This window comes from Marinobacter adhaerens HP15 (genome assembly GCF_000166295.1).
Taxonomy (GTDB): Bacteria; Pseudomonadota; Gammaproteobacteria; order Pseudomonadales; family Oleiphilaceae; genus Marinobacter; species Marinobacter adhaerens.
The window spans coordinates 3,602,441-3,717,783 of sequence record NC_017506.1; the positions used below are offsets into that span (position 1 = coordinate 3,602,441).

Annotated in this window: 101 protein-coding genes and 2 pseudogenes (2 of these 103 running past the window's edge); 39 read left to right on the forward strand and 64 right to left on the reverse strand. The window is 58.3% G+C overall.

Annotated features, from left to right (window positions below; translation table 11 throughout):
* The 5 genes and pseudogenes from HP15_RS16980 to HP15_RS22775 all read right to left on the reverse strand — a co-directional run.
* On the reverse strand, positions 1-7 hold the beginning of the coding sequence (locus HP15_RS16980; protein ID WP_014578604.1) for a DUF2288 domain-containing protein. Its footprint begins 314 nt before the window's first position; 7 of the gene's 321 nt are visible here — the first part of the coding sequence; it begins with the start codon at positions 5-7; its stop codon lies off the left edge, out of view.
* Between the two features lie 96 nt (positions 8-103).
* A complete protein-coding gene (locus HP15_RS16985) occupies positions 104-505 on the reverse strand; it encodes a response regulator (RefSeq protein WP_014578605.1) in 402 nt (133 codons plus the stop codon).
* Positions 506-509: 4 nt separating this feature from the next.
* Positions 510-1,640, reverse strand: coding sequence for a response regulator (locus HP15_RS16990; RefSeq protein ID WP_041645709.1), 1,131 nt, complete (start codon positions 1,638-1,640; stop codon positions 510-512).
* A 30-nt stretch (positions 1,641-1,670) separates the two neighbouring features.
* Positions 1,671-2,942 (reverse strand): diguanylate cyclase, encoded by a 1,272-nt coding sequence (locus HP15_RS16995; RefSeq protein WP_227499790.1) that lies wholly within the window; start codon positions 2,940-2,942, stop codon positions 1,671-1,673.
* A gap of 132 nt (positions 2,943-3,074) precedes the next feature.
* A pseudogene (locus tag HP15_RS22775) lies at positions 3,075-3,374 on the reverse strand (Hpt domain-containing protein); the annotation flags it as partial.
* A gap of 107 nt (positions 3,375-3,481) precedes the next feature.
* Between HP15_RS22775 and HP15_RS17000 the strand changes: the two are divergent.
* Both HP15_RS17000 and HP15_RS17005 read left to right on the forward strand, forming a co-directional pair.
* Entirely contained in the window at positions 3,482-5,275 is a 1,794-nt protein-coding gene (locus HP15_RS17000; protein ID WP_014578608.1) for a sensor histidine kinase, read from the forward strand.
* A complete protein-coding gene (locus HP15_RS17005) occupies positions 5,262-7,325 on the forward strand; it encodes a GAF domain-containing sensor histidine kinase (protein ID WP_041645710.1) in 2,064 nt (687 codons plus the stop codon). The genes HP15_RS17000 and HP15_RS17005 overlap by 14 nt, the downstream gene beginning before the upstream one ends.
* A gap of 40 nt (positions 7,326-7,365) precedes the next feature.
* On the opposite strand, the gene HP15_RS17010 is transcribed toward HP15_RS17005, so the two are convergent.
* From HP15_RS17010 to HP15_RS17030, 5 genes are all read right to left on the reverse strand, one after another.
* On the reverse strand, positions 7,366-7,905 hold the full coding sequence (locus HP15_RS17010) for a ferritin-like domain-containing protein (RefSeq protein WP_008173036.1): 540 nt from the start codon (positions 7,903-7,905) through the stop codon (positions 7,366-7,368).
* A 78-nt stretch (positions 7,906-7,983) separates the two neighbouring features.
* Positions 7,984-10,743 carry an aconitate hydratase AcnA gene (gene acnA / locus HP15_RS17015; RefSeq protein ID WP_014578610.1) on the reverse strand — a complete coding sequence of 920 codons (2,760 nt, stop codon included), beginning with the start codon at positions 10,741-10,743 and terminating at the stop codon, positions 7,984-7,986.
* Between the two features lie 260 nt (positions 10,744-11,003).
* A complete protein-coding gene (locus HP15_RS17020; protein ID WP_014578612.1) occupies positions 11,004-12,524 on the reverse strand; it encodes a methyl-accepting chemotaxis protein in 1,521 nt (506 codons plus the stop codon).
* Positions 12,521-13,108, reverse strand: coding sequence for an SCO family protein (locus HP15_RS17025; RefSeq protein WP_081449849.1), 588 nt, complete (start codon positions 13,106-13,108; stop codon positions 12,521-12,523). The genes HP15_RS17020 and HP15_RS17025 overlap by 4 nt, the downstream gene beginning before the upstream one ends.
* Before the next feature lie 169 nt (positions 13,109-13,277).
* On the reverse strand, positions 13,278-15,101 hold the full coding sequence (locus tag HP15_RS17030) for an ABC transporter ATP-binding protein (RefSeq protein ID WP_014578615.1): 1,824 nt from the start codon (positions 15,099-15,101) through the stop codon (positions 13,278-13,280).
* Positions 15,102-15,245: 144 nt separating this feature from the next.
* On the opposite strand from HP15_RS17030, the gene HP15_RS17035 reads away from it, so the two are divergent.
* The gene (locus HP15_RS17035; RefSeq protein ID WP_014578616.1) at positions 15,246-16,700 is read left to right on the forward strand and encodes a hypothetical protein; all 1,455 of its coding nucleotides are present in this window, start codon (positions 15,246-15,248) and stop codon (positions 16,698-16,700) included.
* A gap of 121 nt (positions 16,701-16,821) precedes the next feature.
* Here the strand turns inward: HP15_RS17035 and HP15_RS17040 are convergent, their stop codons facing one another.
* Entirely contained in the window at positions 16,822-18,270 is a 1,449-nt protein-coding gene (locus tag HP15_RS17040; RefSeq protein ID WP_014578617.1) for a rhomboid family intramembrane serine protease, read from the reverse strand.
* A 322-nt stretch (positions 18,271-18,592) separates the two neighbouring features.
* On the opposite strand from HP15_RS17040, the gene HP15_RS17045 reads away from it, so the two are divergent.
* Complete coding sequence (locus HP15_RS17045) at positions 18,593-19,033, forward strand: OmpA family protein (RefSeq protein WP_014578618.1); 441 nt, start codon at positions 18,593-18,595, stop codon at positions 19,031-19,033.
* 82 nt (positions 19,034-19,115) lie between these two features.
* On the opposite strand, the gene HP15_RS17050 is transcribed toward HP15_RS17045, so the two are convergent.
* The 5 genes from HP15_RS17050 to HP15_RS17070 all read right to left on the reverse strand — a co-directional run bounded on the left by HP15_RS17050 (position 19,116) and on the right by HP15_RS17070 (position 23,306).
* On the reverse strand, positions 19,116-19,517 hold the full coding sequence (locus HP15_RS17050; protein WP_041645712.1) for an MAPEG family protein: 402 nt from the start codon (positions 19,515-19,517) through the stop codon (positions 19,116-19,118).
* Positions 19,518-19,519: 2 nt separating this feature from the next.
* On the reverse strand, positions 19,520-19,762 hold the full coding sequence (locus HP15_RS17055) for a GlsB/YeaQ/YmgE family stress response membrane protein (protein WP_008175780.1): 243 nt from the start codon (positions 19,760-19,762) through the stop codon (positions 19,520-19,522).
* 95 nt (positions 19,763-19,857) lie between these two features.
* The gene (locus HP15_RS17060; protein ID WP_014578620.1) at positions 19,858-20,556 is read right to left on the reverse strand and encodes a lysophospholipid acyltransferase family protein; all 699 of its coding nucleotides are present in this window, start codon (positions 20,554-20,556) and stop codon (positions 19,858-19,860) included.
* Positions 20,557-20,604: 48 nt separating this feature from the next.
* On the reverse strand, positions 20,605-21,195 hold the full coding sequence (locus HP15_RS17065; RefSeq protein WP_014578621.1) for a class GN sortase: 591 nt from the start codon (positions 21,193-21,195) through the stop codon (positions 20,605-20,607).
* Positions 21,192-23,306, reverse strand: a complete 2,115-nt coding sequence (locus tag HP15_RS17070) for a marine proteobacterial sortase target protein (protein WP_014578622.1) — start codon at positions 23,304-23,306, stop codon at positions 21,192-21,194. Before HP15_RS17070 ends, HP15_RS17065 begins: the two co-directional genes overlap by 4 nt.
* A 193-nt stretch (positions 23,307-23,499) precedes the next feature.
* On the opposite strand from HP15_RS17070, the gene pdsR reads away from it, so the two are divergent.
* From pdsR to HP15_RS17085, 3 genes are read left to right on the forward strand one after another with little or no spacing between them, the layout of a single operon-like run.
* Entirely contained in the window at positions 23,500-24,201 is a 702-nt protein-coding gene (gene pdsR, locus HP15_RS17075; protein WP_014578623.1) for a proteobacterial dedicated sortase system response regulator, read from the forward strand.
* A 3-nt stretch (positions 24,202-24,204) separates the two neighbouring features.
* A complete protein-coding gene (locus tag HP15_RS17080) occupies positions 24,205-26,235 on the forward strand; it encodes an ATP-binding protein (RefSeq protein WP_014578624.1) in 2,031 nt (676 codons plus the stop codon).
* Between the two features lie 18 nt (positions 26,236-26,253).
* Entirely contained in the window at positions 26,254-27,561 is a 1,308-nt protein-coding gene (locus tag HP15_RS17085) for a DUF3422 family protein (RefSeq protein ID WP_014578625.1), read from the forward strand.
* Here the strand turns inward: HP15_RS17085 and HP15_RS17090 are convergent, their stop codons facing one another.
* Entirely contained in the window at positions 27,562-28,353 is a 792-nt protein-coding gene (locus HP15_RS17090; protein ID WP_008175767.1) for an ATP-binding protein, read from the reverse strand.
* 83 nt (positions 28,354-28,436) lie between these two features.
* Here HP15_RS17090 and HP15_RS17095 point away from each other — a divergent pair, with 83 nt between their 5' ends.
* From HP15_RS17095 to cysK, 3 genes are all read left to right on the forward strand, one after another.
* A complete protein-coding gene (locus HP15_RS17095) occupies positions 28,437-28,880 on the forward strand; it encodes a methylglyoxal synthase (protein WP_008175765.1) in 444 nt (147 codons plus the stop codon).
* A 67-nt stretch (positions 28,881-28,947) separates the two neighbouring features.
* Positions 28,948-31,863, forward strand: a complete 2,916-nt coding sequence (locus tag HP15_RS17100) for a transporter substrate-binding domain-containing diguanylate cyclase (RefSeq protein ID WP_227499657.1) — start codon at positions 28,948-28,950, stop codon at positions 31,861-31,863.
* A gap of 42 nt (positions 31,864-31,905) precedes the next feature.
* Positions 31,906-32,877 carry a cysteine synthase A gene (cysK, locus tag HP15_RS17105; protein ID WP_014578627.1) on the forward strand — a complete coding sequence of 324 codons (972 nt, stop codon included), beginning with the start codon at positions 31,906-31,908 and terminating at the stop codon, positions 32,875-32,877.
* Between the two features lie 39 nt (positions 32,878-32,916).
* On the opposite strand, the gene HP15_RS17110 is transcribed toward cysK, so the two are convergent.
* From HP15_RS17110 to tssB, 23 genes are all read right to left on the reverse strand, one after another.
* Positions 32,917-33,495: an outer membrane beta-barrel protein gene (locus tag HP15_RS17110; RefSeq protein ID WP_014578628.1), complete on the reverse strand. Its 579-nt coding sequence runs from the start codon at positions 33,493-33,495 to the stop codon at positions 32,917-32,919.
* Positions 33,496-33,656: 161 nt separating this feature from the next.
* Positions 33,657-34,931 (reverse strand): glycerophosphodiester phosphodiesterase family protein, encoded by a 1,275-nt coding sequence (locus HP15_RS17115; RefSeq protein WP_014578629.1) that lies wholly within the window; start codon positions 34,929-34,931, stop codon positions 33,657-33,659.
* Between the two features lie 100 nt (positions 34,932-35,031).
* Positions 35,032-35,289: a YdcH family protein gene (locus HP15_RS17120; protein WP_014578630.1), complete on the reverse strand. Its 258-nt coding sequence runs from the start codon at positions 35,287-35,289 to the stop codon at positions 35,032-35,034.
* A 115-nt stretch (positions 35,290-35,404) separates the two neighbouring features.
* Positions 35,405-36,259: a DNA ligase gene (locus tag HP15_RS17125; protein WP_014578631.1), complete on the reverse strand. Its 855-nt coding sequence runs from the start codon at positions 36,257-36,259 to the stop codon at positions 35,405-35,407.
* Positions 36,260-36,336: 77 nt separating this feature from the next.
* Complete coding sequence (locus HP15_RS17130; protein ID WP_227499658.1) at positions 36,337-36,786, reverse strand: DUF4124 domain-containing protein; 450 nt, start codon at positions 36,784-36,786, stop codon at positions 36,337-36,339.
* A gap of 20 nt (positions 36,787-36,806) precedes the next feature.
* Positions 36,807-37,679: a hypothetical protein gene (locus tag HP15_RS17135; protein WP_041645715.1), complete on the reverse strand. Its 873-nt coding sequence runs from the start codon at positions 37,677-37,679 to the stop codon at positions 36,807-36,809.
* The gene (locus HP15_RS17140) at positions 37,654-40,521 is read right to left on the reverse strand and encodes a toxin VasX (protein WP_041645717.1); all 2,868 of its coding nucleotides are present in this window, start codon (positions 40,519-40,521) and stop codon (positions 37,654-37,656) included. The genes HP15_RS17135 and HP15_RS17140 overlap by 26 nt, the downstream gene beginning before the upstream one ends.
* Entirely contained in the window at positions 40,514-41,380 is an 867-nt protein-coding gene (locus HP15_RS17145; protein ID WP_014578635.1) for a DUF4123 domain-containing protein, read from the reverse strand. Before HP15_RS17145 ends, HP15_RS17140 begins: the two co-directional genes overlap by 8 nt.
* Positions 41,380-43,458, reverse strand: coding sequence for a type VI secretion system Vgr family protein (locus tag HP15_RS17150; RefSeq protein ID WP_041646395.1), 2,079 nt, complete (start codon positions 43,456-43,458; stop codon positions 41,380-41,382). Before HP15_RS17150 ends, HP15_RS17145 begins: the two co-directional genes overlap by 1 nt.
* Positions 43,459-43,574: 116 nt before the next feature.
* A complete protein-coding gene (tssM, locus tag HP15_RS17155; RefSeq protein ID WP_014578637.1) occupies positions 43,575-47,168 on the reverse strand; it encodes a type VI secretion system membrane subunit TssM in 3,594 nt (1,197 codons plus the stop codon).
* 32 nt (positions 47,169-47,200) lie between these two features.
* Positions 47,201-48,637 (reverse strand): type VI secretion system protein TssA, encoded by a 1,437-nt coding sequence (gene tssA / locus HP15_RS17160; protein WP_041645721.1) that lies wholly within the window; start codon positions 48,635-48,637, stop codon positions 47,201-47,203.
* A gap of 34 nt (positions 48,638-48,671) precedes the next feature.
* Positions 48,672-49,319 carry a type VI secretion system-associated protein VasI gene (vasI, locus tag HP15_RS17165; RefSeq protein ID WP_041645726.1) on the reverse strand — a complete coding sequence of 216 codons (648 nt, stop codon included), beginning with the start codon at positions 49,317-49,319 and terminating at the stop codon, positions 48,672-48,674.
* Complete coding sequence (locus tag HP15_RS17170) at positions 49,316-50,887, reverse strand: sigma-54-dependent Fis family transcriptional regulator (RefSeq protein ID WP_014578640.1); 1,572 nt, start codon at positions 50,885-50,887, stop codon at positions 49,316-49,318. The genes vasI and HP15_RS17170 overlap by 4 nt, the downstream gene beginning before the upstream one ends.
* 80 nt (positions 50,888-50,967) lie before the next feature.
* Complete coding sequence (tssH, locus tag HP15_RS17175; protein ID WP_014578641.1) at positions 50,968-53,601, reverse strand: type VI secretion system ATPase TssH; 2,634 nt, start codon at positions 53,599-53,601, stop codon at positions 50,968-50,970.
* Positions 53,602-53,611: 10 nt separating this feature from the next.
* Positions 53,612-54,439 (reverse strand): type IVB secretion system protein IcmH/DotU, encoded by an 828-nt coding sequence (gene icmH, locus HP15_RS17180; RefSeq protein WP_014578642.1) that lies wholly within the window; start codon positions 54,437-54,439, stop codon positions 53,612-53,614.
* Between the two features lie 3 nt (positions 54,440-54,442).
* Complete coding sequence (gene tssK / locus HP15_RS17185; RefSeq protein ID WP_014578643.1) at positions 54,443-55,777, reverse strand: type VI secretion system baseplate subunit TssK; 1,335 nt, start codon at positions 55,775-55,777, stop codon at positions 54,443-54,445.
* Positions 55,777-56,310 carry a type VI secretion system lipoprotein TssJ gene (gene tssJ, locus HP15_RS17190; protein ID WP_014578644.1) on the reverse strand — a complete coding sequence of 178 codons (534 nt, stop codon included), beginning with the start codon at positions 56,308-56,310 and terminating at the stop codon, positions 55,777-55,779. The genes tssK and tssJ overlap by 1 nt, the downstream gene beginning before the upstream one ends.
* Positions 56,307-57,623 carry a type VI secretion system-associated FHA domain protein TagH gene (gene tagH, locus HP15_RS17195; RefSeq protein WP_041645729.1) on the reverse strand — a complete coding sequence of 439 codons (1,317 nt, stop codon included), beginning with the start codon at positions 57,621-57,623 and terminating at the stop codon, positions 56,307-56,309. The genes tssJ and tagH overlap by 4 nt, the downstream gene beginning before the upstream one ends.
* Before the next feature lie 20 nt (positions 57,624-57,643).
* Entirely contained in the window at positions 57,644-58,660 is a 1,017-nt protein-coding gene (tssG, locus tag HP15_RS17200; protein ID WP_008175716.1) for a type VI secretion system baseplate subunit TssG, read from the reverse strand.
* Positions 58,624-60,396, reverse strand: coding sequence for a type VI secretion system baseplate subunit TssF (tssF, locus tag HP15_RS17205; protein ID WP_014578647.1), 1,773 nt, complete (start codon positions 60,394-60,396; stop codon positions 58,624-58,626). The genes tssG and tssF overlap by 37 nt, the downstream gene beginning before the upstream one ends.
* A 146-nt stretch (positions 60,397-60,542) precedes the next feature.
* Positions 60,543-60,983: a type VI secretion system baseplate subunit TssE gene (tssE, locus tag HP15_RS17210; protein ID WP_014578648.1), complete on the reverse strand. Its 441-nt coding sequence runs from the start codon at positions 60,981-60,983 to the stop codon at positions 60,543-60,545.
* A gap of 3 nt (positions 60,984-60,986) precedes the next feature.
* Positions 60,987-62,468 (reverse strand): type VI secretion system contractile sheath large subunit, encoded by a 1,482-nt coding sequence (gene tssC, locus HP15_RS17215; RefSeq protein ID WP_014578649.1) that lies wholly within the window; start codon positions 62,466-62,468, stop codon positions 60,987-60,989.
* 56 nt (positions 62,469-62,524) lie between these two features.
* Positions 62,525-63,022 carry a type VI secretion system contractile sheath small subunit gene (gene tssB, locus HP15_RS17220; RefSeq protein WP_008175709.1) on the reverse strand — a complete coding sequence of 166 codons (498 nt, stop codon included), beginning with the start codon at positions 63,020-63,022 and terminating at the stop codon, positions 62,525-62,527.
* Positions 63,023-63,300: 278 nt separating this feature from the next.
* Between tssB and HP15_RS17225 the strand changes: the two genes are divergently transcribed.
* A complete protein-coding gene (locus HP15_RS17225; protein WP_008175707.1) occupies positions 63,301-63,561 on the forward strand; it encodes an acyl-CoA-binding protein in 261 nt (86 codons plus the stop codon).
* A 133-nt stretch (positions 63,562-63,694) separates the two neighbouring features.
* Entirely contained in the window at positions 63,695-64,012 is a 318-nt protein-coding gene (locus HP15_RS17230; protein WP_008175705.1) for a site-specific integrase, read from the forward strand.
* A 9-nt stretch (positions 64,013-64,021) separates the two neighbouring features.
* Here the strand turns inward: HP15_RS17230 and HP15_RS17235 are convergent, their stop codons facing one another.
* Both HP15_RS17235 and greB read right to left on the reverse strand, forming a co-directional pair.
* On the reverse strand, positions 64,022-64,423 hold the full coding sequence (locus HP15_RS17235; protein WP_373274850.1) for a hypothetical protein: 402 nt from the start codon (positions 64,421-64,423) through the stop codon (positions 64,022-64,024).
* A gap of 159 nt (positions 64,424-64,582) precedes the next feature.
* Positions 64,583-65,098 (reverse strand): transcription elongation factor GreB, encoded by a 516-nt coding sequence (gene greB / locus HP15_RS17240; RefSeq protein WP_014578652.1) that lies wholly within the window; start codon positions 65,096-65,098, stop codon positions 64,583-64,585.
* 302 nt (positions 65,099-65,400) lie between these two features.
* On the opposite strand from greB, the gene HP15_RS17245 reads away from it, so the two are divergent.
* Positions 65,401-65,682 (forward strand): hypothetical protein, encoded by a 282-nt coding sequence (locus HP15_RS17245; RefSeq protein ID WP_014578653.1) that lies wholly within the window; start codon positions 65,401-65,403, stop codon positions 65,680-65,682.
* Between the two features lie 17 nt (positions 65,683-65,699).
* On the opposite strand, the gene HP15_RS17250 is transcribed toward HP15_RS17245, so the two are convergent.
* The 8 genes from HP15_RS17250 to ftsY form a co-directional block, all read right to left on the reverse strand.
* Positions 65,700-67,166 carry a HAMP domain-containing sensor histidine kinase gene (locus HP15_RS17250; protein WP_041645737.1) on the reverse strand — a complete coding sequence of 489 codons (1,467 nt, stop codon included), beginning with the start codon at positions 67,164-67,166 and terminating at the stop codon, positions 65,700-65,702.
* Positions 67,153-67,833, reverse strand: a complete 681-nt coding sequence (locus HP15_RS17255; protein ID WP_008175694.1) for a winged helix-turn-helix domain-containing protein — start codon at positions 67,831-67,833, stop codon at positions 67,153-67,155. Before HP15_RS17255 ends, HP15_RS17250 begins: the two co-directional genes overlap by 14 nt.
* 103 nt (positions 67,834-67,936) lie before the next feature.
* A complete protein-coding gene (gene hyi / locus HP15_RS17260) occupies positions 67,937-68,716 on the reverse strand; it encodes a hydroxypyruvate isomerase (RefSeq protein WP_008175692.1) in 780 nt (259 codons plus the stop codon).
* A gap of 7 nt (positions 68,717-68,723) precedes the next feature.
* Positions 68,724-69,635 carry an NAD(P)-dependent oxidoreductase gene (locus tag HP15_RS17265; RefSeq protein WP_014578655.1) on the reverse strand — a complete coding sequence of 304 codons (912 nt, stop codon included), beginning with the start codon at positions 69,633-69,635 and terminating at the stop codon, positions 68,724-68,726.
* A gap of 150 nt (positions 69,636-69,785) precedes the next feature.
* Positions 69,786-70,646 carry an RNA polymerase sigma factor RpoH gene (gene rpoH, locus HP15_RS17270; protein WP_014578656.1) on the reverse strand — a complete coding sequence of 287 codons (861 nt, stop codon included), beginning with the start codon at positions 70,644-70,646 and terminating at the stop codon, positions 69,786-69,788.
* Positions 70,647-70,836: 190 nt separating this feature from the next.
* Positions 70,837-71,844 carry a permease-like cell division protein FtsX gene (ftsX, locus tag HP15_RS17275; protein ID WP_014578657.1) on the reverse strand — a complete coding sequence of 336 codons (1,008 nt, stop codon included), beginning with the start codon at positions 71,842-71,844 and terminating at the stop codon, positions 70,837-70,839.
* Positions 71,834-72,526, reverse strand: coding sequence for a cell division ATP-binding protein FtsE (gene ftsE / locus HP15_RS17280; protein WP_014578658.1), 693 nt, complete (start codon positions 72,524-72,526; stop codon positions 71,834-71,836). Before ftsE ends, ftsX begins: the two co-directional genes overlap by 11 nt.
* Positions 72,527-72,555: 29 nt before the next feature.
* Positions 72,556-73,749 (reverse strand): signal recognition particle-docking protein FtsY, encoded by a 1,194-nt coding sequence (gene ftsY, locus HP15_RS17285; RefSeq protein WP_014578659.1) that lies wholly within the window; start codon positions 73,747-73,749, stop codon positions 72,556-72,558.
* A gap of 161 nt (positions 73,750-73,910) precedes the next feature.
* On the opposite strand from ftsY, the gene rsmD reads away from it, so the two are divergent.
* On the forward strand, positions 73,911-74,561 hold the full coding sequence (gene rsmD / locus HP15_RS17290; protein WP_014578660.1) for a 16S rRNA (guanine(966)-N(2))-methyltransferase RsmD: 651 nt from the start codon (positions 73,911-73,913) through the stop codon (positions 74,559-74,561).
* Between the two features lie 77 nt (positions 74,562-74,638).
* On the opposite strand, the gene HP15_RS17295 is transcribed toward rsmD, so the two are convergent.
* Positions 74,639-75,817, reverse strand: a complete 1,179-nt coding sequence (locus tag HP15_RS17295) for a DesA family fatty acid desaturase (protein ID WP_008175676.1) — start codon at positions 75,815-75,817, stop codon at positions 74,639-74,641.
* A gap of 140 nt (positions 75,818-75,957) precedes the next feature.
* Here HP15_RS17295 and mutM point away from each other — a divergent pair, with 140 nt between their 5' ends.
* From mutM to HP15_RS17335, 8 genes are all read left to right on the forward strand, one after another.
* The gene (gene mutM / locus HP15_RS17300; protein ID WP_039882121.1) at positions 75,958-76,770 is read left to right on the forward strand and encodes a bifunctional DNA-formamidopyrimidine glycosylase/DNA-(apurinic or apyrimidinic site) lyase; all 813 of its coding nucleotides are present in this window, start codon (positions 75,958-75,960) and stop codon (positions 76,768-76,770) included.
* Positions 76,771-76,954: 184 nt separating this feature from the next.
* A complete protein-coding gene (locus tag HP15_RS17305) occupies positions 76,955-77,284 on the forward strand; it encodes a hypothetical protein (RefSeq protein ID WP_008175672.1) in 330 nt (109 codons plus the stop codon).
* A 95-nt stretch (positions 77,285-77,379) separates the two neighbouring features.
* Entirely contained in the window at positions 77,380-78,069 is a 690-nt protein-coding gene (gene yrfG, locus HP15_RS17310) for a GMP/IMP nucleotidase (protein WP_008175670.1), read from the forward strand.
* A gap of 41 nt (positions 78,070-78,110) precedes the next feature.
* The gene (gene hslR / locus HP15_RS17315; protein ID WP_008175667.1) at positions 78,111-78,518 is read left to right on the forward strand and encodes a ribosome-associated heat shock protein Hsp15; all 408 of its coding nucleotides are present in this window, start codon (positions 78,111-78,113) and stop codon (positions 78,516-78,518) included.
* Between the two features lie 69 nt (positions 78,519-78,587).
* A complete protein-coding gene (gene hslO / locus HP15_RS17320) occupies positions 78,588-79,442 on the forward strand; it encodes an Hsp33 family molecular chaperone HslO (RefSeq protein ID WP_008175666.1) in 855 nt (284 codons plus the stop codon).
* 172 nt (positions 79,443-79,614) lie between these two features.
* Positions 79,615-81,150 carry a phosphoenolpyruvate carboxykinase gene (locus tag HP15_RS17325; protein WP_008175663.1) on the forward strand — a complete coding sequence of 512 codons (1,536 nt, stop codon included), beginning with the start codon at positions 79,615-79,617 and terminating at the stop codon, positions 81,148-81,150.
* An 87-nt stretch (positions 81,151-81,237) separates the two neighbouring features.
* Positions 81,238-81,516, forward strand: a complete 279-nt coding sequence (locus tag HP15_RS17330; RefSeq protein WP_014578662.1) for a hypothetical protein — start codon at positions 81,238-81,240, stop codon at positions 81,514-81,516.
* A gap of 44 nt (positions 81,517-81,560) precedes the next feature.
* A complete protein-coding gene (locus HP15_RS17335) occupies positions 81,561-82,595 on the forward strand; it encodes a hypothetical protein (RefSeq protein WP_014578663.1) in 1,035 nt (344 codons plus the stop codon).
* Positions 82,596-82,617: 22 nt separating this feature from the next.
* Here the strand turns inward: HP15_RS17335 and HP15_RS17340 are convergent, their stop codons facing one another.
* Positions 82,618-84,681 carry a TRAP transporter large permease subunit gene (locus HP15_RS17340; RefSeq protein WP_014578664.1) on the reverse strand — a complete coding sequence of 688 codons (2,064 nt, stop codon included), beginning with the start codon at positions 84,679-84,681 and terminating at the stop codon, positions 82,618-82,620.
* Between the two features lie 26 nt (positions 84,682-84,707).
* Positions 84,708-85,772, reverse strand: a complete 1,065-nt coding sequence (locus HP15_RS17345) for a hypothetical protein (RefSeq protein ID WP_041646398.1) — start codon at positions 85,770-85,772, stop codon at positions 84,708-84,710.
* Positions 85,773-86,066: 294 nt separating this feature from the next.
* Between HP15_RS17345 and HP15_RS17350 the strand changes: the two genes are divergently transcribed.
* The gene (locus HP15_RS17350) at positions 86,067-86,339 is read left to right on the forward strand and encodes an HU family DNA-binding protein (protein WP_008175654.1); all 273 of its coding nucleotides are present in this window, start codon (positions 86,067-86,069) and stop codon (positions 86,337-86,339) included.
* A 42-nt stretch (positions 86,340-86,381) separates the two neighbouring features.
* Here HP15_RS17350 and HP15_RS17355 read toward each other — a convergent pair whose 3' ends face one another.
* The 8 genes from HP15_RS17355 to gshB form a co-directional block, all read right to left on the reverse strand.
* The gene (locus tag HP15_RS17355) at positions 86,382-87,347 is read right to left on the reverse strand and encodes a putative solute-binding protein (protein ID WP_014578667.1); all 966 of its coding nucleotides are present in this window, start codon (positions 87,345-87,347) and stop codon (positions 86,382-86,384) included.
* A gap of 284 nt (positions 87,348-87,631) precedes the next feature.
* Entirely contained in the window at positions 87,632-88,936 is a 1,305-nt protein-coding gene (locus HP15_RS17360; RefSeq protein ID WP_014578668.1) for a dihydroorotase, read from the reverse strand.
* Positions 88,933-89,946: an aspartate carbamoyltransferase catalytic subunit gene (locus HP15_RS17365; RefSeq protein WP_008175649.1), complete on the reverse strand. Its 1,014-nt coding sequence runs from the start codon at positions 89,944-89,946 to the stop codon at positions 88,933-88,935. The genes HP15_RS17360 and HP15_RS17365 overlap by 4 nt, the downstream gene beginning before the upstream one ends.
* A gap of 27 nt (positions 89,947-89,973) precedes the next feature.
* Positions 89,974-90,483 carry a bifunctional pyr operon transcriptional regulator/uracil phosphoribosyltransferase PyrR gene (gene pyrR, locus HP15_RS17370; protein WP_008175647.1) on the reverse strand — a complete coding sequence of 170 codons (510 nt, stop codon included), beginning with the start codon at positions 90,481-90,483 and terminating at the stop codon, positions 89,974-89,976.
* Between the two features lie 7 nt (positions 90,484-90,490).
* Positions 90,491-90,913 (reverse strand): Holliday junction resolvase RuvX, encoded by a 423-nt coding sequence (gene ruvX, locus HP15_RS17375; protein WP_008175643.1) that lies wholly within the window; start codon positions 90,911-90,913, stop codon positions 90,491-90,493.
* Positions 90,906-91,472 (reverse strand): YqgE/AlgH family protein, encoded by a 567-nt coding sequence (locus HP15_RS17380; protein WP_039882120.1) that lies wholly within the window; start codon positions 91,470-91,472, stop codon positions 90,906-90,908. The genes ruvX and HP15_RS17380 overlap by 8 nt, the downstream gene beginning before the upstream one ends.
* On the reverse strand, positions 91,469-92,335 hold the full coding sequence (locus HP15_RS17385) for an energy transducer TonB (RefSeq protein ID WP_014578671.1): 867 nt from the start codon (positions 92,333-92,335) through the stop codon (positions 91,469-91,471). Before HP15_RS17385 ends, HP15_RS17380 begins: the two co-directional genes overlap by 4 nt.
* A gap of 48 nt (positions 92,336-92,383) precedes the next feature.
* Positions 92,384-93,337 (reverse strand): glutathione synthase, encoded by a 954-nt coding sequence (gene gshB / locus HP15_RS17390; RefSeq protein ID WP_014578672.1) that lies wholly within the window; start codon positions 93,335-93,337, stop codon positions 92,384-92,386.
* Positions 93,338-93,634: 297 nt separating this feature from the next.
* On the opposite strand from gshB, the gene pilG reads away from it, so the two are divergent.
* The 12 genes and pseudogenes from pilG (at position 93,635) to HP15_RS17450 (ending at position 110,451) form a co-directional block, all read left to right on the forward strand.
* Entirely contained in the window at positions 93,635-94,027 is a 393-nt protein-coding gene (gene pilG, locus HP15_RS17395) for a twitching motility response regulator PilG (protein WP_008175635.1), read from the forward strand.
* Between the two features lie 32 nt (positions 94,028-94,059).
* Positions 94,060-94,422: a twitching motility response regulator PilH gene (gene pilH / locus HP15_RS17400; RefSeq protein WP_011787171.1), complete on the forward strand. Its 363-nt coding sequence runs from the start codon at positions 94,060-94,062 to the stop codon at positions 94,420-94,422.
* 20 nt (positions 94,423-94,442) lie between these two features.
* A complete protein-coding gene (locus tag HP15_RS17405; protein WP_008172777.1) occupies positions 94,443-94,988 on the forward strand; it encodes a chemotaxis protein CheW in 546 nt (181 codons plus the stop codon).
* 91 nt (positions 94,989-95,079) lie between these two features.
* Positions 95,080-97,155 (forward strand): methyl-accepting chemotaxis protein, encoded by a 2,076-nt coding sequence (locus tag HP15_RS17410; RefSeq protein WP_041645743.1) that lies wholly within the window; start codon positions 95,080-95,082, stop codon positions 97,153-97,155.
* Positions 97,156-97,182: 27 nt separating this feature from the next.
* Positions 97,183-98,082 carry a CheR family methyltransferase gene (locus HP15_RS17415; protein ID WP_014578674.1) on the forward strand — a complete coding sequence of 300 codons (900 nt, stop codon included), beginning with the start codon at positions 97,183-97,185 and terminating at the stop codon, positions 98,080-98,082.
* 11 nt (positions 98,083-98,093) lie between these two features.
* Positions 98,094-105,688, forward strand: a pseudogene (locus HP15_RS17420) (Hpt domain-containing protein).
* Entirely contained in the window at positions 105,688-106,740 is a 1,053-nt protein-coding gene (locus HP15_RS17425; protein WP_014578676.1) for a chemotaxis protein CheB, read from the forward strand. The pseudogene HP15_RS17420 and the gene HP15_RS17425 overlap by 1 nt, the downstream one beginning before the upstream one ends.
* Before the next feature lie 11 nt (positions 106,741-106,751).
* Complete coding sequence (locus HP15_RS17430; protein WP_014578677.1) at positions 106,752-107,213, forward strand: chemotaxis protein CheW; 462 nt, start codon at positions 106,752-106,754, stop codon at positions 107,211-107,213.
* Positions 107,214-107,286: 73 nt separating this feature from the next.
* A complete protein-coding gene (locus tag HP15_RS17435; protein ID WP_014578678.1) occupies positions 107,287-107,778 on the forward strand; it encodes a Fur family transcriptional regulator in 492 nt (163 codons plus the stop codon).
* Positions 107,771-108,538: a zinc ABC transporter ATP-binding protein ZnuC gene (znuC, locus tag HP15_RS17440; RefSeq protein ID WP_014578679.1), complete on the forward strand. Its 768-nt coding sequence runs from the start codon at positions 107,771-107,773 to the stop codon at positions 108,536-108,538. Before HP15_RS17435 ends, znuC begins: the two co-directional genes overlap by 8 nt.
* The gene (gene znuB / locus HP15_RS17445; protein ID WP_008172766.1) at positions 108,525-109,337 is read left to right on the forward strand and encodes a zinc ABC transporter permease subunit ZnuB; all 813 of its coding nucleotides are present in this window, start codon (positions 108,525-108,527) and stop codon (positions 109,335-109,337) included. The genes znuC and znuB overlap by 14 nt, the downstream gene beginning before the upstream one ends.
* A 91-nt stretch (positions 109,338-109,428) precedes the next feature.
* Positions 109,429-110,451: a PAS domain-containing protein gene (locus HP15_RS17450; RefSeq protein WP_008172765.1), complete on the forward strand. Its 1,023-nt coding sequence runs from the start codon at positions 109,429-109,431 to the stop codon at positions 110,449-110,451.
* Here the strand turns inward: HP15_RS17450 and HP15_RS17455 are convergent.
* Both HP15_RS17455 and HP15_RS17460 read right to left on the reverse strand, forming a co-directional pair.
* Positions 110,433-110,681: a CDGSH iron-sulfur domain-containing protein gene (locus HP15_RS17455; RefSeq protein WP_014578680.1), complete on the reverse strand. Its 249-nt coding sequence runs from the start codon at positions 110,679-110,681 to the stop codon at positions 110,433-110,435. The two genes, HP15_RS17450 and HP15_RS17455, sit on opposite strands and share 19 nt — an antisense overlap.
* Before the next feature lie 63 nt (positions 110,682-110,744).
* Positions 110,745-111,827, reverse strand: coding sequence for a patatin-like phospholipase family protein (locus HP15_RS17460; protein ID WP_041645747.1), 1,083 nt, complete (start codon positions 111,825-111,827; stop codon positions 110,745-110,747).
* A 195-nt stretch (positions 111,828-112,022) separates the two neighbouring features.
* Here HP15_RS17460 and HP15_RS17465 point away from each other — a divergent pair, with 195 nt between their 5' ends.
* Positions 112,023-113,090 carry a GGDEF domain-containing protein gene (locus HP15_RS17465; RefSeq protein WP_014578682.1) on the forward strand — a complete coding sequence of 356 codons (1,068 nt, stop codon included), beginning with the start codon at positions 112,023-112,025 and terminating at the stop codon, positions 113,088-113,090.
* A 19-nt stretch (positions 113,091-113,109) separates the two neighbouring features.
* Here the strand turns inward: HP15_RS17465 and HP15_RS17470 are convergent, their stop codons facing one another.
* A complete protein-coding gene (locus tag HP15_RS17470) occupies positions 113,110-114,030 on the reverse strand; it encodes an alpha/beta fold hydrolase (RefSeq protein WP_041645750.1) in 921 nt (306 codons plus the stop codon).
* Positions 114,031-114,226: 196 nt separating this feature from the next.
* Here HP15_RS17470 and folE point away from each other — a divergent pair, with 196 nt between their 5' ends.
* The 3 genes in view from folE to HP15_RS17485 are tightly spaced (at most 24 nt apart) and all read left to right on the forward strand, a layout consistent with a single transcriptional unit that may run on beyond the window.
* Positions 114,227-114,796, forward strand: a complete 570-nt coding sequence (gene folE, locus HP15_RS17475) for a GTP cyclohydrolase I FolE (protein ID WP_008172758.1) — start codon at positions 114,227-114,229, stop codon at positions 114,794-114,796.
* A 24-nt stretch (positions 114,797-114,820) separates the two neighbouring features.
* On the forward strand, positions 114,821-115,195 hold the full coding sequence (gene folX, locus HP15_RS17480; protein WP_014578684.1) for a dihydroneopterin triphosphate 2'-epimerase: 375 nt from the start codon (positions 114,821-114,823) through the stop codon (positions 115,193-115,195).
* Between the two features lie 23 nt (positions 115,196-115,218).
* On the forward strand, positions 115,219-115,343 hold the 5' portion of the coding sequence (locus HP15_RS17485; protein WP_014578685.1) for a CoA-binding protein. Its footprint extends 313 nt past the window's final position; only the first 125 of its 438 coding nucleotides appear in the window; the start codon lies at positions 115,219-115,221; its stop codon lies off the right edge, out of view.

Here is a 115,343-nt window from a genome sequence, read left to right on the forward strand (position 1 = left end):
ATGACATGACTACCTCATCAGTCTAAACAGGGGTCAGGCTGGCCAGACTACCGGAAATTGCATCTTTCCGCACCTGCCGGAGGACTCTGCCGATCTGCCGGTTTTACCCTCGGGAGTCTTGCAGAATGCGTGAAATCTGATCCGAAAGGGTCATGGGGTCGAAGGGCTTCGGGATCACGCCCAACGCACCTAACTCACGGTACTCGCGTATTTCCGAATTCTGCAGTCGTGCCGTCATGAAAATAACCGGCACATCCGCCATCCCGTCAAGCTCGCGCAGGGCCTTGAGCGTTGCTGGGCCGTCCATACCCGGCATCATGACATCCAACAGAATAAGCTCGGGATCGAAGCCTGGAGCCGCTGCCAAAGCGGCAACGCCGGATTCGCACACAGCTGCCTCAAAACCACCGACATCTTGCAGCGCGATTTCAGCAATTGCCCGAATGTCCGGGTCGTCCTCGACGTAAAGAACTCGTGATATGGAGCTGGTATTGCCTGGTTTCATTGCGTCAATCCCTGATTGGTTCTTCTGTGTCCATTCCAAGGCGACGAAGAAGTCGCTGACACTCCTCGGACTCCTTCTGGCCACCGGCCAGCATTGCAGCGGCACGCATGATAATCCGGTCCTCCTGCGTGCAATCGACAGGCAAAAAATGCACGGCGCCGATCAACTCCCTCACCCTCAATGGCAATCGCCACTGAACTTTCAGGCGATTGCCATAGGGTTGAGCCCAGGTGCGCACCAATTGCTCCGCCTCGGACGCATCAAGTGCCCCACCAAGGGCTATATAATCGTTGAGTACCTTGACTACCGCGAGCTCACCCAGGCGACTGAGCAACGCGGCCTTTTGCAAAGAAACGGGCTGCTTCTTAAGTTTGATCGCCAGCCCCTGCGCCTCTTTGGAGACCTGCAGTGCACCCTCGTAGTGACTCTTCGCAAGCCCTTTGAGAACCTCGTGTTTGAGCTTGCCAGACACATCCAGAGACAAAGCCAACACCTGATTCAAGGCAAGACCTACACCCATCGAGGAGATAGAATCCCGCAGGCTTTCTACTGGCTTACCGGTACGCCGAAAAGACGTGCTGTTGGCGACATCCATCAATCGAGCAGTAATGCTTGCCTCTTCGCGCCAACGTTCTGCCAACTGAGACGGCGATAATTCATCCTGACGTCTGATCAGTTCCAGAACGTCTGCCGGATCGACATCCGTTGGCAGCTGGATAATCCCCTCAAGCGAACTTTTCAGCAATGCCGCCACTTCTGGAACCGTGTCTTGCGAAGGTTGAAGGAGTTTGACAAGACGTTGGTGCAACTGTTGCACATCGAATGGTTTGGTCATATACCCATCGATACCGTAATAGGCGGCCTTCAGCACGGAATCGCGATCTGACCGGGCTGACACCATGACGATGGGTACATCACTATCTGATTTCCGGACTTTCTTGACGAGCTCCAGTCCGGCACCGTCAGGCAGATTCCAGTCAGCAATAAAGAGATCAAATGTATTTCCGCTCACCAGCTCGAGCGCCTCGCCCAGGCTGCCCGCCACTTTGACCAATGCACCGGGATAGATTCCCGCAACGACCGTCTCGAGCAGTTCAGAAACCAGATCGTCATCTTCGAGGATTAGCGCTTTCAAAAAACCACCACCTGACAACAGAAAACACCGTCATTTGTTCGCGGAATAAATCGCGACCCCGTTACGCCCTTCATGTTTGCATTGGTAGAGTGCCTGATCTGCAGCTTCCAGTGCCTCCGCCCCGCTCGGGAATTCGTTGACGCCGGCAATGCCCGCGCTGAGCGTAACCTGGAAATTCTTTTCACCTACCGCAAAAACAAGCTCGGAAAAGCTCTCCCCAATGCTTTTCAGCAAATCTGCCGCTGCCTGCACCGAGCAATCAGGCAAAACAACCATGAACTCTTCCCCACCGTAGCGGCCGATCATATCCGTTTCCCGAAGCCGGTTCCGTAATAAATTTGCAAGCGCTCGTATCACGATATCGCCGTACCGATGCCCCCAGGTATCATTGACCTGCTTGAAATAATCGAGGTCAATCATGGCGACGCTGGAAAGGTGGCCGAAGCGACGGCATCGCGCGAGCTCTTTTTCAAGCTCCTGTTTGATCAACGAATGCTTGAGAAGCCCGGTCAGACTGTCACGGTTCATCAGGTCGGAAAGCTGACGCGCTCGGTAGCAACGAATGCGCGCCGACCGAACCAGATAATCATCTGAGACCGGCTTTACGAGAAACTCATCTGCGCCTTTGGAAAGAGCTTCAAGCTGATCATCGCGGTCATCTTCTGAAGATAGGTAAATAATGGGCAAACTTAACCAGCGAGACTCGAAACGTATCAGTCGGGCGAGAGTAACGCCCGAGTAATCTCCAATCTGAACATCCATGAGCACGATGTCCGGCTGAAACGAATATAGTTCGGCCATCAAACGCCTTGGGTCGGTGAGAGACTTCGCTTCTATTCCTGCTGCGCTCAGTACCAGACAGTAATGCTCGGCCAGCTCAGCATCATCTTCAACAATAAGCACCCGGCCGTTGACGCCAGAACTCCGCTCAATCGCCAGCAATTCAACACGCTCGGCCAACTCTGGCACGCTCACGGGAGCGGAAAAAAACGCCGATGCGCCAGCCTTTGCAATCCGATATTCATTATCAAAGGAGTCATTGGCACCAATGACAACAACAGGGGGCCTGCGACGAGAGCCCTCGTTTTCCTGCTTCCTTGCGTGCTGCATAACAACAGGCATTGCCGAATCTCGGCAAAGAATAGAAGAAGCCCCTGTAATGCCAGAGAAAATACCCTCCAGAGCGGTTTCGTCACGCTGGTCCACGAATTGACAAATAAAACCGTAACGCCCTAACTCGGTGGCCAATGAGGCGACCTGCCCCCCAGCATCATCGTCAACGAGAAGAATCCGGATCTGCATGCCATGGCTGCCCTCAAACCGGTTCTGATCCGGTGACGTTAGATTTCCAGACTCCGCGCTTGAAAGATTCTCAGAGCTTTCCTCGATGAGACTGGCGAGAGCGTCAATGCTGTCCGCAAAGCCGTCGGAAACCTCCACAGATTGCCTCTGCGCCTCCGACGTTTCTCCGAGGGCTTCGGCCTGACTCTTTAACTGTTTTTCAATCAAGCGCGCCTGCTCACCCAGCCGAGGAAGGCCAAAGGTACCTGCCGAACCGGCAAGGCGATGCAACGACTGATAACAGCGAATGAGTCCCTCGGCAGACAATGTTCCAGACCGGGTCTGCTCGGCATAGCCGCTCAATTCCCTGATATCTGATCTGGCCCTGGTGAGAAACTTTTCCCTGAGGACTTTCAGCTTTTCGGAAACGTCATTGTCTGACTGCAAAGCCACTCTCTTTCTCCCGGCAAAAGCAGTTTGCCGCAATGATTAAATCCACTATTCTCGTGTCCAATGAAATCACGTTGCGGCCAGCAAGGCTATTCTTCCAAGGAAGTACTTTGAAACGTCTGTCCCTCGGCACCCGAATTGCACTTATAACCCTCCTGACAAGCGCTATTACCGTTCTGATCCTGCTGGGAACTGCCTACAACGAGTTGCTGAAGGACTTCGAACGCGTTCTCAGCCAGAAACAGCTGATTGAAACGCGGGGCGTTGCAGACGAAGTCAACCGTTCGCTCGAGATCCGGTTGACGGCCTTGCAGGCCTTTGCCGCAACGCTGACAGATGGCAAAAACCTCATCCCTCTTGACCGCATTAAAAACCTGATGGGGCGTCAACCCACTCTGAGCACTTATTTCAAGGAAGGCCTTACCGTGATGGATGCAAATGCCGTAGCCATCGCGGAAAACACTTTTGTGCCGGGCCGCATTGGCACCTCTTACGCAGACAGAAGTCACTTCCGGCGAGCAATGACAAGCAGGCAACCGGTTATCAGCAGCCCAATCATCGGCCGAAAGACGGGCCTCCCACTGCTGTCGTTTGTGGCCCCGATTGAAACCGATGATGGCGATCTGGTCGGGTTTGCCGGCGGCATTGTGAATCTCGAGGAATCCCGGATAGTGCCTCAAACCACCCTGGGTGATTCGCAGACCATATTTCAGGTACTGGACACTGAAAGATTCATTCAGGTCGATTCGCTGTCATCAAACGCGCCGATTCCTGAACTACCGGCCCCGGGCGAAAACCTCATCGTCGACGCGGCCCTCTCTGGTGTGACCTCCGGCGTTGTCACCGATAACGAAGGCAAGAAATGGATCTATGCCACCGAACACCTCGAGAGAGTCGGCTGGATGTTTTTGCGCGCCGTGCCCTACGAGAAAGCCACCAACCCGGCCTGGGCCTCGTTTCGGGAGTTTCTCGTGGTAAGCGTTCTGGCTACCGTGTTGTTAGCGGTCACAGCCCTGATTCTTACTCGCGCAGCAACCCGTCCTCTGGAAATAATGTCGAAGAAAATACGAGCCATTAGCCGTGATGGTTCTGCCACCGGTCGCGTCTCGGAGTCCGGCCCCCCGGAAATCCGTAATCTTGCCCAGGCGTTCAACACTCTCATGCGGGAACGGGAGGGACTCGACCGCCTGAAAGATGAGTTCGTCTCCACCGTCAGCCATGAATTGAGAACCCCACTCACATCCGTTAACGGTTCCCTGAAGTTGTTGCAGGCGGGCGCAGCGGGCGAGTTGCCCCCAAAAGCACGGGCGATGGTCGATGTTGCGTTCCGCAACAGCGAACAGCTTCAGCACCTGATCTCAGACCTGCTGGATTTCAACAAGGCACTGGCTGGCCGGATGCCCATTCATCTCGGGCAGATCGAGGTGCAGCGGGCAGTCCATGAGGCCTGTCAAGGCAACGACAGCATGGCACGGCATTATCGGATCCCACTGAAGCCCGAGGACTGCGAACAGCACTGGCTCATGGCTGATCCACTGCGGTTACGCCAGATACTGGATAATTTTATCAGCAACGCAATCAAGTTCTCGCCGGTGGATGGAACTGTTCGCATCTGGTCCAGTTATGCTCCGGATAACCAGATCAGGATCACGGTCGCAGATGAGGGCGCTGGCGTCCCGGAAACCTTTTCTGACAGATTGTTCCAACGCTTTGCCCAAGCTGAATCAGGTACTGAAAGGTCGAAGGCGGGAACCGGCCTGGGCCTTGCAATCACCCGGGAGCTGGCGGGCTTGATGGGCGGCGAAGTTGGTTACTATTATGACAACGGGGCGCGTTTCTGGGTACAGCTGCCAGCGTGCAAACCCGATAACTCGGAGAAAGGGAGCGACCGTGAAGGCACCTGACGTTCCACCAGACGAACCCTTCCGATTGTCTGCCCTGGAGGAGCTGGCTCTCCTTGACACACCCCCTGAGGAAAGATTCGACCGGCTGACCCGGCTTGCCGCCCGAACCCTGAACGTCCCCATCGCGCTCGTATCCCTGATTGACACGGACAGACAGTGGTTCAAGTCGCGCCGGGGGTTGGATGCCAGAGAGACCGGTCGGGATATCTCGTTCTGCGGACATGCTGTGCTGCGCGAGGAAACACTTGTCATTGAGAACGCACTCAACGACGAACGCTTCTTTGATAATCCTTTGGTAACTGGCGATCCCCATATCCGGTTTTATGCGGGCGCTCCGCTCCACGACCCTCAGGGACAGAGGGTTGGAACGCTCTGCATCATCGATCGCAAGCCCCGATCCTTTTCAGAAGAAGACAAAACAATCTTGAGGGATCTGGCAGATCTGGTGGAACGGGAATTCTCGATCGGTGCCATCCGGGACCACTCCGAGGATCGCACCCGAGCGCTGAACGTGCTGACCGAGATCGTCCTGGATTCTGCCGGTGACACCAATGAGCGAGCGGCGAGAGCCCTGAGGATCGCCTGCGACTATCTTGGTCTTGAAACCGGCATTGTCAGCCGGGTCACCGACACGGTGTATACCATCCACTGGCATTTCACCCGTGGCACTAACCCAATCGAAAACGGCACGACCTTACCCCTCGAACAAACCTATTGCGCCCTGCTCCTCGAATCCAGCCATAAATTGTTTGCCATTCAAAACATGGCCGAATCCGGATTCACCAACCGCCCGTGTTACGAGGTCTTCGGGCTGGAGACGTATCTGGCAGCGCCTATCTGGATCGACGGCGAGATCTTTGGAACCGTAAATTTTTCGTCGCACTCGCCCAGACATCGCCCGTTCAGTGCCACAGAAGAAATGTTCGTCACTCTCTTTGCAGACTGGGTGGCCGATACCCTTTATCGCGTCCAGCGCACAGAAACCCTGAACAAACTGGTAACCCAGGCGCCCGGTATGCTTTACCAATACCGCCTGTGGCCTGACGGACACAGCAGTTTTCCTTACACCAGCCCAGGCATTAAAGAGATCTATGGGATTGACGTTGAAGAAGCGGCTATCGACGCCAACAAAGCCATAGCCCGGGTACACCCTGATGACCTTCCCGAGCTGCTCAAGTCGATCGAGGAATCTGCACAGACTCTTTCTCAATGGCAGCTCCGGTACCGAGTGCGTCTGGATACCGGCGGCTGGAGCTGGGTTGAGGGACTGGCACAACCGGAGGCTCTGCCCGATGAAAGCATCCTGTGGCACGGTTACATCACCAATGTTGATGAACGCCAGAGAATCGATGAGATGAAGAACCAGTTCATCTCCACCGTCAGCCATGAATTACGAACACCTTTAACCTCAATATCCGGTTCTCTGGGGCTGATCCTTGGCGGCGCAACCGGTCCAGTCAACGAGAAAACCGCTCAGATGCTCACTATTGCCCAACGCAACAGTAAACAACTGCGGCATCTTATCGACGATCTTCTTGATATAGAGAAGCTGGTCAGCGGCAACGTGACGTTCGACGCGTCTGTCCAGAGACTGGATGAAGCAGCCGAGGCAGCCATCGAAGAGATCCAGCCGATGGCCAGAAAGCGGGGCGTCGAGGTGCAACTGAATGTCCTGGAACGAGACCTGTATGCCAACTATGACATTGTTCGGCTTACCCAGGCCATAACAAATCTTCTGTCAAACGCAATCAAGTTTTCCCCGGCCGGTGCTGCCGTTAGGGTGGATTTGTCCAAATCTGGGGATGAGGCAAAGCTTGAAGTCAGGGATCAGGGCCCTGGTGTGCCTGAGAGTTTCCGGGACAGGATTTTTCAGAAGTTTGCCCAGGCGAACTCAACCTCTTCAAGGACAAAGGAAGGAACCGGGTTGGGCCTCGCGATTACGCGGGAATTGATGCAGGCAATGGGCGGTGAGGTCGATTTCGAATCCGAAGAGGGATCTGGCGCCTGCTTCTGGATCACCTTGCCGCTCGCGGAGCCGGGGACTCAATAAGGCCCCCGGTTCGCAAACGGTATGCTGAAAGCACGATGAATCAGCTGTCCAGCCCTTCCAGCAGACCGGCCATATCGTCGGCGTGCTCCTCTTCCTGAGCCAGGATTTCCTCGATAATCCGCCGTGAGGTCGGGTCCTGATCTCCCAGATAACGGGCAATTTCGCGGTAGCTGTCGATGGCAATCCGCTCCGCCACCAAATCTTCCACTACCATTTCCCGCAATGTATCGCCCTCAACGAACTCGGCGTGGGACCTCGTTAAAAGACCTTCGGGCGAGAAGTTCGGTTTCCCACCCAACTGCACGATACGTTCGGCCAGCCAATCGGCGTGCTGCTGCTCCTGGTCTGCATGCTCCAGGAACTCCTGGGCAGCGACATTGGCGTTGATGCCATCGGCACGGAAGTAATGGCTCTTGTAACGCAGGGTGCAGACAATTTCGGTTGCCAGCGCCTCATTCAGGATTTTCACGACATTGTCGCGGTTGGCACCGTAGCCCTCGGTAAGCGCTCCTTCTTCGATGTGCTTGCGGGCCCGCTCTCTGAGGGTTTTCACGTCGGTCAGAAACGGTTGATCGGTCATAATGTCTCTCTCGTTTCTCTCATTGATCTCTTGAATTCGGCATAGCGGCCGCCCGCTATGCCATTTCACCCTGTCCACTCAGGCAGTGCGCAACATTTCCCGCACCACGTAATGGAGGATGCCGCCATGCTTGAAGTAGACGGCCTCGTTGGCGGTGTCGATGCGAGATTTCAGCTCGCAGGTCTCCGTGGATCCGTCCTTGTACTTCACCGTCATCTTGAGGGTCTGTCCCGGCTTGATCTCACCAGACAGGCCTTCGATGCTGATGGTTTCCTCACCGGTGAGTTTGAGGCTCTTGCGGTCCGTGCCTTCCGGGAACTGAAGTGGCATTACGCCCATACCGATCAGGTTGGAGCGGTGGATGCGCTCGTAGGATTCGGCCACCACAGCTTTTACACCCAGCAGACGGGTACCCTTGGCCGCCCAGTCACGGCTGGAGCCGGTACCGTATTCCTTGCCGGCAATGACCACCAACGGCGTTCCTTTCTCCTGATACTTCATGGCGGCATCGTAAATCGCCATCTGTTCGCCCGTGGGCACGAATTTGGTGTAACCGCCTTCCACACCGTCGAGCATTTCGTTCCTGATACGCACATTGGCAAAGGTGCCACGCATCATGACTTCGTGGTTACCCCGGCGAGAGCCATAGGAGTTGAAGTCTTTCGGCTCGACACCGTGCTCCTGCAGGTATTTACCGGCAGGGGTGTCCGGCTTGAAGGAACCGGCCGGTGAGATGTGGTCGGTAGTCACCGAATCGCCCAGCAGTGCCAGTATGTTGGCATCCTTGATATCGTCGATCGCGTCCGGTTCTTCCTTGAGCCCTTCGAAGAACGGCGGATGCTGGATGTAGGTGGATTTATCAGACCACTCGTACACCTTGCTTTCTGGCACCTTGATGGACTTCCAGGTGGCGTCGCCATCGAAGACTTCCGCGTATTCCTTACGGAACATATCGGTCTTCACTTTCTCCACCGCTTCAGCGATCTCCTGCTGGCTCGGCCAGAGGTCCTTCAGGTACACCGGGTTTCCATCCTTGTCGTTGCCCAACGGATCTTGTGAGAGATCCAGGCGCACGTTGCCCGCCAGCGCATAGGCAACCACCAGGGGCGGCGATGCCAGCCAGTTGGTTTTCACCAGCGGATGCACCCGGCCTTCAAAGTTCCGGTTGCCGGAGAGCACAGAGGCCACGGTCAGGTCACCATCACTGATGGCTTTCTCTACCGCGTCCGGCAGAGGCCCGGAGTTGCCGATGCAGGTTGTGCAGCCATAGCCGACGAGGTTGAAGCCGAGCTTGTCCAGATCGTCCTGGAAGCCACCCACTTTCAGATAGTCAGTGACGACCTTGGAACCCGGCGCCAGCGATGTCTTGACCCAGGGCTTGGTGCTCAGTCCCTTCTGGACCGCTTTCTGGGCGATCAGGCCTGCGGCCATCATAACGCTCGGATTCGACGTATTGGTGCAGGAAGTGATCGCCGCAATGACGACCGCACCCGGATCCAGCCGGCTTTTCTCGCCATTCATCTCAAGGGGCTGGCTGGCATGATGCTTGTAGCTGTCGTCCACGCCCACCGCGGTCTGGCCACCCTCGGATTCCAGGTTGGCCTCACGGTTCTCGGCAGGCCCCTCGGCAGTTTCCATCAACAGCTCAAAGGAGGACTTCATGTTCTTCAGGGCGACACGATCCTGCGGGCGTTTGGGGCCGGCAAGGCTGGCCTCAACTTCGCCCATGTCGAGTTCCAGGTTGTCGGTGTACACCGGTTCATGGCCGGGCTCACGCCACAAGCCCTGGGCCTTGGCGTAGGCTTCCACCAGCTCCAGCTGTTCTTCCTCACGGCCGGTCAGGCGCATGTACTTGATGGTCTGCTCGTCTACCGGGAAGAAACCACAGGTGGCGCCGTATTCCGGGGCCATGTTGGCGATGGTGGCCCGATCTGCCACCGGCATGTCCTTCAGGCCGTCGCCGTAGAACTCCACGAATTTGCCAACCACGCCTTTCTTGCGCAGCATTTCGGTGACGGTAAGCACCAGATCTGTTGCGGTGATGCCTTCCCGAAGCTTTCCGGTGATCTTGAAGCCCACCACTTCCGGAATCAGCATGGAGACCGGCTGGCCCAGCATGGCGGCTTCCGCTTCGATGCCGCCAACGCCCCAGCCAAGAATGCCCAGGCCGTTGATCATTGTGGTATGGGAGTCTGTGCCCACGAGGGTGTCCGGGTAGGCGATGGTCTTGCCGTCCTGGTCCTTCTGCCAGACGGTCTTGCCGAGGTATTCCAGGTTCACCTGGTGACAGATACCCGTGCCCGGCGGCACCACACGGAAATTGTCGAACGCCTGCTGGCCCCAGCGCAGGAACTCATAGCGTTCCTGGTTGCGTTCCATTTCGATGGCTACGTTGTCCTTGAACGAGGACGCGTCGCCGAATTTGTCCACCATTACCGAGTGGTCGATCACCAGGTCGACCGGCGACAGCGGGTTGATCATCGCCGGATCCTTACCGGCTGCCTGGACCGCCTCACGCATGGCAGCCAGGTCGACGACGCCGGGCACGCCGGTGAAATCCTGCATCAACACACGGGCAGGCCGGAACTGGATTTCAGTGTCGGAATGACGATCCTTCATCCACTGCACCATGGCATCAATGTGGCTTCTGTCCACGGTGGTGCCATCCTCATTGCGCAGAAGGTTTTCCATCAGCACTTTGAGCGAAAACGGCAGGCGATTCAGGTCGCCGAGAGTGTCCGCAGCCTTGGGCAGGCTGTAGTAATGAAAGGTTTTACCGCCAGCATCCAGGCTGGAAAGGGTATTCAGACTGTCTTTACTGAGACTTTCGTTCGACATGTGGTGCCTCCTTTTTCGTCGTTATCCGCGTATTCCGGAAGGCTCTTTCGAAGCCCTTTCAGCAACGCATCGACCGGGAAAGCAATCCCATACCGGGCAATAGCCTGATGAAAGGACTCCACAGCGTGAAGTCACCTTTAACTATTGCAGCAATTAACGAGAGTTCAACCGCGGGCCGATGAATGTTCGGCATCAGCGCGGTGAATATCAGACCAATGTAGGAGAGCCGGACGACTCTCCGACATCAGTTCCTGGAAGGTTTAGATGCGATACAGCTTCACCAGTTCATTCAGTTTTTCGGTGACCGCCTCAAGGTCTGAAGCCATGGTTCTGACCCGCTCCGCCTCGGATACCACATCGTTGTTCCGGTTGGCGATGGAATGAATGTTCTCATTGATCTGAAGCGACGTGGCTGCCTGCTCTTCCGAGGCCGATGCGATCTGGCAATTCATTCGCGAAACCTCGCCGATGGCTGCTTCAACTTCGCGAATTGCCTCGCCAGTTTCTCGCATGGCCCGTGTTGACTCGGCAGAACGGGTCCGGCCCATCTCCATCGAAGCCTTGGTGGCTTCTGATATGTCGCTCAGTTCGCCGACGGTAGCCCGAATCTGGTCAGTAAATTCCTGGGTTCTCAGGGAAAGCGCCCTGACCTCATCCGCCACCACGGAGAATCCACGGCCATGCTCTCCGGCTCTTACCGCCTCGATGGCGGCGTTCAGGGCCAGCAGGTTGGTCTGTTCGGAGATCGCATTGATAGAGCCGACGACAGAGGAAATGGATTCGATTTTTTCGCTCAGCTCATCAACCCGATTAGCACTGCTTTCAAGAGCTTCATCGGTAGACTCCGTGAGTTTCGACGCGTTAGCCATGGCCTCACCACCTCTGGTGGCTGCGGCGGAAGCATTGCTGGCCGCGTCCGACGCCAGCTGCGCGTTACTGGCGACTTCCTGGATACTGGCGGACATTTCATTGGTTGCCGTGGCCGCCTGATCAGTCTGAACCTGCTGCTCGTTGGCAATCTGCGTGGTTGTGTCACTGACACTGGTCATGTCATCAGCGTTCGAACGCAGTTGACCAGAAAGCTCTTTCAGCCGGGCGATGAGTTCGACAAACCTGTCGAGCATGTTATTGAAGGAGCTGGCCGTGACGGACTTGTCTGCGCCATCGAGACGTGAGGTAAGATCATTATCCGCATCGAACGTCCGTATAATGTCAATAATCTGAAACGACTGCCTTTGCTCTGCCCCCATTTGGATCGCAAAAAAGACGAGAATTGCAGACTCAAAAACCACGAATGCAGCATGCAGGAAGGTAATGGACCAATTGCAATCATAGTTGAAGATCATGATCGGCATCTCGCCCAATGTGGCACCCGCCAGTTCAAGCGCTGTAAATGCGACATGATGCAACGCTATCGTTGCAGCACCGACCACCACGGGCAGCCAGTCCCGATAGATGATCACCAGGGCAAGCGCAGCAAAAATGTGGAAATGCATTTCAATACGACCCAACTGCGCCTGGATCATGATGGCCGAGAACAGCATCAGGCAGATTGCGAACAGTGACGACAAGGCCCTTGTTCCACGCATCGTAAAGAAGCCGGCAGTTGCAAGACCTCCCACCAGCAAAGACGCAATCAGAGCGAACATAGTGGTGCCATAGCCCATCGGCACCAGCAAGCCGACCACCGGAATATGCGCCAGAAGGATCAACAACATCTGGCGATCGGTGCGCTCCCGGATTTCAACTTCGTAAGACTGACTGTTTACTGCGGTCGTCATATGGAACTCTCGCTATTTTTGTCTTTTAGTAAGCGGCGAAGATCCTGTTCAACCAGCTTGAGATTCAGATCTGGTGTTGTGTAAACCAGCCTTCTGCGGAACTCTCCCGTCACTACATGCAGATGTGCGCTGTGAGCGATGAGATCATCCTCGGAACTACGCTGTTTAACGGCAAAATCGTTGTAAGTTGAAGCCAGTTTTTGAGCGGCCCGGTGAGTTTCCGGCCGGTAGAATCTGAACGCCTTCCCAAGACTTTCCATGGTTTGACCAAGCACTTCCGGCGTGTCGTTTTCCGGGTCAAGGGTGACAAACAGGAACTCGACCTCAGCCCCATCCAAAAGCTGGCTCAGCTCCATCAGATTGACCAATTGAACCGGGCAAACGGTTCCGCACTGGCGATAACCAAAGAAAATAACGGAAAGTCCATTCTGCGGAGGCTGGTAGCCAGTCAGGTTCTCTCCCGGCTCATCAATCGCCATCCCGTAAAAGCCGCTGTTGTTGAGCAGCGACGGCATCACCGGGAGCGCAAGTGCCAAAAAGAAAGCTGTGGCGAAAAGCAGAATACTTGTCGTTTTCCTGTTCACTTTTCCTGTCCGTGAAAGATCGGCGCAAGTTTGCAGAGAAGTTTGAAACCGGGCTATAGGTGCATTGCGCAACGTTCAGCCCCTAGAACTTGCATTTGCAATCTTTTACGGACGCAAAAAGCGACAGATCTTTTTTTGTTGTAATGAGAAGTAAACTTTAGGAACAGGACTACATCTGGCGCTCGCCATAAAGTTGGGCGTACAGCCCTTCCCTGGCAATGAGCTCGTCGTGGTGACCCTCTTCGATAATCCGGCCATCTTCGAAAACACAGGCACGATCTGCCTGTTTAACGGCGCTGAGGCGATGGGCAATGATCAGGGTGGTGCGCTGTTTGAGGAAAGCTTCGAGATCCCGATGGAGCTGAAACTCGGTTTCCGCATCCAGCGCGGAGGTGGCCTCATCCAGGATCACCACTGAAGGCTCTGACAGTATCATCCGGGCAATGGCCAGGCGTTGACGCTGTCCGCCCGACAGGCGCACCCCCTGTCGGCCGATAACGGTATCAAGCTGGTCGTGCATTGCCGCAACCGTGCCGTCCAATTGGGCGATTCGCAGGGCATCCCAGAGCGCGGCATCGGGCTTGTCCCGGCCAAGGGTCAGGTTCTGGCGAACGGTATCGTTGAACAGCGCCGGGTGCTGAAGCACGGTCGCGACATGTTCACGAAGGCAGGGCAAGCCAATGCGCTCAACAGGCACTCCATCAATCAACACCTCGCCCTGCTGCGGTGTGTACATGCCGAGGATGACCTGAATCAGAGTCGACTTGCCGCCACCGCTGGCGCCCACCAGGGCCACTTTTTCGCCGGGCGCCAACTCCAGATTGATGCCCCGGAGCACCTGCTCCTCGCCATAAGCGAAATGGATATTGCGCAGGGTAAGCCCCACGGTATGACGGTCGCGGAACGGGTTCTCCAGCGCCGGATAGCGGGGCTCTTCTTTCAGATCCAGCAACCGGTTGATACGCCCGAGCGCCGCATTGGCGGCGAACCAGGCGTACTGCATGTTGAGCATTTCCTGAACCGGCGTCAGCATGAACCAGAGGTAGCCGAAAATGGCGAACATCATGCCGATGCTCAGGTCGCTGAACAGCACGGTTACCATCGCGGCGGCCCGGAACGCGTCGACGCCGAACTGGAACAGGGCAAAACTGGCCCGGCTGGCTGCATCGCTGCGCCATTCGAACTGGATCGCGTGGTCCCGCACGTTGCGGGCGCGGTCGATCAGCTGGCGAAGGTAATGCTTTTCCCGATTAGCCGCCCGCAGTTGGTGAATCGCATCCAGGGTTTCGGTCAGGTCGCCCTGGAAGTCTTCGTAAGCGCTGTTCTCCCGGCGCTTCAACTCCTTGACCCGCTTGCCGATCAGAATCGTGGCGAAGATGACCAGCGGATTGAACAGCAGAATGAGTAGGCCCAGCTCCCAGTGCACCCAGAGCAGGACCCCAGCGGTACCCAGCACTGTCAGGCTCGCCACCAGAAAACGGCTGATGGTGGTACCCAGAAACTGGTCTACGGTATCCAGATCGGTAATAAAGTGACTGCTGATTCCGCCCGAGCCGCGAGTTTCGTACTCGGACATGGCCACCCGTTGCAAACGCCCGAGCAGGCGGGACCGGATGCGGAACACCACATCCTTGGAAACCTTGGAAAATTCCCGGGACTGCAAAACGTTGAACGACAGTGCCGCCACACGAAGCAGAAATGCCACCACAACCATCAGGCCGATATAGACCACCGGTGTTTCCCAGCTCCCCGGCAGGAAGGAATCCATTACCGGTAACACAGGGCCAGGCTCGTCCAGCAGCACTTCGTCCACCAGAACCGGCAGCAGCAGTGGCACCGGCACACTCATCACGGTGGCCATGATAGCCAGCAGATTGGCACGCACCAGTCTTGGCTTGTGCTTGAGCGCAAGCCCAAAGATGTCCCGCCAGGTGTACTGCTGCCGGGTTTCGCGAGTATCGATACCGGTTACGCTGTTTTGCGGGTGTTCCAAGCAACCTCCGGAGAATCAGATGTGCCCGGTTGGATACGCCCGGGAACTGACAATAGTCTACCTGTTAACTGGTTTGCTGCGATCAAAACCGACATCTGTCATCATGAGCCAACGATTTTCTGATGGACCAGGACACAAGCACCTGTGAAACACGATTGCCACTATCACCCCGGCGACCCTGCCAAATGGCACTGCGGGGAGTGCCAGATTCACTACTGCAGCCGCTGCATGCCCGACGCCGATACCCGACAGCGTCGGGCCCTGTGTCCGCACTGCAGCAAGGCCATGCGATACCTGGGCGCCGCCACCGAAGTGGTCCCGTTCTGGCAGCGACTCGGCGCGTTCTTCCGCTACCCGTTCCATACCGATCCGCTGATCGTGATCGCCATCTGTACCCTGGTGCCGGTAGTCGCCCCCGCCAACCTGATCGGCATTCTGATCTGGCTGGTGCTGGCGCTTGCGCTCTTCAAGTACACCTATGCGGTGATCAACCACACCGCTGAAGGCCACCTGAAACCGCCCGCCGTGTCCGTCGCCTTCACCGGCAGCGGGTTTGATATTGTCATCCTGCAGTTGCTGGTCTTCGTGCTGATGGGCGGGCTGGTTGGCGCGGCTGCCATGCTCGGCGGCCCCATCCTGATGCTGCTGGCGCTGGCGTTTGTCATCCTGGCATTGCCGGCCAGCATCATGGTGCTTGCCATGGAGCGCTCGGTGGGCGCGGCGGTGAATCCGATGAATCTGGCGGTGCTGATCTCCCGAATCGGCACCCCCTATTTCCTGCTCTACGGCTACCTGATCCTGCTGACCCTCGCCTCGGGCGCGGCCCAGGACTTCGCGGTTAATCACTTTCCGTTCTGGGTGGCCCAGCCCCTGGCCGGCTTCCTGAACAGTACTTTCACACTGATTCTGTTCCACATGCTGGGCTACCTGCTATTCCAGTATCAGGAAGAGCTGGGATTCGCCTCGGATATCCAGGATGAAACCGCCGGGCAGGACACCCACCAGCGCGACCGAAGCGCCCGTTTTGATGCCGATATCGACATGAACCTGAAAGACGGCAACTACGACCGGGTGCAAAGCATGCTGAAGGAAGCACTGAAGCGGGACCGGGACAACGCCCTGAGAATCGGCCAGCTGTACCAGCTACTCACAGCCCGCCAGGACACCGACGAGCTCTACCGTTACCACCCACGAATCCTGGGCTGGTTGGCCGATCGCAACGACGGAGAAGGCATCGCGGGTGTGCTGAATACGATCCAGAAAGCAGAACCCGGCTTCAAACTGGAGGATCCGGACCTTTCAGTGCGCTGCGCCCGGGCCCTGTATCACCGGGGCCAGTTCAAACCGGCCTTGCGAGTGCTTCAGGATTTCCACAAGCGCTTTCCGGACAGCGAGCAGCTGGCGCCGGCCTATCTGCTGGTGGCCCAGACCCTGGCCAACGGATTGTCCCAGTGGGAAAAAGCGACGGCCTTCCTGACGTTTATCCAGAAAAAATGCGTGAATCATCCGCTGCATGAGCAGATTACGGTTTATCTGCAGCAGGCGCAGAATAAAGAGCCATTGAAGGGTCCCAAGGCGTCTTTTTCGGTTCAGGAGTAAGGCAGCGTATGGGGGCGGCTTCCCAAAACTGTGCGGAGCCAGGGATGGCGGAGCCAAGCGTACACGGATGTATTTACAGCGTGTTTTGGGAAGCCGCCCCCATACCCTGCCCCGAACTGTGTCAATTGGCCTGCAATAATTGGCGATAATGGCGTGCTTTGGGTGCCATCTGACGCTTCTCAAACTCTTCCACCAGCAACCGACAGGCCTCGGTTGTCAGCATGTCATCGCCGGTGCTTTTCAATCGCTCAAAGGCTTTCTCGGCAGCTTTCAGATCATGCTGTTTCAGGCTGGTAAACAACACCCGGTTATGGTCCTGCGCCGATAACGGCTGATAGCTTTCCCCTTTACCCAGGTATTCCTGCCAGATAGCAATCATCTGCTCTGGCTGGCGCCGGCTGAGGGCATCGTTCATAAGCTCTATGGCGCGATCACGATATTCAGGCAAGTCCGGGCGGAGTTTGGCCAACTGGTAAAGGTGTTCCAGCAGAATATGGCGTTCCGGATAGTGCTCACGAAGAGCCTCGAATTGCCGCCGGGCCAAATCGAACTCCATTCGGCCGAGGCTGGCCATGGCCTGGGCGTAACCGGTGGTAAACCGGGCATCCTGCTCTTCCTCTTCCGGTTCGAAAAATTCCTCTCGCACCTGCAGCCAGCTTTTGCCAAGCAGCCAGACCAGACCGGCACCTGCGATCAGACCGCCAGCGTGGGCCATGTAGGCGATACCGGTGGCACCGGCATACCAGTAATCGTAGATTTCCTTGCCCACCCATACCGGTAACAGAGCAATAGCCGGAGCACGGAAATAGTTGAAGTAAACGCCGAGAAAGTAGAAGAAACGGATCTTCTGCAGGCCATAAATGGCTACGTACATGCCCATCAGGCCGGAGATCGAGCCCGAGGCACCCACCAGGGGTACATAGCTACCCGCCGAAACCGCGGTAAACATCAGACCGGACAAGGCACCGCAAACCAGATAGGCAATCAGGTACCGACCCGGCCCCAGGGCTTTCTCAACGGTGAATCCCAGCAGGAACAGGAAGATCAGGTTACCGATGATGTGGCCCCAGCCGCCGTGCAGAAACTGGTAGGTGATCAGGGTATACAGTGACAGATCGGCAGGAACCAGTCCCAACTGGTTGGCACTCAGCTTCTGGATGTACTGCTGCTCTATCGCAGTGCGCTGCTCCTGCCAACGGGCCCTTTCTGTCGGCGCCCAGATCACATCACGGTTCTGCAGCAGATACTGGTAGAACTCCCGGTCCATCATCAGATTGATGGCCAGCCAGAAGGTTTCGTTCTCTTCCCGGAGTTGCTGAAACTGCTGTAGTTCGTATACCCGGCCTTCTTCACCCTGGAACTGGATTTGCCGTTGCAGGTAATCCTCGTAGGCCGGCGCCTCCAGCTCATGTAGGTCGGCGGCCAGGTACTGTTCAACGGCCTGCTCGAGTTTCCGGCTGTCGTCCCCCTGATAAAACAGGAAAACCAGCAGGCAGGCCATGATCAGGCCCAGGGTGACCCAGGGCGGGCGTTTCCAGTTGATGGCGTTCTCGGCGGGGATAATCAGCATGGGCGGTCACAATTCATCATAATCTGTCCCTGAAAGTCTGCTTTTTACCACAGCCACGCCTTCTTTTCGCGCTCAAATGGAATCCAGCGCAAAGGTCGCTATGGGTCAATCCCGGAAATGTGGCACACCCCACAGAGTCGGAAAAGCCCGGACTACCGGTGAGACTGTCATTGGCGCGTCACACAAATGACATTAAATCATTTCCAGCGACGGACTGTGCCGGGACATGTATCGACTTTTCGCCAATTGCCGTTATTCCTGCTCCGGCCAATAGTGAACAGGAATAACAAGAAAAACCGGATACCGAACCAAGGATTTTCAGATGACCGTACTTGTATTGGATAACCCGGGCCTGATCGCCAATGCTGCGATGGCCGCAGGCTTCACCGCTGCCACTTACGATGCCGGGACCAGACGCCCGCACCGCATGAAGTTCCATTACGGCTTCAACAAGCACTCACTGGACAAGGATGACATTGCCTTCCTGCAACAGCACGCCGCCTACCTGAAGGAGCATCCTTCCGTGAGCGTGCGGATTCATGGCCATTCCGACAACTTCGGTTCGGAGGATTACAACCAGTTTCTGTCACGATTGCGGGCCAATGCAGTGGCGCGAAGTCTCATTCAGGAAGGCGTGGAGGAATCCCGGATTCTAATGCGGCACTGGGGCTCAGCGCGCCCTCTGGCAACGCCGGAAGACAGGGCTGCCAACCGCCGAGTAGAACTGGAATACATGGACATGGATGTCGCCCAGGCACTCTGAGCGGCAATCCGGGATAACGGTTCCACAAAAAAAGGGGGCCTGGCCCCCTCTTTCTCCGTACCCCAGGTTTCAAGAACCCTGTTCAGCCATAGACCTGCCAGACGTTCCACAACAGCAATAAGGCTGTCACCAGAATCGCCAGCCAGGTCAGCAGAATGCCGATCATACGGGCCCAATGGGTGCCACCGCGACCGTTGATCATGCCGAAGGCATGAAGAATGCGGCCAACCACCAGCGCCATACCGGTCCAGTAAATCAGAGTACTGGAAACGCCGTTGAGCTCAGCGATAGCCAGCATGAGCAGACCGAGTGGCGCATACTCCACCAGGTTGGCGTGGGCCCGGACCGCGGCCTCGAAATCCCGATCATCGGTGACGCCCAGGCCCTTTTTGTACTTCAGACGAAATTTGACGACCTGCGCCGACAACACCAGCAAAAGAATGCCGATAACTGCGGCAAACACTCCGGTTACGGGTACGATCATGCTCAGGCCTTCTTGATTGCACTAACAATAGCGAGAAGCAACACAGCGCCTACCGTTGCGGTGACCAGCTCACCAACAGCACCCTGGGCCGCCAGACCGAGAAGGCGGAACACAAAACCGCCGAGAAACGAGCCGACAATACCGATACCGATGTTGGCCAGAATGCCAAAACCACGGCCCTTCATGATCAAACCAGCCAGCCAACCGGCCACACCACCTATAATCAAAAACAGAATCAGATTCATCTCTTGCCTCTCCCTGAGGGTCGTTGAACGAAACGATCAGTCCCGCAAGACTGCCCTGTTTACCGAAGTGCTTCAAGCACTTCCAGACGAGGCGATTACAATGTGGCAATCGTCTCCGACATTTTTTTGTGGCAACGCTCGATCAGCTCCGGAATATCATCAGCCGTGAGACCCTCGGTTTCGATGGGCGGTAAAACCCGAATGGCCACTGACTCACGCCGGCCGGTCCAGCCGACGGCCTCATCGGCGTACTCCTGAACACAGACCATGGTGATGGGCGCGCCCGATGCTACCGCTGCGTGAAACGCGCCTTTCTTGAATTTCTGCAGTCCCCGGCCTCTGCTGCGAGTGCCTTCGGGGAACACCCAGAGGCTCTTTCGATCCCGTGCGATGGCACTGCTGGTAGCCTTCATGACCGCGATAGCCTTGTGGGAGCGTCCGCGATTAAGGATAACGTTACCGCCCAGCCAGAAGACCTGACCAAAGAAAGGCACCCAGACCAGTGACGATTTACCAACCGTGACGGTGCGCGGCGGCAACAAGTCGCCCACAACAAACAGATCGTCATTGTGCTGGTGATTGGCAATGACGACGGTAGGCCGGTCCTGCGGCATGTTTTCCCAGCCTTCAAGAGGGCGCTCCATACCCAGAACCGCCCGCCCGAAACGAGCGACGACGCGCGCCAGGATACGGTTGTTGTCCGGATTGAACGGCCTCGCCGCGTAGAACACGAGCGCGAACAGGCAAATGATCGGTACGCTCAGCCACGCCAGCAGTTTTCTGATAATACCCATGCAACCAAACTCTGCAGCGAAATTTTGGCGCACAAGTGTACGCCAACTTTATATTCCGGCAACAGTGTCAATTTGTTCCCTTTGTTTACCCTTTGCCGAGGCTCTGACGACGTATCGCAGTGGCCCACCGGCGTCGACACTGTCGAACGGGTAACAGGTCACCAGCAGAAGCGTCCCCTCTGGCAGACGCTGGGTATCGATCAGCTCTGAACGGCTGTCCACCACCCGAACACCCTCCACCAGGTAACTCTGCCAACGGCCATCCCTGCCCTGCAGACGCACCTCATTGCCGGTCTCCAGTGCCTTCAGGCTCCGGAAATGTGTATCCCGGTGCCCGGCAATGATCACGGCTCCCCCGACATCTGCGCCTCCGGTTAATCGGCCCGGCCCAAAGGCCAGGCTCTCACCATGGGTATCGGCCAGAACAATCATCGAGTCGTTCAGTTCCGGAATAGCCAGCCGGGCTACCGGCCAGGTGTCCGCCCAGGGCCAGGGGCGCGATTCCGTCTGCCGGGCCTGGCTTTCAGCCCAGGCGATCGCCAGTAATTCCTGGGCGATAACCGCCTTGAGCGGAATCCATAACCCGAATACCAACAAGGTAGCAGAGCTGGTCAATAACAGAAGCAGAAGCCGGGTCATGCGAACGCCCTCCTCTGCAGCAGCACAATCGCCAGTGAAAACATCAACCCCACCAAACCGAGCGCGATAAGCAATGGTGCCGATGTTGCCGTCTGTGGATAGCGCAGCATGCCCGCCTGGCTGCCCGCCGGTAGAAGAGTGGGCAAATTATCCGATTCCATGGGCGCCTCTGAACTTCGGGCGGGTGTGGAATCCACGGCCACAAAACTGGTGTAGGCAGACATCAGGCCGTGCTGAACCGCCAGCTCGGTCAGGCCGGCCTCATCCGGCTCCCGGCCTGTGACCTTAGCCTCATCCTCCAAACTGTCGATTTTCTCCCTCGCCCAATGCCGATGCAGCCCCGTTGCGGGAGCGGCCTGCTGCAGATCGAGCGTTCTGGTCCAGTCCCTGCCACCCGGCAGGCGCCCCGACACCTCCAGCTGCCCCATGGCCGGGACGCCACGAACCACATGAATCAGCGGCTCGCCCTGGAACAAATCGCCCGGGCGTCTCGGAAACGATTCCTGACCGGCTTTCTGGCCGGGCCAGTTGACCCCGATATCGGTCAGAACCGGTGACTCCATGGCTGAGAACAGGGCCTGCAGAGGTCCATCCACATCGGAAGGCGAGTGAATCGCCGTGTAGGTACCCCGCCCCCAGCGGGCGGCTTCGCGCATGAAGTGCCGGTTCGGCGCAGAGCCAATAGCCACCGTAAACAGCCTCTGGTTTCCAAGCTGCTGGCGGATCTGCCGGAACAGCGCAGCTTCATTTCCCACCGCGCCATCGGTAATGAAAATGACCTGGCGCACCCGTGCGCCGTCTTCAGTCTCGCCTCCGCCTTCCAGGGCTCTGGAAAGGGCCGGTGCCATCTCGGTGCCACCGTCGGCACGAAGGCGATCCACATATTGGCGCGCCCGGGCAAGGTTGTTACCGGTGGCCACTTCAGGCTGCATGAACAGGGAATGCGTCTGGCTGTTGAACTGGATGACATTGAACCTATCCCTTGGTGTCAGTGTGCCCAGACCGGCCTGAAGAGCATCTCGGGCCTGGCGGATCGATTCGCCCGCCATGGAACCGGAGGTGTCGATCACGAACACCAGATCCCGGGGCAACGCCATGGCACCGCTTTCTCCAGGCACCAGCATGGCCATGAGGTAGTCCTCTCCTTCCCAGGACTGATGGAACACCGCTGCCGAGGGCTCTTGCCCGGCAACCGGGCGCCAGCGCACCACAAAGTCCCGGTCCATAAGGATTTCGCCCCCATCGGGACGAACGCTGAACGTCTGGCCGTCCTGACTGGTCGCAAGTCGGTGCGACGGGCTGGAGACGCTCTGAAGGGGGAGCCCGGAATCAATCACCAGATTGATCACCGCCCGATGGCTATCGTCCGCCACATCACCCGGATTGACCGTAAAGGGACTGATGGCAACGGCGTCCGGCACTTCGGTCGTCGGCACTGCCCAACCACCCTGCCACTGATCCGGCGCTGCACTGAGCGCCTTTCCCGGCATGTAACGGGGCGTCAGCGTGGTTGGCACAGTGAGTTCGAACACGCCGGCCTGATACTGCACCGGTTGTTGATACTTCAGCTCCACCGATACCGTCTCCCCCGGGGGAATGTTGGCCACCCGTGCGGTAAACAGATTCGGCCGCTGCTTCTCGACATTCGCCGCGTGCTGCCCGGCCTGTTTTGCTTTCTCATAGGTCCGGCGCGCCGTCTCCTTCGGCTGCACCTTGCCTTCGATCGTCCGCTCGCCCACTTTCATGGTCAGTCCATACACACTGGCCTTTTCCGGCAGCGGGAACACAAACACGCCCTCCCGCCACCGGTCGCTGGTGTTTCGAAAACGCCTCAGCAGCCGGGAGTCGGCAATCAAACCGCTGATGCGCACATCGAAATCGCTCTCCAGAACCAGGGCCGGCTCCTGCCACTGACCCTGGCCGTCAACGAAATGAAACTGGCCAACGTTGTCGGTCTCATTCGCCTCGGCATAGAGTGGGTGGACAAACAGCATCAACATCACGGCGAGCCAGAGGCTGATGCCCTCCAGGCAGCGCTTTAACCGGATTCGCTGGCCGCTGTTAGCGGAGGGACGTGAATAAAGCTTTAGAAGGGAACTGGAAATAATCATGAGGGAATCCTTGTGACTGCATGACTGTGCGAAACACCGCCATTTCAGCAATCCGGAAAGGAACTCCCATGGCAGATTGCGACAAACCGCCCTCGAAAAATGATGAATTGTGGCAACAACGCCCTTCGAACTTGTTATCAACACCTGCCGTGGTTAAATAGGCACACACCGGCAAGGGGAAGCAGCCGCCACCATGAAGAAACACGTTGTACTGATCGAAGACGAACCCGCCATCCGCGACAACTATCGCGCTGCGTTCGAGCGCCGTGGCTATCGTGTGAGCGCCCACGGCGACCGGGCTTCCGCCTGGCAGGTGCTGCGTCAGTCGTTACCCGACCTGGCCATTATCGACGTCGGGCTGGGCGATGAACCGGAAGGCGGTTTTGCCCTGTGTCAGGACCTGAGATCACTTTCCCAGACCCTGCCGATTATCTTCCTGACCGCCCGCGACAGCGACATCGATTCCGTCCACGGTTTGCGCCTTGGGGCCGATGATTACGTCACCAAGGACATGAGCCTGGACCACCTGCTGGCCCGGGTTACCGCCCTGCTCAGGCGGGCCGACGCCTGGGCTGAAGCCCTGCAGAAACCGGACGAGGTGCTCGAGCGGGGCAAACTCTCCCTCAATGTGGATCGCATGACAGTGGCCTGGGATGAAACGCCCATCGACCTGACCGTCACTGAATTCTGGATGCTGCACTCACTGGTTCAGCACCCCGGCCATGTCCGCAGCCGGGAACAATTGATGGAAGCCGCAAGCACGGTGCTGGATGACAATACGGTCACCTCCCACATCAAGCGTATCCGCCGCAAGTTCCAGCAGATTGACGCAACCTTTGACGGCATACAGACCGCCTACGGCATGGGCTACCGGTGGAACGCCCGTGAGGTTTGAGCCTTGAATCTCAAGCGCCAGCTGTTCGTTGCCAGCCTTCTGATGCTGCTGATCCCCTGGGCGGGCCTTCAGTTTGTTCTGGAGCTGGACGATGCCCTGCGCCAACAGGCCCGGCAGCAACTCCAGGCCCAGGCCGAACGACTGGCCGCGACCGCCGGCGATCAGATCATCGGCACGCCGGTGGTCCGGCCCGGTGAGCCTGCCATCTACGTGGAACCTTTTGCCGGCAACCTGAACCTGGATGGTTACGCTGACGATTGGCCAGGATATGACGAGGCAAACCAGACCAGAAACTGGCAAAGAGTCGCCAGCGGCAAAGCCGGGGAAACGGCTCTGCAATGGCAGGCCGCTACCGATAGACGGAACCTGTATCTGCTGATTCGCGTTAGCCATCGGCAACCCGTGTTCTTTAATCCCGGCAGCCCGGAACAGGCCCATGACCGGCTGAGGCTCTGGCTGGAGCCCTCTGGCGGCAACCTGGCCCAGGAATCCGGCCGGCAGTCCTGGTTACTGCGCACACCGGCTCCCGGCCAGCTCTATGGCCTTGAAGAGAAAGGCGGCCAGCCTGACTATCGCCTCTCCGGCTTTTTGCAGGGCGCCGGCGATGGCTGGCAGCTGGAACTGAAACTGCCCATGCCAGTCGACCGCAGCCGCCTGGGTTTTGCGGCCTTATGGAGCAGTGATCAGGTAACCGGCGTCTCCACGTCGGTTGATCCATTGCCGGTGCTGGTCAGTCGAAATCTCGCCCTGGAGCGACAGCTGGAACCACAACTTAACCCCGGCCAGCAGGCCCGACTGGTTGAACCGGCCGGATGGGTCATCGCGAGACAACAGGCTGACTCAGCCGTCACAGCGCCAGAGTTCGACAGTCTCAGCCCGGTGCAGGTGATCGAAAAGATCAGTCTCAATGCACTCAGAGGCCTGGTGCGCCTGTACCAGCCAGAACCCACCTCAATCGAAACCGACACCAACCGTGTGGACGTTGAGGCGCTACCGGAAACGAGCCTGGTCCGTCATGAAGATGACAGCGTCTGGCTGCTGACCACCCGGGAGGTTTTCGGTGGCCGCACGCTGATTCTGGAGCAATCGCTGGATCAGCTTCTTACCCTCTCCGGCTCTGCCCTCGGCTCGGTCATTGCCCGCAGCACCCTCATCATTGTTGCTCTCACCCTGGTTCTGCTTGGCTATGCCAGCTGGCTCTCCTGGCGGATTACACGACTGCAGCGTGCTGTCAGCGCCAGTATTGATGAAGACGGCCGGATCACGGGCAGAGTGCCGGATGCCCGAAGCAAGGACGAACTGGGCCAGTTGCAACGGCACTTCAGCCAGATGGTAGATCGTCTCCACGGGTACAACCGCTACCTGGAAAGCTTCTCCCGGCGACTCTCTCACGAGCTTAAAACACCTGTCGCCGTGGTTCGCTCCTCGCTGGAAAACCTCAACCACAGCGATTCGGAGGAAGAGCGCAGGCAATACATCGAAAGGGCCGCTTCCGCCACCGAACGCCTCCGGCAGATACTCCACGGCATGAGCGAAGCGGCGCGCCTGGAACAGAGCTTGGACCATGCGGATAAAGAACAGTTCGATCTGGCGGAGGTGGCCGCAGAAGCAACCGCTGCGTATCAGGCCCTCGACAGCAGCCATCAGATCCGCTACTCGGGGCCGCAGGCAGGCTGCAAGATCACGGGTTCGCCAGAACTGATGGTGCAACTGCTCGACAAGCTGGTGGACAACGCCCGTGATTTCACACCACAGGATGGCCTGATTGAGGTGGGCCTGGAGACAACTTCGGAAGGTCTGTGTCTATCGGTCTTCAACGAGGGTTCAACGCTGCCCGAAGACACAACAACAGACATCTTCAGCCCCTTCGTTTCAATGCGGGACGGCCAGGAACAGGGCCACCTGGGACAGGGGCTACTCATTGTCAACCTGATTGCCGACTACCATGGTGCCCATGTGGAAGCCCGGAACCGCGCCCAAGGTGGCATTGACGGTGTGTGCTTCCGGGTTATGATCCCAGCTATCCACTCTTGACCACAGGACCACCATGCCGTGAGCGCACGCCTGGAATCCCTCGACATTCACCCGCTTCGGAACGATCTCTACAACGAGCTGCACTCAAGGCCGTTCCAGGTGCTACCGACACCGGCGCGGGTTACCCAGATGGCGGTTCTGACAACACCTGAGCAACGGCAGGAACAATTCCGGCACCTGCAGGAACTCCATCGGCTGATGGGGCATCCGGTACCGGAGAACGAGGTGGGCTGCTTTGAACATACCTTCGGTGCCCTGCGGGTGCGTCGCGAGATGCACATGGAATTCGCGTCCTACACCTTTATCAACCTGGCTGCGGGTGAGGAAACACCCTTTAGCGAGACCGGCATTACACCGTTGCCCGAGGGGTGGCTGGAACAGCTGACCGGCACAGTGATTGCGGCATTCCACCTGGAAGTACGGCCCGCCGCTGACGGAACCGAAGGCGACCTGGACTATGTACGCAAGCACTTCGAAGGCATGCGACTGGTCGGGAGCAGTCCCCAGGAGGGTGCCGCCAGGGTATGGGGCACCTTCCGGCTACACAGTGACGGCTTTGGCCGGTTCATGGTGATGAACCACCACATGTCGGACAGCCAGCTGGGCCGTCTGACCCAGCGCCTGATGGAAATCGAAACCTACCGCCTGATGTCACTGCTGGCACTCCCCGTTGCCCGGGAAATCACACCGTCACTGAACGATATGGATGAAAAACTGGCCGTGATCACCCGGTCACTGGCGGAAAATGAGGATGTGGACGAAGAAAAACTGCTGGCCCAACTGACCAACATTGCGGCCCGTATCGAGGCCTTCCGGGCCCACTCCACGTTCCGTTTCTCTGCCACCCGCGCCTATCACCGGCTGGTACTGACCCGCCTGGAAGAATTGCGGGAAGACGAACTCTCCGGCCACCTGACCCTGACCGAATTCATGACCCGCCGACTGACTCCGGCAGTGAAAACCTGCGAAGCGGTGAGCGAACGGCTGGAAGACCTTTCCCGACGGGTCGACCGTGCCTCGGACATGATGCGCACCCGGGTGGAACTGGCCATTCAGAGCCAGAACCAGCAACTACTCAGCTCCATGGACCGGCGCTCCAAGATCCAGTTGATGATGCAGCATACGGTGGAAGGCTTCTCGGTGGTGGCCATCACCTATTACCTGATCGGCCTGCTCAAATTCGGGCTGGATTCGGTTTACGAAGCCGGTGTTGCCTTTAACAAGACCCTGGTTCTGGGCATCGCCATTCCGGTGGTGATGACCCTGGTGTTTCTCGGGGTTCGGGTGGTCCACCATCACTTCATCAAGATGGCAAAACGGCAGTAGCTACTTCAGCCTGCCGAGATCCTGCTCGCCGGCAAACTGCCGGTAAAACTGCTGGGCCGTGCGACCATTGCGTACGCCCTTGGCAGTGGCGAAGCGGATCGCCTCCCGATGCAGGCCTTCCCGATCATCAAAGTCGGGGAACAGCGCGTCCACCGCCTGCAGGTAAACAGCCTGCGAAAACGCATAAAATGAAAGCTGAAGACCGAACCGGTCCGCCAGGGACACCTGCTCTTCGATGGCCTCGGCCGGGTGCAGCTCACCGTCGCGCATCTCGCTCTTGAGGTTATCGGACATAAATTCCGGCATCAGATGGCGGCGGTTGGAGGTGGCATACACCCTCACATTTTCCGGGGGCAGTTCCAGGGAACCTTCCAGCACACTTTTCAGTGCCTTGTAGCTGGACTCACCAACGTCAAACGACAGGTCGTCGCAGAAGATCACAAACCGGAACGGCAGCTCGCAGATCTCATCGACAATTTCCGGCAAGTTGACCAGATCATCCTTGTCCACCTCGATCATCCGCAGCCCTCGCTCCTGGTAGCGGTTCAACAGCGCCTTGATCAGCGACGACTTGCCGGTGCCGCGTGAGCCCCAGAGCAACGCGTTGTTGGAGGGCTCACCGGCCAGAAACCGCTCGGTATTGCGGGCCAGAGCCTGCTGCTGTCGGTCGATGCCCTTCAGATCCTGCCATTGCACCGGATCGAGCCGTCGGATGGCGCGCAGCCCCGACCGATGCCGACGCCAGACAGCCGCCGGTGTGGATTGCCAGTCAAACGATGTTGTCGCGGACATAAACCTCTTTCCTATTCCGAACCGGGCCAGCCTGTGAAACACTGGCACCGTAAAAACCTTGATAACAGGAGACTTTACCCCAAATGGCCGTAAAATCCGTCGCTTTGGTGGCACACGACAACAAGAAAAAAGAACTGGTGGACTGGGTTGCCGAGAACCGCACCCGATTCGCTCCGCTGAAACTCTACGCCACCGGCACCACCGGCCGGCTGCTCCGGGATAACCTGGAGCGGGACGATATCCATTGCCTGCTAAGCGGTCCCCTGGGCGGCGACCAGCAAATTGGCGCCAAGATCGCCGAGGGCGAAATCGACCTGCTGGTGTTCTTCTGGGACCCCCTGGAACCTCAACCCCATGACCCGGACATCAAGGCCCTGCTGCGCATTGCCGCGCTCTGGAACATTCCAGTAGCCTGCAACCGCGCAACTGCCGAATTCATTCTTACCTCGGCGTACATGACAGACGACCAGCATCATCCGAAAAAGCCGGACTTCTCCGATTACACCGGCCGCCCAGTGAGCACCTGAGTAATGTTCAATCGAGTCGGTTAAGGCTACACTTAAGTCGAAGCTGTAAAGGATCGCCGGCTCGCCGATGAAGACTTCCGATACTCACAAAGAAACTCGATACCGGAGCGTGGCCGCGACAGTCCTCTGGGCCCTTTGCCTTTTGCTCGCATCCCCACTGGCGATGTCCGAACAGGCCGACGACACCGTGACTGTCGGCATCGTGGGCGACAACAAACCCTTCTCGTTCGACGATGGTCCCGGCGCCTCCGGTTTTTCTGTTGATGTGCTTCGCGAGGTCGCCCGAAATGCCGATCTGAACTTCCGATTTCGCGCTGGCAGTTGGCCGGAGATCTACGATGCATTTGTTCGGGGTGATCTGGATGTCATTGACGGCATCTCGTTCAGTGACGAGCGGGCAGGAAACATCCTGTTCACCAAGCCCTACCACCTACGCCAGACCTATCTGATGCAAAACACCCAGAGGCCACTGGGAGACATCAATACTCTCTCAGATCTCAAGGGACTTCGGGTAGGCATTGTGCGCGACGTGTACTATCGCGACGCCCTCCAGGCAGAAGGTGTCTCCCTCACAAGCTATGATTCCGTTCACAGCCTCATTCGGGCCCTCGCGTTCGGCTGGGTGGATGTGATTGTGGGCCCCAGGCTCATACTTCAATACTATGCGAACCAGGCCGGATTCGGTTTTCTCGAAATTGTCGGCGCTGCGCCACTCGGGGAACTGGCGACCGAGGATTTTCGCATTGGCGTGCTGAAAACCAATGAAGACCTGTACCAGAAGATCGCCTTCGGGCTGGAACAGATTCCGAAAGAGCGAATCAGCGAACTGCTCAAGCGTTGGCAGGATCTTGGAGGTAACAGTCTCGTAGGCGGAACCAGTTTCTCCCTGTCGCCAGAACAGCGCAGGTTCATTGCTGAAACGGGCCCGGTTCGCGTTGGCCTGATGCGGGATTACGCACCCTACAGTTTCGAAAGCGGCACACGAATTCACGGCTTGAGCGTCGATATCCTCAATCGGATATCGGACCTGACGGGATTACAGGTGATACCAGTTGAGGGGCAATGGGTAGAACTGTTGCCATTATTCCGGGATGGCGAGATCGACGTCCTGGCCAACATGTCTTTCAGACCGGAACGGGAGGCTTTCACTCGTTTTACCAAGCCCTATCACACCATCCCGAATGTCGCTTTTACCCGGGACCCAACCCTGAGAACCGAGACTCTGGCTGATCTCAAAGATCAGCGTGTTGCCCTGGGTTCCGGTATTTACTACGAAGAGCCTGTCAGAGAGGCCCTGGGCGAAAATGCCCGAATATTCACGACCCAGGAGGCCATGTTCCAGGCGCTATCCCGAGACGAGGTGGATGTTGTTCTGGCCGCCCTGCCCAATGGCAACTTCTGGATTCGAGAGTTGGGCATCCCGGGTGTCCGGATCGCCGGCGAGCTGGTTCTGGACGAACAGACGGGAGAAGATCTGCGGTTCGGTGTGAGGCCGGGGCTCGCGCCGCTCGCGGACATCCTTGACGATGCATTGGCAGCAATCACGCCGGAAGAAATGCACACCATCGAGAGCCGATGGTTGGGCGCCAGTGTTGATATGGAAGTCCAGGAAACTGGCGAGGTTTCTCTGAACGCCGTTGAGCTCGCCTGGCTCGGGACGCATAACAATCAACTCAGCTACTGTATTGATCCGGACTGGTTCCCGTTGGAAGGCCTGGACGAGGAAGGCAGGCATGCCGGATTATCCGCAGAGGTTGCCCGACTCTTCTCCAAACGATCGCCCGTGGACTTCGAACTGGTTGCCACGGACAGCTGGACCGAGTCCATTGCCTCGATCAAACAGGGTAAATGTCAGATTTTTACCATGGCGATGCAAACGCCGGAGCGGTTGGAGTTCCTCAACTTTACTGAACCCTATCTTGAAGTGCCTACCGTTGTGCTGGGCAGGATCGAAGCTCCCTTTATCGAGCGAGTGGGCGATCTTCGTGGCCAAAAAATTGGCGTTGTCGAGGACTATGCGTTCGCAGAGCTGCTCCAAAGCCGCTATCCCTCCTTGAACCTGGTCGAAGTTCCCAATGAACAAGCTGGCCTGAGGCAACTGCAGAACAACGAACTGGATGGTTACATCACCACTCTGGCAACCGCCAGTTACTATATGCAGGAACTCGGCCTCGCTGATTTGAAGGTCATCGGGCGGATTCCAGCAGACTGGTCGCTGTCTATTGCAGTCAGGAAAGACGAGCCTGTTGTTCTGGGCATCATGCAGAAACTGGTATCCAGTCTTACCACCCAGGAACGCAAAGACCTCGAAAGGCAATGGCGCAACATCCGCCTCAAAGAGCCTGTGGATTACACCCTGATCTGGCAACTGTCGATCGCCGCCATTGTGATCGCTTTCCTACTGGTTTACTGGAATAGAAAGCTGAATCGCCTCAACCATGATCTGACCGAGGCCAACGAGACGCTCGCGAAACTCAGCGTTACTGACGACCTGACAAAGTTGGGCAACCGAAGCTACTTTGACCAGGAATTCCGGAAGAGCTTCCAGTGGTGCCAGCGCCACCATTCTGGCTTTGCAGTGGCCATGGTCGACGCCGACCACTTCAAAAGGATCAACGACAATTACGGCCATGAAGCGGGCGACATCTGCCTGCAAACACTGGCAGAGCTTATGCGCAAACATTTCCGGCGGGAAACCGACCGGCTCTCGCGCTTCGGTGGCGAAGAGTTCGTCATTTTCGCCAGCTATGAGGACAACAGCGAAATTCGCAACCGGCTGGAATCCTTCCGCAAACACGTCGAAAAAAGCTGCTCGGTATGCGGAGAACACGACGTTCACCTCACCATCAGCATTGGTCTTGCCACTGGCATACCGGGCCCCGACGACTCGCCAGCAGAGTTTCTCAGACAGGCAGACCAGGCGCTCTACCAGGCCAAGCAGAACGGTCGCAACCGGCTGGAAGCGCGTTCAGTGGGTTCCTGAGTGGTGCTAGACTGAACAAAACAAAGTAACAAGGAGAACGCCATGGCTCGCATCTACGAGGACAATTCCCTGTCCATCGGCAACACCCCACTGGTCAGACTGAACCGCGTGAACGACGGCGCCACGATCTGGGCCAAGATTGAGGGCCGAAACCCGGCCTATTCCGTTAAGTGCCGGATCGGCTCTGCCATGATCTGGGACGCCGAGAAGCGCGGCACCCTGAAGGCGGGCATGACCATTGTGGAACCCACCAGCGGCAATACCGGTATCGCCCTGGCCTACGTGGCAGCCGCCCGGGGCTACAAACTGATCCTGACCATGCCCGCCTCCATGAGCCTTGAGCGTCGCAAAGTCTTGAAGGCACTGGGAGCCGAACTGGTGCTGACCGAACCTGCCAAAGGGATGCCGGGTGCCATCGCCAAGGCCGAAGAGATCTTCTCGTCAGACCCGGATAACTATTTCCTGCCCCAGCAGTTCCAGAACCCGGCCAACCCCCGAATCCACGAGGACACCACCGGCCCGGAAATCTGGGAAGACACTGATGGTGAAATCGATATCTTCGTGGCGGGCGTAGGCACCGGTGGCACGCTGACCGGCGTTTCCCGCTACATCAAAGGCACCAAGGGCAAACAGATCGCCACCATTGCCGTCGAGCCTACCGACTCACCGGTGATCACCCAGATGATGAACGGCGAAGACATCAAGCCGGCGCCCCACAAGATTCAGGGCATCGGTGCGGGCTTCGTGCCCAAGAATCTGGATCTGGAAATGGTTGACCAGGTGGAGACGGTCAGCAACGAAGAGGCCATGGACATGGCCCATCGGCTGATGCAGGAAGAGGGCATTCTCTGCGGTATTTCCTGCGGCGCAGCGGTGGCGGCTGCGGTACGCATCAGCAAACAGCCGGAGTACCAGGGCAAGAACATTGTGGTGGTGCTGCCGGATACCGCCGAGCGTTATCTTTCCACCGCGTTATTCGCCGGCCAGTTTGGCGAGCAGGAAAACGTTCAGTAAACGGGAAAAGGCGCAGCCTCGCGCTGCGCCCTGCACTCATCAGAACTGATATTTCAGGCCGACCCGACCGGTATCAAACTCCGGACCGCTGTTGGTTACCTGGCCGTTGAAGTCCTCTTTATCAATGTCGACGTTGTAGCGATTGTATTCCGCGAATGCCGTCAGCGCGGGCGTTACCCGGAAATCCACACCGGCGCCGACAAAGGGCGATACTTCATCGTAGGTTTCACTTTCGTTGAATGCATCAACATCGAACGCGGACGCAAACGCGCCGGCCTTACCATAGACGCCGAAGCTGTCGGTCAGAGGCAGACGGCCAACAGCGCTCAGGCCAAAGCCTTTCAGCTTGCCTTCAACGTCGTCCTCGCCAAAGTTGCCGAAATCAATGTACTCCGCCTCCAGGGCAAAAAACGGATTGAACTGGTAGCCGACAGCGGCGCCAAGCAGATCGTTTTCGTCCTCGAACTCGCCGCCGTGTGATTTGTAGCCACCGTAGCTGCCGCTGACATACGGGCCTGACTGGTCCCTCTCCACGTTGCTCTGAGCTAATGCCACGGGCGCAGTAACAAACGAGGCTGTGAACAGTGCGGCGCTGGTAAAACGGATTGCGGAATTCATAGGGCGTTCCTCCTAATGAGTTCAAATATCCTTTCATTCCATGGAAATCGAAAGTTGCCTTTCAATTACCTGAACTCACCCTACTAGGAATTCCTGCCCTACCGGGTTAAACCCGGACTAAGATCCCGTAATCCGCAATTAACCTCGAAAAAACAACTAGTTTAATTCAGCGACTTCCTCACCAACCCCATGCAGTTGGCATAGAACGTTGTGGTGGCTGGCCAGTCCGAGAAGATACCGATGACACCTACCTCTCGGGCCAGAACATCGATCACGGTAAGCACGTCGCCGTCGTTGTTAATGGCGTCTGTCACTGTCTGGTAGTACCAGCCGCCGCCATTCTCCAGCGGGCCGCTGCGCTCGACGGTCCAGGCAATCAGGTTCAGGCCGGCTTCGCGCGCATTCTCCGCGTACCGGGACGGAACGATCTGCCCCTGGCTGTCCAGAGTCAGAAGCTTCCACAGCGCCGGCGCCAGAATGTTCACCCCCCTGCTTTTAAGGTAAGCCATATAGGTTGCGGACGCGTTCACAAGGGTAGACTCAGACTGGTCGAGGAAGACTGCTTGCCGACCAAATTCCGGCATTTCGTCTACCCAGAAAAGCACGTCCTGCAGGTTGAAGGACTGAGGCCATACCTCCTCCGGATTTACTCCGGCATCAATGTAATCCTGGATCATCTGGCGGGCATAGTCTTGCTGGCTGTATTTCCCTTCAAAGGGCATGGCAACCACCGGTGATTTCAATTCTGGAGTGAACTTCGCGCCTAGAGCCCTGAACAACTCAATGCTCTCACGGTGGGTCATCAAGGTGCCCCGGCTGGCGTAGAGGTCGGTTCGCCAGTCTGCGGTGCCAGCCAGGTATTCCTCGGGCGTGGTCGCCATTGGGTTGTAGGCATCCATCTTGCCCTCCAGTGACTTGAACTCGGCCAGAGTGATATCGCTCGTGCGACACTCGGCCTGAGCCGGCGTGCCCGTGGCAGGATCGGCAGGTACAAACGGCTGGGTACACTTGGCGTTCAGCGCTGGAACGGCAACGATATTGGTGGTGGTATGAAGGTCGTCCTGGGCATGTCGGCAAACCAGTTCCCGATCCCTGGTGAAGGCGACATCACACTCCAGAATACCCGCGCCCATGCGCGCTGCCGCAATGTAGGATTCACGAGTATGTTCGGGAAACTGCAGGGGTGCGCCCCGGTGGCCGATGGAGAAATCCGTTTTCTCGACAGTGTCGGTATTGCAGGCTTGCAGACGCTCTTTGAGCGGACTGTCGTCCATTGCACCAACCAGCCAGAAAGGCCGCGGCCCCAGATGGACCGAGGGCTCCGACTGTTCAGGCGCCAGCGCAATTGATTGCTGGGAGAGCTCTTCAACGGTCGCCGCTTGTGCCAGGGAAAGTACCGAGCACAGCACCAGCCCCGAAAGGATCCGTAACGTCATAACCTCCTCCTTGTGAGACCAATGATACCTTATCAACAGTCTCCCCAAGGAGGATTACGGCCAATTGACAGCCGATGCTGGATTATCTGGCAGGTTGCCCTCAGCTAGCCGCCGAAGCCTCATACTCGCGAATCATGGCAAACAACTGGTCCTTCAGATTCAGCCGCTTCTTTTTAAGGTTTTCCAGATACTCATCGGAGGTGTTTTCAGCGCCCGTTTCAATGCGATGAACGGCGTGGTCCACTTCATGATATTCATCAAACAACTTGGCGAAGTGAGTGCTGTTGGTCTTCAGCAGGTGAATAGCTTCTTTGGATTCCGGCAGTTCGTGAATCAGATCGTGTTTTTCCAGGGACATTTACGCAGTCTCCATGACTGTGGGGGATGAGATGTATTTGACTCATTCCAGTGTATGGTTAGCTGCGCTTGCCAGTCTTGACCCCCGTCAAGCGCCAGTGAGCCTGTGCGCTCAATTACCGCGCAGGTTCATCATTCCGGATACGGAGAAAGCTGGCAAAGCGAGGCAGCCCCGTGGCTGTGAGGCCATAGTGCTTGAATGTGATCGTGGTTCCGGGTCTCGGAGGAGACGCTCGCTCGGAATCGCTGAACCCCGTACCAATCCGGAATCGCCTGCCATCGTCCAACTCCACCAGCAGTGACCCCATCAGCCCCTCGTATTTGCCCTTTCCCGGCAGATGATGAACAACCACCGCTTCGGCATCCTGATACTGTTTTACTTTCAGTAGATCATCGGAGCGCCCACTGCGGTAATGACTGGCCCCCAGCTTCAACATCAAACCCTCTGCGCCGCCGTCGACCATCTTATCCAGACGCTGCATCAGTTTCTCATGGGTGCTCGCCCGTTGCTGATCGACAAGCGCCATGTAGGGCGATTCAACCTCTTGGATTAATACACGCAGCCGGGCCAAACGTTGGTCGAAGGTTGCCTCCTTATCCGGAAGATCAAACACCATGAACCGAATCCGCCGCCAATCGTTGTCATCGGGCACCACCTGACGCACCGCCCCTGACAATTCCGCAAAACGGCCCCGCCCCATCCAGAGCTCACCGTCCAGGGGACGTGCCGGAAACCCTCTGGTGAACCAACCGGGTGCCCGATACTCATGACCGCCACGGGAAAGAAATCGCTCGCCAGTCCAGTATGCTCGCACCCCGTCGAGCTTTTCACTGACCCAGTAGCCGTCCAGCGGCATGCCCTTTTGATACACGTTGGCGAGTGTCAGCTCGGGCTGTTTCGCTACCGCCACGGAGGAAAACAGAAGGGAAATCAGCACCGGCAGCGCGGCGCTGAACAATCGAAACGGCATGGCAATTCCTTTGCTCTCAGTTGCTTTTTCCTACAGAGGTCAGACTTTCCTTTCCGCCCCTGGTCATCAACAGCGTATTAGTCGTTTCCGCAGGTGTTCCTCACCTTTTCCCGGAAATCCTCACGAATACGGGTATTCTCGGCCTCATTGACATAAACCCGCTCGCCCTGATCGTTGATGTTGTAGAACGTCGAAACGCTGGCAAGAAACTTGAGGCGCGCCCGAAGCTTTCTGCACAGTTCGGCTTGCTTCTCCGCCTTCTCCTCGGCTTTGGCATTGGCTGCCTGACGCACCTCACGCTCTTCCTGCTGCTGCTCTAGAAACTCGGTCATCTTCTGATGCCGCTCCCGGGCTCCCGCATCCACGCTGGCCGGGGCGGCCTTTACCGTAACTTCACTTGATGCTGCCTGAGCTGGTGGACGGTCCCCGAAATGGGTCTGACCGTTGGCATCGACCCATTTGTAGACGCCGGCGTTTGTGGAGAGGGGAATAAGGCAGAGGAGCATTAGAGCGATTTTTACAGACACTGCGAATTCCTTTTCAATGACTAGTAGTAGTTGGCTTTACCGAAAATGGCTTCAATTTCCTTCGGCCATTTGTACTTTAAGGGTGTATACTTCGACCATATAATGGTCGGCATAAAGAAGAAAAATAATACATTCCCAAAAATACGACGACCCATTTGGCCAGCCACGTGCTGATTATATGAGTCATAATTTGCTCCATAGAGATTCTCCTTATCCTCTTCAATAACTCCCTCGTTGTAATACCTGACAATAAAGTTCCATTTCCGATACATATTCTCTTCTTTAAACCCAGAATAGATCTTCTTGCGCTGCAGGGGCATCTTAGGGGGCTTCCCGCAAAAGTAATGCTTCTCCCGCATGAACATGTGGGCGTAGTACTGCCGCTCCCACACTACACCAGAGCCCAGATACTGCCAGTTGTAGGAAAAGGTCACTTCCAGCTCGTCCCAGGGAATCCGGTAGAAGGTACCGCGGTGCCCTATGTAGACGACCCCCTCCTTACGGTCGATCCGGACCGGCAGCGTGTACGGAAAGAAGATCTCGAACATGTAGACGGCTACCCATACAGGACCAAAAGCAATCAATACTCCAAGCAACGCCTTTGAGTAGAACAAGCTAACAACCCAACCCAACGCCAGGACAATTATCATGAACATACTTACGATGACTGGCATGGCCCTTCGAAGAGACAAGAAGGCCGTTCTAATGTCTATGAACCGTTCACTAATGTAAGCAACGCCCTGATCCATATCTTCCGAGGAATCGGACACTCCCGACACCTTCCTGGCCGGCGGGCTGGCAAGCCGCGCACCATGAGTACGGTACAGCTTCTTTTCCAACTGTTGCTCCAGGCCCGTCTCCGGAAAATCACACTTCATAGGCGAGTCTTTCATCGACACCCAATTCCTCCACATCGTTACCGTCCAGGATGATACGAAGCCCGTTTTCACCCGTGACTTTCCGGCCGTCCTTCTCGTACTCAATCAGCATTTCAAGCTGATCACACTTGTTGTGGTTGTAGTGGTCAAACCGAAATAAAACACCCCCAGTAGAAGCGTCTAACTGCTTCCTCCTATGAAACAAGTCTGAGATATCCTTCGGCTCATCTTTCTCAAACCAGTTGGTGTCCACCTCAAACAGCCTGATGGAATACGTGCAGCTCCCATCACTGTAACCCGGCAAATACACCACAAATGAGGTCATTTCCGACATGACCTGATGCTCACCCCGGTTTATATCCCAATGTCGACCGATGTGCTCGGTTATCCGAACAATGGGAGAAAACAGCATGTAATAAAACGCATCCAATTCCGCTTCAAAATAACGCCTGACATCGACGCCTTCATCCTGAGAAAGAACGGCTCGGCTTTCCTCCAGCAGTTCCGCGCTCGATGGCCTAGACTGCTCATCCCAGTAACGCAACGTGGGCGCATTGCCCCAGAATGACATAGAAAGGAAATCCTCGATCCGGGACCGGGCGATGTATAGCTGTACCATGCTGATAACGAAGGAGATGGCAATCAGAACCGCGCCTACCACGAGCACAACGGCCACGCCTACCCCGGTAGTAACCGCACCCGCCACCGCCAGAGTAGCCAGGTAGGTGATACCGATGCTCAGCCCTATCTGGCCCCCGGACAGGGCCACCATAGCGTGATGGCCTGTGTCCAAGGCCTTGAGGCCCCGCCTTCCTTCCAGACCTATCGACAGTAAAACACCCACGTAGGGAAGGGTCTTTGTGGTGATTGTCACGAAGCTCTTTGCAGCAACAGACAAAATCTTCACATCCTTTAAGATACGTAGAGCCACCGACACCCTCGCGCCAGCTGCCGACAGGTTTGCTCCGAGAGCTTTCGCGTACTCCTCCTTGACCAGCAACCCGCTGAGGTTAACCACACCTTCGCCGATGCTCCACAGGCCAGATACAAAATACCCCCACCGGTCGATGACGGATCGATCGCCCAGCATTACATCCTGCTGGGTCTTGTCCAGGCCGGAGAAAAGGCTTGCCACATTGATCGCGTGAAAGAAGGTCACAGCCCCAATGAACTTGCCCCGGTTCTGTTTAATGCTTTCAACCACCGGGTCCAACCGGGTATGAAGCCAGCCAAAGGGGTTGTCCTTGAAGTCCGGGGTCAAGTGGAAAACGTCGATCATGGTGCCTCGCAGGTAATTCCTGATCCTGGCATCCGCCATGCCGGCAGCCAGCGGCGTCATTGTCAGCTCAGACAGGTTATGGCCAGCGGCTTCCAGTGAGTTGCGGTGGACCGCCGTGAGCAGGTCCGTCGCGGTATTCAGAGTTATTCCCTGCCGATGAACATCTATGCCATAGCGCTTCTGGACGGCCTTGGTCCACTTTTTCCACTGCGGCCAGGTTTGAGGGTCTTTCGCCCAGGTTCCCATCTTTGCGGCGGGGGCGGCAAATTCCAGCATCAAGACGTCGGTGGCGGTGCTCACGCGCACATACGCTGGCATGTCGAAGATTTTGTTCACAATCTTCAGGCGACCATAATCAAAACCGGGGAGGTCTTTCAGTTTCTGGGCAATACCGTTGGTGGCAGATGCCAGAAACAACACGGTGTTGAGCATGTTACCGACAGTGCCGGCTTCGCCTTCGTCTGCTTCCAACCACCGCTCGGCGTCTTCCTTGCCCTTTTCCGCACCGACATATCCGTCCAGTATATCCGCCAGTTCCTGCTCAACCGCCTCGAACCCTTCCGCGCAATAACAGTCGTTGAACTCCAGCTTCCCGGCCAACTGGTCGGAGTCGATCCACCGCTTCCAGTCATCGAACACCAGTGCACGGGCCTGGTCATACTCTTCAATCTGTGTGTGGTAGCTTTCAACGAACGCGTCTTTTTCCCCTGAACGAATTCTTTCTTTCAGTTCCTCGGTCACTGCTTGCCGGTCGTCTTCCGTTTCCTTCTTGCTGGCCTCACGGGCAATGAGCGCATCCACCATCTGGGAGGTGGTGTAGGCGTAGGCGTTCTCCTCCGCATAATTCGTAATCAGGTTTACATGAAGGGCATGGAGTTGGCCCAGCTCAGAGGCGATACCTATTTCATCGGCAAGGGCGACGCAGTAAGAGAATTCAGTTTCTTTTTTGCACTGACCCTGCAAATCCGACTCACTGATTCCTTGTGCAAAATCCGTCAAGCTCCACTCGAAATCCACTGGCTCTGGCCGAAAATCTTCAACCACTTCGTTTATGGCTTCGGTTTCACTGACATTTATGTCTTCCCGATTTTCCGGAAGCCCGCTCAGGTCGAACGACTGCATGTGCTCTTCACGAACTTGTGCGTCCGTTCGTACTAGTTCCTGCAAACGCACAGTCCACCGATGCTGCACGAATTTCAGAAGCACCTTGCCTTCTGCAGGGTGGTGTATGGCGGGCAAAGCCCTTTGTGCGTCGGCACCTGGAAGCAGTACCGAGTTCACACCGGACTGTACTTCGGTTATCAGGCCCTGCTCATTGACCCGGTATTCATGCAGCGCTCCGAAAACTTCGGAGAACATGTAGACCCAACCAGGTGTCAGTTTTCGAACACAGTAATGAGTAGTTCCAAGCGCCACGGAAGGTGGACGGAAGTTGGAGGGTAAAGCAACCTCTTCCTGACTGATCGCCCAACGTACCGGATACAACGCAACGGTTTTGAACTGGAGCGGGCACATCTGTGCCGCTGAGTCTATGTCATCAGCACCCTGTATAAACGCTGAGCTGTTAGCGCTACCCATAAACCAGTCCCTCCGTTGACTTTTTCTCGGCGAATTCTGCAATTCGCGCTATGGCTTTGCCTGGCGCTGCGGAATTCTCTTTCCACAGAAGCTGTACTTCACTGTCGTCGAATGCCTGGTGTCCAAGCCAGCCAATCGTATTGATAAACAGCGCAATATCTCGGGTACTACAGAGTCCCCGCGCTTTCGCCGCATCGACTAAAGCAGAGACCATCCCCCAATCCTTCCCATCTGTATCCGTTTTCTGAAGCAAATGGGGAAAGTAGTTTGCAACGTGAAGTTCGAGTTTCCTGAGGGCCGTCCGTTCCGCCGCTCTTTCCATGGCAACCTGGTGTTCCTCACGAATGCTTAACCTCTCAGCCTGCCGCTCACTACTGGGCTGATCATTATGAAAATAGTCCCACCCACCAGTGCGGCGATCCTGAATGGCGAACAGGCTACAAGGCCCCATCAATCGCCTCACACTTTCACCTGATGAATCCAGCTTCAACAGGTGCCGCGCGATTTCAGGATCATAAAACCGGAAAACAACCTCATCTCCCGTGACCAACCTCGCCATAAGCAATCCACGCAAGTGGTGCATGACCTCTTCGAAGTGGCATTCAGCCCGCAATAAGATGGCAACACCCTGATGTTTCCAATCATTGAAGCATTTAAGTGTCAGCGAGCTATCTATTCCCGTTTCAACCAGCCACGGTGAAATTTCCAATAGGTCGGCAAGCTCCGTTTGCCTGTAGAGCGCATCACAATGAGGTGTTTCGATCTCACGATAAATAACTTGGGGCAGATTATTTACTTTGGCGCCATCAATAAGAATGAACGTCTTCCCCTCACCGGGAAGTTCAGCCAGATGCCCCATCAGATCGCACCTTGTGATTCTGATGAGCAGACCTGGCAAATTCCCTTACCCTGATTCGCGGCATTCTTGATGGCGCGCATCTGGTCGGACTTGGCCATCGGTCTTTGCTGTGTCTCCGGCAGGGCCACCGGCGCAACAGCCTCCCCATTCTTCTCCACCAACCCCGGCATATCCGGCACCTGCACCCTCTGCCCACTCCCCTTACCCGGGGCCCCTCCAGCATTAAGTTTGATCGTCGCCCCAGCCATAGCCACACCGCTGGGGTCGATCTTCACGAAGCTGCCACCGGCATTGAGGGTGATTTCCGCACCGGCTTCAATAACGGCTTTCTGGCCGGCCTTGATATGCAATTCGGTGCCAGAGTCGGTTAGCCAGGCCGTGCCGGCTTTCAGGTGCAACGTACCAGTGACGTTGAAACTGCGGTCTTTGCTGTTTTTCTCCCGTTTTTCACCGTTCACCGTGGCGTGGCCACTGCCTTTTATGTGGGCCTTGCGGTCGTTGCCCACGGTCAGGTGGCAATCGTTCCTGATGACTTCAGTGCGGTTGTTCTCCGTGATCAGAGCTAGGTCTTTCTGGGCGTGAACGTAGATCTGTTCTCCGCCGGCTTCGTCTTCAAACCGAAGCTCGTTACTGCCCTCGCCCTTGTGGGTTTTGGTTTTCAGGGTGGTGCGGGTTTTGTGTTCCGGCAGCGAATACGGCGGTGTGTTGGTGGCGTGCCAGGTCCGGCCGGTGATGATCGGCTGGTCCGGGTCGCCGTCCAGGAAGGAAACGATCACTTCATGGCCGATCCTCGGCAGTGCGGTGAAACCATACTGGCCGCCGGCCCAACCCTGGCTGACTCGGAGCCAGGCACTGCTGTGTTGATCATTTAACGCATAGCGATCCCAGGGAAAGCGCACTTTCACCCGGCCGTATTGGTCGCAATGAATTTCTTCGCCTTCCGGGCCGGTCACCATGGCCATCTGGGGTCCGTCCATCAATGGTTTGTGCTCACACACGGGCCGCCAGCTACGGTCTGCGGGGATGGCGGTAAAGTGGTTGCCGTAGCGTGTCGGTTCGCTGCCACCCTCTTCTTCCACGGCCTGGGGTTGTGAGCCGGTGTGGGTGATCGCCGTGAGCAGCCAGTCGCGATTCATGGCTTCGTTGTCGTGGTCGGTCAGGGGCACCCTGGCCCCAGGTGCAAACTCCGGGCGATTGCTCTCGCCAAAGGCTGTGCTGGCATCGCTGCGCAGCGCCGCAAGCCTGGCTTCAGTGAACGGCCGACCACTGGCATCCTGTTTGAATCGGCCGGGGTAGTCGTAGTGCTGGTAATCCTCCCGGTGGACGAGCTTATCGCCAGACTGCTCATGCATCAGGGCATAGGCCGGGTTTTTGAAGGTGTAATCCTTCATGGCGACCGAAGCAGGGCGCACCCGTTTCCGGTACGCGAACCGGAACACACAGGGCGTTCGGGTGCTGCCCCCTGCTTTGCCGTTGTAAGGGACGGCTTCGAGCCGTGGCGAATCGCGATGATGATCGGCAAAAACCAGGGCCGGTGGCTCCTGACCATCGAGGCTGCCGTGCTGGTAGCGGTAGTGCCAGCCTTCTTCGGCAGCCAGACGTTCAACAAAGGCCAGATCACTTTCCCGATGCTGGACGCAGTATTCCCGCTCCTCGGGGCGGCGTTCAAGGTCGAAGACGGTATCGACAATCCCCCGCTCCTCCAGCAGGGTACGCACAATCTCATCCGTGCCGCGGTTCTGGAAAATACGGCTGTTGTGCATCAGCGCCAGGCGCCAGAGCGGTGGTTGGAAAACCAGTTGGTAGCGGGTACGCCGATGGCCGGATTCGCCGCGGGCAAATTCGCTGACGACGCCGGTAAAACAGCGCAGCGGGGTCCCGTCTCGCCAGATCACGAGATCTATCGGTTGCTCCAGAACGCTGGAGGCGCCAACAGACGAGTCAGTGCTGGCGAGGTCAAGACGTCCATGCAACAGCTCCGACAGTCGCTCTGTCAGCGCGAAGCCAACAACGGAAAAGTGATCAGAGGAGAATTCGCCAATGGTGGCGGTGAATTGCAGTCCGCTTGCCTGGGGCATGTCTTCGGTCCCTGAAGAAAAATAAAGTCCGGGCTTTCGCACCATCCTGTGCGAAGGCCCAGCCCTGATAAGAACATCCTGCTCTCATCAGGGCGGCCCTGTTTGAGTGGCAGAGTTTAATACAAGCTGCGGGGTATGCGGTACCCCGCCAGTAGTTGCTGTGTGAACGGGTTGGTATTGCTGGCCGCATGGAGGCGATAACGCATCTCCCCGTCGTCGACCCGGAACCGCACATCCACCGCGCTACTGCTCACGCCGGTAATCTCGGCGCTATCGAGCAGTCGGAACAGCGCCCAGGGGCCGCTTTCCGAGAGGCTGCGCGGCGAACGATTAACCTGGACCGGCACCAGGGTAATACGGCTCTCCACAGAGTCCCGAAGGGTATTCGGCCAGACCAGCGGAATGCTTTGGCGCGGGCCGTGGCTGAACTCCACCAGCTGGCCGTCCACGTTAACCACGCTGCGGCGTTTGTTGGCTGAGAGATTGAGCGGTTCCAGGGCAAACTCCACATCCAGGGAACCACCCCGGGTAAAGTAGGCCCTGCGGATTCGGTCGGCATTTTCCAGGGAAGTCAGTACCGCTCCGCGCACCAGGCCGGCACGTCGAGCATCGCCCACCTGTTCCGGGTGATCCTCGAGGAACAGTTTCAGGTTGTCCTGATAGAAGGCGTCCAAAATCCCGCCCGGGGAAAAGAAGCGTTCGAAGTCCTGCAGTGCAACATCCCGCCCTGAATCCGGATTAAACGGGTAGTGTCGGGCCAGATTCTGCTGGAAAGGCTGATATACCTCGCGATACCACTCACGCTCCAGCTGCGCCACTGCCTGGTCCAGAACTACTCGCCAGCTTTCCATGGCCAACCGGGTCAGAAGCCGGTTTAGAGGCTCCGGCTGATTATCGGCCATGCGCTGCAGGGTGAAGATCGGGTCGGCACCCTGCAGGCCCATGCGGGCCCGGGCAGCAGCCAACGCAGCCTTGCCCTTGTCTGGCGCTTCCTGGATGTTGCGCATGTACTCGTGAAGTTCCCCGACCACCAGCATGATCTGCTCAAGCCCGGTTGCCTGATCTCCATTTTCCCGAGTCAACTGGTTGAGCTCCGCAAACTGGCGTTCAATATCCTGCAGCATGCGGAAATGGGGTGACTGCTCCAGAAGCTCACGAGCTGCGGCACTCTCCCCTTCTTCCGAAGGCACAAGAAGCGTGTTATGGCGAACATGCCCGAGCAAGCTTGCCAAGGGCTCGTGGCCGCTGGTCAGGCTCTCGAGAATGCGCACGCCGTGGTTCAGGTCCTCAAACCGCTGAATATCGATGCGGCTCAAGGCAGAACGCCAGGCCTCGGCGTAGTGCTCGGCATAAAGGGTCTGCAAACTGGCCAACAGCCTGGCTTCATCCGCCTTGCTAAAATCGACGTTGTCCCGGCGGCCCAACACCCAGGCGTCTACCAGGGCCAGCTCCGTTACCGAGCCGGACTTGCGCAGGAACCACTTCTCAAGCCCCTCCCGGGTCAGCAACGCGGGGATAGTCAATGGGTCTTCCTCGACCGCTGCCTCAGATTGGGACGGCTCGCCATACCCATCCACCCGAGTGAACACCGTGCTGAATGCCGGCCCGGATGCCCTGGCCAGTTCCAAAGGTGCCCGAAATTCCTGTTCTGCTTCAATTTCCAGATCCTTATAGACCCGGTCTGGCGTAGCAATCCGACCAAGCTCATGTTGTGCCCACTCGACGCTGCTACGAAACGGCGCCAGAGTCATATCGGCAACTGCATCGCCTTGGCGAGTGAGCTGTGCTAGATCGGTATGCGCCATGGCATAGTCCAGATGACCCAGTAGCCGCTGCTGCAGTTCACTCTGGCCGGGGAACGCCTCCTGCCAGTGGTGCTGCATGTAGCGGGTAACAATATCGTCGCGACGACCACTGGCGTCATACAACATACGCAACACCCGCAGGTGCTCCAGACGCTCAGTGCTGTTGTCCGGCGCCTGGCCCATCTCGGCCATCACACCGAACATCAGGGCTGGCAAATACTGGTATGCCAGCATATCCAGATAGGATTCTTCTACTTCCGGGCCAACCTCATGGCCACGGTACAGGCCCATATCACTGAACAACGGCCAGTTCCGGCGATAATCGCCAAAGGCCAGGGTCGCCTCACGAAGTTCATCCAGCGGGCCGAGCAAATTCCGTCCGGTGTTATCCGGTTCAAAGCCCACCGGCTGCCAGTGATCGATGAACCCCTTAACACGGGTTTCGACGGCGGTCGCGGCCTCTGCATTCTTGATAAAAAAATGCTGCCAGCCGGCGGTCATACCCGCACCGGCACAAATGGCCACCACGGCGGCCACGGCCAGCCGCCGTTGCCGGGACTGAATCACCCGTCGGTTATCACCGGCCAGGCCCGCCTCCGGATAGATGATCTGGGAGAACAGTGCCCGGGTAAACAGGGCAGCGGACTGCCCTGTCCGTTGAGCAGGCTGAATGGGCCCGGCAATCTGATAGTTGGCGGCGGCTGCCGAGACAAAGGCATCCTCCGGAACGCCCTCCTGCAACACCGAGGTGAAGTAGGTGCCGCGAACCATCGCAGGTGTCGAGAACACATCCGCAGACAGCAAATCGGTCAGGAAATGCTCCAGAACAGGCTTGAGGCCAGCAAGCTGGCGAGTAAAAGAGTAGGCTGCTGCCCGCTCCTCGGCGTCCCGGGTATTGGCCAGAACATCCGGCAAGCGATCGGTAAGCCGCTCAACCATGGCGGTGTATCGGTCCGCGAACTGGTGCAGCCAATCGTCGTTATCCATCTGGCCTTCGAGGCTGAAGGTAAAGCCAAGGGCCTGTTCCGTCTCCTGCTTGCTCAGGGTCCGCACGAGCGGGCCAAAACCGTAGAGCAGGTCCATCTTGGTGAAAGTGACATAAACGGGCAGGCGGGAGCCGATTTGCTCCATCAATTCTCTCAGGCGCGTCCGTAACAGGATGGCACGGTCCCGCCTCTGGCCGGGGTCTGCCACGCTGAGACTGGCCACATCAATGGCCAGCACCACACCATTGAGGGGGCGTTGCGGGCGATTTCGCTCAAGCCAGGCAATGAAATGATTCCAAAGACGCTGCTGGATCTCCGCACCGGCACCCTCACCCTGACTCTGGCTCAGCAGTTCACCATCCGGATCGATAAGGACACCCTCATCGCCGATCCACCAGTCAAAACCGAAGGCATTGCGATCCACCCGATTGTTGCGGGTTACGTTGGTGAGCGTGTAGGTCTGCCCGGAGCGTTGAATCAGGCTGGTCTTGCCAGCATCCTCCAGGCCCATCACCAGGTACCAGGGCAGCCGGTAAATGCCTTTGCGGCCGGGGAGGTTGCTTTTCAGGGCCGCCAGCTGACGATCCAGCAGGCGCTGCTGCTTGCGCTCCATCGGCAGAATCGGATCTTCCTGTTCTTTCTGCACTTCGGCCTGCTGGACATTCATCTTGCGCAGGCGGCGCGCCAGCACCATGCCCCACATCATCGCGACCACTAGGACAACGCCCAGGGTTACGAGGGCCCGCATCTGCCAGGCCGCCAATGGAAACTCACCACTCAGCTCCCAGCGGGGCCCCAGCCACCAGGTGGCCACCAGCAAGGCGATAACGCCCAGTGTCAGCGTGACCGGGGCTGCATTTTTGAGGTATGGCAAAAGCCAGCGACCGATGAGTAAAGCTTTTCTCCACATGGTTTCCATTCCTGCTGTGATTCCTTGGTGTGCTCCGGGGATCAGCCCAGCTTTTCAAGCTGCCTGATCAGGGCTGGCTCCCAGTCCTCGAGAGCCAGCCCGCGAACCTGCGTTTGCAGATCCTGGACCTGCTGCGCGGCCAACGATTTAAGGCCTGCGTCTTTCATTAAACGGGCGCTGGCAAGACGCCAGTAAAAGCGGTCTCTTGGTTCTCTCACTTCCGCCAGCCCGTCCTCCAGAAGTTGCATCCCGGCAGCCAGTTCCTTTTGTGAAACCAGATCCCGAGCTTTGTCATAAGCCTGCTCCCAGGCATTGGCGCTGCCGGCGGAACCACTGGTCGCCGGCGCGGACCAGAGCCACTCTTCCGCCTCGCAGGAGAGGAACGGCGTGCCATCGTTGAAGGTGAGCTCCGGCAACTGGGTAAGCCGCTCAACAAACTCCTTTGCAGACACACGGATGGCTTCAGCACAAGCATGATGGCCCAGGGCTGTCGCTACCCGGGCACTCAACCAATGGCCGTCGAGCCAGAACGGACTGACGGACAAGCTCTGCTCGATTTTCTGCCACAACGTCAGGTCGGCGGACTTTTCCAGGGCTTCCCGATAGTCGGCCACACGATCGGCACTCACGGCGGCAAGATCGGTACGCTTTCCATCCCGTGTCGGCGGTACCGTGGTGATGTTCTGCCAGATGGCGTAACGGCGAATCTGATAACCCAGAGGCTGGTCCGGCCCGGTTTCGGTGAGCATGTCCGCGACTTTCAGAAGACTCTGCCGGGTTGCTCGCTCATCGCCCGGGTCCAGGGTGAGTGCCCCCAGGGAAGGTTTCGACGATGCGGGTTTCTGCTCTGGTGTTTCCGTTCCCGAATCCTGGCTGACCGATCCTGCCGGCGAACGGGGTTCGGGGGCTGCCGTGGCGTCGTTAACCCTGGGAAGCTTTTCAACCGCCCGTTTAAGATCCTGCAGTGACTCCTCGGGTAACTCGCGGCCAGCGGCCTGGTCCATCAATCTGGCCAGGAGTTCAAGGCAGAACGCCCGACCGTCGCCAACGCTGCCATCGAACGCCAGGGCGTCTACGCCTTTGCTGGCGCGCTGGAGCATCTGAGTGAACATCATTTTGCGGGCCCGCTTGCCCTTGTCCCCGGGATACGGCCAGGCCTGCTCCCACCACTCATCCAGGACCCGGTGCAGCAGGTAAAGAGACAGGGCGAACCGTTCACCGTCGCCGCCACGCTGCAGAGCGATCAGCAAAAAGCCGAGAACTTTCAGGTCCTTGCTGCGGTCCGAGAGAATCGTCAGGGCATCGCTTTCAACCCTGTTCCAATCAATATCGGTATGGGCCAGAGAGCCCACCTTCATGATCTCGTTTTCCAGAAACTCGAGCGTTGCATCGTCTCCGAGTGCCTCGCCGACAACTGAATCGCCGGGCAATGGTGAGACAACCTGTTCAACGTAGGGATGTTGCTCAATGATCTGCATGTTGCTGTCCTGAATCACTGTATTTCGCCGGCATTTACCAGCCACAGGTCTCGCGAAGCGGTTCGATTGCCCTGCGGTATCCCGAGAGATCAAACAGAAGGCCGTCAATGCGGCTGTTGGGCGAGTCGATGCGCGCTTCCGTACCAGTGATCATGGCTTTCACGGTACGAATGGCTGGCAGTCCCCGGCCGCCACTGAGCACGAAACCGTTGTCCCGCACCCGCCAGACGGTTTGTCCCCGGCCAAACCCAATCCGAACCCGCTCTTCGTCCATCGCCTTTGGCAGCATCAGAGTGAGCTCCGTAATGTTGTTGTGGCACTGAAGGGCCAGCAGAGGTCTGGGAGGTTGAGCCCCCAAAGCCGGAACCGTCACTAGTTGGCCAGCTGCTTGCCCGGTATTCCGGTAAAGTACGCTCGCACCGGTATTTTCTGAATCGAGGCTGGCGTAGGCCTGTCGCCATCGCTCGGATCGCCGGGCATCCGGGGTCGAGAGTTCCTCGCCGGGTGCCGCCACGGGGGTACCAAAGACCTCGTCAAAGCAGGCCAGCCGTTCAAGTCGCTGGGACTCACTGGTACAGAGTCGAGCATCTTCAAGCTGGTCAGCGCAGGCATTGGAGACCAGTGAAACCAGCGCCAATGCCGCGGCAACACCACCGGTTAATCGCACTCTTCGGGGAATCATGACTCTGCCACCTGATACTTGAGGCACTTATGGGCAAGGGTCCGTTTTGGCAGGCCGAGGCTTTCTGCCGCCTGGGCCCGGTTGCCACCATACTGGCGCAATCGCTCGCGAATAATTGCCGCTTCAAATGCCTGTGCTGCGGCTTTAAGATCCCGAATCTCTTCCACAGCAGGTAGATCGATCGGATGTCTGTCTCTGACATCCCAGGGTGGGCTGGTCCAGCCATCGGACTCTTCGAACAGGTCATTAATCCTCAGAACCTCCGGCTGGATATCGTCACCGCATGGAGTTTGCAGGCAGGCCAGTTCAATGATGTTGCGCAGCTCACGGACATTTCCCGGGAAGTCGTATCCGGCCAGCAGGTGCAAGGCGTGGCTGGAAATGCCCATGGGTCCACTGCCCTCACGCTCGGTATATAGTCGGATAAAGTGACGGCAAAGAGCTTCGAGGTCGTCGGGCCGCTCCCGCAAGGGCGTCACCCGCAGCGGAAACTGGCTCAGGCGGTAAAAAAGGTCCCGCCGGAAGCTGCCGTCTTCGATACCTGCCTGCAGCGGCTGGTGGGTGGCCGCTACCAGCCGAAAATCCGAATGCTGTTCCTCGCGGGCCCCCAACGGGCGGAACTGACGACTTTCCAACACCCGGAGCAGTTTCGACTGCAGCGCCATGGGCATGTCACCGATTTCATCCAGGAACAGAGTGCCGCCGTTGGCCTGCGCCAGAAGCCCCTGCTTGTCCTGATCGGCGCCTGAAAACGCTCCCCTGGTATGCCCGAAAAGTTCGCTTTCCAGAAGGGTATCGGGGATGGCGGCGCAGTTGACCACTACCATCGGGCCTTCGGCCCGGTCGGACAGTTCATGGATACCCCGTGCGACGACATCCTTGCCACAGCCGGTCTCACCCTGAACCAAAACGGACAGCTGGCTGCCGGCGGCCCGGACGATCTGGGCCCGGAGGCTGGTCATGGCTTGGGAGTTGCCCACCAGTGTTAGGGCCAATTGTTCGCAACGGGTGCGAACGGTTTCCGCGTCGTGCAGATGATCCAGTGACCGCTTGAGCAGGCGGCGTTGCCAGACCTGATCGCGGCTCTGAAGTTGGGTAATCCATTGATGAACAAGCAGTTGCCGTAGACCACAGTACAGAGGCTGGCCGGTAATGCCGTCCCAGTCGGCTTCGTCCCGACACAGGACGAGCATGCCAAGGGTTCGGCCATCATTACCGGTGAGGGGCTCGAGCCACAGGGAACGCGGCCGGTCGCTAGCCTCGAACAAGGCCTGGAAGCCAACGTGGTCCAGGCGGTAGCTGGCGGCACGTGTGAGTTCCCGGGCTTTGCCAGTCTGCAGAACGTGAGCAAAGGGGTGGCTGAAGTCGCCGCAGTCGAATTCGCCCTGTTCGGCGAGGTCGCTGCAGTGCAGAGTTCGGCCACTGAGGTCGAGTTCGAGTGCCCAGCAGCGGGTCAGGCCGAAGGCGTTTTCCAGCTGTCTCGTGGCGGTTCTCAGCAGGTCCGGCAGGTTGTCCTGCTGGATCAGGGCCACCGCCAGGTCGATGCCGGTGTGCAGTTCCATCTGCATCCGTCCCATGGTTCTCTTTCCTAAGATTTTTATGCTTTCGTGTTCGCCGACCGCGCAGGCTACGCTACGCTTCAGTTGCCCTAGGCAACAGTTCCTACGAATCGATGCTCTTCGACCGCCAGTGTCACCTTTTTCACCGGCTCCCTCGCCGCCAGTTTCTCCAGCAACGCGAGTGAAACAGGCGGCAACAACTCACCCTCTATGATCGACTCAAGCATCCTTGCGCCATTTTCACTTCTTGTCGCACGGTTTCGAATAGCCTCGATAAGTCCTTCTTCCAATTCCACCTCGGTGTGGTAGCGGGCCTTGATCTGGTCTGCCAGGCGCTGGAGTTTGTCGCCAACGATTCGGTTGAGGGTTTCCTCGCCAAGAGGCAGGTAGGGCACCACTTCCATTCTTGCCAGCAAGGCCGGCTTGAAGAAGCTGGCCAGTTCCGGGTAGAGAGCTTCGTCCAGGCTGGCCGGCGACTCGGCGTGGTTGACGATGGTCTGGTATCCGAGGTTTGAGGTGAGGAAGAAGACCACGTTCTTGCAGTCGATCAGACGGCCTTCGCCATCGGCCAGTTCGCCTTTGTCAAATGCCTGGTAGAACAGATTGAGGACTTCCGGATGGGCTTTTTCGACTTCGTCGAGCAAGACCACGGAGTAGGGTTTCTGGCGGATGGCTTCGGTGAGGATGCCGCCTTCACCAAAACCCACATAGCCGGGGGGCGAGCCGATCAGACGGGAGACGGTGTGTTTTTCCTGGTATTCGGACATGTTGATGGTAGTAAGGAACTGACGACCGCCGTAGAGGAGTTCAGCCAGCTGTACCACGGTTTCGGTTTTGCCAACGCCGCTGGGTCCCACCAGCAGGAAGGCGCCCATGGGGCGGCCGGGCCGGCGCAGGTCGGCGCGGGCGGTAAGCAGGTGTTGGTGCAGGCAGTCGATGGCGGTGTCCTGGCCTTTGATGTGCTCCTGCAGATACGCCGGCAAATGGGTGATTTTTTCCAGTTCGTCGGTGGTCATGCGATTGACCGGAATACCAGTCCAGTCGGCAATGACTTCGGCCACCTGTCTGGCGTCAACCCGGGTGTGAACCAACGGCTCGTCGGCCTGGAGTTCCGTCAGTTCCTGCTCGATGGCGGCGGCTTCGCTTTTCAGGTCCGGGCGTTCTTCTGTTATCCCATCGGTCAATTCAGGGGTATTCGCTTCAGCCTGCGATTCGCCGGTAAGCAACTTTTCCCGGATCTCCACCAGTCGTGCCACCAGTTCGCGCTGGTCGCTCCAGCGTTGTTCCAGGGCTGCAGATTCAACAGTGATCCCGGCAACGCGCTGTTCCAGTTCCCGTTCCCGTTCGGCATCCACGGTCTGTCCCAAGGTGTGTTCCCGGCACAGCAGGTTCTGTTCCATGGCCAGCTGATACAGCTCGCTTCGGACGCGGCTCAGGCGTCTGGGCGGCGCGCTCAGATTCAGGCTAACGCGGGCGCAGGCGGTATCCAGCACGTCGATGGCTTTGTCCGGTAGCTGACGGCCGGCAAGGTAACGGGCAGACATTTCGGCGGCGGCTTTCAGGGCGCTGTCGGCGATAAGTACCTGATGGGCTTTTTCATAGACGGTGCGCAAGCCACGGAGGATGTGGACCGCTTCCCCGGGAGTGGGCTCATCCAGCGCCACAGGCTGGAAACGGCGGCTCAGGGCTGGGTCTTTTTCGAAGTATTTCTTGTATTCGCGCCAGGTGGTCGCTGCGATGGTACGCAGCTCGCCCCTGGCAAGGGCAGGTTTGAGCAGGTTGGCAGCATCAGAGCCGCCTTCGCTGTTGCCTGCGCCAATCAGGGTATGGGCTTCGTCAATGAACAGGATGATCGGGGTAGCCGAGCCTTTGACCGCCTCGATCACGCCTTTGAGGCGTTTCTCGAACTCGCCCTTCACGGAGGCGCCCGCCTGCAGGGCACCCATGTCCAGGGTCCATAGCTCAACGCTCTTCAAACGGTCAGGCACGTCGCCGTTGACGATGCGCAGAGCCAGGCCCTCCACCACGGCGCTTTTGCCCACACCGGCATCGCCCACCACAATCGGGTTGTTCTTGCGGCGGCGGCAGAGGATGTCGATCATCTGGTCGATCTCGGCGTCACGGCAAACCACGGGGTCCAGTTTGTCCTCCCGGGCCAGTCTGGTGAAGTCGGTGGCGTAGCGTTTGAGCGGGTCCAGATCCACGCTGGCCACTGGTTGCCCGGGTTCCTGCTCGCTTGGTTCCAGTCTCTCCGCGGAGCCCTCGGTGAACCGGTCAAATTGCTTGCGCAGCTGCTCACGATTGATGTCCACCATTGCCTTTGCCACCCGGGGCATCAGGTATCGATCGGCATTCATCAGCAGGGCAAGGAATACCGCGCCGGAACGCAATTCGGTGTGCCCCAGTTCGGTGGAAGCCAGCAGCCAGGCATCCTGCATCAGCTCCACCAACAGCGGAGAGAACGATGGGTAGGGCTCAGCGCTTTGCGACTCTCCGTTCAGGCTATCGCCTACCAGCGGTTGCAGTTGCTGATGCTCAAGGCCGGTGTGCTCCAGAATCTGGCGCACGTCGGAAAACGGCGTTTCAAGCAGTTTGAACAGCAAATGGGCCGGAGTGATTTCCGCGCCCTGACGGCTGATGCACAAAGCGGCCGAGGCTTCCAGTGCCTGGCGTGACATGTCGTTGAGGCGCCCGATCAGCGCCGGCAGTTCTACCCGAATCACGTTGATGTCCTTATTTCGGTAGTTGGTCGAGTACGCGCAATACGTCCGTGATGCGCTCGTTCAGTGCGATGTTATACAGGGAGTAGATGCCGGCCATGGCCGCCACAAACAGACCAGCAATGCCCCAGACAGGTATGCCGCTGCGCAACCGGTTCCGGGTTGGCGTTACATTCGCCCGGGCATCCGCAAGAGGCGCCGGTTCCTGCTCCTCCTGCAACGCTTTCAGTTGCTCGTGCAGGCCACGGACAATCTGGTCGTATTCATCGCGGCCGTTTTCCATCACCTTGTATCGCCCCTCGAAACCCAGACAGAGACACAGATAGATAAACGACAGCATGTCGCGATAACGGGCCGGCTCCTGCTCCATCCGGGCAAGAATGGCAAAGACCTTTTCTCCACCCCATGTCTCGTTGTGGAAGCGGGACAGCAGGGAGTGCTGTGACCAGATGCTATGGGCGCCCCAGTCGGTTCCCAGCACGGCCTCGTCGATGAAGGCGCAGAGGACGTAACGATAGGCGACTACAACCGGCCGGTCGTAACCCTGTTCCACCAATTCCCGGTCGATGGCCGAGATATCATCCACCACCTGCTGGTAGAGGATTTCCACTGCGCGATAGTCTGCCAACCTGCGTATCCTGATCACCAGGCCCAGCAATGGTGTGGCGGCGTCAATCAGGCGGTTATGTTCCAACCCTCTGAGCTGAAAATGCTCGTCGACCTGGCCTTCCCTGTTGCCCTCAGCTGCTCCCCGGCTGTCGGCAAAAATCAGATCACTGAACGCACTGCTGCCGGAATTTCTGCTGCCATTGGGTAAGTCCATTACCTGTGCATCTTCCATGATTTAGCTCCTGATTGCCCAGAACTGCATTTCCATGCCCGGGAAACTGCCGGCCACGTGGAATGCGAAGCCGCTGGCGTTGTCGAGCATTTGCCAGGCCTGGCTCTGGTCGTCCAGGCGGAAGTACACGAAGCCGGCGTGGTACGGCAACTGCCGGGGTGCAACCGGCAATGCAGCAAGCGGAATCCCCGGCAGCTGCAGGCTGATCAGATCCCGGATTTTTTCCACAGAGGCCACCTTGCACTGCTGAGTGAACTGCTTGCGCAGATCGTCCAGTGGCATGTCGGCTTTGACCGCCAGAATGAATTCCGCATCCCGGACCAACTGGGCATCCTGAACCGGGGCCACAGTCAGGCCGTACTGGCGCTGCTGGAGCTGGATAGCCAGGGCCCTCGGTTCCAGCACTGTGCTCAGGGACTGCCGCAGAACCTGCATGAGCGGGGTAAAAGCATCCTCCGGGAGATCGTGGTCATAGGCCGGATACTCCCTCGGCAAACGCCCTTCATCGGTGAAGGTCACCAGCTCACCACAAAGTTCAAGCAGGGCTTCGAACAGCCTTTCAGGATGCAACTGGCGAAGGCGAGCCAGATGCATGAACCTGGGGTGGGCGCGATTCAGCATCTGCAGCAACATGAAATCCGCCACGTCTGCAACGCCGCCCTGCCCAGGGGCACCGACACGTTCGGCAATATTGCGCGCCCGTTCCCGCATCAGTCCCGCCATTTCACCGACAAATCGCTGCAGCCTGGGTGCAGCTCGCACACTCAGCATGGTGGGTAGGAAGTTCGGATCCATCACCAGGCTTCCGTCCGGGCGCTTTTCAAGAATCCGGCCGATAGCCAGGGCCGCATAGGCGCTGCGATCTTCCCTCTCCAGCATCAGGCGGGGTGCCACGCGACCCACATCAATGGCGTGGGCATCGCCGTCAATCGAATGCAGATCCCGGATTTCCCGGGAGTCGGCACGGAACCGGCCGGCCACCGGGGCGTCCGGCCATTCCACTTCAGCCAGGCTTTCACTGCCCAACGGCAACGCCAGGTAGACGACCTGATTGGCCACCGAGGCATCGGCAATTTCCAACGGTTCAGGCATCACATCGTCCTGGGGCAGGCTGAAGCGGGTTCCGTCCGGGAACAGTCCGGATGCCCTAACCAGGCCAACCCGGCCGAAACTCAGATACTCCGCATTCAGCTCCAGGTCGCTGAAGCCATACAGATAATCAGAGATCGCGAGCGCCCGTTCATTGATCTGATGTTCCAGATATCGCTGCTGTTGCTGGAAATGTTGAGGCTTGATAAACAGGCCATCACTCCAGACGACTCGATTGATTACCGCCATCAGGTGTCATCCGAATGCTTGAGTTGAACTTCCCGCTCCCGCAGGTTCACCAGCAGGTTGTAGCGGCCGCCGATTGGATCCACCTTCACCACCTTCTTCCACTGGGACAGGTTGGGGTAGGCGTAAAACGCGATCACGCCGATAAATCGGGTGTCCTCGCCAATCTCGAAGGGTTCGATGAACTTGAACTGGCCTGGCACCAGGGAGTAATCGCTGTGGTCCACATAGTTCTGGCCCAGTGACGACTCGAGGTCACTCAGTAGCTGGTCGAAATCCCCGGCCATCAATAGTGAGCTGTCGCGCATCTCGATGATCTGAAACGCAATGGGCGTGGGTGCCAGGGATTCATTCGGGTTTACATCCGGTTCGGCCACCATGGTCAGACCTACCCGGCTAGGCAGATCCTCCGGGTACCCCACCGGGATATCCGGGTCCCAGAGCACTTTTGCGGTTTTGGTGACGGCGTTATAGGGCGTGCTGCATCCGGCAAGCACGAATACGACGGCCAGCAAACTCCATTTGCAGGTCTTCACAACGGGTTCTCCCTCTGTAGTTGGCGCAGGTTCTGGTCGTAAGCCTGTTCGAACACTTCCTGGAACAGACGCTCGAATCCCTGCTGACGACTGGATTTCAACTCTCGGTAATAATGCTGGTACATATCCCATGCCCAGCGTCCCTCGTCCTCGTTCTGGCGCAGTCCCCGGCGGTAACCATGGAAACGACGCAGCAAGGCCTCGGGCGAAAAGGCATGCAGGATGGCCTCCAATGCCTCGCTGATGGCCTCACGGGTTGCCTGCTGGTGATGATTCAGGCTCTGCAGACTCTCCCGCACCGCCGCCGGCGCCGACAGGTGAACCGGGCTACGATGGCTGGCGAACAGGGTCTGCACCGTATCCTCATAACCCTCACCCAACCGCAGTGGATTATCCTCGATGGGTTGCAGGCGGGTTCGCAGCGCCTGATGCCTGCTGTCTTCTCCCTGATGCAGGGCCAACAGGCCTTCCACGGTCGACTTCAGTGTTTGCCCTACTTCCTCCAGGAACAGACGCATCTCGTCGCTGTCGGCAAAGTCCAGCCCGACTTCCATACCCCGCAACAGGGGGGCACCACTGATGTGCTTGCTGCTCTGATCGGAAACCTCCCTGCGATCAGCGCTCTCTGAAATCTCAGACATCCTGTCTTTCTCTCCTTTGCGAACTGGCAGGCCCATCGCTACGTCGCGGTTTTCACGGTACTCATCCGAAACCTGCCTTTCGGCGGCGCGCCAGGAGGTCTCGCTGACCATCAGCGCGTCAGCATCCGACTTCTGTTGGTCCGGCTGTAGGTTCCAGGGTGCCAATGGGTCATCACTGACTGCCTCCCCGGCTACCGCGCCAAAATTCTGCAGCGGCTCTGGGTTCTCAGTCTGGCTGGTTAAGTACTCGGCCCGCATCAGCGGCCCTTCATCGACATCAATCAGTTGCCGGGCCTGATCTGCTTCACCTCTCTCAAGCAACGGTTCACTTACAACCTCGGCCAACTCCGCACGAAGTTGATAGCGACCAATACTGATGGTATCGCCATGATTCAGTCGTGCCCGACGGCCCCGACCCACCGGCTGACTTGCGCTATTGATGTAGGTCCGGCCACTGCGATCAATCAGGCAGAAGCCGCCGTCCAGAAAACGGATCTCCGCGTGGCCGGGAACCGCACCCGTTCGGTGGGACGATAACCGCCAGGTATCACTGGCTGCTGTACCGATAGAGCCGCCACGAACACTGAAGCAGTGGTCGATGGTTGCCCCGCCGCCAGCAACAGTCGGATTGGTGACTGTCAGTTTGAGTCCCACAGCCTGTTGTCCATCCATGAATATCTTCCCTGCCGGATTCACCGGCGAATCTGGATCCGGACCGCCGGTCGGCGCCTGGCCTTTTCCGGGGTCACGAAGGAATTCCAGCCCAGCCGCACATCTTCTCCCAGCTCCATGGGACGGATGTCTTTTGGACGCATTTGAAGCTCCAGGTCGTACGCCAGCTGCTCCCGTGTGGTGAACTCAACGAGCTTGACCAGGCGTTGGTGGTCCTGGCCATTAGGCAGGAAATCCGCAAAGCGCTGTCGGCTGAGATTTCGCAACCGGAGCACGAATTTACCACTGCGATCCCGAATGGCCGATCCCACCAGTGTGTCGCTGCCCAGACAGGCGTTAGCCTGGCCCAGTCGGGTCTGCTGATCATCGGCGATGGCCACCTTGCGCAGGACCCACTGTTCAATACTGACATCATCCAGATCGAAGCAATGGGCAACGATGCCGCTCACCACCTCAGGCGACCGGCTACGACCGGCCATCAGGCCGGAATAGGCCAGCATCTTGGACCAGTTCACCGGTGTCGCCTCCCGCAACCGGCTGTCGCCCAGACCTATCAGGGCAAAGATCAGCTCTGAAAAGCCGTCCGAGGCACCGGGTTGAAACCGAACGTAGTAGCGATACTTGCGCCATGCCCGGTGGAACAGCGTGACCAGGCGATGATTGAAAAAATCAAGAAAATGCCGCCGGATGCCCAGATTCTGCCCCGCTTCCCAGGCCAGGTCTTCAAGGTAATAGCCCGGCAACGGCGACTGTGAGCCGTGCAATCCCAGAAAGCTGACTTCCATCTGATACGGGGCGTGCTCGTGCTCCGGCGACAGCGCCGAAACCACATCGCTACCGGGAAACCCCAGCCCCGCAGAGGCAGAAAACCGGATCCTTTCCTGGCGGGGTTGATCGTCGCTGTTTCGCTCCAGGTCATCCCCGTGGTGCCGGTGAATAAGGTCCACCAGCTGGAAAAAACTGTATCGCCGCGCATTGCCCAGAACGGGTTGCAGCTCGGCTACATCAGCGGCTGCTGACCTTGCTGTAACGTCCATGTGTACCGTTCCTGGTTATCGGTGTTCACCACTTCCAGTTGGTGAAATGCGTTGATACTGGCGTAAAGAGCAAAGAACTGGCTGAGTACCGTGCCGAACAGGTAAAGATCACCCTCCGATGCAAAGGCCTGCTGCTCCAGTTTCAATACCGAGCGAATCCCCCGCACCGGCAGGCCTTTGACCATCCGGTCAACCGGAGCCGTCTCGATACAGGTAATACCAGCAAGACGCTTCTGTGATACCCGCTCCGCCTGACGGTCCACCAGAGCCCGGAAATCATAAACTCGAAGCACCGTGCGCAGAGCATCCACGTCCAGCATGGACAGGTAATTGAGTGACAGATTCGAGATCAGCGTCCACAAAAGGCTGCCATCCAGGGTTGGCCGCAGGGTCGCCGTGGGCCGGGTAATGTTGCTGAAGGCGGCAAACGCCGGCGTGCTCTCGGTCGCCATGCAGATTTCGCCTACCGCCAGTTGGCTGGGCAAGTGGCGGTTGGTGCAGGTGAGGGTCAGGGAAACCGCTTCCTGCCGGCTCAGGCACTCCGACTCGTCGCCCCGGACAAACGACATATAATGATCAAAGCCGTCCCCGCGCACGCTATCCCGGGCCCGGACCCGATAGTACAGGGCGGTCCGTCCTCGATCCCGCTCCACCTCATGCTGGAAACTCTCAAAGGGCGTGTAGATGCGGGGCTCACCGCGCCCGGACCGTCCCTCCAGCCAGCCTTCCACCTGCTCAATGCTGAACACCTCGTAGTGATCCGGCGAGCGGCTGGAAGGCGAAATCCGGTATTCGGTCTGGCGACCGTTCAGGTCCACCGGCTCACCTTCGTGGGTAAACAGGTTCACCGCCGGGGTACAATAGAGCTGGAAATTGTCCTCCCGCACTTTTGCATCCGGTGGCAATATCCGGCTGAAATGGAAACGCAGGCTGATTTCGTCGGCCTGCAGCGCTGGCAGCCGACGCCCGAGTCCGAGAATATCCACAAAACGGAAGGCCTCCGGGAAACTGAGATACTCCTGCAGAATGCGGTAACCGGGGTAGGCGTTCTTGGGATACGGCAACAGGGCCTCTTCGTTGCCAAAACCGACCGGCCGCAAAAGCGAGGCAGGCAGGCGGTAAACAGCGTCGCCCACCACCAGATCGATGCGTTTCAGATAGTGGTTCAACCAGAGAAAAAGGGTTTCGGCGACATGGCTCTCGCCGCCCAGATAAAAGCGCAGGCTGTCCATGCCCAGTGACGACAGGGGCTGATCGGTGTGCAGTGCCAGGTCCACGGTCACTGAGGACACTTCCCGTGAGTGCTCTGCATGGGCCGCGGCAACGCTCACAGGAAATACATCCACCGCCCGGCAAGTGCGGAACCGACACTGGGTCTGGCGATTCGCATCGCCCAGGGGACGGCTCTTGATCTCGGTATGACGCTCTACTCTCTGGCGTTCACTGATTGCATGCAACTGCGGATCGAAGCGCATGATCGTGCAACTGGGTACCGGCCGCAGATAATTCGGCCACAACATGTTCAGCAGCGAGTGCGTGATCTCCGGAAACTCGTCCTCAACCTTTTCCCGCAGTTTGCCGGTCAGGAAAGCGAAGCCTTCCAGCAGCCGCTCCACATCCGGATCGGTACTCTGCTCTGAGAGGAACCGCGTCAGCTGTGGATGGGCATCTGCGAATTCCCGGCCCTGAAGCCTGAGAAAACTTAACTCGTCTCTGTAGAACCGATTTAACCTCATACTGCTACCGCATCCTTGGGAGTATGAGACGGTCGGTACACTTTTCTTCCGGGAAAAAACAAGTCGCTACGCTCAGACATTTTTTTCCCTGCAGAAAAGCATCCCCACCGTCTCCTGCCATCCTTGGTGTTTGCTTATCCGTTTCGTTACACCACCTGGTAGTAACGTTTGTCATCCAATACCAAATCTATGGTTGTTTTGTCGTCTTTCGAACCGACGTTCAGATAGACCGTCACCTGAAACCGCAGCTGTAACGGATCAGGGCCCTGGGGCAAATTAACGACATCCACCCGCTTCACCCTGGGCTCGAACTTCTCGATGCACTGCCGGATCGCGCCACGAATCTGGACGCTCAGATCGTGGGTGCCGAGCGTGGCGTCGTTGAAGTCCAGCAGGCCCAGATCCGGTACGCTGGCACTGTTGCCCGGGTGGGCATTCAGCAGCCGAACCAGGTGGCGCTTGATCGATTCAACAACGCGGGTCACGTCTCCCGTACTCTGGCCAGCCGGTTCAGCAGCCTGCTCGAGTCTCTCGAACAGGCTGCCGCTGCTGGCCTGCGATCCGTCGCTGGCCGGGTGCTGGAACACGGATTAATCCTTGTCCAGCCGGCCAACCAGTGACAGTTCGAAGTTAGCACCCATGTACTTGAAGTGGGGCCGAACCGCCAGGGACACCTGGTACCAGCCCGGATCACCTTCCACGTCAGAAACGGTGACCTGTGCCGCGCGCAGGGGGCGACGGCTGCGGACTTCGGCGGGCGGGTTTTCCTGGTCGGCCACGTACTGACGTATCCAGGTGTTCAGCTCCCGCTCCAGATCCTGACGTTCCTTCCAGGAGCCGATCTGCTCCCGCTGCAGGACCTTGATGTAGTGGGCCAGGCGGTTCACGATCATCATGTAGGGCAGCTGGGTACCCAGTTTGTAGTTGGTTTCCGCTTCCTTCCCTTCCTTGGTGTTAGGGAACTGCTTGGGTTTCTGCACCGAGTTGGCGGAGAAAAACGCAGCGTTATCGCTGCCTTTACGCATGGTCAGGGCAATGAAGCCTTCGTCGGCCATTTCGTATTCACGACGATCGGTGATCAGCACTTCGGTCGGGATCTTGGCTTCCAGTTGACCAAAGGATTCGAACAGGTGCACTGGCAGGTCCTCGACTGCACCACCGCTTTGGGGACCGATGATGTTCGGGCACCAGCGGTACTTGGCGAAGCTTTCCGTCAGGCGGGTGGCCAGCAGGTAGGCGGTATTGCCCCACAGGTAGTGCTCATGGTCACCCGACACATCTTCTTTGTAGTTGAAGCTGCGCACCGGGTTTTCGGTGGGGTCGTAAGGCACCCGCAGCAGGAAGCGCGGCGAAGTCAGGCCCAGGTAGCGGGCATCTTCGGATTCCCGCAGGGAGCGCCACTTGGCGTATTTCGGGCCTTCGAAAACGGCCTTCAGTTCCTTGATGGCAGGTAGTTCCTGGTAGCTGTCGACGCCAAAGAACGACGGTGCCACCGAGGACAGAAACGGAGCATGGGCCATCGCTCCGACGGACGATACGTACTGCAGCAACTTCATGTCGGGTGTGGACGGGGTAAAGGCGTAGTTGCCAACAACCGCGCCGACCGGTTCACCACCGAACTGGCCATATTCCGTGGAATAGATGTGCTTGTAGAAACCGGTCTGGGTAACGTCCGGCGCGAACTCGAAGTCTTCCAGCAGCTCGGTCTTGGTGGCGTGGAGGATATCCACCTTGATGTTCTCACGGAAATCGGTGCGGTCCACCATGAGCTTCAGGCCGCGCCAGGAAGATTCCAGCTCCTGCAGCTTGGGCGCGTGCAGGATTTCATCCATCTGGGCGCTGATCTTTCGATCCAGCTCCACCACCATCTGGTCCACCAGGGCCTTATTCACCGGCTGACCTTTTTCATCGCTTTTCAGCAGATTGGCTATAAATGTTGCCACGCCCTTGCGAGCGACATCGTAACCCTCATCCGCCGGCGCCATGCGGCTGTTGGCCATGACCTGGTCGAGGAGAGAGCCTTCAGTGACGGATTCGGAGGCAGCAGATTGCTGCACAGCAGTATCAGACATACCACATCCTTTTAGTACGTTTTGAATTCAGTCGGAAGTTATGAGCGGGTGTTCCCTTACTCGTTGCTGTCTGTGGCCAATTCCAGTTCGGCCAGCAGCTTGTCCCGGGCGTCGTCGTTGTCCAGCAGTTCCTGAAGCTTGGAACGGAACGACGGTACGTTACCCAATGGGCCTTTCAGGGCCACCAGGGCTTCCCGCAGTTCAATCAGCTTGTTCAGCTCCGGAACCTGACGGGCAACGCTGTCGGGAGAGAAGTCATCAAGGGTCTGGAATTCCAGGTTTACCGGCAGTTCGTCGGCTTCCTCATCCAGCTTGTTGGTCACGGTGGTGGAAAGGGTCAGGCCGGCTTCCTTCATGACCGAACGGAAGTTGTTCTTGTCGACGGAAATGGCCTTGCGGTCTTCGATGGGGGTTTCTTCTGCGTGTCCCTTGAAATCACCAACCACGAACATCTTCAGCGGCAACTCGGTTTCTGCCTGCTGATCTCCGGTGGCGGGGACGTACTTGATATTGATGCGCTCTTTAGGCGCGACGGAACCGTCTTTTGAAGACATGCGCTTGCTCCCTGTGCAAATCATTTGCAATTGTTCAATCCCTTGTACGCACCCTCCTGGCGCGCAACGACCAAAACTCTACACAGATCACTTGCCATTCTCAAGCAAAAACTGGCCAGCTTTCTTCGCGAATGTGCGGCCGGGCAAGCTTTTGCCAGAATACGCGGGATCTCCGATCTGTCATCACTCATAAGAAACTTCAGTCAATGACGGCATTGTTGGCTGTGGCTATACTCGCCCAACGAGCAGGATCAACACGAAACCATAAGGAGATCAACATGAGTGACCTGAAAACCCGCTTCGACGAAGCCGTGAATTACATCCAGACTGCCGAGGGCGACTTCAAACCGTCCAACGAGATGAAACTGGAGTTCTACGCGCTCTATAAGCAGGCCACCGAGGGCGATGTATCCGGCAAGCGCCCGGGCATGATGGATTTTGTCGGCCGCGCCAAGTTTGATGCCTGGGAAAAGGCCAAGGGCATGTCCAGCGATGAGGCCATGCAGAAGTACATCGACAAGCTTGAAGCCCTGAAATAACTGGTGTTCCAGCCCAGACTCTGGTCGAAAAATGACCAGAGTCAATCTTCCTGAATAAAGCTTTGCGCTCGTAAATGAGCTGTCATAAGATGCGCGCAAAATAACAATACCAATTCACCAGGAAGAGTTATTTATGGACATCACGGAAGCGCTGGAACAGTCCCAGCCAGGCTTGGTGGCACGGGTCAAGGACGCCATCCACGAACAAAAGCTCAATCAACGCTCTGAGCAAACCTACCTGCACTGGATCACCCGGTTCGTGCTGTTTAGCGACATGAAAGATCCGGATGCGCTGGCCAACGAAGACCGCCGGCTGTTTCTGGAATACCTGAACGATCGCATGCGGGTATCCCGGGCGCGTTTCAATCAGGCTAGCCAGGCCCTGGCATTTTTCTATGAAGATGTACTTGGTAAGACGCCCGCCGGAGACAACGGCTGCGCCGCAGCCTGATAGCCTGTCTCAACGCTCATTCATATTGATGTTAAGCGCATCGTAAGTGCGGTTCTCGGGTGGGCGGATCACGTAGTTGTTGCTGTGGGTCTGTCCGGGAATGGATTTCGGATTGCTGAACCGGAACTCCACCGGAATCTGTGATCGGCCGAGGTCCGTGCGGCTATCTCCGGGTCGAAGCCCGAGGGGATCCAGGTAGAAGTCGTCTTCAACCCGGGGTTTGAGCGGTACACCCGCAGCCGGTGCCGCAAGGCCACCCTCGATAACGGTATTGGCCAGCGTCTCTTCCTCCATGGAATTCAGCTGGATGGTGTGGATGGTTGAGCGTTCTTCGTACTGGAAAGCACTGTCCTGCGCGTCGCTCTGCGCAAGGGCCGTACCGGCAGAAAATGCCGCAGCCAAGACAAGCACCGTGATTACCCTGCTCTGAACGTTCCCCGCTTCTCCACGCATACCCATGGCATTTACCCCGGCAGACGATCCTGTCTGCGACCAGTTGTGACAAATTTTGATCAGTTTATCTACAAATCACACAACCTGCCCGGGCACTCGCCAATTTTGTGACATCATTCACTTGTCGTCGGATGGCGCCTCGTAGCGAATTCCTACGACAAAGACCGACTTCCAACCTTCCGGGGTGCGAACGCTCACTTCGTCGTCAAGGCGTTTGCCGATCAGGGCCCGGGCGAGCGGTGAGTTGATGCTGAGATAGCCTTTGTTCAAATCAAACTCGTCGGCGCCGACCAGGCGATAGGTCTGTTCGTCACCCTCTTCGTCTTCCACCGTTACCCAGGCACCAAAAAACACCTTGTCCCGGTCATCCGGCAATCGGTCCACAACGGTCAGCTCTTCCAGGCGCTTGCCCAGAAAGCGCACCCGACGGTCGATTTCCCGCAGCTGCTTCTTGCCGTAGATGTACTCGGCGTTCTCGGATCGATCACCAAGAGCGGCAGCTTCCCGCACGGCCTGAGTCACTTCCGGGCGCTTTACCTTCCAGAGATACTGCAGTTCATCACGCAAGGCCCGCTCGCCTTCCGGAGTGATGTATCTGGGGCGTGGGCCGCCATTACCGGGAACCTGGGTCATTGGTCTCGCAACGTCCTCTGCCAGTTGGGAATCATAAATTGGAAGGGCATAAAAAAACCCCGTAAAAACGGGGTAAGGCTAGCGCTGTGCTGGAGGGAGAAGCAAGCAACAAATCTGCAGGCTTCCAAAGCTACAGTTTCAATTATGCACAGCATGGATTACACCGGCGTGGCCGAGGAATTACGTTTTGGTCAGGGAAACTACGAACGCCGGCCCCGGGAATTAGGTTGCAGACTCTAGGTTCGGAGCATAGCGTAGCGCTTATATTCTTTTCGAACGTTTCCATTCTCGGAGAAAACAACATGAATACACAGAAGCTGCTGAACATGGCACTTAATGGCGTGGATGCTATTGGTTACCGGCTCGACCAGTACGGAATTACTGGCAAGGTCAATCGGCACAACATTGCGGCTTTTCTCGCGGCCGAGCAGAGGCATCTGGAAGGTGAGTGGGACAGCATTCAGGTGCGGGTAAACCGTCGCCGCTCCCAGGTGGAAAAGATTACCCACGAGATTGAGTCCCGAAGGGACGCGCTGATTGGCCCCGTGATGTCACGCATCAACCGTTTCCGCGCCAGTCAGTAAGTATTTACGCCGGCGGATCAAGAGGCGGTTCGGGTTTCCCCGGCCGCTGAATCCGTCGGCTGCTCGGCCTGGGCCGCGCGAATGCGTTTGCGGGCTTCAGTGTAGGCGGGAATCTTCACCGCCACGGTAAGCCCCGGCGATTCCTCCCCGGGATGCGTATCACTGAGGACAATCCGGCCCTGGTGAATCTCAGCAACAGCGCTCACCAGGCTCAGACCCAAACCATTCCCCGGTAGCGAACGGCTCTTGCCTACCCGGTAAAACCGCTGGAAGACCTGATCTTTCTCGGCATCGGGAATACCGATTCCACTATCCCGAACTTCAAACACCGCATCGGCACCCTCGCGCCGAACAGATACGCCTATAACGCCATGCTCCGGCGTATATTTGATAGCGTTATCAATCAGGTTGCTGACCATCTGAAACAGCAGGTCGCGGTCGCCCTCGATCATTACTCCGCTTTCCAGGCCCTGCTCGAACGACTGGTCCTTGTCCTCAGCCAGGGCCTCATAGAGCTCACAGGCATCGGTGACCAACTCATCCAGCGGCACAGGTTTCATGTCGGCGGTATTACCCCGGGTTTCCAGCCGGGCGATGCGCAACAACGCGTTGAAGGTGGCCAGCAGCTGATCGGCCTCCGCCACGGCGCGGCCGGCCTGCTCCCTCGCCTCGTCGTTATCCACCGACATCAGCGTGTTTTCAAGCTGGTTGCGGAGTCGGGTCAGGGGCGTACGCAAATCGTGGGCAATACTGTCGGAAACGTGCCGGATGCCCTCCATCAGATACACAATCCGGTCCAGCATCTGATTCAGGTTTTCCGCCAGCTGGTCGAAATCATCGTCGGTGCCACGGGTTGGTATCCGCAGGGAAAGGTGGCCGTTCATAATCCGACGTGAGGTGTTGTTGATAACCTCGATACGCCGGGTCGTACTGCGGCTCATCAGGAAGCCACCAAGCAGCGCAAGGGCAAGGGTGATCCCCATACCCCAGTTGATGGCGGTTTCAATTACCCGCTTGAGGTTAGTGAGTTCGTCGACATCCCGCCCGACCAGCAGGCGCAAGCCACCCTGAACCTCAAAGATCCGGGCACGGGCGAGGCGTTCGGGCCCGGTCCAGCCGACGGATTCGTTCAGGGTGAAGTTGATCCAGCCGCTCTCTGAACGGCTGCCTTCCGGCCAGGTCTCTATGTTGCCGGCCAGCTTCAGAAAGTCGTCGGTGGTCAGCAGATAGATGGATTTGGCGTTGGGGTCGCGGGCAACACGTTCACGGATGATGGTGATGAGGCCATTTACGCCACGGCCACGATACTGCTCCGCCAGACCGGCGATTTCCGCTTCAATGGTTTCGTCGGTCTGGGCGGTCATGAAGCCCGCCGTACGCCAGTAGATAAAGGCCAGTAACAGAAATACCGAGGTGGCGAACACCACCATGTACAGCAGGGCTAGCTGGAAGGACGAGGTCCTGAGCTGGCTAAGCAGTTTCACGTAACATGTACCCTGCACCCCGGATGGTCTGCAGTAAGGGTGTATCGAATTCCTTATCGATCTTGGCTCGCAGCCGGCTGATGTGTACGTCGATAACGTTGGTCTGGGGATCGAAATGGTAATCCCAGACTTTCTCCAGCAACATGGTCCGGGTGACCACCTGGCCGGCATTACGCATCAGGTACTCCAGCAGACGGAACTCCCGCGGCTGGACATCAATATTCTGGCCGGCCCGCTTTACCGTGCGTGCAAGCAGATCCATTTCGAGATCGGCGACCCGCAGTACGGTCTCGGTTTCCGCCGACTGCCGATTTCTGCGCACCAGGGATTCGATACGGGCCAACAATTCGGTGAATGAAAACGGCTTGGTGAGGTAGTCATCGCCGCCGCCACGCAAACCTTCCACGCGGTCGTCCACATCACCCAGGGCGCTGAGAATCAGAACCGGCACCTGGTTTCCGGTCGCACGCACGGTTTTGATAATGGACAGACCGTCCATTCCCGGCAGCATGCGATCTACAATCATGATGTCGTAATCCTCGCTGGCCGCCATCATCATGCCTTCCTTGCCATCGGCTGCATGGTCGACCACGAAGTCGGATTCCTTCAGCCCTTTGACAAGATAATTTGCAACGTCCTGATCGTCTTCGATTACCAGCGCTTTCACCGGCTCTCCTCCCGATAGCGGATTACAGTAACGACAAGGGTACGAAGAAGTTGGCAACCCGGCCAGTTACGATCTTGTAAGAGGGTGTCGCCAATGGCGACGGTCAGGCTTTCCCCGGAAACCAGCCTAGACTGTCACCGGTTGCCCCGGTAGGCCGGTATTCCGCGCTTACCCAGCCGTCATATCCCATGGCATCGATGGCCGCAAAAACATTCGAAAAGTTAATCTCCCCCGTGCCGGGTTCATGTCGCCCCGGGTTGTCCGCAAACTGAATGTGGCCGATCCAGGGCAAAAGACACTCCATGGAGCGCACCAGATCCCCTTCCATGATTTGCATATGGTAAAGGTCGTACTGCAGGCGCACGTTGTCCGCGTCGATTTCCTCGATCAGTGCGAGCACCTTGCCGGAGGTATCCAGTACGAAGCCTGGCATATCCACGCGCGAGTTAATGGCTTCCAGGCACAGGGTGATACCCTCGTCAGCCAGCCTGCCCGCTGCCCAGGCGACATTACTCACCAACGTCTGCCAGGCAATGTCATCGGAAACGTTCGCCGGCTTCAGCCCCGCAAGGCAGTTCAGCTGCCGGCAGCCAAGGGCTTTGGCATAGTCGATCGCCTGATCCACGCCGGCCTGGAACTCCTCAACCCGGTCCGGCAGGCAGGCGATGCCCCGTTCACCGGCGTCCCAGTTACCGGGCGGCAGATTGAACAGCACCTGAGTCAGCTGATTATCGCTCAGCATCTGGCCGAGTCGCTCTTTGGGGTAGGCATAGGGGAACAGGTATTCCACGCCCTCAAAACCCGCGGCCCGGGCCATGGCGAAGCGCTCGGGAAAGTCCACTTCCGTGAACAGCATGGACAGATTGGCAGCAAAACGGGGCATGGCGTGTTTACTCCTTCGGTCCGCGGCCAAGGGAGCCAAGCAGGGCACCGTTCAGATGCTCCAGCTCCAGCAACAGGCCACTGTGGTCGACATCACTGTGGCCATTGGCCACCAGCGACAGGTATTCGTTATGGGTCTGCTGGGCCAGGGGCAGGGTCAACCCTTCCGCACGGGCCTCATCCAGAATCATCCGCATGTCCTTTAGCTGGATCCGAGCCGGCGCGCCGGGTGCAAACTCCCGGTCGATCATCCGCTGGCCGTGCAGCTCCAGAATCCGGCTACCGGCAAACCCGCCCAGCAACGCTTCCCGCACAGCCGCAGGATCGGCACCGCCTTTCGCCGCCAGCAAAAGCGCCTCGGACACAGCACCAATGGTGATACCAACAATAGCCTGATTGGCCAGCTTCGCCAGTTGCCCCGCGCCAACAGGACCAATCCGCGTGCACTTGCCGAGCGCCTCGAACACCGGCCGGGCGCGATCCACATCCGCTTCCGAGCCACCCGCCATGATACTCAGGCGGGCTTCAGCCGCGCCCACAGTACCCCCGGACACCGGCGCATCCACATACCCAGCGCCCTGCTCTGCAACCAACTCGCCATGCCGCCGGGCCACGGAAGGTTGAATTGAACTCATATCAATAACCAGCGCGCCCGGCTTCAGGGCATCAATCGCGCCCTGGGCGACCAGCACCTGCTCCACCACATCGCTGTTCTCCAGCATGGTGATCACCACATCGGCATTGGCAACGGCCTCCGCCGGGGATTCGGCGATCACCGCCTCAGAGGCAAACGGCTCGCACTTGCTGGACGTGCGGTTCCACAGAGTCATTGGAAAACCCGCGTTCAGGAGGTTACGGGTCATGGGCGTACCCATCAGGCCGATGCCAAGAAATGCAATATGGGGTTTAGTCGAGGTCATGGTTAGCTGGCCTTACTCAGAGGTTCGGGGCGTGGTTGGGTGGCGTCTTCCACAAAAGTTAGATAGCCGATTATACAAACAAAAACGCCACCAACCGGAACCGGTGGTGGCGTTTTTTACGACTCAGATACTCAGTGGCTAGCCAATAACTCAGGCCACCTCTGACATCTGTATGCGAATCTTCTTCATCGCATTCTTCTCTAGCTGTCGGATGCGCTCGGCCGAGACGCCGTACCTGTCGGCCAGCTCGTGCAGGGTCGACTTGCTTTCAGACAACCAGCGCTCCCGGAGAATATCCTGGCTGCGCTCATCCAGTTGCCCCAGAGCCTGCATCAGCCGGCCATTGGAATCGTCCGACCAATCCGCGTTCTCAAGCTGGGTCGCCGGGTTGCTGCGAGCGTCTTCCAGATAGTACGCAGGCGCCTGATAGGCGTTGTCGTCATCGTCGTCCTGGGGACCGTCAAAGGCGGTATCCTGAGACGCCAGCCGGCCTTCCATTTCGCGGACAACCCTGGGCTCGACACCCAGATCCTCGGCAACTGCGTTCAGCTCATCGTGGCTAAGCCACGCAAGCTTCTTCTTCTGGCTGCGAAGGTTAAAGAACAGCTTACGCTGGGCCTTGGTGGTGGCCACTTTAACAATCCGCCAGTTACGCAGGATAAACTCGTGAATCTCTGCCTTGATCCAGTGCACCGCAAAAGACACCAGCCGCACACCGTACTCAGGATTGAAGCGCTTGACCGCCTTCATAAGGCCAACGTTGCCTTCCTGGATCAAATCCGCCTGAGCGAGGCCATAGCCGGAATAGCTCCGGGCAATGTGAATCACAAAGCGCAGGTGGGACATAACCAGCTGACGGGCGGCTTCCACATCGCCCTCGTAATGGAGGCGTTCAGCCAGCTCCCGCTCTTCGTCAACTGTGAGCACCGGGATGCGGCTCGCAGCCTGAATATAAGACTCGAGATTCTGACCCGGAACCAGTCTGTCAACCAGTTGTAAACTCGTACCCATGCTCTACCTCCGAACCCAACGGCCCTAAATATATCAATTACCCTTTAGACCGCCAAGAACCCTGAAAGTTCCCGAAATTCCCAGTAAAACGTTATAAAACAACTATCTGGAAAATTCACCGTGGCTTTACTATTTATCAACCTACTCTAATAGAAGCTGTCTCTTCAATACGGTTTTCCCGTTATTCGGATCATGCTCCTCCGGCAATATCACCCGGCTCCATGTCATCCAGATGACGCTTCACGGCCACCCAAGCGCCTAGCCAGCCTAGCAGCATCGAAACAATTATCAACGCCAGGGCGCCATCAATGTGCAGCCCATCCAGGGAAAAGTCGCTCCTGTACAGGCCTGCCAGCCGCTCTATGGGCCCGCTGAGCCACCAAAGTGACAATTGCAGTAATATCAGGGCAACAATCCCACCACCGAGCCCGAACCAGGCGCCGGTGTACAGAAAGGGCCTGCGAACAAAGCTGTCTGTTCCGCCCACCAGCTTCGCAACCAGAATCTCGTCCCGACGGCTCTCGATTGAAAGCCGTACGGTATTGCCGATCACCAGCACAACCGCCGCCGCAAGCAGGATCGCCAGCGCCCATACAGCACGGGCAAGCAGATCCGTCATGGCGTTCAGCCTCTGCAACCAGCCCAGGTCTACCTGAACCCGCTCTATGCCTTCCATGCCCTCGATAAACCGCACCAAACCCTCAACACCCTCAGTGGACCGGGCGCCCTCTTCCGGGGTAATCAGCAGGGTATGTGGCAGCGGGTTATCCTCGAGATAGTCCAGAGCATCTTCCAGGCCCGATGAAGCGCGGAACTCCGCAAGCGCCTGGTCGCGATCCACCAGCTCAACACCTGCCACCCGGCCGTCTCCGGAAATCTCATTACCCAGCACTCGGGCTCGTTCGAGAGGCACATCCAACTGGATATAGGCGGTCACCCGGGCGCTGCTCTCCCAGCCTGCGCTGACTCCCTGAAGACTGGTCAGCAGCAACAGCAATGCCACTGGCAACGCCAGGGCAACCCCCATGACCGTCCACGTCATCAGACTCGCCACCGGTGTATGCAAAAGGCGGTTGGCACTGTCCCTGGCGACCTTGCGGTGATGGATGAAATAACTTTCTGCCTGCTCACGCCAGGGCGCGCGAGCCTGGTTGGCGCCGCGGGTAGGCTGTGCTTTCTTACGGGGATCAGCGGCCATGGACACCTCCCCCGAGAACCGGCGTGCCGCCGACCACCAGACGGCCATGATCCAGTTTCAGCGTTCGACGCCCCATCTCGTTGATCAGGGCGATGTCGTGGGTTGCGATCAACACGGTCACACCCACCTGGCTGAACTGCCCGAACAGATTCATGATGTCCGCAGACAGAGCCGGGTCCAGGTTACCCGTGGGCTCATCCGCCAGCAGCACCGGGGGTTTGTTCACCACCGCCCGGGCAATACCCACGCGCTGCTGCTCCCCGCCAGAGAGCTGCATCGGGTTCATTTTTTCCTTCTGCAGCAAACCCACCTTGTCCAGGGCCGCGCGCACGCGGCGACCCGTATCTCTGGGGGAGGCGCCCATGACCTCCAGTGGCATGGCGACGTTGTCGAACACCGTGCGGTCAAACAACAGTTGGTGGTTCTGGAAGACCACGCCAATGTGGCGACGAATGTAGGGAATCTGGCGTCGGGGCAAACGGTTGAGAACCTGCCCCCCAACCACCACTTCACCGGCACTGGGACGCTCCATCACCATGATCAGCTTCAGCAAGGTACTCTTGCCGGCGCCGGAATGACCGGTCAGGAACGCCAGCTCGCCGCGTTCCAGGCCAAAATTGACCTGTCGCAGAGCGGTGTGATCACTGTCGTAACGCTTGGTGACCTGGCGAAACTCAATCATGGGCGGCTTCCGCGCGGCTGGGTTCCGGGCTATTCGTCAAACAGGGCGTCCACAAAGGTTTCGGCATCAAAACTGCGCAGGTCGTCCACCTGCTCACCAACACCAATAAACCGGATGGGCAACTGCAACTGACGGGCGATGGCAAACACGATACCGCCTTTGGCCGTGCCGTCCAGTTTCGTTAACGTAATGCCACTGACGCCTACGGCCTGCTGGAACACCTGCGCCTGGCTCAGGGCGTTCTGGCCGGTGCCTGCATCCAGCACCAGCATGACCTCGTGGGGTGCGGATTCGTCCAGCTTCTTCATAACCCGGACCACCTTTTCCAGCTCCTGCATCAGGTTGTCCTTGTTCTGCAGGCGGCCGGCGGTATCGGCAATCACCACATCAACACCACGGGACTTGGCCGACTGGATGGCATCGAAAATCACCGAGGCACTGTCAGCGCCGGTGTGTTGCGCCACCACCGGAACCTTGTTGCGCTCACCCCAGACCTGCAACTGCTCAACCGCAGCGGCACGGAAGGTATCGCCGGCGGCCAGCATGACCGACTTTCCTTCGTTCTGGAATTTCTTGGTGAGCTTGCCGATGGTGGTGGTCTTGCCCACCCCATTTACGCCCACCATGAGAATCACATAAGGCGTCTTGCCGGAGTCGATCTGCAGTGGCTTGGTGACATCCTTCAGCAGACCATGCAGTTCATCCCTCAGAGCCTTACGCAGGGCCTCGCCGTCTTTGAGCTGATTGCGCTCAAGCTTGTCAGTGAGTGAATCGATGATTTCAGAAGTGGCGGTTACGCCAACGTCTGCCATCAGCAGCGTGGTCTCGATTTCCTCCAGCAGTTCCTCATCGATTTTCTTGCCAAGCGAGAACATGTCGGACAAGCCACCGGTCAGGCTTGCCCGGGTTTTGCCCAACCCCTTTTTGATGCGCTCGAAAACGCTGACCTGCGGCTCCGGTTCCGGTGCTTTCTGCGGTTCTTCCGCGGGCTCGGGCTCTGGAGTCGGTTCCGGCTCAGCCACCGGCTCTGGTTGTGGCTCTGCGGCGGCAGGCGCTTCAATCTCGCCCTCTTCCGGCTCTGGTGCCGGCCCTTTGGAAACCTCGGGCTTGCGCTGCGGCACCGGCTTGGGGCGTGGTGCCCGGCTACGGTTGCCGACGATATCCAGGACAAATACGAGCACAAGAAGGGCCAGGAGGCCGATTGAAATCCACTCTGCCGTCATAAAAATCAATCCATCAGTCTGAATGGGCGGGACAAAGAAAGCCGGTATTCTAGCAGACTGTCCCGGTGAAGTGAGGGTCGCTCCGATTATCGCGACCGTAAACGTTTCCGGTAAGATGCAGGCACATATCCTGAACCGAATATTTCCGTGGAGCGGCGGCTATGGCGCGCAGACAATCCGCAAGCAGGTCTCACCAGACGAGATCCCCAGCCGGTCGCGAGGCGGCTCCGGCTGGCAAAGGCAGCGGCACCGGTGAGCTGCGAATCATTGGCGGCGACTGGCGCAGCCGCAAACTGCGCTTTCCGGACGCCGGTGGCGTTCGACCCACCCCCGCGCGCACCCGCGAAACCCTGTTCAACTGGCTTGCCTTCCACCTTGCCGGCAGTGACTGCCTCGATTTGTTCGCCGGCTCCGGCGCCCTCGGGCTCGAGGCTCTTTCCCGGGGTGCCGGGCAGGCCACCCTCGTGGACCACACGCCAGCCCTGGCCAGAGCACTGCGGGACAACCTCCGGTTGTTGAAATCCGACAACGGCGAAGTGGTGTGTTCGGACGTCGAAAGCTATCTGGCCCAGAGAAACCGGCCGCCATTCGATATCGTGTTCATGGATCCGCCGTTTCGCCAGGGCTGGCTCGAAAAGCTGTTTCCGTTGCTGGAACAACAGGCGTGGATCAAACCCGGCGGCTGGGTTTACATGGAACACGAGAGCGAGCTGCCACCCCCTTCTGTGCCCGTTTCCTGGCAGCTGCACCGGCAAAAAAGTGCGGGACAGGTCACCTACTCCCTGTTCCGGGTTATTTCCAGACCAGAATAAAAAAGGGCCAGATGAACGCTTTCATCTGGCCCCGGATTCCCCGCCGAAGCAGGTTTACGTCGATTCTCTACCCGGCATCAGGCCGAGGGGCGCAGCGAGTAGGCCCGGAGGTGCTCGGCGAACTCTTCCAGATAGCGGATACCGCTGGCTTCCGCCTCACGGCACCACTCCATCAGCGCGTTCAGCTTGTCCTGGGGTTTGAGCCCACGCTGACGCCAGAGCGCCTGCAGCTCGTGGCTCTTCTCATAGATCTGGCGCAGCACCGCATTGCGCTCCAGCACAGACTCGAGGGTTTCCTTCTCCTTCGGCTGAATCAGTGTGATCTCACGGGAGAGCAGTTGCTTGAGCTTCCGGTAACGGGGACGGATCTCATCGTCCATCAGCGACTTCTGCTGGCGCAGGACCGGCTCCATGACACGTTTACGGTACTGGCGCATGATATCGAACCGGTTATTGGCTATGGCCTGAACCGTTTCCACATCCACCTCCAGTTTACCCGGCACATGGTGGGCAATGGGTCGATAACCCTTGGGCTTGGCCAGTCCGAACAACTGGAACAGGCGGATGTAGCCCCAGCCGATATCCACCTCGAACCAGCGGCGAGACAGCTTGGAGGAGTTGGGATAGGTATGGTGGTTGTTGTGCAACTCTTCACCGCCAATCAGAAAACCCAGTGGGCTGATATTGCGGGCGTTATCGGCACATTCGTAGTTCCGGTAACCCATCCAGTGGCCGATACCGTTGACCACTCCGGCAGCCCAGACTGGAATCCACATCATCTGCACCGCCCAGATCCAGATACCGTGAACGCCAAACAGGGCCAGGTTGATTACCGCCATCAACGCGATGCCGAGCATCTTGTAGCGGCTGTAAACATTGCGCTCCACCCAGTCTTCCGGGGTGCGCTGACCATAGCGCTCGAGGGTTTCGGGCGTCGCCGACTCGGCATAGAGCTCGGCGCCCTGGAACAGCACCTTGCGAATACCCAAGACGACCGGGCTGTGGGGATCTTCCTCGGTTTCGCACTTGGCGTGGTGTTTACGATGGATGGCGGTCCATTCCTTGGTGTTCTGCGCAGTGGTTAACCAGAGCCAGAACCGGAAGAAGTGTTTCAGGGCCGGATGCAGGTCCAGAGAGTTATGCGCCGAATGGCGATGCAGGTAGAGCGTTACACTGACAATCGTGACGTGTGTCATTCCGAGGGTGACCAGAATGAGCTGCATCACCGACAGGTCAAGAAGACCATTAAACCACATAGCAAATCCTCAAAATCAATATCTTTGGCGCGAGGCCAACCTTCACACTTTAGCGTACAGCTGTAAGCCACAACAACAGTATTTGGATGCAAAATTGTTACTGATTACACTTAGTCGTTTTCCACCGGAGATTCCCGCCCGTGCCTGAACTGCCCGAAGTAGAAACGACCCGACGGGGTATAGCACCCCACTGCGAAGGCGAGACAATAACCCGAGTGACAGTCCGCAACGGCAGTCTGCGCTGGCCTGTTCCGGCCGATCTGGGCGAGAAACTGGAAGGTCAGGTGATTAAAAGTGTAGACCGCCGGGCCAAGTATTTGTTCCTGAACATGGACCGGGGCACGGTGATTGTTCACCTTGGCATGTCCGGCAGCCTGCGCATCATCACTGACAATACCCCTCCCCTGACCCATGATCATATCGACGTGGCATTACAGTCTGGCGTCATCCTTCGATTCAACGACCCACGCCGGTTCGGCTGCTGGCTGTGGGCTGATTCCGCCGAAGAGCACCCGCTGATCACCCACCTGGGTCCGGAACCCCTGGCCCCGGAATTCAATGGCGCGCACCTGTTCCGGCTCTCCCGCGGCAAAAACACACCGGTGAAATCGTTCATCATGGACAATCAGGTGGTCGTGGGTGCCGGTAACATCTATGCCAATGAAGCGCTGTTCAAATCGGGCATTCATCCCCGGCGCAAGGCCGGGAGAATCAGCCTCGACCGCTATCACAGGCTGGCCGAAGCCATCCGGGAAACGCTCAGCGCCGCCATTCTGATGGGCGGAACCACCCTTCGGGACTTCGTGAACAGCGATGGCAAGCCCGGCTATTTTGCCCAGTCCCTGCTGGTGTACGGCCGGGGCGGCCAGCCCTGCAAGGAATGCGGGGCACCACTGAAGGAAATCCGGATGAACAATCGCTCAACGGTTTACTGTCCCCGTTGCCAGCGCTGAACGCTTACCAGATCGCACATTCTGCAACGAAAAATCGTTTGAAAATGCGCAAATATGATTCATAGTTAACAGAGGATTAACGCCCACGGTTTACAATAGGATGGTATCCGGTTGATACGATCCGGGTTTGCTTTTTTTTAAAGCACTACCCTTTCAGGGCCACTAAAGCTCAGGAGACAGTAAGATGACCCGCAAGATTTCCCGCACCCTGGTAGCCACTGTGGCGGCCTGCCTGTTGGCATTCTCATCCCTCGGGCACGCTCAGGCCGTGGACGAAACCCCGTCGGCACTGGCAATGACCGGTGATGCGATTTTTGTTCGCCCGGCCTTGCTGGCTACCACCATCGTGGGCAGCGCTGTCTACCTGGTCTCCCTGCCCTTCTCCCTGCTGGGCGGAAACGCTGATGAAGCAGGGGAAGTTCTGGTAATGGGCCCGGCCAAGGCGACCTTCGTGCGCTGCCTGGGCTGCACCCGTACCGGCAAGAAACCCGAGACGGTCCAGACCAGCAACTGATCCGGCTCCATCGGGCGCGCCTCCGTACTATCACGGCTTGCCCCGACGAGCGAACTCCGGCAGCCTGAAGAAAATTCTTTAGGCTGTTTCTCTCTATGGTTGACTGGTCCTCGCTTAACACGGTGTTCCTGGATATGGACGGGACACTGCTGGATCTGCATTTCGATAACCACTTCTGGCTCGAGCATCTGCCGGCAAGGTACGCCGAGCACTACGACCTCCACCCCCAGGAAGCGAAAGACCGCCTGATTCCGATGATCATGGCCGAGCGCGGCTCACTGAACTGGTATTGCACCGATTACTGGAGCGAGCGGCTGTCCCTCGACATCACGGGGCTGAAAGCAGAGGTAGGTGACCGGATCGGTTACCGCCCCCACGTCACGGATTTTCTCGATGCCCTCCGACAAGCCGGGCTTCACTCGGTGATTGTCACCAACTGTCACCCCGACCCCCTGGCCCTGAAGCTGAAACGAACCGGCCTTGATACACGGGTGGATGCCATTGTTTCCAGCCACCAGTTGGGCAAGCCCAAGGAAGATCCCTCGTTCTGGCAGGACCTCCAGCGAGTAACGCCTTACCAGGCCGAAAGCACCCTGATGGTCGACGACAGTTTTCCGGTGCTGGAAAGTGCGTTGGCGGCCGGCATTGCCCAATGTCTGGCCGTATTGGCGCCGGACAGCCAGCAAGAAGCCCGGGAGCAGCACCCGGAAATACCCTGTATTCATCACTTCGATGAAATTCTCCCCGCGCTTCGCCAGCGGTCGCCCCTGCCATCCGGCCGATGACAGGGTTATAATTGGGCTACAAGCCCATCAGGTGAGGAGACATGACGGCATCAACCGCTGACGACCAACGTGTAAGACTCGATAAATGGCTCTGGGCCGCCCGATTCTACAAGACCCGCTCCCTGGCCAAGGAAGCGATCGAGGGTGGCAAGGTCCACTACAACAGCCAGAGATGCAAACCCGGCAGGCTGGTGGAAGCCGGCGCAAAGCTGACGTTGCGCCTGGGCTGGCAGGAAAAAATCATTATTGTTGATGACATCAGCGACCGGCGCCGTGGTGCACCCGAAGCCCAGAAGCTCTACCACGAAACCGAAGACAGCGTTAAGAAACGCGAGGAAATGGCCTGGCAGCGTAAAACCATGCAGGCAGCGCAGCTTCCTCCGGCCAGACGCCCCTCAAAGAAAGACCGAAGGGACATTCAGCGCTTTCGCGAACAGAACGGCCTCTGAACCCTTTATTACATCCCCGCCCTCAGTCAAACGTGCAACGACCGGCATTCAGCATTCAGGAGACACAACATGGCAGCCCGCGACCAGTTCCAGCGCTTTATCTTTGAACACAGCCAGGTGCGGGGAGCCTGGGTTCAGCTAGCGGACAGCTATCAGGAAATCGGCAGCCAGGCGCCCTACCCGGACACGGTCCGGGAACTCCTCGGAGAAGCACTGGTGGCGAGCATCCTGATGAGCAGCACCCTGAAGTTTGAGGGTACATTGTCGGTACAGGCCCAGGGGGAAGGGCCTCTGCGCACATTAATGGCCGAGTGCAGCCACGACAGACACATCCGCGGCCTGGCCCGCTTTGATGAGCATGCGGTCAGCGAAGACAGCTTCCACGATCTGCTCGGCGAGGGTCGGATGGCTATTACCATCACGCCCAACCGCGGCAACCGTTATCAGGGCGTTGTACCCCGGGATCAGGAGACACTCGCCGGCTGCCTTGAGGAATACTTTGATCGCTCGGAGCAGATTCCCACCAGCCTGTTCCTGTTTGCCGACGAAAACGGCGCCGCCGGCTTGATGCTACAGCGCCTGCCGGGCGCCACAGAGGAGGATGAAGACCTCTGGGACCGGGTAAACCATCTGGCCCGAACCGTGGAAGCCTCCGAATTACTGGAGCTGGACAGCGAAACCCTGCTTCACCGCCTGTTCCATGAGGAGACCGTACGCCTGTTTGACTCCGAACCGGTCGCCTTCCAGTGCAGCTGCTCACGGGAGCGTACCCTCGGCGCCCTGGAAGCCATCGGCCGCGAGGAGTGTTACAGCATCCTCGAGGAAGAGGGCTCTATCGAAATGGACTGCCAGTTCTGTCATGCTCACTATCGCTTCGATAGAAATGATATTGATCATCTTTTCACCGGTCATACGCTACACTAGAAACACGTTCGATTAGCCGGGAACCCGCTGATAGCAAGGCTTCCCGGGCAGTCGTTTTTTACCGGCGTCTCTGGCATAATAGCGCGCCTGAATTGACCCGATTGCTCAGATTTCCGTCAATTTTAGGAAGCGGCCTGAGCAATCACTAAGACATCCCGAGGGCGAGGTCGAAGTGAGCAACACTTATAGTGATCTGAGTACAGCACGACTGGTTGAGGTGGCACTGGCGCGTGAAGAAGGCCAGCTGGCATCCAACGGTTCCCTGGTCGTAAAAACCGGTGAGCGCACGGGCCGGTCTCCCAAGGACCGTTATATTGTCGAGGAGCCCAGCACCTCGGACGATATCCACTGGGGTCCGATCAACCGTCCTTTCGACGCTGAAAAATTCGACGCCCTCTGGGATCGTGTTGAAGCCTACATCGCCGAGAAAGACCAGTTCGTGTCTCACGTTCATGTTGGTTCCGACCCGGAACACTACCTGCCGGTCAAAATGACGACCGAGACCGCCTGGCAGAATCTGTTCGGCCGCAACCTGTTTATCCGTCCGGACAGCTATAACCCGGCCGACAAGCAGGAATGGCAGATCCTGAACGCCGCCAACTTCGAGTGCGATCCCGAGCGCGATGGCACCAACAGCAACGGCTGCGTGATGATCAACTTTGCCAAGCGCAAGGTTCTGCTGGCTGGCATGCACTACGCCGGCGAGATGAAAAAGGCCATGTTCTCCGTGCAGAATTTCCTGCTGCCGGAGAAAGACGTTCTGCCCATGCACTGCTCGGCCAACGTCGGTGAAGACGGCGAAACCTGCCTGTTCTTCGGTCTGTCCGGCACTGGCAAGACTACCCTATCCGCCGATCCGCACCGCTTCCTCATCGGTGACGACGAGCACGGTTGGGGCCCGGGCACCGTATTCAACATCGAAGGCGGTTGCTACGCGAAGTGCATCGACCTGACCCGGAAAAATGAACCGATCATCTGGGACGCCATCCGTTTCGGTGCCATTGTCGAGAACGTGACCATCGACCCTGAGACCCGTGAGCCGGATTACACCGACGTATCCCTCACCGAAAATTCCCGCTGCGCCTACCCGCTTGAGCACGTTGAAAAGCGCGTGATCGAGAACCGCGCCGGTGAGCCATCTCACATCGTGTTCCTGACCTGCGACATGACCGGCGTCCTGCCGCCCGTGTCCATCTTGAGCCGCGAAGGCGCCGCTTACCACTTCCTGAGTGGCTATACCGCTCTGGTTGGCTCCACCGAGATGGGTTCCTCCTCGAAGCTGAAGTCCACCTTCTCAACCTGCTTCGGTGCGCCCTTCTTCCCCCGTCCGGCCGGCGTTTACGCCGAGCTTCTGATGAAGCGGATGGACGAGTTTGGCAGCAAGGTCTTCCTGGTCAACACCGGCTGGACCGGCGGTCCTTACGGTGAAGGCCAGCGATTCAGCATTCCGACCACCCGTGCCATCATCGCCTCAATCCAGAATGGCGACCTGGACGACGTGGAAACCGAACACCTGCCGACCCTGAACCTGGACGTGCCCAAACATGTTCCGGGCGTGGACACCGAGCTGCTGAACCCGCGCAACACATGGGTAAGCCCGGACTACTACGATGGCAAGGCCCAGGAACTGATCGCCCAGTTCGTCGAGAACTTCAAGAAGTTTGACGTGGCAGATTCGATCGTCGAAGCCGGTCCGAAGCTGAGCTGAGTCGATTACGGCAAGTAAGGAAAGCGCCCTGCGAAAGCACGGCGCTTTTTTTGTATGATAGCCCAACACACTCTAGGAAACGGCTTCATGAAACAGCGTCTACGCCAGCTCTTTTCGTTTATTCTCAAACCACTGGAATCCGGAAAGGTTGGGCCCAGCTACAAAGATTCGCACCGCACCGTGCTGAATGTGGTGGGCGTCCTGTTCCTCGTTCTGGCGACGGTGTCAGCGGCCATGCTCGTTTACACCGGCAAGGCAGGCGCCTTGATCCCCGTGCTTGTTTTCTTCGGTATTGGTGGCGTGTCCCTGGTCGTCGGGACGTTGGGCTCGGATGCCGCGGTGTCGAAGATGTGGGGCAATCGGTGAGCTGAACCAGTTCCAACAAGGAGGTTATTCATGGGGAAGCATTCATGGAACTGAAGCGCAGTCTTCTCGATCAAGCCGCAGGCAAAGAGATCATAACGGACGAACAGGCTGACCAACTCTGGACGTTCCTCTCAGAACAGCAGCAACAAACACCCTCTTTCCGTTTCACCCACATCCTTTATTACTTCGGCGGGCTGATTGCAATCGGGGCCATGAGCCTGTTCATGACCCTCTCGTGGGAAAGCCTTGGTGGATGGGGTCTGCTACTGATTGCCCTGATCTACGCCGGCGCAGGCCTTTGGCTCACCGAGTTTTTCCTGAAGCGGCTGGACCTGAAAATTCCTGCCGGGATCACTGCCACTTTTGTCGTTGTCCTTACTCCACTCGCGGTTTTCGGGTTTCAGGCCGGCATGGGCTGGTGGTCGGGCGGCCATGAATACCGGGACTACCACCGCTACATCGACTGGAGCTGGTTATTCATGGAACTGGCTACACTGGCCTCAGGCGCAGTCATGCTGTGGCGCTACCGATTGCCCTTCCTGGTCATGCCGGTGGCCGTGACGCTCTGGTACATGAGTATGGATCTGGCTCCCTTCCTGTTCGGTGAGGAGTTCGTTGCCTGGGAACTCAGGAAATGGGTCTCCCTGTGGTTCGGACTCCTGATCGCCCTGTTGGCTTTCTGGGTGGATATCCGAAATCAGAGCAGCCGCGACTTTGCGTTCTGGTTATACATATTCGGTGTCACGGCTTTCTGGAGCGGACTTTCCCTGATGGAGTCTGAGAGCGAATGGAGCAAGCTTCTCTACTGCATGGTGAATATTGGCATGATTTTCACCGGGGCCATTCTGGGCCGGCGGGTATTCGTGGTCTTCGGCGGTCTGGGAGTCGCCGGGTACCTTGGCTATCTTGCCTACGAGGTTTTCGAGAACAGCCTTCTGTTTCCAATTGCGCTTACGTTGATTGGTCTGGCGATCGTGTGGTTGGGCATTCTGTGGCAACGGCACGAACAGCCCGTTTCAAACCGGTTGCGACGCCTTCTTCCCGCACCGCTCAGGGAACTGATCGAGCGTCGCCATTAGACAGAGAGCCAACACCACAACCTCAGGCGTAAAAGATAAGGGGTATGAAGGCCACCAGAACCAGCGAAATCCCCATGGCAATCAGCGGCATAATGATACGCTCATGGCGCTGATAAAAAGTCCCCGTTTCCTGTTGCGCCGCCAGCACTTCCGCCTCTCCAACCACCTGCCGGGTCAGCAGATGGTTCAGGGCTACCGGCGGGCTCAGGTAGCCGAGTTCAAATGCCACCAGGGTCACCATCCAGAAATGGATCGGATGAATTCCGCTGGAATAGGCAATCGTGGCAACCGTGGCGGTCACCAGGATCACGGCACCGAATGCGTCCATGATCATGCCCAGGATCACCAGGATTACCACCATCAGCAGCATGGCCGACCAGGCACTGTCGAACGACTGCGGGAACGCCTCCATCAGGTGGGCCCGCTCGATCACACCACCGATGCTGACCGACAGCCCCAGCAACAGCAGCAGCGCGCCAATTTCCGCCGTCGTATCGTTTGTGGCGCCGCGGAGACTTCGCTCCAGGCCCTGATGATTGATCTCTCCCGAGGCTTTTCCTGACCGGTTTTTCAGGCTGACATGCTCGTACACAAGGATTGCCAGCATGATCACCGGCAGCAGCCTTGGCGCCGAGAATTCATCCATGCTCACGTCCAGCGCCAGCCGGTAAAACAGCACCACGGCAGCGATGACCAGAACGTAGGGAATCAGGGGTTTGAGCGCCTGCGTCATGGCCGGGAAGGCTTCAGCAGAGGGCGCCAGGTTGAATTCACTCTGTCGGTTCACACTGAGGGCCACGATCGCGAACATGGTGGCGGTCAGCACGAACACCCAGATGCCCCAGCCAAACAGCTCATCAGTGGTGACTTCCCGGTTCAGGTAAGCAATGACAACCACCAGCAGGCAGGGGCGCAAAACCACGCCCAGGGAACCGGACATAGCGGTCGCCGCCAGGGCCAGATGCCGCCGGGCACCGGCGGCACGCAGCTCACTGTATATCACTGCGCCGGCCGCGATCACGAAAATGCCGGAAGCGCCGGTGTAGGCCGTTGGCACGGCCGCCACCAGAACCGCTACAACCGCCAGCATTTCCGGTGGCATGCGCCAGGGCCGGAAGACATTGAACACCAGGGTGGCCAGGCGGGTCTGCTTGAGCATCATGCCCACCCACACATACAGACCGACATTCAAAAACATGTCGGACAGCTCCATCATCTTGCCGAGATAGATACCGATCCCCGACGCGTGTCCGATCAGCGCAAAATAGGTGCCGGAGATCAGACACATCACGGTATAGAGCGGAACGGCCAGGAAGGCCTTGTTCAGGCTGCCGCCCTCCTCAAGATCATCAGGCACCCGGAACAGCCGGTAGAGGCTGGCCAGCGTGAGGCAGGCGAAACCGATAATCCAGAAATTGTGCAGCAACAACTCTTCGGACGAGACCGCCGTGTCTGAACCCAGGCTGGACTGGCGAAAGATTGCGCTCGACCCCAACAGCATGGCATTGGCGATGGTTTGAAGAGTATGGGAGACCGTGTAATCCAGCCGTGTTTCCATGGCACGCATGGCGATATGATGACGAGTGAGGGTCGCCGTGACCGCACACAGCATGACAAGGATCACGAGGATGAAACGCTGTGACTCCAGGCCAAAGGCGATCAGGTCAGCAATAAAAAGTTCGATGGCCCGATAGGCTTTCACCCCTGGTGTCAGCTGTTCACTGAGATTTTCGAAATTCTGGTGGGCCTCGCGGCAGTCAGCAACCGCTCGTTCGATGGCAAGCCGGACGTCAGCCGGGTCTTTTTCCTCGGCCCCCAGCAACGCGGCCATCGGGTCATCCGTCTCGGCATCCGCCGCCATTTCTTCAGCAACCGCCGCGTCGATATCCCGAGTCGGGTCGCAGGTGGGCTGAACCGGATCCATCCGCAACTTGTAATAGCCACTCCAGAGCTGTTCACCGCCCCGAAGCATCTGGTTGTGGATGTCGCTGCTCGTGGAGAAAATGACCACTGCAAGCAATAACAGACAGGCGGGCAGCGATGAAAACCACTCCAGCCCGCTACGATGAAAACCGCCCTTCGACATAACTGATTTCTCTGGATAGGGAGTGGTTACAGCAGATCGTCCAGATCCATGGTTTCAACGGCTTCCGCCTGGTCATCCCAGAAGCTGCCCAGCTGCCCCATGGGTGTACGGTGCCCGGTGTTCTCAACCCAGAGACGGTCAGAAACCGCGACGATCATATCGGTGGCCATGGCGTCCACGAACCGCCACTGCTCATTGGCCGGCGTAGTCTCGATCGATTCGGCATGATCCCGGATCACCGAACGGACCATGGCTTCGTCTCCCTTGTTCAGGGCCGCGATGGCGTGGAACACGTGGGGCAAACGCACACCCGCAACCTCGCCCTGATCGTCGGCGATGGCCAGCCGTTCAAACGCGTTCTCACCCTCGGGCTGGGCACCCGGAATCATCGCCCACACCGTTGCCCGCAATGCCATGGGCGCACCCCACCATTTTTCATTATCGAGGCAGCTTGTGGCCCGGGCGGCAATGGAGCCAACGTTCGCCGGTACGCCAATGGACGAGGTGGACTGAATCTGGGCATTAAGCGCCTGGAGGCCGGAAAGAAGACCCGCCATGTAGATGAACTCGTCCATGTCGTCATCAAAATCCGGGCATTCGCCATCGGCAGGATTGCCGTAATGGGCATTGTGGTGCTGCCAGGCCTTGTAATAGCGCCGGGCAGCAACGCTATGCGCGCGCTTCTGCCGGATCATGGCATCCTCGGCCTCATTGCCGTTCATGGCATTCAGGGCGGCAAGTGCGGCCAGCTCGTGCTCCCTGGCCTCTTCTTCGGCGCAGCCGCCGGCACTGAGGTAGAGCATCACCGCCAACTGGTCCGGCTCATTGGTAACGCGGCCGAAGGACATCAGCAGTGGCGCAGTCGCCTCGCTCATGGCGCACCCCATGGCCACATCATTGCTTTCCATCAGAAAAGGCACCGTGTGATCCCTGGAGAAGCCCTGCATCACATCCCCGGTAGTCTTGTACATCACGTGATTCACCGCGCTGCAGCCGCCAAGGACCAAACTGGCCGTGAAAGCCGCCACAAGGTTACGTACTCGACGCGTGGAAAATGGCGACTTGCGGGAGGGATTCCAGAAATGGGTCATACCTTCTTCACCTTTTGCGTTTTTTGTTCTGATGCAGCCCTGCTGCAATCGCACGCCCCGGACTCTGGCGGAGAAACCGGTTTGTTACAGTCTGTAACCAGGCACGCATTATGGCGCAGGAGGCCCCGTTTTTATGCGACCGATGCCGCAAATGACGCCAATTTACACACACCTATGCCACCCCTTGGTTTGCACAATGGGCCGCGAGCCACTATAGATTGGAGCAACCGAGAGTCGTTGTGATTCCGGCCAGTACAGACCGAACCCGCAGAAATACAATAAAAGGAGTATCCGATGCGCAAACCTGAACTCGCCGCGGCCATTGCCGACCGCACCGGGCTGACCCGGGAAAAGGCCAGCGAAGTGATTACCGCATTTACCGACCAGGTATCGGCCGCCGCCTCCCGTGGCGAGGATGTCACCCTGATCGGCTTTGGCACTTTCAACATCCGCAGCCGCGAAGCGCGTGATGGACGAAACCCGCAAACCGGCGAGACCATTCGCATCCCTGCCAGCAAAACCGTAGGCTTCAAGGCCGGCAAGGCTCTCAAAGACGAAATCCGCTAGTCAGGCACAGGCCCGCAGCTGCGGGCCTGCTTTACCCCTGGTTCAGGTTCCGGCGACGGAAGCACACTCAGAGCGAGTGGCATCTACCCGGCACCGAATCGCTTTCATCAACTTGATAGCCCGCTCATCGTATACACCGTCCTCCAGCAACGAGAGACGCACCTTGCGCAGCATCTTGTCGTATTCAGCGGTGTCTTCCTGGGGCAGCTGCATCCAGACGTCTTCCGGAATTTCAGCCTCTGCCTGGGCAATAATCTCGTAGGCCTCGTCTATGCGTTTGATGGCCTGGTCACGCACCATCTGGCCGGCGGAATCCGGGAACCGGTCACGATGGATGATTACCTGGAAATTCATATACCCGAGGGCATATTTGACCACCGCACCGTTGGGCTGAACGCCCTTGTAAAGTTCCAGTGGTGTGTAGGCGACGGCCGGAGCATAGGCCAGGTCCACGCTACCGTTGTTGAACTTGCCGGCAAAGTTGGCGGAATTGGACCCCACCACAGATGCCCCCACATGGCGAACCATCCGCACGGATGCCTGATCGTAATCGAGGGTTGCAATCCGTTTGCCCTGCAGTTTCTCAACAGAATCGATGTTGCGGTCCCGGGTGTGTAGGTAAATGGCGCCCCCGGGGAATACACCGGCAACCTCGTAGGGACCATCAATCAGGAACCGCCGGGCTTTGGGCTGGCTGAGGGTGTTGTACAGCAGCCGCATTTCCTCTTCGCCGGGCACTGCGCCCATGGCTTCAAGACTGCCCGTGAACTTGTTGAATTCCCGGGCCCGGGTGCCGGTGAGCAGCACTGCGTCGCACTGGCCCGCCTTGAAGTCCTCGGCGGCCACCTTCTCATCGGTGTAGGCGCGAAGGTCCAGCTTGATGCCGTTTTTCAGAGCAACCGGCTGGAAGGTTTTGGTGATGGCAAACAGGGGACCATTGGCACCAACCGGGTCAAAAACGCAAAAGCTGCGTTCCAGAGGCTCGTTCTGCGCCTGTGCCTGCCCCATCGAGGGGAATACCAGACTGGCACAGAGGGCAGCTGCCAAAGCTACCCGCTGGGGGAGGTTTGCTGATTTCACGGGATGACTCCTGATTATTATTGTCGGGCGCCGGTCTGTGAAAATGAACCGGTCAGGCCACGCTTTCCTTGGTCGACCATAGGGCGACGGCTACAAGAATACGTTGGCACAGGTGCCTGCCATCAAGGGTTTTTCAGCAAAAAGGGGGGATTCTGTGATGGTGTCGACAGAGGTTCCGCAACCCCTGCCGCACTTTGTCGCCTGAGCCGGATTCAGATTGCCGGCTTTGGCCAGGCCTTTCGACCTTCACTGAGGGTGAGCCGGACGACACCCGGCAGTTCGCGATCGGTCACCGGCGCATGGCGACCGGCTGAAACCAGTGTTTTCGAGTTCGGTGTCCAGAAGGCATCAGGATCAAACACACAGACATCAGCGATTTCGCCCTCGGCAAGACGGGCTGTTCTGCCCAGCGCGGAAGCCGGACCGTTGGTCAGCGCGCGAATCAGATCAGGCAGTGCCAGCTCATTCATCTCCACCAGTTCCAGCCCCAGCGACAGCACACTCTCAATGCTCGACAGTCCCGGCTCGGTGGCTGCCATGGGCGCCTGCTTGGCGGCGGTATCGTGAGGTTGATGCTGACTGACAATGGCATCAATCACGCCGTCCCGAACACCGGCTATCAACGCCTTCCGATCACCCTCGCCGCGCAGAGGAGGCCGAACATGGAAGCGGCTGTCGAAACCGGCCAGGGCCTCCTCGGTGAACACAAGCTGGTGCATGGCCACATCGGCGGTTACCGCTATGCCGCGGCGGCGGGCTTCAGCCAGCATTTCAACACTGCGGCCACAGGAGAGCTGGCTCAGATGCAACCGTACTCCGGTCTCCTCCGCCAGCAACAGCATTTCCATCACCGCTGCGGTTTCCGCCACTTCCGGAATACCGAGCAGGCCCAGGCGAGATGTTACCAGGCCATCGTGGGCGTAGCCGTCGGCAGCCAGGGCCTGGTTCTCGGGACTGAACATCACCGTCAAACCAAAGGTCTGGGCGTAGGCCATGCAGCGGCGCAAGATGCGGGCGTTGCGCACGCCCCGGGAGCCATTACCCACAGCGACACAACCCGCCGAGGCCAGGCCCGCCATGTCGCTGAGCAAATCACCCTCCAGACCCCGGGTGATGGCACCAATGGGCAACACCCGGATCGGCGACCTGCTGGCGGCGCCGTCCCGGATCAGGTGGGTGACGGCACTGGAATCGTTCACCGGCGAGGTTTCCGGCGAAGCGCAGACCGTCGTGAAACCGCCATGAGCCGCTGCGAGCGTTTCCGAGGCAATATTGCCTTTCTGACCATTGCCCGGCTCACGGAGGTTACAGCAAAGATCGACAAACCCCGGCGTTATGACAGCGTTCTCGGCGCTGATTGTCTCGTCGGCCTGTGCCCGGGCGGCAGCTTCGCCCATTGCGGCAATACGGCCATCCCGAATCAGCAGCGCGGTATTCTGCTGCTCCGGGCCCTGACCATCGAACAGTCGGCCTCCGGTAATCTTCAGGCTGGTTCCGGATGTGTTGACACTGCTCATGCCTGGCCCCTCTCACTCAATTTCTGCTGCCGTTCTGAAACCTGGCCACCCATGGCCATGGACATGACCGCCATCCGGATGGCGATGCCGTTGGTCACCTGGTTCAGAATGACCGACTGTGGTCCGTCGGCAACCGCCGATTCGATTTCAACGCCCCGGTTGATCGGCCCCGGGTGCATAACGATGCATTCCGGATGGGCCAACGCCAGTTTTTGCTGGTTCAGGCCGTAGAGCCGGTAGAACTCGCGCTCGCTGGGCAGCAATGCGCCTTCCATCCGCTCTTTCTGCAGTCGCAGCATGATGACCACATCCAGATCCTTCATCCCGCGGGTCATGTCGTATTCCACCGTGCAGCCGAGGCTTTCCACGTCTTTGGGAAGCAGGGTTCCCGGGGCAATGACGCGAACTTCCTCGGCACCCAGCTCGTTGAGAGCCCGGATCTGGGAGCGGGCCACTCGGGAGTGCAGCACGTCGCCAACGATAGCGACTTTGAGGCCCTCGAAACGCCCCTTGTGCTGGCGAATCGTCAGCATATCCAGCATGGCCTGCGTCGGGTGAGCGTGGCGACCATCACCGGCGTTGATGATGGCGACGCCGGGCGTCACGCTCTCGGCAATAAAATGCGGCGCACCACTCTGGGAGTGCCGGACCACGAACATGTCGCTGGCCATGGCTTCCAGGTTCAGCAGCGTGTCAGACAGGGATTCGCCTTTGGAGGTGGCCGAGGTGCTGATATCCAGGTTGAGCACATCCGCAGAGAGGCGCTTGGCCGCCAGCTCAAAGGTACTGCGGGTTCGGGTGCTGGACTCGAAAAACAGGTTTACCACGGTTCGCCCGCGAAGCAGTGGCACTTTCTTGATGGTTCGCTCACCGACCTCGATAAAGGAGTCCGCCGTGTCCAGGATGTCGGTCAGCAGCGCCCGATCCAGACCGTCGAGAGTGAGGAAATGCCGCAACTGACCATCCCGGGTCAGCTGCAAGTGGTGCGGGGAAGAGTCGTTCGCGGTCATGGGTCGCCTGTTATCCGATTCGGAGGTTTATTGTCCGGCTTCCTGAAGCTCGATACGGAGCGGGTCGGGGCCACGCAGTTTGACGCGTTGATGGGATTCCAACGCCATTGTCTTGCCAGCCACATCCGGCTGGATGGGCAACTCCCGGGCACCGAGGTCAATCAGGGTGGCCAGTATGATACTGGCTGGACGGCCATAATCGAAGATCTCATTCATGGCGGCGCGGATCGTCCGGCCGCTCATGATGACATCGTCAATCAGAATGATGTCACGGCCTTCGGTATCGAAGGGCAGACTCGAGGGTTTCACCCGGGGATTCAGGCCGATGCGGCTGAAATCATCGCGGTAGAAGGAGATGTCCAGTTCGCCGAACGGCTCTTCGATGCCAAGGCGTTTGCTCAGCACGTCGGCCAGCCAGACGCCTCCGGTCCGTATACCGATCAGGACCGGGGATTGCACGCCCCGTTGCTCGAGCGCCTGACGCAGCCCGGTTTCCATCTGGTCAAGCAACTGATCAATATCAAGCAATGCCGTCATTCGGTCCTCACTGTTGAAAAAAGGTTTCCAGGATCAGCACCGCGGCCCGGTCATCCACTCCGTGGCGACCAAAATCACGACTGCCTCCGGCGGCCATCACTTCACCCTTGGCCTCGAAGCTGGTGAGCCGCTCGTCCACCATCTCGACCGGCACGTGGTAGCGCCCATGCAGGCGCTTGCCGAATTTGCGCGCCCGGGCACACATATCGTTTTCAGTGTCGTCCATGTTGAGGGGCAAACCGACCACGACCAGGTCCGGACGCCACTCCTCGAGCAGGGATTCAATCTGTTGCCAATCGGGGATACCGTCTCGGGCAGGAATCAGAGCCACCGGTTGGCCGGATCCAAGCAACTCCTGACCAACCGCTACGCCAATACGGCGGGTGCCAAAATCGAACGCCATGACGCGACGGCTGGCCGGTTCAGGCATGACCGACCGATTCGCTGAGCTGATTGAGATCAATGCCGATCAGCTGCAGCACCGCCTTGTAGCGTTCTTCCCAGGGAGTACGGAACAGGATGTCGGTGTTGGCCGGACAGGTGAGCCAGGCGTTGCTGCCCAGTTCCTCTTCCAGCTGCCCTTCGCTCCAGCCGGAATAGCCCAATGCCACCAGGTACTCGTCGGGACCTTCGCCACGACCAATGCCTGCCAATACATCGCGGGATGTGGTCAGCAGAACATCGTCGGTGACCTTCGCCGTGTTCTGCCAGCTGGTGCCTGGGGGATGCAGCACAAAGCCGCGTTCCGGCTGCACCGGACCACCGCTGAATACCGGCAGATCCAGCTCGCCGCCTGGCAGGTCCAGTTGTTCCAGAATTTCACCAAGGTGGATGTCCAGCGGCTGATTGATCATTAACCCCAGGGCACCGTCGTCAGAATGCTCGCAAATGTAGATCACGCCGCCATGGAAACGGGGATCAGCGAGATAGGGCGATGCCACCAGGAACTGGTGGCGCAAGCTATGGGGAGAGTGTTTTGATGCTGTCATCCGGATGTCAGCCCCCGACGCTGGAAGGACCAGGTACGTATGATTTCGAGTTCATCCACCTCTTTCCGCATTTCGTCCGGAAATGGTGCAAAAGGTGAGGCCATCCTGACTATACGGATGGCAGCATCATCCAGGACGGTGCTGCCGGAAGACTGCAGGATCGCCACCTCTTTAATGGTGCCGTCTTTCTTGAGTGACACCAGCATTCGCAGTGTGCCATAGATTCCGGCATTGCGCGCCTCGGTCGGGTAGTTGATATTCCCCACCCGCGTTACCTTGCTCACCCAGTTCTGAACGTACCAGGCGTTGGTGGACTTGAGCGTAGAGGCGGCGGTTACCCGCATCACCCTGGGTTTGCGGGCATAGGCCTGCTGCTGGGCATCGAATCGGGCCTCAAGGCTGGCAATTTCCAGGCTGCGCTCCATCAGGCTCTTTTTCTCGCGAACCGGCAGAGGCTCCTCTTCCGGCCTGGTGCGCTCTTCAGGCTGGCGAACCTTCTGACTGGAAGAACTTTCGGTCTGAACGACCTGCTTTTCCTGACGCGGCTGCGGCTCGGTTTGCGCAGGAGGCTCGGGTTGAACCTGTGCCACCTGCGGCTGGCTCACCTCCGCCGGCTGCGGGGTGGTCATTTCCCGAACCTCTTCCTCGGTACCACTGCCCTTCTGACTGGTCTGGGCCAGGAAATCCGCCTTCTCCGGAGCTTCCTCATCGTCAAACTGGGACAGGGTGATTTCCATGGTCTGGGCAGAGGAACGGGGCGGTTCAGGCGCAAAGGTGATTCCCAGCACCACGATGGCGTGCACCGCCAGCGCCATAAACAGGGTGAAGGAAAACCGGTCGAAGTCGCTTACCTGAACTGCCATTCCTGATATGGATCCTGTCGTTATACCTGCCCGGCCGCCATCACCGGATTATGCCTGGCCCAAACGCTTCGCAATCGCGTCCATCAATAAGCCACCAATATCGATCCCGAAGGCCGCATCGAGTTCCCGGATACAGGTCGGGCTGGTGACATTGATTTCGGTAAGGTAGTCACCGATGACATCCAGGCCCACAAAAATGAGGCCCTTCTCTTTGATCACCGGGGCAACGCGTTCGCAGATCTCACGATCCCGCGCGGTCAGTTCACGACCTTCACCCCGGCCGCCGGCGGCCAGATTGCCCCGATTCTCGCCATGGGAGGGTATTCTCGCAAGTGAATAGGGTACCGGTTCACCGTCGATCAGCAGGATGCGCTTGTCGCCATCGCTGATTTCGGGGATGTATTTCTGGGCCATGGCCTGGTGCGTGCCATAGTTGGTGAGGGTTTCGATGATGACACCGAGATTGAAATCGTTTTCCCTGATACGGAAGATCGAATGACCGCCCATGCCGTCCACCGGCTTCATGATGACATCGCCGTGTTCGGCGTAGAACTCGCGGAAGCGACTCGCCGAACGGCTGACAAGTAGTGGCGGCGTCAGGTCAGTAAACTGCGTGGCGAACAGCTTCTCATTGCAGTCGCGCAGCGTGGACGCCGGATTGACCACCAGAGCGCCCTGCTGCTCGGCCGCCTCCAGTATATAGGTGGCCATCAGGAACTCCCGGTCTACCGGCGGGTCCTTGCGCATGAGGATGACATCAAGATCTCCCAGCGCCCGGTCCTGGGACGGCCCGAAGCCGTACCAGTTCTCCGGATCCATGTGCACAGTCAGGTCACGGGTGTGCGCCATGGCACGGCCACCGTCCAGGTACAGGTCGGGGAGCTCCATGTACTCGATTTCCCAACCGCGTTTCTGGGCAGCCAGCAACATGGCCAGTGAGCTGTCTTTCTTGAAGTGGATATCTTCAATCGGATCCATCACGATCCCGAGTCTGACGGTCATGGGCGTTCCTGCACTCCTGAGGGTTAAAAACACGAACCGGTCTGCAGAGCGGACCAGACATTAAGTGCTATGCTTTGAAATCAGATGGTATTGTACCCGAACTGCAAATGCATCCGGAGAAATCCTCAGTCAGTTACGTGACGTTGCGGGCAGTAGTACATTTGGTCACAAACTAATACTTTTTATCCGGCCATTGATAATCTATAAATGAGCGGGGTTTATAGAAGAACCTTAAGGTTTGTGTTAAAACCCCCGTTTTAAAATAACGACAGTCGCTGAGCGCAAGGCAGTTGGACAATGGATGACAACTTCGAGAACTTGAAGATCATGGTGATCGACGACAGTAAAACCATACGTCGCACCGCAGAAACCCTTCTGAAAAAGGTCGGCTGTGAGGTCATCACCGCGACTGACGGCTTTGACGCTCTTGCCAAGATTGCCGATTCACAGCCGGACATCATTTTTGTCGATATCATGATGCCCCGCCTGGACGGCTACCAGACCTGCGCACTTATCAAGAACAATTCCTCCTTCAAAAAGACGCCGGTTATCATGCTCTCCAGCAAGGACGGTCTGTTCGACAAGGCCAAGGGCCGTATCGTCGGCTCGGACCAGTATCTGACCAAACCGTTCAGTAAGGATGAGCTGCTTAATACCATCCGCCAGTATGTTCCACAGGCGGAACAGTAAACCTGCTGACCCCAAGAACTATCGAGGAAACCATGGCCCGCATTCTTATTGTTGACGATTCCCCTACCGAGGTTAAGAAAATCTCCACGATCCTGGAAAAGCATAAGCACGAGGTGCTTACAGCTGACAACGGCGCAGACGGCGTTGCCAAGGCTCGTGCAGAGACCCCGGACCTGGTTCTGATGGATGTGGTTATGCCGGGCCTGAACGGCTTTCAGGCAACCCGCCAACTGACCCGCGCCCCGGAAACCGCGTCCATCCCGGTCGTCATCGTAACCACCAAGGATCAGGAAACTGACCGCGTTTGGGGCACCCGACAGGGCGCCAAGGGTTACCTGGTCAAGCCGGTTAACGAAGACGACCTGATCAAAACAATCAACAGTCTGATTGCCTGATCCCCAACCGTGGAGTAAGCATGTCCGCCCAGGCCGCCCCTTTTGCCGTTCTGACGGATATCGCCGCGCGCAGCCGGTCGCTGGCTGCCGGCCTGCCGGAACAACAGCAAGCCGTTGAACTGTGGAACGGCATCGGCTTCGTTCTCGCAGGCGAACGGTATGTTGCCCCCATGGGCGAAGTCACTGAAATCCTCCACGTCCCCCGGTTTACCCATATACCGGGGGTTCGCCCGTTTTTGCTTGGCGCGGCCAATGTTCGCGGCCGCCTCCTGCCCCTGGTTGATCTTGCCGGCTTTTTCGATATTCCCCGCTCTTCCCGTAGCCAGCGGGAACGGCGCGTGCTGGTGGTAGAGCAGGGTGACATTTTCAGCGGGCTGGTAGTCGATAGTGTGCTGGGCATGCAGTATTTCGCAACTGACAGTTTCAAGGATTCGCCCGAGGGCGTGCCTGAAAACGTTCGACCGTTTGTCTCAGGCGGTTATGAACGCAACGAGGAAGTCTGGAAAGTGTTTTCGGCCGTCGACCTGCTCGAGGACGAACGATTTCTTGACGTCGCACAGTGGTAAGGGTGGTGACAATGGCAGGAACATCACCCTGACCGCCTGAAACCCGAAAAAACAAACTTGCCAATTTCTTGAAGAGGCCGGGAGCCAGAAAATGAAGAACAGAGCCGGAAGACTCAGTATGGGACAGGGAGGCAACAAGCTGGTTGCCGGCCTGATCGCCGCGCTGATCGCACTCACTATCCTGCTCGTTGTGGTGCTGTTCATTATCAATACAGACAGCCAGAACGATCAGGAATACATCGCCAACACCGCCGAACTGAGGGTGCTCTCTCAGGAGATTGCGAAGAACGCGACCGAGGCTGCCGGCGGTACCGCCGAGGCCTTCAACCAGCTGCGCCGCTCCCGTGACGAATTCCAGCAGCTCTGGACCAACGTAACCGAGGGTAATCCGGAAACCGGTCTGCCGCCGAGTGAACTGGCCCAGCAGAGTGGCGTTCAGGAAAACTGGAACACCGTGCGGGAAAACGCCGACAGCATCCTCTCCACCCAGGATGCGGTGCTCGGTCTACACGAGGTTGCCCGGACTCTGAACGAAACCATTCCGCAGCTGCAGGTTGAGTACGACGATATCGTACAAATCCTGCTCGACAACGACGCACCCGCCGAACAGATCGCACTGGCCCAGCGTCAGTCACTCCTGGCGGAGCGGATTGTTCGCTCGGTTAACAACGTACTCTCCGGTGACGAAGACGCGGTTATCGCCGCGGACCGTTTCGGTCGTGACGCAAGCCTGTTCGGCCGAGTGCTTGAAGGCCAGCTGAACGGCAACCCGGCCATGGGGATCTCCCAGGTAAATGACGAAGACGCCATCTACGGCCTTGAAGCTGTCGATGAACTGTTCCAGTTCGTTTCCCAGAACGTAGACGCGATCCTTGAAGCCTCTCCCGACCTCTTCAAGGTTCGTACTGCTGCCAGCGACATCTTCCAGAATTCCGAGATCCTGCTTTCCGAACTGTCTGTACTGGCCGAGAACTTCCGGACCCAGTCCGGCTCACGTCTGGTCAGCCCGACCCTGGCCTTCGCGATCCTCGCCGCCATGGTTGCCATTGTTGTCTTTATCGGTCTGGCCCTGTACCGCGAAGCCCAGGCCCGACTGGCTACTACGCAAGAGCAGAACGAGCAGAACCAGAACGCGATCCTGCGACTGCTGGACGAACTGGCCGACCTGGCTGATGGTGACTTGACCACCGAGGCCACGGTAACCGAGGACTTCACCGGTGCCATCGCCGACTCCATCAACTACGCGATCGACCAGATGCGCGGACTGGTACAGGCGATTCGTGGTACTGCCGTACGAGTAGCGTCAGCGGCTCAGGAAACCCAGGCCACTGCGATGCATCTTGCCGATGCTTCCGAGCACCAGGCCCAGGAAATCGCCGGCGCCTCCGCCGCGGTGAACGAGATGGCCGTGTCCATCGACCAGGTATCCTCGAACGCTGCCGAGTCCTCCGCGGTTGCGGAGCGGTCGGTTGCGATCGCGAAGAAAGGCGCGGAAGTGGTACAGAACACCATCCGCGGCATGGACAACATCCGTGAGCAGATCCAGGAAACTTCCAAACGGATCAAGCGTCTGGGTGAATCTTCCCAGGAAATCGGTGACATCGTATCCCTGATCAACGACATCGCCGACCAGACCAACATCCTGTCCCTGAACGCGGCGATCCAGGCCTCCATGGCCGGTGACGCTGGCCGGGGCTTCGCGGTTGTTGCGGACGAAGTACAGCGACTGGCGGAACGCTCCTCTGCAGCGACCAAGCAGATTGAAGCGCTGGTTAAGACGATCCAGTCGGACACCAACGAAGCCGTTATCTCCATGGAACACACCACCGCCGAGGTGGTCCGTGGTGCCCGTCTGGCCCAGGACGCGGGTATCGCCCTCGAGGAAATCGAGAACGTATCCATGTCTCTGGCGGAACTGATCCAGAACATCTCCAACGCTGCACGTCAGCAGTCTTCGTCGGCGGCGCACATTTCCAACACCATGAACGTTATCCAGGAAATCACGTCCCAGACGTCTTCCGGTACCAACGCGACTGCGAAGTCTATCGGTAACCTGGCAGAAATGGCGTCCGAGCTTCGGTCCTCCGTTGCCGGCTTTACTCTGCCGGAAGAAGACGTGGCTGATCACGAGGAAGAGGAAGACAGCGACGTTCCGGTGGTGGGCTGATTTCCGTTCCAGGGCTGTTGACGGTTTATGGCGCAAATGCATGACAACCTGTCACCTGCCGAGGGCATCTGGTCACTGCGTCGACTCCCGGATATGGACGAGGCGCAGTTCAGCCAGTGGCAAACCCTGCTGGAACACCGAACCGGGATCACCCTGTCGTCCGAGCGCCGTTCGTTTCTGGAAACGAACCTTGGCATCCGGATGCGGGAAATCGGCTGCAGCAGCTATCAGGCCTATTACGAAAAGATCGTATCCGGGCCGGATGCAATCAGGGAATGGTCAACGCTGGTGGACCGGCTCACTGTCCAGGAAACCCGGTTCTTCCGGGATCCCGACGCTTTCCGGCTGGTATCCGACTATGTCCTGACACGGCCGCGGGAACAGCTGAAAAAGCGCCCCCTTGAGGCCTGGAGTGTCGGATGTTCCACCGGGGAAGAGCCCTACACCCTGGCCATGGTGCTGAATGAATGCATGGAGCAACTGGCATTGCAGCCTCTGTTCGGTGTCACCGGCTCTGATATCAGCAAGCCGGTGATCGAGAAGGCCCGGAACGGTCAGTTCAATCCCCGCAAACTGCTGGGAATGGACGAGGAAATGAAAGCACGGTATTTCCGCCCGGCCGAGCGGAACACCGTAGAAATCGTAAACAGCATCCGCGACAGGGTGTGCTTTACCAGACTGAATGTTCTGGACCTGGATAAAGCACCCATGCACGGGATGAACATTATCTTCTGCCAGAATCTGCTGATTTATTTCCGCCGCTGGCGCCGGCGGGAAATTGTCAAGCGACTTGCAGAGCGGCTGGCGCCCGGGGGGTTGCTGGTACTGGGCCAGGGAGAGCTGACCGACTGGCAGCCTCCAGGGTTACAGAGAGTCCCCTCGGAACATGTGCTGGCGTGGATCAAACGCCAGACTGACGAAGAATAACCGGAGTGGTTATGGGCAATCACCATGACAGCATCGCCCTCGACTGGGTTCGGGGAGAGATACAGGACACGCTGACCCAGGGTCAGCATGCACTGGAAGCGTATGTCGAGAATCGTGACGACACCGCGCGCCTGCGCTTCTGCCTGAATTATCTCCATCAGGTACATGGCACCCTGCAAATGGTCGAGCTCTATGGTGCAGCCCTGCTCACCGAGGAGATGGAAAAGCTCACCCAGGCCGTACTCAACGAAACCGTTGCCAATACCGACGAAGCCGTTGAAGTCCTGATGCAGGCCATCCTGCAGTTGCCCCAGTACCTCGAGCATCTGGCCAGCAGCCAGGACGATTTCCCGATGGTGCTGCTGCCACTGCTTAACGACCTCCGGGCCGCCCGTGGCGAATCCCTGCTGTCTGATACCTCTTTGTTCAAACCAGACCTGGCCCCCTCGCGAATGACCGTGTCCGGGAAGGTCTCCCAGCGCCTGCAGGACCCCACGGTCCTGGGCCACATCCGCAAACTGCGCCAGATGTACCAGTTCGCGCTGGCCGGTGTTATCCGGGAAGCGGATCTCGATGCTCATTTCGAGTACATGCAGAAGGTTATTCAACGGTTGGTCCGTTTATGCCAGAAAACGCCCCGGGGCGAGCTCTGGAAAGCGGCCAGTGCGTTTGTGGAAACACTTCAGGCACACGTAAACCCGGTGAATGCGGCGGTGAAATCCCTGCTCAGGGAGCTGGACAGTGAAATACGCCGACTGACCGATGAGCACGCCGATATCCTTCAGCAACCGGCACCGGAAGCGCTGCTCAAACACCTGCTCTACTACGTTGCCCGTGCGCGGGATCTGGATTCACCCCAGGTCAGTGCCCTGCGGGATGCCTACCAGTTGAACCAGGCACTGCCGTCAGAAGACGATGTTGATGCCGCCCGAACCCGTGTCTCCGGCCCCGGCCGGGACGCCATCCATTCCGTTGTCGGCGCGCTCAATGAAGAGCTGGCGAAACTGAAGGATCAGCTGGATCTGTTTGTCCGCTCGGAGCTCCGCCAGAACAGTGAGCTTGACGACCTGTTGCCGGGTCTGCGCCAGGTAGCCAATACCCTGGCCGTGCTGGGTCTGGGCATACCGCGGAAAGTGATCACCGAGCAGGTCGAACTGGTTGAGAAACTCAGCGCCCAGGCCGAGCTGGTTGACGATGGCACGCTGATGGATATCGCCGGCGCACTGCTTTACGTCGAAGCCAGTCTCGCCGGTCTGGACAGCGAAGGTCAGCAGGAGTCGTCCGCTGAAGAAACCTCCGATACACCGATTAACCTTGGCTCCCGGGAACTGGGTGAGGCCAGCGGCGCGTTGCTGCGGGAATCGCGGAACACTCTGGAGCAGGTGAAATCCGCCATCGTCAATTTCATTGCGTCGCAATGGGATACCCGGGAAATCGAGCATGTCCCCGGCCTGCTGCACAGCATTCGCGGCGGCCTCAGCCTGATTCCGCTGGACCGGGTTGCAAGCATGCTGGCCTCGGCAGAGCGCTACATCAGCGATGTGCTGCTGGACGGCAAGCAGGTTCCTGACTGGAAGCAGCTCGACATCCTGGCCGATGCGGTTACCAGCATCGAGTATTACCTGGAGCGCCTCGCTGAAGGGATTGGTGAAAACGATTCAATTCTGCGGGTTGCCGAGGACAGTCTCGCTTCCCTCGGCTTCCCGGTCGGGGCTGAGCCCACCTGGACGGAAACCACGGCCCAGGAAGAGCCCGTCGCTGAACCGTCTTACGAGCAGGATGAAGCCAGCGTTTCGACCGCCCCGGAAGAAGCCAAAAGCTCGGATTCGGAGCTCCTGGACGACGAGATTCTCGGCATTTTCGTTGAGGAAGCCGAAGAGGTTCTCGAGACCATTCATGAATTCTATCCGCGTCTGCGCCAGAATCACGACGACCGTGAGGCTCTGACCGAAGTTCGTCGTGCTTTCCATACGCTCAAGGGCAGCGGACGACTTGTGGGCGCGACCAGTATCGGCGAATTGGCATGGTCTGTGGAAAACCTGCTGAACCGGGTGATCGATCAGACCATTCGCCCCACCGAAGACATGTTTACCCTGGTGGACGAGGTCAATGCCCGCATTCCGTCACTGATTCGTGAATTCAAGGACGGCCAGACCGCAGGCGACGTGGAGGAGCTCATCAACCGGGCCGAAGCCATGGCAACCACCCGTCGCACCGACGACGATGCCGTGACGGCGCCAGACACTCCCGAGGTCGAAGACACCGTCGCCGACTCGGGAGAAGAAGAGCAGGAAACCCCGGAATCCATCGTTGAAGAAGCCACCGTTGAGGCCGTGTCGGATGAGTCCGCCGATGACGATGACCTGATTGACGATGAAATACTTGAAATATTCGTCGAAGAAGCCGGTGAGGTGCTGGACACCATTCGCGAATACCTGCCAATGCTTTTGCGCCAGCACGATGACCGCAGCGCTTTGTCAGAAGTTCGCCGTGCCTTCCACACGCTGAAAGGCAGTGGCCGCATGGTCGGCGCGCTGGTTGTTGGCGAATTGGCCTGGTCCGTGGAAAACATGCTGAACCGCGTTATCGACGGCAGCATCTTCATGAACGATGACATCGCCAGTCTTCTGGAGGATGTCACTGCCAGCCTGCCGGCCCTGGTCGACGATTTCGAGAAGCGCCGTGCGGCTTCCTTCGATACCGCCAACCTCGAAGCCCGCGCCAACGCCCTGGCCAGCGGTGAGATTCCCGATGCCAGCATGATGCCGGCGGCCGAATCGGACGGCTCCGAAACCGTAGCGGAAGATGAGATCACCGCTGCAGGCGCAGAGATCGAGACGGCTGAAGAAGATGCGGTCGACCCGGTATTGCTGGATATTTTTGAAAGTGAAACCGAGACCCATCTGCAGACGCTGAAGGATTTCCTGTCAGCAGCCGGAGACAAGACCACGGTTACCTATACCGATGATCTTTCCCGGGCCCTGCATACCCTCAAAGGCAGCGCCCATACCGCCGGCATCGCACCCATTGCTGCTGTAATCACACCACTGGAACGCTTCGTCAAGGAATCCCGGGCGCAGAACAAGCGGGCCAACCGCGACGTGCTCTCGCTGATCGAATCCGCCTGCGATTTCCTGACCCAGGGCCTGGCCCAGATCCGTGAAAATCCACAGGCCTCGCTGCCTGGCACCGAAGCCTTCCTCGAGAAGCTGGACCAACTGACCGAAGAGACACTCCGCGGCCACAGCGAGGAAGCTCCGCGCCAGCATCCGCAGCAGGCTCCGTCACGGCTGGTTCAGCTGTTCCTGAACGAAGGCCTCGACATTGTTCTGGATGCTGACCAGATTCTCGACCACTGGGCGGACAACCCCGGCGAGATGGAGTCGTTGAACCCGTTGCGTTCTGAGCTGGAGCAGTTGACCTCCGGGGCCTCCGAAGCCGGGCTCAGCGACGTCGCCGCGCTCTCAAGCGCGTTGAAAGACACCTACGAAGAAGCCGCCAGACACGATGAAGCGCCAGACGAAACCTTTTTCGAGACCGTTCGGGCAGCTCACGAACAGCTGATCAACATGATGGATCAAGTGGCTGCCGGGCTTGCCACGGAATCCAGCGACGACATGGTTACCGCGCTCGAAAACCTGAAACGGGCCCCAAGCACAAAAAACGAGGAACCCGACGCCTTCGAGCAGGAATTCACCGGTGAACTCGAGGAAATCGATCTCAGCTTTGAGATGGATGAAACCGAAGTACCGGCAAATGAAGAACCAGCGGCGGCCGAACAACCGCCGCTGCCGGAAATGTCCGAATCCGATGATGAGATGGACGAGGAGCTTGCGGAGATCTTCCTGGAAGAGGCCCGCGACCTCATCGACAGCACCGCCGAAGCGCTGCAGAGCTGGAGCGAAAATACCGGAAACCTGGATATCCTTCGGTTGCTGCAGCGGGATCTGCATACCCTTAAGGGAGGTGCACGCCTGGCCGACATTCCTGCCGTGGGCGATCTCTCCCACGAGCTGGAAAACCTGTTTGAGGGACTGACCGAGCAGCGGCTATCGATCAATGATGAACTCTCAGATCTGCTGTTCCGCTGCCACGATCGGCTTGCGGGCATGGTCGAGAACCTGGAAGCCAAGGAGCCACCGCGCCCTGCGCCGGATCTGATTGGCGAAATCCAGGCGTACATGGACAGCGCCACCGGAACACGCCCGGTCACCAATGTTGCGAGCCCTGAAGAAGAAGCGGAACCGGATTTCAACGACGAAGAGCAGGCCCCGCTCCCGGAAGTCGACGAACCCGTCGATTCCGATTCAGAAACCGCGGAAACCGGCGAGGCGGAAGACGGCGTTGCCGATCTCTCGCACCTGGATCCGGAGCTGGTCGGCATTTTCCTGGAAGAAGCCTACGACCTGATCAACTCTACCGGCAGCGCCCTGCACACCTGGACCGAAGACCCGTCGGACCGGAGCATTGCCGCGGAACTGCAGAGGGATGTCCACACGCTCAAGGGTGGCGCCCGGATGGCTGGCGTTGAGGCCATTGGCGACCTGACCCACGTGCTCGAAGACCTGTTCGAAAAGGTTGCCGAGGGTCAGCTGGAAGCCAGCGACGCCATGAACGACCTCTTGTTCGCCTGCCATGACCGGCTGGCGCAAATGGTTGAGCAGGTGGCGACGCAGAAGCCTTGCCCACCGGCGGAGGAGCTGGTCGCTCGCGTCCAGTCCATCCTTCGGGGCGAGTCGGCGCCGTCCGATGATCGTGAGCAAGAGCCGGAACAGCCGGCAGGGGCCGAAATTGCCGAGGCGCCCACCGAGGAGTCAGCAGATGCCCCCGACCTCAGCGAGACTCTGACACAGGCCAGCGATGATGACCTGATCGGCATCTTCCTGGACGAAGGCCTGGAAATCTACGGCGCCATCAGTGAGTGTCTTGACCAGTGGCGCGAGGAGCCGGAGGAACTGACCGGACTGACCCAGCTGCAGCAGGAACTGCATACCCTCAAGGGTGGTGCACGACTTTCTGACGTCGATCCGATTGCCAACCTGGCAGAAGCCTGGTCCGACGCTCTGGATCCCCTCATCTCCGGGTCCAATAACCAGAAGACGTTGCTGAAGCTCAGCGACCGGGCATTGGGCAGCCTGAAGACCATGCTCAACAGCCTGGAACAGGGCAGCAAGCCCGAGCCGGATGCGGACCTGATCGAGGACTTCCGGGTGGCCCACGAAGTGGCCGCCGAAGAGACCGCTGCTCCCCGAGAAGAGTCCCAACAGGAAGCGATCGATCCGGAAGTACTGGAAATCTTCCTGGAGGAAGCCGGTGAAATCATGGATCAGCTGGAGCAGCTGCTCGATGACTGGCGCAAGGAGCCGGCAAACCACACCTTCAACCAGGAAGCCCAGCGTGCATTGCATACGTTGAAAGGCGGCGCTCGCCTCTCCCAGCTGACCCAGCTTGGGGACAGCGCCCACGCCTTTGAGACACGTCTGATCGACCTTGGCGGCAATGCCCCGGATGAGTCCCAGTGGCAGGCCATTACCGAAGATCACGACGCCATCATCGCCCTGGTTGCCGACATCCGTAAGGGCTATGAGTCCGGCATGGGTGTGCCTTCGGCAAAGGCCGAACAGCCTGCGCCAGCCCCGGCCGCGCCGGAACCGAAAAAGCCTGAAGAGCCAACGCCTCCCGCCCAGGCAGAAAACCGGTAGCACCGGCACCGAAGCCCGGGAAATCACCGGCCAAGGTTCGCAAACAGGCGGCCGAGGCACAGCGGGCGGCCCAGGAGACCATTCGGGTGTCCGCACCGCTGCTGGATGAGCTGGTCAACCTGGCGGGTGAAACCAGTATTACCCGTGGCCGGCTTGAGCAGCAGACTAGTGATTTTGGCCATACCCTGGAGGAAATGGCCGCCACCATCGAGCGTCTGCGTGAGCAGCTGCGCCGGATGGAAATCGAGACTGAAGCCCAGATCCTGTTCAGTGCCGAGAAAGAACACGGGCCGGATTACGGCGACGACTTCGACCCGCTGGAGATGGACCGTTACTCCTCCATTCAGCAGCTGTCCCGCGCTCTGACCGAGTCCTCTTCGGACCTTGCAGACCTGCGGGAAACCCTGTCTGACCGGGTACGGGACACCGAAACCCTGCTTGTGCAGCAGTCCCGGATCAACACGGAACTCCAGGAGGGTCTGATGAAGACCCGGATGATTCCGTTCGCCTCCATGGTGCCGCGTCTGCGGCGCATCGTTCGCCAGATCAGCGGCGAACTGGGCAAGAAAGTCGACTTTGATGTCCGCAACGCCGAAGGCGAAATGGACAGGAGCATCCTGGAGCGCATGATCGCACCCCTGGAACACATGCTCCGGAACGCCCTGGACCACGGCATCGAAAGCCCGGCGGACCGTAAGCAAGCCGGCAAGCCGGAGACCGGCGAAGTCACACTGTCACTGACCCGCGAAGGCGGCGACGTTGTCCTGAGGATGATCGACGATGGCGCCGGCATTCCCTCTTCGGTCATTCGCGACAAGGCGATCCGTCAGGGCATGCTGCGGGAAGACGAGGATCTGTCCGAGCGGGAAATCCTGCAGTTTATCCTGCAGCCCGGCTTCTCTACCGCCCAACAAGTAACCCAGATTTCCGGCCGCGGCGTGGGCATGGACGTGGTTGCCAGCGAGATCAAACAGCTCGGTGGCAGCCTGGACATCGATTCCGCCGTTGGCCGCGGAACCACCTTCACGGTTCGCCTGCCGTTCACGGTTTCCGTCAACCGGGCGCTGATGGTGTCCACCGGCGAGGATTTCTACGCGATCCCGCTGAACACCATCGAGGGTATTGTCCGGGTCAGCACCTACGAGCTTGAGGAATACTACAAGCCGGACGCGCCGATGTACGAATACGCCGGCCAGGAATACCGGCTCCAGTATCTGGGCAGCCTGCTGAACAGCGATCACCATCCGAAGCTGCAGGGACAAGCCCTGCCGCTGCCAGTGATCCTGGTACGCGGCGCCGAGCAGCCCATGGCCCTGCAGGTGGACAACCTGATGGGCAGCCGGGAGATCGTTGTTAAATCCCTTGGCCCGCAATTCAGTTCGGTGCGCGGTGTGTCCGGTGCCACCATCCTGGGTGACGGCAACGTGGTCGTAATCCTCGACCTGCCTGCGATGATCCGTTCCGACATCCTGTCCGAGCGCCAGCGTCTGGCCAACCTCGAGAAGGCTCGCGAGTCCGCCCGTTATGAGGAACAGGCCACCGTGGTCATGGTGGTGGACGACTCGGTTACCGTACGGAAGGTTACCTCACGACTGCTGGAGCGCAATGGCATGGAAGTCATCACTGCCAAAGACGGCCTGGACGCGGTCGCACAGCTGCAGGATCACAAACCGGACATCATCCTGCTGGATATCGAAATGCCGCGGATGGATGGTTTCGAGGTTGCCAGCTTTGTGCGCCACGACGATAGCCTGCGGGAAATTCCGATCTGCATGATCACCTCACGGACCGGCGAGAAACACCGCGAACGTGCGCTGGCCATTGGTGTGAACGAGTACCTCGGCAAGCCGTTCCAGGAAACCGAGTTGCTTGAGACTATTGAGCGGCTGACCGGACGTCAGTGATGGCCGGCCAGACTGGCCGGCCGCGGGTCGGGATCGTCTCGGATGTGGTTCTGCAGCGACACCGACTGCAGGCCGCAACATCCAAGTTCGGTCTGGAGGTGCGTTTTGCCGGGGATCCCGAGCGTTTGCTGGGCTACCCGGAGTTCCCGGATGCCAGCCTCTGGCTGGTTACCCTCGAAGACGAGGCCGATCACCCATTACTGTTCGATCACCTGCTTGAAAATACCGATGCACCGGTACTGTTCGGATTGGATGAAGCACCCAAGCCGGGAAGTACCGAGTATTTTCGCTGGGAACGACGTTTACTGGGCAAACTTGAGCAGCAACTGGGGCACCTGGAAGAGCTGGACTCAGAAGCGACTCTGGCAGAACTGGAGCAGGAAACGCCGGCACCAGCACCATCGCCGGGACTGCCTCACTGGATAACGCCTGCCGTGCCCGGTTCGGTAGCCGAGGAAGTCTGGATTCTGGGCGCTTCACTGGGAGGGCCGGCGGCGGTTAAGACGTTTCTGGACCACCTGCCGCCGAATCTGCCCGTGGGCTTCATCTACGCCCAACACATAGATGGGAACTTCACAGAGGTTCTTACGCGGGTACTGGGTCGTCACGCCCATTACCAGCTCAAGCGGGCCGAGGAAGGCTATCGGGTCAAGAATGGTGATGTCGTGCTGATGCCGGTGGAGCACGAGTGGAAGCTGAGCGAGCAGGGAGCCCTGACGGAAACCAGCAATGCCTGGCCGGGCCCCTATGGCCCCTCCATTGATCAGGTCCTGCTTAACGTCGCGGACCATTACGGCCAGCGCTGCCATGCTATTCTTTTTTCCGGCATGGGTAATGATGGCGCTATTGCAGCGCCTTTACTGAAAGCCTACGGTAGCCGGATCTGGGTCCAGGAGAGCACAAGCTGCGGCAACAGCTCTATGCCCGAATCCGTCGCCGCCACCGGTTGCAGCGGTTTCTGTGGCACCCCGGAGCAGCTGGCACGGGAACTGGTAAAAACCATCGAAGAATCCTGCCTGCTCAAGAGCCGGCAGAAACGGGACTCCGCCTGAGGTAACACGCAATGAATGACAACAGCCAATCCCTCTCCTGCGTCATGATTCCCATGAGCGGACGGCAACTCTTGCTGCCCAACGTCTCGATTGCGGAAGTGGTCGACTATGCCAGCGCTGATGCCGGCGCGAACACGCCGGAATGGCTGGTTGGCTACCTTGACTGGCGGGGCCTGCAGCTTCCGGTGATTTCATACGACGCGGCCAACGGCGGCGCCCTCACCGTTCCAGGTGACAATCGCGGTCGCATCGTGGTCCTCAACACCATCGGCGATCATCACAAGGAAGTCCCGTTTATGGCACTGGTTACCCAGGGCATCCCCAGCCAGGCCCGTTTGGCGGAAGACCAGGTCAAGAAGCTGGAGGGTGAACCGGGGCCGGCGGATCTGATGCAGGTCGAGGTTGAAGGTGAGCATGCCTGGATCCCGAATCTGGAATTTCTGGAATCCCTGGTTGTAAAGTCCCGACACTGACCCGTGCCACTGCCAGACATGGCAGACAGCCCTGCAAATGTTATAATGTTTCAAATTTTGCAGGATTGCGACCATGTCTGCCCGTGCTATTCCCTACCGGCCTCACAACCACGATGCCTGTGTCAGTCAGGCCCTGACTGACGCCCGGACCATTTGCCAGCGGCAGAATGCCCGACTGACGCCCATTCGGGAACGGGTTCTGGAGCTGATCTGGCAATCCCACAAGCCGCTGGGCGCCTACGATGTGCTAGCGGAGCTGTCGTCCGATGGTCATAACGCTGCGCCGCCCACCGTTTACCGCGCACTGGATTTCCTTCAGCAGCATGGGCTGGTGCACCGCATCGCGTCGCTCAACGCCTTTATCGGCTGTACCCACGCGGGTGAAAGCCACACCGGCATGTTTTTGATCTGTCGCGCCTGCGGCAATGTGCTCGAACTGACCGCTCCAGAGGTGTCAACAGAGGTTCGTAAAGCCGCATCCGGCGAAGGCTTCCGGGCCGAGACCACGACGCTTGAAATTGCCGGCCTTTGCCCCCGATGCCAGTCGGAGCCCGGCCATGACTGATCCTCTGGTCAATCTGGAGAACCTCACTGTCCGGTTTGACGAACGCCCCGTGGTTGATCAGGTCAACCTGAAGATTCACCGTGGCGACATCATCACCATCATTGGTCCAAACGGGGCAGGCAAGACGACACTGATCAAGGCCGTACTCGGCATCCAGAAAGTGTCTGAGGGCCAGGTGTCCCTGAAAAAGAACCTGGTGATCGGGTACGTCCCGCAACATCTTACGCTGGAGGCCACACTGCCCCTGAGCGTCAAACGGTTCATGCTGCTCAGCGGCCGGTCGCTCTCGGAATGTGAGTCTGCCCTTACCCGCACCGGCGTCGGACACCTGCTGCATGCCTCCGTGCACCACCTCTCCGGGGGAGAGAAGCAGAGGCTGTTGCTGGCCCGGGCCCTGGCCCGCAAACCGGACCTTCTGGTCCTTGATGAGCCCGCCCAGGGCGTCGACATCAATGGCCAGGCGTCATTGTACGATCTGATACGCCAGCTGAGGGATGACCTGAACTGCGGTGTTATCATGATCTCCCACGACCTGCACCTGGTCATGGCAGCAACCGACAAGGTTATCTGCCTGAACCAGCATGTCTGCTGCAGCGGTTACCCTGAGGACATCTCCCACGACCCGGCTTTCATCGAAACATTCGGTCGCCCCGTGGCAGAGTCCCTCGCGGTCTATCACCATCACCACAACCACAGCCACGATCTGCACGGGGATGTTGTCGAGGGCAGACACACGGAATGTGACCATGCCCATCATTGACGCGATTCTGGACGATTTCTTCTGGCGCGCCCTGATCGGCGGACTCGGCGTGGCCCTGGTAGCCGGGCCATTGGGCTGTTTCGTGGTCTGGCGACGAATGGCCTATTTTGGCGATACCCTGGCACACTCGGCCTTGCTCGGCATCGCCCTGAGCTTCCTGATCAGCGTACCGCTGAACCTTGGTGTGATCATCACCTGTGTGGTGCTGGCCATGGCACTGGTACTCCTGTCACGGACCCGGACTCTGGCAACCGATACCCTGCTGGGCATACTGGCCCACAGCGCCCTGGCCATAGGGCTGGTAACCCTGAGCTTCATGCCGGATGTCCGTGTCGATCTGACCGGCCTTCTGTTCGGGGATCTGCTGGCCATGAGCCGTGAAGACCTGCTGTGGATCTACGGCGGCGCGGCACTGATCATTATCCTCCTTGCCGTGCTCTGGCAGGGGTTGCTGATGAGCACGATTCACGAAGAACTCGCCCGGGTGGAGGGTGTTGCCGTAGAGCGGCTTCGCCTGGTTCTGATGCTGATGTTCTCACTGGTCATCGCGGTAGCCATGAAAATCGTCGGCGTGCTGCTGATTACCGCACTGCTGATCATTCCTGCGGCAACCGCCAGGCGCCTGGCCCACAATCCGGAAATCATGGCAGCCATGGCCGTCGGATTCGGGTTTGTCGCGGTGAGCGGCGGTCTGAGTCTGTCCTGGCACCTGGACACACCGGCCGGCCCTTCCGTTGTTGTCACGGCTTTTGCCGTATTCCTGCTGGTCTACGGCGCAGCTGGCAAAGTCCGGACCTGAGCATTTCCCTCTCTTCACGAGCTGGACTAGAGTATAGGAGTAACGTCGGTCTGTTCTGAGGGTACAGACCCAGCCGCAAAGGACGCCCGGCATGGAAAGCTCGACTCCAGCCCGTTTCCGCAGACCGGTCTTATGGCCAGGAATCTGGATTCCCCTGCTTCTGGTCGCCGCCGGTCTGCTGGTAACCGGAATTACTGCAAACATTGAAGCGCGTCGGGCCATGGCGCTTGCCGAAGCGCGATATCACGCCCAGCATCAGGCCCTGGTGAATCATCTGCTGGCCAACGTTCCGGACCAGTCGATGGTGGGCGACCACAACCAACCCGTGTCGGCCTGGCTCCAGGCCTTGTTCAGTGACACCCTGCCGGATTCTCTCGGACTGCGCATCGACACCCTCGAACGACATACCAAGATGCCGCTGTTGGAACTGGGCACCAACGGTTCGGTGGACCCGACACGGGCGCTGCGTACCGAAGTTTCGCCAATGGATCAGAACTGGATACTCACGACCGTACCGTCGCCAGAGGGACTTGAAGCGGTCGCCCAAGCCTCCCGACGAACCGTCTGGATCGCCGGTGCAGCCCTGTCGGTGTTCGCGGCCGCCCTCACCCTGGTGCTGAACCGACGGCTACACCGGCAAACACTTCACATTCGTGGTCTGGAACAGAGAGAAATTGGTGCTGACCATCAGATCGCCAACTTTCAGGTCGAAAAATCGATACTTCGGCGGGCACTGAACGATAGTGAGCAACGGAGCCGGGATCTGGTGGCCCTGTCCGGTGCGGTCATATGGGAACTGGACGAAAGAGGCAGGATCGGTTTTGTTTCACCGCAAATCGCCGAACTTCTGGACCAGGCACCCGCTGACCTGGTCAACCAGCCCCTGGAGGAACTTGTTGCACCGGCGTCCCGGGACAATTTCCGGCGAGCTCTCGCGGCCGCCCGCAGTGACAGTTCCATTGAACGCGTTGACCTTTCCCTGGTCCATCGTGACCAGGAGACGGAGATTCCAGTAGTACTCAGGGTTCGGGCACTGAAAGACCCGGTTCACGGCCTCTCGGGCTTCAGGGTGAGCACCCTGCAGCGAATGGCGCTCTACTCGAGCGCTTTGTGACTGCCATCGCAGAGAGGGGCGTTACCGGTTTGCTTGCACCCGCAGAACCACACCCACTCTTTCTTCTCCGCCTCGTATTTGATCGGGGTTATCCCGGTCCCCTTGTGGGAACCGTCACAGAATGGCTGGCTACCACTGCGGCCACAGGCACACCAGAAGTAGTTCTTGCCCGCCTCAACCATCACAGAGAACGGTGTCTTGCTGGCGACCACCGGTTTTTCATTCGACATAACATATCCCCCGATTCGTGACTTTACTGCACCAGTATAGTCACTCTTTCGGAAGCCCTGTGTTCAGAGCGGCCTGATGACATCGGGCAGGCGCCGGGTTTCGGTGAGTTCCATAAACTCATCGCCAAGGCGATCACTCTCGGCAATCGCCGAACGCCAGGCCCGTTCCCGGCCGGCATCGTCACCGGCATAGCGTTCGAAATCCTTCCGGTCCGGGAGCTTGCGGTCAGGCAGGGACTCCAGATAGCTTCTTGATGGCGCAACCAGCAGCACGTCCTGCAACCGGGAGGCGTCGCCCCGCCGCCAGGGCAGGGACTTGTCGAACCAGCCGGGAACCACCTTATCGGTGAAATGCGGGTAGAGCACCACGCCAGGCTGCTGGTAAGGCAGATCCAGGTGGTAGTCCAGCAAACCACCGTCTCGATAGACACCCTCGGGCGCGCCGGGGATATTGCGGACACCGGACATCACCAGGGGGATAGATGCGGAAGCCAGGAGAGCAGGCAACAGGTTATCCCGGTTAAACGCAACCTCGTGGCTGGGAAAATCCACCAGTTTGGACACAGGCGCTTTCAGGCGGGCGTCATGGATGATGCCCCGCTCCATGAACCTGCCCAGATGACGACGACTGACCATGTTGGCGCTGATCGCGCCCATAAGGCCGAGCCCCAGCCGGCCCCGGGCGTCTTCCGCCAGCATGCCAAGGCTGCGAACGACCACAACGTTCAGTCGGTACCATGGGTGGTTCAGAATGGCTTCTTCCCGCCCACCGAGCAGCTCTTCCAGAAACAACACGCTCTTGCGGCTCACTTCCGCAGCGCTGACACCCTTGGCAAAGCGTTGTGCGGTATAAAGTTCCGCCAGCCGGGCAAGCTGGGCTTTCGGGTCATCGGAGGAAGCCACGGCGGCAAAACGCCAGCTGCCGATCGACGAGCCGATCAATGATCGCTCCTGCGGAACCCTTGGCAACCAGTCACCGAAAATGGCTTTATCCAGGCCACTTATTCCCAGAGCCTTGGGGCCACCGGCAGCACCCGGAATGACATGCACATCCTCGGGCGACAGCGGCGTTTCCCTGAGGCGCTGCATAGCGCGCCGGCCTGCCCGGATCGTCAGAGCCGGTTCTCGGATGTGAATAGCAGTCATAGGATGGTCCCTGGGCGTGTCCCTGAATCAGTCCCGCGGAGTTTAACGAAGTGGACAAGGCGCGGCCAACTGAACAAAACTAATGGTGGTCATAAACGGCGCTATCTGCTTCATTAAATGAACGGCCATGCTAGACTTCAAGACTGTCCCGGCACCGGACGCGGGCGGATACGACTCAAACAGCGGGAGTATGCTGTGAATTTTTCGGTACCACCCTCCACCCTTGCCACCAACCCGACACTCGCGGTGCTGGGGTTCAAGCGCCAGTTGGTCTATCACCTGCATTTCTGGGCATTTATCGCCGTAGCGCCCCTGGTTCTGGTGCAATGGCAGCAATCCCATTATCTGCTTTCCGCGGTACTGGTCCTGTTCTGCACGAACGCCCTTCTGGTTATCGCATTCCTGAGGTTCCGGGGCACCTACTTCCTCAAAGGCCGTCTGTTTCCACTGCTCGCCGTGGTCAGTGCCGCCTACTCGACACACATCAATGGCCATGCCGGCCTGTACTGGGCCTACCCGGCTGCCACGGCCCTGTTCTTTTTACTTCCGCTCAGGGAGGCGATTGGAAGCAACATTGTTTTCGTTGTTGTTATGGCCGTCGTGTCCTTTTTACGATTTCCCGAGGCCGACTTCTGGCGGATAACCTTTTCGCTGGGTCTCACGTGCCTGTTTGCCATGATTTTCGCCTGGCTGGTGGGCAAGCTTCAGCAGGAACTCACGCGACTGGCAACCACCGATCCCCTGACCGGCTGTCTGAACCGTTCGCAACTGGCTGACATCCTCAACGGTCAGATTCAGATGCGGGAGCGGTATGAGCGGGTCTCCAGCCTGATTCTGCTGGACCTTGACTACTTCAAGACGATCAACGATCAGTGGGGTCATCTGGCCGGCGACAAGGTGCTCACGGAAATGGCACTGCGCCTGAGATCCCGCCTGCGCGAGAGCGATCAGCTGTTCCGGATTGGTGGTGAGGAGTTCATGATCGTTCTGCCGGAAACCCGCCAGAAAGATGCCGATGTGCTGGCGAATCAGCTTTTGACCAGCATCAGCGCACGGCCATTCCTGGAAGATATCAAGGTAACCGCCAGTGCCAGTGTCGCCGAGGTCAGCAAGGGTGAGACCTGGTCAGTCTGGCTGAACCGGGCAGACCAGGCGCTTTACGAAGCAAAATCCCGGGGTCGCAACCAGGTCGTCAACGCGGCCCGGCCGCTACCGGTTGTAGGCCGGGGTGCCGAGGATATGCCCGATTCCGCATCGGGCTAAGGAAAGCCCGCCCCGGGGGTTATCCCTCGCAGCGCTTGCGAAACTCCCGATAGGCACTGAAAACTTCCCAGGGGCACTCCAGATGGGGGTAGTGCCCGATATTCCTGAGGGTGACCACATCACCATCGGGCATCAGTTCCCTGTAGCGTCTGGCCATGCCGGCACCCGAGACCGGATCGGCGGTACCCGAAATCAATCGCATCGGCTGCGTTGCCTTCTGCAGCGCGCCAACCCACCGGTTGCGGTGACAGCGTCGTTCTTCCATGAACTGGATCAGATGATGCAGGATGCCCCGGCCGTTGTTATAGGTCAGCAGGTGCCAGAAATCCTCCATATCCTGTCGATCGGGCGGATTCTGGCTTCCGAATAACCGGCGGAAGTTTCGCTCGAAACTGCGTCGGGTCAGGCCTCGGCTGATCAGCCCGCCAAAGGGGCTCCCCAGCAGCTTCTGAATAAGCAGGGGATTGTGGACCTCGGGGAAAAGGGCGCCGTTGAGGAAACACACACTCGCAATCCGGAATGGCAGCAGGTCCTCTTGCTCCCTCGCCAGAAGCTCCTGGGCAACACTGCACCCGTAGTCATGAACCAGAAGGTGTACGGACGGCAGACCCAGACCCTCAATCCAGCCCTGAAACAGATCCGCCTGGTCTTCAATGCTGTAATCGTAATCGGCGGGTTTATCGGAAAAGCCAAAGCCCAGCATGTCCAGGGCCAGCACGTTGTGCTGCTGAATCAGCATCGGCCAGAGTCGATTCCAGTCCCAGCTGGCAGTGGGAAATCCATGGATCAGCACCAGCGGTTCTCCCGAGCCTGCCATCCGGCTGAAGATGGCATGTCCCTCGAAACTGAACCACTTACCTCCATGTTGCCACCCTTCTAGGGTGCCTTCCTCGCGCCCCGCGGCGGAAACCCCACCAACGGTCGGCATCACCTCATCCATGCATTGTCCCCGACGAACATTGATAGCCTGAAACTGTAGAACAAACCGGCCGTCACTGCCATAGCCCCACCGCCCATACCACTGGGCGTGGCGGCCAAAGTGGTCTTTTCCGACGATGCCTGCGTAAAGCGTAGAGATGGCGGGCAAATTGCCTTAAGCTTTGGCCCTCGTAAGACACTGCTAACCGGAAAAGACTATGAGTAAACTCCTTGACGACCTCTCAGGGCACTTCCGTGCCATCATCGATGGCCTGGGCGAAGACCCGGATCGCGAGGGTCTGCAAGACACTCCAATGCGCGCGGCCAAGGCCATGCAGTTCCTCACGTGCGGGTACCAGCAGGACCTTGGCGACCTGGTGAACAATGCGGTATTCGAATCGGCCATGGATGAAATGGTCGTGGTTCAGGATATCGAACTCTACAGCATGTGCGAGCACCATATGCTGCCGTTCATCGGCAAGTGCCACATTGCCTACCTGCCCGCAGGCAAGGTACTGGGCTTGTCCAAGTTTGCCCGCATCGTCGACATGTACGCCCGCCGTCTGCAGATCCAGGAAAACCTGACCCGACAGATTGCCGAAGCCGTTGAGAGCGTCACGGGCGCCAAGGGCGTGGCCGTTGTCATCGAAGCCCAGCACATGTGCATGATGATGCGGGGCGTGGAGAAACAGAATTCCCGCATGAAAACCTCGATGATGCTGGGGCAGTTCCGCAAATCCCAGGCGACCCGCACAGAGTTTCTGACGCTGATCAGTAACAATCGCTGAACTATCTGACCCGAGGGAGGGCGCATGACAGACGTCAACGGGAATCACCTGGCAAAAGTCCGCATCAAGGACCTTCTTCTCAGGGCCTACATCGGCATCAAGGAAGAAGAAATCAATAATCAGCAGGACGTGTTGATCAACGTTGCGCTGACTTATGATGCGACGGAAGCCGTAAACCAGAATGAAATCTCCGCTGCCCTCAACTATCGAACCATCACGAAGCAGATCATTCACCATGTGGATGGCAATCGCTTCGCTCTGCTCGAGCGTCTGACCCACGAGGTCCTGACCATCGTCATGGAGCATGAAGCGGTAAAGTGGGCCGAGGTGGAAATCGACAAGCCTCACGCGCTACGCTACGCGGAGTCCGTGTCTGTCTGTCTGCAGGCACACCGTTAATCCAGCGAGGTTTCGCCAGCATCATGCCCAGTACCAGCCCGGAACAGTTGCGTGACATCCTGACCACTGTTAGGACCATCGCCCTTGTCGGCGCGAGTGAAAAGACCAGCCGGCCTTCCCATGAGGTCATGGAGTACCTGCAGTCCCA

Coding starts and splice junctions, on each gene's coding strand:
- HP15_RS17090 (WP_008175767.1), bottom strand. CDS start 28,353: ATGTCCGCGACAACATCGTTTGACTGGCAATCCACACCGGCGGCTGTC.
- pyrR (WP_008175647.1), bottom strand. CDS start 90,483: ATGACGGCATTGCTTGATATTGATCAGTTGCTTGACCAGATGGAAACC.
- HP15_RS17450 (WP_008172765.1), top strand. CDS start 109,429: ATGGAAAGCTCGACTCCAGCCCGTTTCCGCAGACCGGTCTTATGGCCA.
- HP15_RS17145 (WP_014578635.1), bottom strand. CDS start 41,380: ATGGGGCATCTGGCTGAACTTCCCGGTGAGGGGAAGACGTTCATTCTT.
- tssK (WP_014578643.1), bottom strand. CDS start 55,777: ATGGCGGTAATCAATCGAGTCGTCTGGAGTGATGGCCTGTTTATCAAG.
- yrfG (WP_008175670.1), top strand. CDS start 77,380: ATGGTTGACTGGTCCTCGCTTAACACGGTGTTCCTGGATATGGACGGG.
- HP15_RS17305 (WP_008175672.1), top strand. CDS start 76,955: ATGACCCGCAAGATTTCCCGCACCCTGGTAGCCACTGTGGCGGCCTGC.
- icmH (WP_014578642.1), bottom strand. CDS start 54,439: ATGGAAGATGCACAGGTAATGGACTTACCCAATGGCAGCAGAAATTCC.
- ftsX (WP_014578657.1), bottom strand. CDS start 71,844: ATGGCCGCTGATCCCCGTAAGAAAGCACAGCCTACCCGCGGCGCCAAC.
- HP15_RS17405 (WP_008172777.1), top strand. CDS start 94,443: ATGTCCGCCCAGGCCGCCCCTTTTGCCGTTCTGACGGATATCGCCGCG.
- HP15_RS17065 (WP_014578621.1), bottom strand. CDS start 21,195: ATGACCCGGCTTCTGCTTCTGTTATTGACCAGCTCTGCTACCTTGTTG.
- folE (WP_008172758.1), top strand. CDS start 114,227: ATGAGTAAACTCCTTGACGACCTCTCAGGGCACTTCCGTGCCATCATC.
- HP15_RS17110 (WP_014578628.1), bottom strand. CDS start 33,495: ATGAATTCCGCAATCCGTTTTACCAGCGCCGCACTGTTCACAGCCTCG.
- acnA (WP_014578610.1), bottom strand. CDS start 10,743: ATGTCGAACGAAAGTCTCAGTAAAGACAGTCTGAATACCCTTTCCAGC.
- tssA (WP_041645721.1), bottom strand. CDS start 48,637: ATGCAGATCATTGAGCAACATCCCTACGTTGAACAGGTTGTCTCACCA.
- HP15_RS17425 (WP_014578676.1), top strand. CDS start 105,688: ATGGCCGGCCAGACTGGCCGGCCGCGGGTCGGGATCGTCTCGGATGTG.
- HP15_RS17095 (WP_008175765.1), top strand. CDS start 28,437: ATGGCCGTAAAATCCGTCGCTTTGGTGGCACACGACAACAAGAAAAAA.
- tssB (WP_008175709.1), bottom strand. CDS start 63,022: ATGTCTTCAAAAGACGGTTCCGTCGCGCCTAAAGAGCGCATCAATATC.
- HP15_RS17345 (WP_041646398.1), bottom strand. CDS start 85,772: ATGACCCATTTCTGGAATCCCTCCCGCAAGTCGCCATTTTCCACGCGT.
- ftsY (WP_014578659.1), bottom strand. CDS start 73,749: ATGACGGCAGAGTGGATTTCAATCGGCCTCCTGGCCCTTCTTGTGCTC.
- HP15_RS17135 (WP_041645715.1), bottom strand. CDS start 37,679: ATGAAAGACTCGCCTATGAAGTGTGATTTTCCGGAGACGGGCCTGGAG.
- hyi (WP_008175692.1), bottom strand. CDS start 68,716: ATGCCCCGTTTTGCTGCCAATCTGTCCATGCTGTTCACGGAAGTGGAC.
- cysK (WP_014578627.1), top strand. CDS start 31,906: ATGGCTCGCATCTACGAGGACAATTCCCTGTCCATCGGCAACACCCCA.
- HP15_RS17120 (WP_014578630.1), bottom strand. CDS start 35,289: ATGTCCCTGGAAAAACACGATCTGATTCACGAACTGCCGGAATCCAAA.
- HP15_RS17460 (WP_041645747.1), bottom strand. CDS start 111,827: ATGACTGCTATTCACATCCGAGAACCGGCTCTGACGATCCGGGCAGGC.
- ruvX (WP_008175643.1), bottom strand. CDS start 90,913: ATGCCTGAACCGGCCAGCCGTCGCGTCATGGCGTTCGATTTTGGCACC.
- HP15_RS17360 (WP_014578668.1), bottom strand. CDS start 88,936: ATGAGCAGTGTCAACACATCCGGAACCAGCCTGAAGATTACCGGAGGC.
- HP15_RS17355 (WP_014578667.1), bottom strand. CDS start 87,347: ATGGGGCAGGCACAGGCGCAGAACGAGCCTCTGGAACGCAGCTTTTGC.
- HP15_RS17140 (WP_041645717.1), bottom strand. CDS start 40,521: ATGGGTAGCGCTAACAGCTCAGCGTTTATACAGGGTGCTGATGACATA.
- HP15_RS17470 (WP_041645750.1), bottom strand. CDS start 114,030: ATGGATGAGGTGATGCCGACCGTTGGTGGGGTTTCCGCCGCGGGGCGC.
- rpoH (WP_014578656.1), bottom strand. CDS start 70,646: ATGGGTACGAGTTTACAACTGGTTGACAGACTGGTTCCGGGTCAGAAT.
- rsmD (WP_014578660.1), top strand. CDS start 73,911: ATGGCGCGCAGACAATCCGCAAGCAGGTCTCACCAGACGAGATCCCCA.
- HP15_RS17045 (WP_014578618.1), top strand. CDS start 18,593: ATGACCGTACTTGTATTGGATAACCCGGGCCTGATCGCCAATGCTGCG.
- folX (WP_014578684.1), top strand. CDS start 114,821: ATGACAGACGTCAACGGGAATCACCTGGCAAAAGTCCGCATCAAGGAC.
- tssG (WP_008175716.1), bottom strand. CDS start 58,660: ATGGACGTTACAGCAAGGTCAGCAGCCGCTGATGTAGCCGAGCTGCAA.
- tssM (WP_014578637.1), bottom strand. CDS start 47,168: ATGGAAACCATGTGGAGAAAAGCTTTACTCATCGGTCGCTGGCTTTTG.
- HP15_RS17230 (WP_008175705.1), top strand. CDS start 63,695: ATGGACATCACGGAAGCGCTGGAACAGTCCCAGCCAGGCTTGGTGGCA.
- greB (WP_014578652.1), bottom strand. CDS start 65,098: ATGACCCAGGTTCCCGGTAATGGCGGCCCACGCCCCAGATACATCACT.
- vasI (WP_041645726.1), bottom strand. CDS start 49,319: ATGATTCCCCGAAGAGTGCGATTAACCGGTGGTGTTGCCGCGGCATTG.
- HP15_RS17335 (WP_014578663.1), top strand. CDS start 81,561: ATGGAACTGAAGCGCAGTCTTCTCGATCAAGCCGCAGGCAAAGAGATC.
- ftsE (WP_014578658.1), bottom strand. CDS start 72,526: ATGATTGAGTTTCGCCAGGTCACCAAGCGTTACGACAGTGATCACACC.
- hslR (WP_008175667.1), top strand. CDS start 78,111: ATGACGGCATCAACCGCTGACGACCAACGTGTAAGACTCGATAAATGG.
- HP15_RS17010 (WP_008173036.1), bottom strand. CDS start 7,905: ATGACCGATCAACCGTTTCTGACCGACGTGAAAACCCTCAGAGAGCGG.
- pilH (WP_011787171.1), top strand. CDS start 94,060: ATGGCCCGCATTCTTATTGTTGACGATTCCCCTACCGAGGTTAAGAAA.
- HP15_RS17350 (WP_008175654.1), top strand. CDS start 86,067: ATGCGCAAACCTGAACTCGCCGCGGCCATTGCCGACCGCACCGGGCTG.
- HP15_RS17040 (WP_014578617.1), bottom strand. CDS start 18,270: ATGCTGATTATCCCCGCCGAGAACGCCATCAACTGGAAACGCCCGCCC.
- tagH (WP_041645729.1), bottom strand. CDS start 57,623: ATGGATGGACAACAGGCTGTGGGACTCAAACTGACAGTCACCAATCCG.
- HP15_RS17245 (WP_014578653.1), top strand. CDS start 65,401: ATGAATACACAGAAGCTGCTGAACATGGCACTTAATGGCGTGGATGCT.
- tssF (WP_014578647.1), bottom strand. CDS start 60,396: ATGAGGTTAAATCGGTTCTACAGAGACGAGTTAAGTTTTCTCAGGCTT.
- HP15_RS17295 (WP_008175676.1), bottom strand. CDS start 75,817: ATGTGGTTTAATGGTCTTCTTGACCTGTCGGTGATGCAGCTCATTCTG.
- HP15_RS17060 (WP_014578620.1), bottom strand. CDS start 20,556: ATGGGTATTATCAGAAAACTGCTGGCGTGGCTGAGCGTACCGATCATT.
- HP15_RS17415 (WP_014578674.1), top strand. CDS start 97,183: ATGGCGCAAATGCATGACAACCTGTCACCTGCCGAGGGCATCTGGTCA.
- HP15_RS17435 (WP_014578678.1), top strand. CDS start 107,287: ATGTCTGCCCGTGCTATTCCCTACCGGCCTCACAACCACGATGCCTGT.
- HP15_RS17020 (WP_014578612.1), bottom strand. CDS start 12,524: ATGACGACCGCAGTAAACAGTCAGTCTTACGAAGTTGAAATCCGGGAG.
- HP15_RS17330 (WP_014578662.1), top strand. CDS start 81,238: ATGAAACAGCGTCTACGCCAGCTCTTTTCGTTTATTCTCAAACCACTG.
- gshB (WP_014578672.1), bottom strand. CDS start 93,337: ATGACCGTCAGACTCGGGATCGTGATGGATCCGATTGAAGATATCCAC.
- HP15_RS17170 (WP_014578640.1), bottom strand. CDS start 50,887: ATGCAGATGGAACTGCACACCGGCATCGACCTGGCGGTGGCCCTGATC.
- HP15_RS17340 (WP_014578664.1), bottom strand. CDS start 84,681: ATGTCGAAGGGCGGTTTTCATCGTAGCGGGCTGGAGTGGTTTTCATCG.
- HP15_RS17070 (WP_014578622.1), bottom strand. CDS start 23,306: ATGATTATTTCCAGTTCCCTTCTAAAGCTTTATTCACGTCCCTCCGCT.
- HP15_RS16995 (WP_227499790.1), bottom strand. CDS start 2,942: ATGCAGATCCGGATTCTTCTCGTTGACGATGATGCTGGGGGGCAGGTC.
- znuC (WP_014578679.1), top strand. CDS start 107,771: ATGACTGATCCTCTGGTCAATCTGGAGAACCTCACTGTCCGGTTTGAC.
- HP15_RS16985 (WP_014578605.1), bottom strand. CDS start 505: ATGAAACCAGGCAATACCAGCTCCATATCACGAGTTCTTTACGTCGAG.
- HP15_RS17430 (WP_014578677.1), top strand. CDS start 106,752: ATGAATGACAACAGCCAATCCCTCTCCTGCGTCATGATTCCCATGAGC.
- znuB (WP_008172766.1), top strand. CDS start 108,525: ATGCCCATCATTGACGCGATTCTGGACGATTTCTTCTGGCGCGCCCTG.
- HP15_RS17225 (WP_008175707.1), top strand. CDS start 63,301: ATGAGTGACCTGAAAACCCGCTTCGACGAAGCCGTGAATTACATCCAG.
- hslO (WP_008175666.1), top strand. CDS start 78,588: ATGGCAGCCCGCGACCAGTTCCAGCGCTTTATCTTTGAACACAGCCAG.
- HP15_RS17115 (WP_014578629.1), bottom strand. CDS start 34,931: ATGACGTTACGGATCCTTTCGGGGCTGGTGCTGTGCTCGGTACTTTCC.
- tssC (WP_014578649.1), bottom strand. CDS start 62,468: ATGTCTGATACTGCTGTGCAGCAATCTGCTGCCTCCGAATCCGTCACT.
- HP15_RS17265 (WP_014578655.1), bottom strand. CDS start 69,635: ATGACCTCGACTAAACCCCATATTGCATTTCTTGGCATCGGCCTGATG.
- HP15_RS17365 (WP_008175649.1), bottom strand. CDS start 89,946: ATGACCGCGAACGACTCTTCCCCGCACCACTTGCAGCTGACCCGGGAT.
- HP15_RS17455 (WP_014578680.1), bottom strand. CDS start 110,681: ATGTCGAATGAAAAACCGGTGGTCGCCAGCAAGACACCGTTCTCTGTG.
- HP15_RS17150 (WP_041646395.1), bottom strand. CDS start 43,458: ATGCCCCAGGCAAGCGGACTGCAATTCACCGCCACCATTGGCGAATTC.
- HP15_RS17050 (WP_041645712.1), bottom strand. CDS start 19,517: ATGATCGTACCCGTAACCGGAGTGTTTGCCGCAGTTATCGGCATTCTT.
- HP15_RS17385 (WP_014578671.1), bottom strand. CDS start 92,335: ATGGCAGTTCAGGTAAGCGACTTCGACCGGTTTTCCTTCACCCTGTTT.
- HP15_RS17055 (WP_008175780.1), bottom strand. CDS start 19,762: ATGAATCTGATTCTGTTTTTGATTATAGGTGGTGTGGCCGGTTGGCTG.
- HP15_RS17410 (WP_041645743.1), top strand. CDS start 95,080: ATGAAGAACAGAGCCGGAAGACTCAGTATGGGACAGGGAGGCAACAAG.
- HP15_RS17380 (WP_039882120.1), bottom strand. CDS start 91,472: ATGACAGCATCAAAACACTCTCCCCATAGCTTGCGCCACCAGTTCCTG.
- HP15_RS17125 (WP_014578631.1), bottom strand. CDS start 36,259: ATGCCGTTTCGATTGTTCAGCGCCGCGCTGCCGGTGCTGATTTCCCTT.
- HP15_RS17100 (WP_227499657.1), top strand. CDS start 28,948: ATGAAGACTTCCGATACTCACAAAGAAACTCGATACCGGAGCGTGGCC.
- pdsR (WP_014578623.1), top strand. CDS start 23,500: ATGAAGAAACACGTTGTACTGATCGAAGACGAACCCGCCATCCGCGAC.
- pilG (WP_008175635.1), top strand. CDS start 93,635: ATGGATGACAACTTCGAGAACTTGAAGATCATGGTGATCGACGACAGT.